This window comes from Lacinutrix mariniflava (genome assembly GCF_001418015.1).
Classification (GTDB): domain Bacteria; phylum Bacteroidota; class Bacteroidia; order Flavobacteriales; family Flavobacteriaceae; genus Lacinutrix; species Lacinutrix mariniflava.
Genome location: NZ_LIQG01000023.1, coordinates 1 through 115,343 on the forward strand (window position 1 = coordinate 1; position 115,343 = coordinate 115,343).

106 protein-coding genes (1 of these 106 running past the window's edge) are annotated in these 115,343 nt (G+C 32.4%); 44 read left to right on the top strand and 62 right to left on the bottom strand.

The genetic code is table 11. The features are described 5' to 3' along the window. Together ASC44_RS05770 and ASC44_RS05775 are read right to left on the bottom strand one after the other, a co-directional pair. On the bottom strand, positions 1–4,446 hold a 4,446-nt coding region (locus tag ASC44_RS05770), incomplete at its 3' end, for a PKD domain-containing protein (protein ID WP_055446678.1). A 10-nt stretch (positions 4,447–4,456) separates the two neighbouring features. Further along, positions 4,457–4,924, bottom strand: coding sequence for a hypothetical protein (locus ASC44_RS05775; protein WP_152973282.1), 468 nt, complete (start codon positions 4,922–4,924; stop codon positions 4,457–4,459). A gap of 282 nt (positions 4,925–5,206) precedes the next feature. On the opposite strand from ASC44_RS05775, the gene folE reads away from it, so the two are divergent. The 7 genes from folE to ASC44_RS05810 all read left to right on the top strand — a co-directional run bounded on the left by folE (position 5,207) and on the right by ASC44_RS05810 (position 12,305). Beyond that, positions 5,207–5,884: a GTP cyclohydrolase I FolE gene (gene folE / locus ASC44_RS05780; RefSeq protein WP_055446680.1), complete on the top strand. Its 678-nt coding sequence runs from the start codon at positions 5,207–5,209 to the stop codon at positions 5,882–5,884. Between the two features lie 138 nt (positions 5,885–6,022). Next, a complete protein-coding gene (gene cysS, locus ASC44_RS05785) occupies positions 6,023–7,504 on the top strand; it encodes a cysteine--tRNA ligase (protein ID WP_055446681.1) in 1,482 nt (493 codons plus the stop codon). Positions 7,505–7,548: 44 nt separating this feature from the next. Then, positions 7,549–7,770: a membrane protein insertion efficiency factor YidD gene (yidD, locus tag ASC44_RS05790; protein ID WP_055446682.1), complete on the top strand. Its 222-nt coding sequence runs from the start codon at positions 7,549–7,551 to the stop codon at positions 7,768–7,770. Positions 7,771–8,019: 249 nt separating this feature from the next. After that, the gene (gene lgt / locus ASC44_RS05795) at positions 8,020–8,955 is read left to right on the top strand and encodes a prolipoprotein diacylglyceryl transferase (protein ID WP_055446683.1); all 936 of its coding nucleotides are present in this window, start codon (positions 8,020–8,022) and stop codon (positions 8,953–8,955) included. Then, positions 8,955–9,452 (top strand): DUF192 domain-containing protein, encoded by a 498-nt coding sequence (locus ASC44_RS05800; protein WP_055446684.1) that lies wholly within the window; start codon positions 8,955–8,957, stop codon positions 9,450–9,452. Before lgt ends, ASC44_RS05800 begins: the two co-directional genes overlap by 1 nt. Beyond that, complete coding sequence (locus ASC44_RS05805; RefSeq protein ID WP_055446685.1) at positions 9,452–10,309, top strand: alpha/beta hydrolase family protein; 858 nt, start codon at positions 9,452–9,454, stop codon at positions 10,307–10,309. The genes ASC44_RS05800 and ASC44_RS05805 overlap by 1 nt, the downstream gene beginning before the upstream one ends. A gap of 241 nt (positions 10,310–10,550) precedes the next feature. Next, positions 10,551–12,305 (top strand): M57 family metalloprotease, encoded by a 1,755-nt coding sequence (locus tag ASC44_RS05810; RefSeq protein ID WP_055446686.1) that lies wholly within the window; start codon positions 10,551–10,553, stop codon positions 12,303–12,305. 513 nt (positions 12,306–12,818) lie between these two features. Here ASC44_RS05810 and secDF read toward each other — a convergent pair. The 9 genes from secDF to ASC44_RS05860 all read right to left on the bottom strand — a co-directional run bounded on the left by secDF (position 12,819) and on the right by ASC44_RS05860 (position 25,858). Then, positions 12,819–15,842, bottom strand: coding sequence for a protein translocase subunit SecDF (secDF, locus tag ASC44_RS05815; protein ID WP_055446687.1), 3,024 nt, complete (start codon positions 15,840–15,842; stop codon positions 12,819–12,821). A 185-nt stretch (positions 15,843–16,027) separates the two neighbouring features. Beyond that, complete coding sequence (locus ASC44_RS05820; protein WP_055446688.1) at positions 16,028–16,615, bottom strand: hypothetical protein; 588 nt, start codon at positions 16,613–16,615, stop codon at positions 16,028–16,030. A 91-nt stretch (positions 16,616–16,706) separates the two neighbouring features. Then, positions 16,707–17,639 (bottom strand): SecDF P1 head subdomain-containing protein, encoded by a 933-nt coding sequence (locus tag ASC44_RS05825; RefSeq protein ID WP_055446689.1) that lies wholly within the window; start codon positions 17,637–17,639, stop codon positions 16,707–16,709. A 66-nt stretch (positions 17,640–17,705) separates the two neighbouring features. Further along, positions 17,706–18,632, bottom strand: a complete 927-nt coding sequence (locus tag ASC44_RS05830) for a malate dehydrogenase (RefSeq protein ID WP_055446690.1) — start codon at positions 18,630–18,632, stop codon at positions 17,706–17,708. An 82-nt stretch (positions 18,633–18,714) separates the two neighbouring features. Beyond that, positions 18,715–19,728 (bottom strand): DUF6588 family protein, encoded by a 1,014-nt coding sequence (locus ASC44_RS05835; RefSeq protein ID WP_055446691.1) that lies wholly within the window; start codon positions 19,726–19,728, stop codon positions 18,715–18,717. 96 nt (positions 19,729–19,824) lie between these two features. Then, complete coding sequence (gene gyrB / locus ASC44_RS05840) at positions 19,825–21,774, bottom strand: DNA topoisomerase (ATP-hydrolyzing) subunit B (RefSeq protein ID WP_055446692.1); 1,950 nt, start codon at positions 21,772–21,774, stop codon at positions 19,825–19,827. A gap of 338 nt (positions 21,775–22,112) precedes the next feature. After that, positions 22,113–22,850: a T9SS type A sorting domain-containing protein gene (locus ASC44_RS05845; protein WP_055446693.1), complete on the bottom strand. Its 738-nt coding sequence runs from the start codon at positions 22,848–22,850 to the stop codon at positions 22,113–22,115. A 282-nt stretch (positions 22,851–23,132) separates the two neighbouring features. Then, a complete protein-coding gene (asnB, locus tag ASC44_RS05855) occupies positions 23,133–24,806 on the bottom strand; it encodes an asparagine synthase B (RefSeq protein WP_055446695.1) in 1,674 nt (557 codons plus the stop codon). 422 nt (positions 24,807–25,228) lie between these two features. Then, on the bottom strand, positions 25,229–25,858 hold the full coding sequence (locus ASC44_RS05860) for a 7-carboxy-7-deazaguanine synthase QueE (RefSeq protein ID WP_055446696.1): 630 nt from the start codon (positions 25,856–25,858) through the stop codon (positions 25,229–25,231). A gap of 109 nt (positions 25,859–25,967) precedes the next feature. Between ASC44_RS05860 and ASC44_RS05865 the strand changes: the two genes are divergently transcribed. The 8 genes from ASC44_RS05865 (at position 25,968) to ASC44_RS05900 (ending at position 32,501) form a co-directional block, all read left to right on the top strand. Then, positions 25,968–26,666 carry a hypothetical protein gene (locus tag ASC44_RS05865; protein ID WP_152973283.1) on the top strand — a complete coding sequence of 233 codons (699 nt, stop codon included), beginning with the start codon at positions 25,968–25,970 and terminating at the stop codon, positions 26,664–26,666. 100 nt (positions 26,667–26,766) lie between these two features. Then, complete coding sequence (locus ASC44_RS05870) at positions 26,767–28,302, top strand: helicase HerA-like domain-containing protein (protein ID WP_055446698.1); 1,536 nt, start codon at positions 26,767–26,769, stop codon at positions 28,300–28,302. A 116-nt stretch (positions 28,303–28,418) separates the two neighbouring features. After that, on the top strand, positions 28,419–28,970 hold the full coding sequence (locus ASC44_RS05875; protein WP_055446699.1) for a hypothetical protein: 552 nt from the start codon (positions 28,419–28,421) through the stop codon (positions 28,968–28,970). Between the two features lie 65 nt (positions 28,971–29,035). Beyond that, positions 29,036–30,010, top strand: coding sequence for a YitT family protein (locus ASC44_RS05880; protein WP_055446700.1), 975 nt, complete (start codon positions 29,036–29,038; stop codon positions 30,008–30,010). A gap of 24 nt (positions 30,011–30,034) precedes the next feature. Beyond that, entirely contained in the window at positions 30,035–30,403 is a 369-nt protein-coding gene (locus tag ASC44_RS05885; RefSeq protein ID WP_055446701.1) for a cupin domain-containing protein, read from the top strand. Position 30,404: 1 nt separating this feature from the next. After that, positions 30,405–31,232, top strand: coding sequence for an alpha/beta hydrolase (locus tag ASC44_RS05890; RefSeq protein WP_055446702.1), 828 nt, complete (start codon positions 30,405–30,407; stop codon positions 31,230–31,232). A 16-nt stretch (positions 31,233–31,248) separates the two neighbouring features. After that, on the top strand, positions 31,249–32,058 hold the full coding sequence (gene rluF / locus ASC44_RS05895; RefSeq protein ID WP_055446703.1) for a 23S rRNA pseudouridine(2604) synthase RluF: 810 nt from the start codon (positions 31,249–31,251) through the stop codon (positions 32,056–32,058). 20 nt (positions 32,059–32,078) lie between these two features. After that, on the top strand, positions 32,079–32,501 hold the full coding sequence (locus tag ASC44_RS05900) for a VOC family protein (RefSeq protein ID WP_055446704.1): 423 nt from the start codon (positions 32,079–32,081) through the stop codon (positions 32,499–32,501). Here ASC44_RS05900 and ASC44_RS05905 read toward each other — a convergent pair. From ASC44_RS05905 to ASC44_RS05925, 5 genes are all read right to left on the bottom strand, one after another. Then, a complete protein-coding gene (locus ASC44_RS05905) occupies positions 32,494–33,216 on the bottom strand; it encodes a YwaF family protein (protein WP_241491409.1) in 723 nt (240 codons plus the stop codon). The two genes, ASC44_RS05900 and ASC44_RS05905, sit on opposite strands and share 8 nt — an antisense overlap. A gap of 273 nt (positions 33,217–33,489) precedes the next feature. Beyond that, the gene (locus tag ASC44_RS05910) at positions 33,490–35,760 is read right to left on the bottom strand and encodes a hypothetical protein (protein WP_055446706.1); all 2,271 of its coding nucleotides are present in this window, start codon (positions 35,758–35,760) and stop codon (positions 33,490–33,492) included. A 291-nt stretch (positions 35,761–36,051) separates the two neighbouring features. Beyond that, a complete protein-coding gene (locus tag ASC44_RS05915; RefSeq protein ID WP_055446707.1) occupies positions 36,052–36,936 on the bottom strand; it encodes a bifunctional 5,10-methylenetetrahydrofolate dehydrogenase/5,10-methenyltetrahydrofolate cyclohydrolase in 885 nt (294 codons plus the stop codon). A 73-nt stretch (positions 36,937–37,009) separates the two neighbouring features. Next, complete coding sequence (gene ffh, locus ASC44_RS05920; RefSeq protein WP_055446708.1) at positions 37,010–38,338, bottom strand: signal recognition particle protein; 1,329 nt, start codon at positions 38,336–38,338, stop codon at positions 37,010–37,012. Positions 38,339–38,536: 198 nt separating this feature from the next. Beyond that, positions 38,537–40,573: a hypothetical protein gene (locus ASC44_RS05925; protein WP_152973284.1), complete on the bottom strand. Its 2,037-nt coding sequence runs from the start codon at positions 40,571–40,573 to the stop codon at positions 38,537–38,539. Positions 40,574–40,684: 111 nt separating this feature from the next. Between ASC44_RS05925 and ASC44_RS05930 the strand changes: the two genes are divergently transcribed. The 5 genes from ASC44_RS05930 to ASC44_RS05950 all read left to right on the top strand — a co-directional run bounded on the left by ASC44_RS05930 (position 40,685) and on the right by ASC44_RS05950 (position 47,443). Then, a complete protein-coding gene (locus ASC44_RS05930) occupies positions 40,685–41,200 on the top strand; it encodes an RNA polymerase sigma factor (protein WP_055446710.1) in 516 nt (171 codons plus the stop codon). 68 nt (positions 41,201–41,268) lie between these two features. Continuing rightward, the gene (locus ASC44_RS05935) at positions 41,269–42,165 is read left to right on the top strand and encodes a FecR family protein (RefSeq protein ID WP_055446711.1); all 897 of its coding nucleotides are present in this window, start codon (positions 41,269–41,271) and stop codon (positions 42,163–42,165) included. 52 nt (positions 42,166–42,217) lie between these two features. Further along, positions 42,218–44,470: a TonB-dependent receptor plug domain-containing protein gene (locus ASC44_RS05940; protein ID WP_241491410.1), complete on the top strand. Its 2,253-nt coding sequence runs from the start codon at positions 42,218–42,220 to the stop codon at positions 44,468–44,470. A gap of 29 nt (positions 44,471–44,499) precedes the next feature. Beyond that, positions 44,500–45,666, top strand: coding sequence for a M28 family peptidase (locus tag ASC44_RS05945; RefSeq protein ID WP_055446713.1), 1,167 nt, complete (start codon positions 44,500–44,502; stop codon positions 45,664–45,666). Positions 45,667–45,955: 289 nt separating this feature from the next. Then, entirely contained in the window at positions 45,956–47,443 is a 1,488-nt protein-coding gene (locus ASC44_RS05950) for a serine hydrolase domain-containing protein (RefSeq protein ID WP_241491411.1), read from the top strand. A 147-nt stretch (positions 47,444–47,590) separates the two neighbouring features. Here the strand turns inward: ASC44_RS05950 and ASC44_RS05955 are convergent, their stop codons facing one another. The 36 genes from ASC44_RS05955 to rpsL form a co-directional block, all read right to left on the bottom strand. Further along, positions 47,591–48,505 carry a dimethylarginine dimethylaminohydrolase family protein gene (locus ASC44_RS05955; RefSeq protein WP_055446714.1) on the bottom strand — a complete coding sequence of 305 codons (915 nt, stop codon included), beginning with the start codon at positions 48,503–48,505 and terminating at the stop codon, positions 47,591–47,593. 62 nt (positions 48,506–48,567) lie between these two features. Continuing rightward, on the bottom strand, positions 48,568–49,854 hold the full coding sequence (locus tag ASC44_RS05960) for a citrate synthase (protein WP_055446715.1): 1,287 nt from the start codon (positions 49,852–49,854) through the stop codon (positions 48,568–48,570). Between the two features lie 174 nt (positions 49,855–50,028). Next, a complete protein-coding gene (gene eno / locus ASC44_RS05965) occupies positions 50,029–51,321 on the bottom strand; it encodes a phosphopyruvate hydratase (RefSeq protein ID WP_055446716.1) in 1,293 nt (430 codons plus the stop codon). Between the two features lie 156 nt (positions 51,322–51,477). Beyond that, the gene (gene carA, locus ASC44_RS05970; RefSeq protein WP_055446717.1) at positions 51,478–52,578 is read right to left on the bottom strand and encodes a glutamine-hydrolyzing carbamoyl-phosphate synthase small subunit; all 1,101 of its coding nucleotides are present in this window, start codon (positions 52,576–52,578) and stop codon (positions 51,478–51,480) included. Between the two features lie 97 nt (positions 52,579–52,675). Beyond that, on the bottom strand, positions 52,676–53,146 hold the full coding sequence (gene rplQ, locus ASC44_RS05975; RefSeq protein WP_055446718.1) for a 50S ribosomal protein L17: 471 nt from the start codon (positions 53,144–53,146) through the stop codon (positions 52,676–52,678). 124 nt (positions 53,147–53,270) lie between these two features. Then, positions 53,271–54,263 (bottom strand): DNA-directed RNA polymerase subunit alpha, encoded by a 993-nt coding sequence (locus tag ASC44_RS05980; protein WP_055446719.1) that lies wholly within the window; start codon positions 54,261–54,263, stop codon positions 53,271–53,273. A gap of 92 nt (positions 54,264–54,355) precedes the next feature. Beyond that, positions 54,356–54,961 (bottom strand): 30S ribosomal protein S4, encoded by a 606-nt coding sequence (gene rpsD / locus ASC44_RS05985; RefSeq protein WP_055446720.1) that lies wholly within the window; start codon positions 54,959–54,961, stop codon positions 54,356–54,358. 186 nt (positions 54,962–55,147) lie between these two features. Beyond that, the gene (gene rpsK, locus ASC44_RS05990; protein WP_034061869.1) at positions 55,148–55,540 is read right to left on the bottom strand and encodes a 30S ribosomal protein S11; all 393 of its coding nucleotides are present in this window, start codon (positions 55,538–55,540) and stop codon (positions 55,148–55,150) included. 122 nt (positions 55,541–55,662) lie between these two features. Continuing rightward, on the bottom strand, positions 55,663–56,037 hold the full coding sequence (gene rpsM / locus ASC44_RS05995; RefSeq protein WP_034061873.1) for a 30S ribosomal protein S13: 375 nt from the start codon (positions 56,035–56,037) through the stop codon (positions 55,663–55,665). 2 nt (positions 56,038–56,039) lie between these two features. Then, positions 56,040–56,156: a type B 50S ribosomal protein L36 gene (gene ykgO / locus ASC44_RS17710; RefSeq protein ID WP_076732133.1), complete on the bottom strand. Its 117-nt coding sequence runs from the start codon at positions 56,154–56,156 to the stop codon at positions 56,040–56,042. A 5-nt stretch (positions 56,157–56,161) separates the two neighbouring features. Then, complete coding sequence (gene infA / locus ASC44_RS06000) at positions 56,162–56,377, bottom strand: translation initiation factor IF-1 (RefSeq protein WP_007094967.1); 216 nt, start codon at positions 56,375–56,377, stop codon at positions 56,162–56,164. A gap of 62 nt (positions 56,378–56,439) precedes the next feature. Further along, positions 56,440–57,792, bottom strand: coding sequence for a preprotein translocase subunit SecY (gene secY, locus ASC44_RS06005; RefSeq protein WP_055446721.1), 1,353 nt, complete (start codon positions 57,790–57,792; stop codon positions 56,440–56,442). Between the two features lie 15 nt (positions 57,793–57,807). After that, on the bottom strand, positions 57,808–58,260 hold the full coding sequence (gene rplO / locus ASC44_RS06010; protein WP_055446722.1) for a 50S ribosomal protein L15: 453 nt from the start codon (positions 58,258–58,260) through the stop codon (positions 57,808–57,810). A 13-nt stretch (positions 58,261–58,273) separates the two neighbouring features. Then, positions 58,274–58,456, bottom strand: coding sequence for a 50S ribosomal protein L30 (rpmD, locus tag ASC44_RS06015; protein ID WP_055446723.1), 183 nt, complete (start codon positions 58,454–58,456; stop codon positions 58,274–58,276). Positions 58,457–58,467: 11 nt separating this feature from the next. After that, entirely contained in the window at positions 58,468–58,992 is a 525-nt protein-coding gene (gene rpsE / locus ASC44_RS06020; RefSeq protein WP_055446724.1) for a 30S ribosomal protein S5, read from the bottom strand. A 6-nt stretch (positions 58,993–58,998) separates the two neighbouring features. Next, entirely contained in the window at positions 58,999–59,355 is a 357-nt protein-coding gene (gene rplR / locus ASC44_RS06025; RefSeq protein ID WP_055446725.1) for a 50S ribosomal protein L18, read from the bottom strand. Positions 59,356–59,365: 10 nt separating this feature from the next. Next, entirely contained in the window at positions 59,366–59,908 is a 543-nt protein-coding gene (rplF, locus tag ASC44_RS06030; protein ID WP_055446726.1) for a 50S ribosomal protein L6, read from the bottom strand. A gap of 19 nt (positions 59,909–59,927) precedes the next feature. Further along, a complete protein-coding gene (gene rpsH / locus ASC44_RS06035; protein ID WP_055446727.1) occupies positions 59,928–60,326 on the bottom strand; it encodes a 30S ribosomal protein S8 in 399 nt (132 codons plus the stop codon). 60 nt (positions 60,327–60,386) lie between these two features. After that, positions 60,387–60,656, bottom strand: a complete 270-nt coding sequence (gene rpsN, locus ASC44_RS06040) for a 30S ribosomal protein S14 (protein WP_055435713.1) — start codon at positions 60,654–60,656, stop codon at positions 60,387–60,389. A 3-nt stretch (positions 60,657–60,659) separates the two neighbouring features. Beyond that, a complete protein-coding gene (gene rplE, locus ASC44_RS06045) occupies positions 60,660–61,211 on the bottom strand; it encodes a 50S ribosomal protein L5 (RefSeq protein WP_055446728.1) in 552 nt (183 codons plus the stop codon). Positions 61,212–61,213: 2 nt separating this feature from the next. Continuing rightward, complete coding sequence (gene rplX, locus ASC44_RS06050) at positions 61,214–61,525, bottom strand: 50S ribosomal protein L24 (RefSeq protein ID WP_034061899.1); 312 nt, start codon at positions 61,523–61,525, stop codon at positions 61,214–61,216. 13 nt (positions 61,526–61,538) lie between these two features. Then, positions 61,539–61,907, bottom strand: a complete 369-nt coding sequence (rplN, locus tag ASC44_RS06055; protein WP_013869034.1) for a 50S ribosomal protein L14 — start codon at positions 61,905–61,907, stop codon at positions 61,539–61,541. 2 nt (positions 61,908–61,909) lie between these two features. Further along, complete coding sequence (gene rpsQ, locus ASC44_RS06060; protein WP_055446729.1) at positions 61,910–62,167, bottom strand: 30S ribosomal protein S17; 258 nt, start codon at positions 62,165–62,167, stop codon at positions 61,910–61,912. Between the two features lie 12 nt (positions 62,168–62,179). Beyond that, a complete protein-coding gene (gene rpmC / locus ASC44_RS06065) occupies positions 62,180–62,371 on the bottom strand; it encodes a 50S ribosomal protein L29 (RefSeq protein ID WP_013869036.1) in 192 nt (63 codons plus the stop codon). A 13-nt stretch (positions 62,372–62,384) separates the two neighbouring features. Further along, positions 62,385–62,804, bottom strand: coding sequence for a 50S ribosomal protein L16 (gene rplP / locus ASC44_RS06070; protein ID WP_055435711.1), 420 nt, complete (start codon positions 62,802–62,804; stop codon positions 62,385–62,387). A gap of 20 nt (positions 62,805–62,824) precedes the next feature. Next, the gene (rpsC, locus tag ASC44_RS06075) at positions 62,825–63,547 is read right to left on the bottom strand and encodes a 30S ribosomal protein S3 (protein ID WP_055435710.1); all 723 of its coding nucleotides are present in this window, start codon (positions 63,545–63,547) and stop codon (positions 62,825–62,827) included. A gap of 7 nt (positions 63,548–63,554) precedes the next feature. After that, positions 63,555–63,962, bottom strand: coding sequence for a 50S ribosomal protein L22 (gene rplV, locus ASC44_RS06080; RefSeq protein ID WP_055435709.1), 408 nt, complete (start codon positions 63,960–63,962; stop codon positions 63,555–63,557). A gap of 6 nt (positions 63,963–63,968) precedes the next feature. Next, a complete protein-coding gene (rpsS, locus tag ASC44_RS06085; RefSeq protein WP_055435708.1) occupies positions 63,969–64,247 on the bottom strand; it encodes a 30S ribosomal protein S19 in 279 nt (92 codons plus the stop codon). A gap of 3 nt (positions 64,248–64,250) precedes the next feature. Continuing rightward, positions 64,251–65,075 (bottom strand): 50S ribosomal protein L2, encoded by an 825-nt coding sequence (gene rplB, locus ASC44_RS06090; protein WP_055435707.1) that lies wholly within the window; start codon positions 65,073–65,075, stop codon positions 64,251–64,253. Between the two features lie 11 nt (positions 65,076–65,086). After that, positions 65,087–65,377 (bottom strand): 50S ribosomal protein L23, encoded by a 291-nt coding sequence (gene rplW / locus ASC44_RS06095; RefSeq protein ID WP_055446730.1) that lies wholly within the window; start codon positions 65,375–65,377, stop codon positions 65,087–65,089. A 7-nt stretch (positions 65,378–65,384) separates the two neighbouring features. Further along, entirely contained in the window at positions 65,385–66,014 is a 630-nt protein-coding gene (gene rplD, locus ASC44_RS06100) for a 50S ribosomal protein L4 (protein ID WP_055446731.1), read from the bottom strand. Then, the gene (gene rplC, locus ASC44_RS06105) at positions 66,014–66,631 is read right to left on the bottom strand and encodes a 50S ribosomal protein L3 (RefSeq protein WP_055446732.1); all 618 of its coding nucleotides are present in this window, start codon (positions 66,629–66,631) and stop codon (positions 66,014–66,016) included. Before rplC ends, rplD begins: the two co-directional genes overlap by 1 nt. Before the next feature lie 477 nt (positions 66,632–67,108). Then, positions 67,109–67,414, bottom strand: coding sequence for a 30S ribosomal protein S10 (rpsJ, locus tag ASC44_RS06110; protein ID WP_007650482.1), 306 nt, complete (start codon positions 67,412–67,414; stop codon positions 67,109–67,111). 12 nt (positions 67,415–67,426) lie between these two features. Beyond that, positions 67,427–69,553 (bottom strand): elongation factor G, encoded by a 2,127-nt coding sequence (fusA, locus tag ASC44_RS06115; protein WP_055446733.1) that lies wholly within the window; start codon positions 69,551–69,553, stop codon positions 67,427–67,429. Positions 69,554–69,556: 3 nt separating this feature from the next. Further along, on the bottom strand, positions 69,557–70,033 hold the full coding sequence (rpsG, locus tag ASC44_RS06120) for a 30S ribosomal protein S7 (protein ID WP_055446734.1): 477 nt from the start codon (positions 70,031–70,033) through the stop codon (positions 69,557–69,559). An 80-nt stretch (positions 70,034–70,113) separates the two neighbouring features. Next, on the bottom strand, positions 70,114–70,488 hold the full coding sequence (rpsL, locus tag ASC44_RS06125) for a 30S ribosomal protein S12 (protein ID WP_013869047.1): 375 nt from the start codon (positions 70,486–70,488) through the stop codon (positions 70,114–70,116). A 179-nt stretch (positions 70,489–70,667) separates the two neighbouring features. On the opposite strand from rpsL, the gene ASC44_RS06130 reads away from it, so the two are divergent. The 7 genes from ASC44_RS06130 to rlmB all read left to right on the top strand — a co-directional run bounded on the left by ASC44_RS06130 (position 70,668) and on the right by rlmB (position 81,296). After that, positions 70,668–72,362 (top strand): POTRA domain-containing protein, encoded by a 1,695-nt coding sequence (locus ASC44_RS06130; RefSeq protein ID WP_055446735.1) that lies wholly within the window; start codon positions 70,668–70,670, stop codon positions 72,360–72,362. Between the two features lie 119 nt (positions 72,363–72,481). After that, positions 72,482–75,598 (top strand): SusC/RagA family TonB-linked outer membrane protein, encoded by a 3,117-nt coding sequence (locus ASC44_RS06135; RefSeq protein ID WP_055446736.1) that lies wholly within the window; start codon positions 72,482–72,484, stop codon positions 75,596–75,598. Positions 75,599–75,608: 10 nt separating this feature from the next. Further along, complete coding sequence (locus ASC44_RS06140; RefSeq protein WP_055446737.1) at positions 75,609–77,099, top strand: SusD/RagB family nutrient-binding outer membrane lipoprotein; 1,491 nt, start codon at positions 75,609–75,611, stop codon at positions 77,097–77,099. 23 nt (positions 77,100–77,122) lie between these two features. Beyond that, positions 77,123–77,971 carry a hypothetical protein gene (locus ASC44_RS06145; RefSeq protein ID WP_055446738.1) on the top strand — a complete coding sequence of 283 codons (849 nt, stop codon included), beginning with the start codon at positions 77,123–77,125 and terminating at the stop codon, positions 77,969–77,971. 18 nt (positions 77,972–77,989) lie between these two features. Next, positions 77,990–78,796 (top strand): hypothetical protein, encoded by an 807-nt coding sequence (locus ASC44_RS06150; protein WP_055446739.1) that lies wholly within the window; start codon positions 77,990–77,992, stop codon positions 78,794–78,796. A 69-nt stretch (positions 78,797–78,865) separates the two neighbouring features. Further along, the gene (locus ASC44_RS06155) at positions 78,866–80,497 is read left to right on the top strand and encodes an aryl-sulfate sulfotransferase (protein ID WP_055446740.1); all 1,632 of its coding nucleotides are present in this window, start codon (positions 78,866–78,868) and stop codon (positions 80,495–80,497) included. 64 nt (positions 80,498–80,561) lie between these two features. Further along, a complete protein-coding gene (gene rlmB / locus ASC44_RS06160; RefSeq protein ID WP_055446741.1) occupies positions 80,562–81,296 on the top strand; it encodes a 23S rRNA (guanosine(2251)-2'-O)-methyltransferase RlmB in 735 nt (244 codons plus the stop codon). Position 81,297: 1 nt separating this feature from the next. Here rlmB and ASC44_RS06165 read toward each other — a convergent pair whose 3' ends face one another. Continuing rightward, on the bottom strand, positions 81,298–82,050 hold the full coding sequence (locus ASC44_RS06165) for a rhomboid family intramembrane serine protease (protein ID WP_055446742.1): 753 nt from the start codon (positions 82,048–82,050) through the stop codon (positions 81,298–81,300). A 221-nt stretch (positions 82,051–82,271) separates the two neighbouring features. Here ASC44_RS06165 and ASC44_RS06170 point away from each other — a divergent pair, with 221 nt between their 5' ends. Continuing rightward, complete coding sequence (locus ASC44_RS06170) at positions 82,272–83,549, top strand: replication-associated recombination protein A (RefSeq protein WP_055446743.1); 1,278 nt, start codon at positions 82,272–82,274, stop codon at positions 83,547–83,549. Positions 83,550–83,569: 20 nt separating this feature from the next. Here ASC44_RS06170 and ASC44_RS06175 read toward each other — a convergent pair whose 3' ends face one another. The 4 genes from ASC44_RS06175 to radC form a co-directional block, all read right to left on the bottom strand. Further along, positions 83,570–84,457, bottom strand: coding sequence for a DUF5320 domain-containing protein (locus ASC44_RS06175; protein WP_055446744.1), 888 nt, complete (start codon positions 84,455–84,457; stop codon positions 83,570–83,572). Positions 84,458–84,465: 8 nt separating this feature from the next. Continuing rightward, a complete protein-coding gene (locus ASC44_RS06180; protein WP_055446745.1) occupies positions 84,466–85,152 on the bottom strand; it encodes a YjjG family noncanonical pyrimidine nucleotidase in 687 nt (228 codons plus the stop codon). Next, positions 85,142–86,443: a polysaccharide deacetylase family protein gene (locus ASC44_RS06185; RefSeq protein ID WP_055446746.1), complete on the bottom strand. Its 1,302-nt coding sequence runs from the start codon at positions 86,441–86,443 to the stop codon at positions 85,142–85,144. Before ASC44_RS06185 ends, ASC44_RS06180 begins: the two co-directional genes overlap by 11 nt. Before the next feature lie 132 nt (positions 86,444–86,575). Next, the gene (radC, locus tag ASC44_RS06190; RefSeq protein ID WP_055446747.1) at positions 86,576–87,274 is read right to left on the bottom strand and encodes a RadC family protein; all 699 of its coding nucleotides are present in this window, start codon (positions 87,272–87,274) and stop codon (positions 86,576–86,578) included. Between the two features lie 121 nt (positions 87,275–87,395). On the opposite strand from radC, the gene ASC44_RS06195 reads away from it, so the two are divergent. After that, a complete protein-coding gene (locus ASC44_RS06195; RefSeq protein WP_055446748.1) occupies positions 87,396–87,989 on the top strand; it encodes an FMN-binding negative transcriptional regulator in 594 nt (197 codons plus the stop codon). A gap of 2 nt (positions 87,990–87,991) precedes the next feature. On the opposite strand, the gene ASC44_RS06200 is transcribed toward ASC44_RS06195, so the two are convergent. After that, complete coding sequence (locus ASC44_RS06200; RefSeq protein WP_055446749.1) at positions 87,992–89,419, bottom strand: hypothetical protein; 1,428 nt, start codon at positions 89,417–89,419, stop codon at positions 87,992–87,994. Positions 89,420–89,826: 407 nt separating this feature from the next. On the opposite strand from ASC44_RS06200, the gene ASC44_RS06205 reads away from it, so the two are divergent. Together ASC44_RS06205 and ASC44_RS06210 are read left to right on the top strand one after the other, a co-directional pair. Continuing rightward, the gene (locus ASC44_RS06205; protein WP_055446750.1) at positions 89,827–91,314 is read left to right on the top strand and encodes a glycosyltransferase family 39 protein; all 1,488 of its coding nucleotides are present in this window, start codon (positions 89,827–89,829) and stop codon (positions 91,312–91,314) included. 213 nt (positions 91,315–91,527) lie between these two features. Next, positions 91,528–92,220 carry an RNA-binding protein gene (locus tag ASC44_RS06210; RefSeq protein WP_055446751.1) on the top strand — a complete coding sequence of 231 codons (693 nt, stop codon included), beginning with the start codon at positions 91,528–91,530 and terminating at the stop codon, positions 92,218–92,220. Between the two features lie 58 nt (positions 92,221–92,278). On the opposite strand, the gene ASC44_RS06215 is transcribed toward ASC44_RS06210, so the two are convergent. Continuing rightward, entirely contained in the window at positions 92,279–93,634 is a 1,356-nt protein-coding gene (locus ASC44_RS06215) for a UDP-N-acetylmuramate--L-alanine ligase (protein WP_055446752.1), read from the bottom strand. Between the two features lie 148 nt (positions 93,635–93,782). After that, positions 93,783–94,739 (bottom strand): tetratricopeptide repeat protein, encoded by a 957-nt coding sequence (locus tag ASC44_RS06220; protein ID WP_055446753.1) that lies wholly within the window; start codon positions 94,737–94,739, stop codon positions 93,783–93,785. A 177-nt stretch (positions 94,740–94,916) separates the two neighbouring features. Between ASC44_RS06220 and ASC44_RS06225 the strand changes: the two genes are divergently transcribed. Further along, positions 94,917–101,432, top strand: coding sequence for an alpha-2-macroglobulin family protein (locus tag ASC44_RS06225; RefSeq protein ID WP_055446754.1), 6,516 nt, complete (start codon positions 94,917–94,919; stop codon positions 101,430–101,432). Between the two features lie 91 nt (positions 101,433–101,523). Here the strand turns inward: ASC44_RS06225 and ASC44_RS06230 are convergent, their stop codons facing one another. After that, a complete protein-coding gene (locus ASC44_RS06230; protein WP_055446755.1) occupies positions 101,524–102,219 on the bottom strand; it encodes a hypothetical protein in 696 nt (231 codons plus the stop codon). Positions 102,220–102,603: 384 nt separating this feature from the next. Here ASC44_RS06230 and ASC44_RS06235 point away from each other — a divergent pair, with 384 nt between their 5' ends. Then, a complete protein-coding gene (locus tag ASC44_RS06235; protein WP_055446756.1) occupies positions 102,604–102,978 on the top strand; it encodes a DoxX family membrane protein in 375 nt (124 codons plus the stop codon). A 73-nt stretch (positions 102,979–103,051) separates the two neighbouring features. On the opposite strand, the gene ASC44_RS06240 is transcribed toward ASC44_RS06235, so the two are convergent. Beyond that, complete coding sequence (locus tag ASC44_RS06240) at positions 103,052–105,688, bottom strand: valine--tRNA ligase (protein ID WP_055446757.1); 2,637 nt, start codon at positions 105,686–105,688, stop codon at positions 103,052–103,054. Between the two features lie 186 nt (positions 105,689–105,874). On the opposite strand from ASC44_RS06240, the gene ASC44_RS06245 reads away from it, so the two are divergent. From ASC44_RS06245 to ASC44_RS06295, 11 genes are all read left to right on the top strand, one after another. After that, the gene (locus tag ASC44_RS06245; RefSeq protein ID WP_055446758.1) at positions 105,875–106,303 is read left to right on the top strand and encodes a DUF1573 domain-containing protein; all 429 of its coding nucleotides are present in this window, start codon (positions 105,875–105,877) and stop codon (positions 106,301–106,303) included. Positions 106,304–106,712: 409 nt separating this feature from the next. Then, on the top strand, positions 106,713–107,903 hold the full coding sequence (locus ASC44_RS06250; protein WP_055446759.1) for a pyridoxal phosphate-dependent aminotransferase: 1,191 nt from the start codon (positions 106,713–106,715) through the stop codon (positions 107,901–107,903). Next, positions 107,903–108,916, top strand: coding sequence for a UDP-N-acetylmuramate dehydrogenase (gene murB, locus ASC44_RS06255; protein ID WP_055446760.1), 1,014 nt, complete (start codon positions 107,903–107,905; stop codon positions 108,914–108,916). The genes ASC44_RS06250 and murB overlap by 1 nt, the downstream gene beginning before the upstream one ends. Before the next feature lie 55 nt (positions 108,917–108,971). Next, positions 108,972–109,502, top strand: coding sequence for an RNA polymerase sigma factor (locus tag ASC44_RS06260; protein WP_055446761.1), 531 nt, complete (start codon positions 108,972–108,974; stop codon positions 109,500–109,502). A 15-nt stretch (positions 109,503–109,517) separates the two neighbouring features. Continuing rightward, positions 109,518–110,318 carry an anti-sigma factor domain-containing protein gene (locus ASC44_RS06265; protein ID WP_241491413.1) on the top strand — a complete coding sequence of 267 codons (801 nt, stop codon included), beginning with the start codon at positions 109,518–109,520 and terminating at the stop codon, positions 110,316–110,318. Positions 110,319–110,440: 122 nt separating this feature from the next. Then, positions 110,441–110,644 (top strand): hypothetical protein, encoded by a 204-nt coding sequence (locus ASC44_RS06270; RefSeq protein WP_055446763.1) that lies wholly within the window; start codon positions 110,441–110,443, stop codon positions 110,642–110,644. Positions 110,645–110,650: 6 nt separating this feature from the next. Beyond that, positions 110,651–111,763, top strand: a complete 1,113-nt coding sequence (locus ASC44_RS06275) for a glycosyltransferase (RefSeq protein WP_055446764.1) — start codon at positions 110,651–110,653, stop codon at positions 111,761–111,763. Continuing rightward, a complete protein-coding gene (locus tag ASC44_RS06280; protein WP_055446765.1) occupies positions 111,754–112,299 on the top strand; it encodes an RNA polymerase sigma factor in 546 nt (181 codons plus the stop codon). Before ASC44_RS06275 ends, ASC44_RS06280 begins: the two co-directional genes overlap by 10 nt. 65 nt (positions 112,300–112,364) lie before the next feature. Beyond that, on the top strand, positions 112,365–113,246 hold the full coding sequence (gene lipA / locus ASC44_RS06285) for a lipoyl synthase (protein ID WP_055446766.1): 882 nt from the start codon (positions 112,365–112,367) through the stop codon (positions 113,244–113,246). A gap of 1 nt (position 113,247) precedes the next feature. Continuing rightward, on the top strand, positions 113,248–114,261 hold the full coding sequence (gene gap / locus ASC44_RS06290; protein ID WP_055446767.1) for a type I glyceraldehyde-3-phosphate dehydrogenase: 1,014 nt from the start codon (positions 113,248–113,250) through the stop codon (positions 114,259–114,261). Positions 114,262–114,294: 33 nt separating this feature from the next. Continuing rightward, positions 114,295–115,343 carry the beginning of an ATP-binding protein gene (locus ASC44_RS06295; RefSeq protein ID WP_055446768.1) on the top strand. The gene runs 1,144 nt beyond the window's last position, so only the first 1,049 of its 2,193 coding nucleotides appear in the window; it begins with the start codon at positions 114,295–114,297; its stop codon lies off the right edge, out of view.

The following is a 115,343-nucleotide window of genomic DNA, read 5'->3' on the forward strand; positions in this document are numbered from 1 at the left end:
ATCGGCTAATGTTTCGTAATAAGTAACAATCCAACTTACGTTGGCTACGCCTGTGATTTCGATATCTTCAACCGTTAAATCGAAGAATGTAAAGCCATCATTAGCTTCCATGTAATTGGCATCTAAATCGTCACATTGTGTTAAGATGTTATCGTAGTTGGTATCGATTACTGGTGGAAACTCTACACGAATAACAAAACTTCCCGTTGTTACACAGCCATTGGCAACGCTTACTAAACGAATGTAAATAGTCTGCGGATTAGAAACATTAGTATAGTTACTGGTGTTTACTATTGGGTTGTTTCCTGAGTCTGCTAAGGCTTGTGTAGTGTGGTAGCTTAGTGTGAAATCTGCTGCTGTTTGTCCTGCTGTAAAAATTTGTGGTGTAATTACGGCATCAAAATCAAATTGATTAATACCATCGTTATCATCGTCACAAATAATATAATCGGCGATAGCTATTGGTACTACTGGTGAAGGTAATACTTCTAAGTCTAAAGTTACGATTGTACTACAAAGTGTTAAATCGTTAGTGACTACCACATAAACTGTTTGTAGGTCTTCTACAATATTCGCATAAGGACTTGCTAATGGGTTAGTTCCACTCATAGCATCAGCTTGTGTTTCGTAATATTGAGTGCTTACGTTTGGCTCTCCGTTTTCGATAATTGTAGATTGACTCTCTAAATCGAACATATCAAAGAAACCATCGTTATCATCATCACAGGCTACTAATGGCATTGGTGAAACTATTGGTGATGGTAATGGGTTTACTCTTAAATCTAAAGTGATTGTACTTACACAACCTGTAACATTATTAGTTGCTCTTACGTAAACTGTTTGTGCATTACTTGTATTTGAGTATGGACTAAAAATTTCTACAGCGCCGTCGTTTGAATCTGCTCCTGCTTGTGTGCTAAAATAAGTTAAAGTGATACCTGTTTGTCCGTCTAGTATTTCTGCATTAGCATCTTCTAAGTTAAAGGCTTCTACTTCGTCGCCTGGATTATTAACATCACATAAATTTAGTGCTGTTGGCTGTACTAATACTGGTAATGGATTTACTATTAAATCTAAAGCCACCGTTTTGTAACAACCTGTAGCATTATCTTCTACACGTACCCAAATGGTTTGTGCATCTACAGTTGTGTTTACATAAGCGTTTGGCGTTGCTATTGCATTGATTGGCGCTTCGGCATTAGCCTCTGACGTGTAATATGTAATAGTATATAATGTAGAATCTAAATCGTTAGTTGCATCTGCATCTAATAAGTTTAGGATCTCTGGTTCTTTTGTTGGTAGATTAAAACTTGCAAAACCGTCTGCATTGTCATCACAAACTTCTAACGGTGTTAATACTGCCGCTGTTGTTATTTGTGGTGTTGGGTTGACAGTAAGTATTAAGTCTACAAATGTTGCACAATCTGTTGCTATTGTAGAACTTTCTACACGTATATAAATAGTTTGTGTGTTTACTACAATGTTGTTGTACGGACTTGCTAAAGCGTTGACATTATTATCGGCATCCGCCATAGTTTCATGGTAAGTTACTGTAAGTCCTGGTGCACCTCCTGTGATTTCTGCTTCGGTATCCGATAGCATGAACTCTCCAAAGCCATCACTGTCTGGATCGCAATACTCTAAATCGGCCGGTGTGAAAGCCACTGGTGCTTGTTCTACTACTAAATCTAACGAAGTTGTATCGTAACAACCTGTGTTTGTGTCTTGCACACCTACATAAATAGTTTGCATGTTTGGTACAACGTTAGTATATGGACTCACTAATGGGTTTACTTGTCCATCAGCATCGGCTTGTGTGAAATAATACGTTACAGCGTATGCTGGATTACCACCTGAAATTTCGTTGTTTTTTAGGGTTAAATCTATTTCTGTTATTCCATCTGGTGTACCATCGTCACAAACTTCTAATGGTGTAGGATCGATTATGGTTGGTAGTGGGTTAATTACAACTGTATTTGAATCAGTTAAAACACTAGTACAAGTTGTTGTTGGATTATTTATAGACTCTAAGGTCATCGTTTGATCTGCAGTGGGAGCTACTATTGTAATAACAGATTCTCCTGCTGCATCAAGCGTTGTTTGTAAAGTTCCTCCTCCATTTATATTATAATCTACAATATCACCTGTTGTTCCTATGATAGTAAATATAGCATCTTCTCCTGGACAAACACTTGTATTACTTGTTAATACTAATGTTGGATTAGCATTAACCATAACTGTTGCCGTATCTGTTAAATCACTAGAACATGTACTTACAGGGTTTGCTACTGATACCAATGTTATTTCTTGATTAATAACTGCTCCTATTACTGTCACGACTCCCTCTCCTGCAGCATCAATAGTTACCTGCTCTGTTGCACCTCCGTTAATATTGTAATCTACAACATCTCCAGAAGTTCCACTGATAGTGAAAATAGCATCCGACCCTGAACAAATATCCGTATTAGTAGTTACTCCCGTTATCACAGGACTTGCAACTATTGTTACAGTTTCTGCATCAGTTAAAACACTTGAACATAGTGTAGTTGGATTACTTACTAAGCTTAATAATATTTCTTGATCCATTGTTACTCCTGAAATAGTAACAACTCCCTCTCCTGTAGCATCTATTACTATTTGTTGAACAGCACCTCCATTAATTGTATAATCTACAATATCTCCTGAATCTCCTGTTATTGTAAATACTGCATCATCCCCTAAACATGTAGTTGTATTACTTGTTAATACAACTGTAGGACTTGGATTTAAAGTTACTTGTGCAGTACCCGAAAGAACAGAACTACAAGTAGAAGAAGCATCAGACACAGATTCTAAAGTTAATGTTTGAGTTCCAGTAATTCCTGTTATTGTTATCACAGATTCTCCTGCGGCATCTAGAGTGGTTTGTAAACTTCCTCCTCCATTTATATTATAATCAACAATATGCGATGCCATACCTGTTATAGTAAAAACAGCATCATCGCCAGAACAAACTGAATCACTTACAGCTGAAACATCTGCTGTAACATCTGCTTGAAAACTAATAATTATATCATCTTGTGCGCTACATGGATCTCCAAAAACAGCATCCGTACCGTCTGCCAATAAAGTATATGTACCAGAATCACTAACTGTTATAGTAGAACTTGTTTCTCCTGCAATAGTAACACCATCTAATTGCCATTCGAAAGTATTAAATGTACCGTTATAGTTAGGTGAAATTGTAAAAGCATCACCAGAACAAATTGTTTGATCAGGTCCTAAGTCTGCCTGACAAATAATATCGCAATTAGTATCTATAGATCCTGGATTTGGAACCATATTAATATAACCCGCACCACCATTATAATTAGTTACTAAAAGCATGTAATATGAATTTGGAGTTGCGTTTGTAACTAAAATTTGTTCAGTTGCAGATCCAGAGAAACTACAATCCACCTGAGTTGAAGCGTTTAAATTAGTTGCTCCACATTGAGGCTCTGTAAATGGTCCCCAAATAATAAAGTCAACATCAATTCCTGATCCTGAACCATTTTCACCTGTATTTTGTGTAAGTTCAAAATCTAAATCACCTGCAACATCTCCTGTTTGCAAAAAGTACCAAATTGGGTTAGGTTGCGAGCCCAAACAACCATAATCCATTCCTGCTTCTGCTGAAGTGCCTCCTGCCGGAGAAGGAACATTAACAATATCCGAACACATAGGCTGTGCTGCAATACAAACATCTGGCGTTAAAATATTTAAAAGTATCGTATCGGTATCTGCACAATCTAGAGTATTATCATCATCTACAGTAAAAGTAACAGTATAATCTCCCGCAATACCATAAGCATGCGTGACACTCAATCCTGTTTCAGTAGGAGAACCATCTCCAAAATCCCAAGTATAAGTAGCACTAGAGTCATCACCAGAAAACGTACCACTACCATTAAAAGTAACTACATCACCAGGTAAAACAGCTATAACACCTCCTGTCGCCACTGGATCTGTACTATCTATAGAAGCGACAATATCTTGACAAGGCAAAACACATTCTATACTAGCCTCCCAACCAGTTGTGCTTATTCCTGCATCACTTACAAAAGCAATTGTTAAACACCCAGAAGTATTACTCGTTGAAGTTACAACGGTACCTGGCGTGTTAAGTGCACCACCTCCAGAATAAGTTCCTATAACCGGTGCTGTAATATCGTTTCCATCATAAATAGTCATGATATCTAATCCCATTTGGGTACTAAAGGCTGAAAAATTTAAAATAACAGCCTCTCCAGCTACTGGAGAGCAAATAGTAACAACAAAATCTTCATTATTACCATAATTACTGGCACCTCCTGAATCTAAAAAGGAACCTGAACATTGACTAAATGTTCCGTTTTGCATTAAAACATCTTGCGCAAAACAGTGCATTGAAATAAAAATAGTTAAAAGTGTAATAATATGTTTCATAATGCTATTGTTATTTTCTGAATTGAGATGTGATTTCTATTACATAGTCTGTATTATCAATGATATACATGTAAGTACCTTTAGAAAAAAATTCCATTTTATATTTTAAAGGATTAAAACCTTCAATGCTACTAAATTTACTTATCTCCTGAGTAGCAAAATCGCTTGCTAGAGGAATTTTAGATAACAGCATCCCTTTTTTTGCTTTAGAATTAGATTCAACTTTAACAATACTTATTCTATTTCTAATTAAGTGTTTTAAACTTTTCAAAAAATCCGGATTATTATAAACTAATTCAGTTACTTTATCACCAAAAACAGCATCTATAAACTGCTTCTCATCTTGTGTTAACTTAGCCTCTACGTTTTTAGCGTTAGCATATTCTACTTCTGCTTTTTCAGCCCAATCTGACTGAGCCATTGCACTATTTGTAATCATAAAAAACATACAACTAAAAAGGGTAATAATAGTTCTCATACTTTATATATAAATTTGGATTTTTAAATAAGTTGTGAAAATTAAGAAAATTTTAATAAAACAACTGTTAATAATGAGAGTTTTTTGCCCTCATAACATATAACAACCAAAATATAAAAACTCCTACCTTATTGCTCTCATTTTTTTATTACTTATCTTTGCTGACCTAATATTTATGGGAATATTTATCCCTTTTTTTTCAATATTAAAATGCTGAAAGTATAGCGTATTTTTTACGACTATTTTTCAATATATTTATGACTATAGTTAGAATTTGAACACATGAAAATTGAGAATACTACAAACACAGACGACGAATTAGGAGAAAACCACGTTGGAACTTCTTCTGATACACCAATGACTGCTGATGCTTTTAAGCTTTCAGACAAAGAAAAAATAGACATAATACAAGGCGATGTTCGTCATATTATGCAAACGCTAGGCTTAGACCTAACAGACGATAGTTTAAGCGGCACACCTAAGCGTGTTGCTAAAATGTTTGTTAATGAAATTTTTGGAGGTTTAGATCCAGAAAAAAAACCAACAGCTTCTGTTTTCGATAATAAATATAAGTATGGAGAAATGCTTGTAGAAAAAAACATTACTGTTTACTCTACGTGCGAGCACCACTTACTACCAATAGTAGGAAGAGCACATATTGCTTATATTTCTAACGGAACTGTTGTTGGCTTATCTAAAATGAATCGTATTGTAGATTATTTCTCAAAACGACCTCAAGTACAAGAACGCCTAACTATTCAGGTTGTTAAAGAGCTTCAAAAAGTATTAAACACAGACGATGTTGCGTGTGTTATTGATGCTAAACATTTATGCGTAAACTCTCGTGGTATTCGTGATATAGAAAGTAGCACAGTAACTTCAGAATTTGGTGGACAGTTTCAAAATAAAGAAACAAAACGCGAATTCTTAGATTACATTAAATTAGATACTAAATTCTAATAAGTAAAAAAATTAGAATTTATTTCTGAAGAAAACTATAAAACTATTAGATTAGATGTTAAATCTATAACTAATAAATTAACGCGTTAGAAAGGCTCTGTTTTAAACCAGAATATTTTCAGCTTTATATTATAAAACATGCAACTGTACAAAAATCAACACATAAAAGTCTATAATTCTTTAACCGGAAAAAAAGAATCTTTCAAGCCTATTACAGAAGGTTACGTTGGTATGTATGTTTGTGGCCCAACAGTTTATAGTAATGTCCATTTAGGAAACGTAAGAACATTTATGTCTTTCGATATGGTGTTTCGTTACCTTAAACATTTAGGCTATAAAGTACGCTATGTTCGAAACATTACAGATGCTGGACATTTAGAAAACGATGCAGACGTTGGTGAGGATAAAATTACTAAAAAAGCGCGTTTAGAAGAAATTGAACCTATGGAAATTGTACAGCGTTATACTGTAGACTTTCATAATGTGTTAAATCAATTTAATTTCTTACCACCAAGTATAGAGCCAACTGCAACTGGCCATATTATTGAACAGATAGAACTTATTAGCACTATTATAGATAATGGTTTTGGTTACGAAGTAAATGGCTCTGTCTATTTCGATGTTCATAAATATAACGAGACTAATAATTATGGTATTTTAAGCAAACGTAAGCTTGAAGATTTAATCCATAATACACGTGCACTCGATGGGCAAAGTGATAAAAAAAATCCTCAAGATTTTGCACTTTGGAAAAAAGCTGAAGAAACACATATTATGCGTTGGCCATCTCCTTGGAGTGATGGTTTCCCAGGTTGGCACTTAGAATGTACAGCAATGAGTACAAAGTACTTAGGCGAACAATTCGATATTCATGGTGGTGGAATGGACTTAAAGTTCCCGCATCACGAATGTGAAATTGCACAAAACCAAGCTGCAAAAGGAAAATCGCCAGTAAACTACTGGATGCATGCCAACATGCTAGAACTTAATGGTGCTCGTATGAGTAAATCTACAGGTAATTACATTAATCCTGCCGAATTACTTTCTGGTAAAAACGATATTTTATCTAAAGCATACAACCCAAATGTAGTAAGATTTTTCATGATGCAATCTGCTTACAGAAGTGTTTTAGATCTAACAGACAATGGTTTGCTGGCAAGCGAAAAAGGATTTAATCGCCTAATGAATGCTGTCGATGATTTAGATAATTTAAAAGCATCAAGCACATCTTCTTTTGATGTTAAAGCATGGGAGCAAGCGTGTTACAACGCAATGAACGACGATTTCAATACACCAATTTTAATCGCTAATTTATTTGAAGCCGTAAACCATATCAATGGCATAAAAGAAGGCAATACAACCATTACTGCCGATGACTTAGAAACCTTTAAAAACGCAATACACACTTTTGTATTCGAATTATTAGGTTTAAATAACGCAAAAGATTCTGCCGAAGGACCCAATAAACTTTCTGGAGCTGTCGAGTTATTAATAAAATTAAGACAAGAAGCAAGAGCTAATAAAGACTTTTCTTTGTCCGATAAAATTCGTGATGAACTAGCCGAAGTTGGCATAACATTAAACGACAGTAGAGAAGGCACCACGTTTTCAACAAACTAAGTCCATATAAGACCGCTAATTATAATTTGCATTGCGCAATAGTCATGAAAAAACTATTAATTGCACCTTTTTTATTTATAATAAAAGTATATCAAACTTTTATATCTCCATTTACACCAGCCACGTGTAGATACCAGCCAACCTGCTCAAGCTACACTAAAGAAGCACTAGAAAAACATGGCTTTTTAAAAGGCATGAAATTAAGTATAAAACGTATATTTAGTTGTCATCCCTGGGGAGGAAAAGGTTATGATCCAGTGCCATAATATTTTTTTGGGCGTTTCTTTTACTCCTTTCAAAAAGTTAAAAAACTTATTAAAAAGAGCAAAAGTCAGGCTCTCAAGGCTCGCTTTTTTTTCGGAAATAAAAAAAAGAGCTCAAACAAACCTTTCCATCCTTAACGCAGACACCTAAGACTACTTCTTAAAATAAACACAGCGGTTTTGTTAATGATTTGTGATATACTAAAATAAATACATCATAAATACTATATTTACAATCATAAAAAATAATCTATGTATTTATTAGAATTCAACTGGAATCCTATAACTGGAATTGACATTATCGGGAATTTCAAAATTCATTTTTACAGTCTAATGTGGGTCTCTGCATTTATTGTAGGCTGGCATATAATGAAACGCATTTTTAATAGAGAAAATGTAAAGATAGAATATCTTGACCCTCTATTTATCTATACCGTTTTAGCGACCATGTTAGGCGCACGTTTAGGTCATGTTATTTTCTATCAACCAGAATTATTTTCGCAAGACTTTTTTAGCGTTTTCCTACCATTTCACTTTAACCCAAGATTTGAGTTTTCAGGCTTTTCAGGATTAGCAAGTCATGGTGCGGCAATAGGAATTATTGTTGCTATGTATTTATACCGTAGAAAATACAAGTACAAATCACTAATGTGGATATTAGACCGCATTGTAATACCCGTAGCTTCAGGAGCCATATTTATTCGCTTTGGAAACTTTATTAATTCTGAAATAGTAGGTAAATTATCTGGAGACTTTCCGTTAGGTGTACGTTTTATTCAAGAAGAATATACTAAAGGCGAAATTGTAAGACTAACAGGTATAGCAGATTACAAAGAAGCCTACCAAGCGGTTTCTAACAACCCTAAATTTATAAGCTTATTAGAAGCAGTACCTTACAGACACCCAGCACAAATGTATGAGTCGTTTTGCTACATCTTTGTGTTTTTAATTCTATTATATTTTTATTTAAAAACAGAAAAAAACAACCAACCAGGTTTCTTGTTTGGGTTGTTTTTAGTGCTACTTTGGACGGTTCGTTTCTTTGTAGAATTTGTAAAAATTGCACAAGTAGATGGCAGAGACGATTACATTTGGTTCATGAATACAGGACAAGTGCTTAGTATTCCTTTTATATTAATTGGAATATACTTTATGTTCTTTTACAAACAAAAATCTACTTACAACTAATGAAACTATTTAAAACAGCATTCCTATTATTAAGCTTTAGTTTAACTATTGTGGCTTGTAAAAGCGAACCAAAATCTATTACTACACCAGAAGTTACTTTTACAAAAGAAGGAGAGCTTACATTATATAAAAGTACGGTAGACACTATTATTACAAAACTAAGCATTGAAATTGCACAAACACCTTTTGAAATTGAAACCGGTTTAATGTATCGCGAATCGATGAAAAAAAACCAAGGTATGTTGTTTGTTTTTAACGAAATTAGAGAACGTAACTTTTACATGAAAAACACACGTTTTCCTCTTGATCTTATCTTTTTAGACCACAATAAAAAAATAGTAAGCTTTCAAGAAAACGCACAACCTTTTAACGAAGCTTCTCTTCCATCTAATGCACTAGCACAATTTGTATTAGAGGTTAATGCTGGTTTAGCCGAAGAATGGCTGCTTGAAGTTGGTGACAAAATGGACTACTTTGTTTATAAGATTGAAGAGTAATGAAACATAAAGTTATAGAAATAGAACAATCTAATGCTCATTCTATTTTTACGACTAAATTTACATCTGAAATTTCCAATGCCAAAAGCATAGTTATCTCATCTGCAACTGGTGTTTTACAATCTTATTACTCCAAATTTGCAGAGCACTTTTGTGCTTTAGGTTTTACGGTTTACACTTTTGATTATTCTGGCATTGGCTTATCTCATGGTAAAACCGTAAAAAACAACACTTCTAATTTATACGATTGGGCTTCTAATCAAGCGTCGGTTTTAAGCTTTGCAAAAACAGAAAATCCCGAACATAAGATTACACTAATTACACATAGTATTGGTGGACAACTTATTGCTTTTAATAAAAATATTAAGATCGTAGACTCGATTATTACTGTAGCATCACAGTCTGGTTACTGGAATATATTTGATGGTCTTGAGAAAGTGAAAATGTTCTTATTTTGGAATGCTGTTATTCCTATTGCAACCTCTATCTATGGTTATTTTCCTGCTAGAAAATTAAAGCTCTTCGAAAACATTCCAAAAAAGGTTGCTTACCAATGGCGAAATTGGGGAAATAAAAAAGATTACTTTTTAAGTCAAGCTAAAAAGGGAGATTTATATCTAGAGTCGGTTACTTGTCCTGTTCTAGTTTTAAGCTTTCCTAATGATCGTTTTGCACCAAAGAAAACTGTAGACTGGTTAGCTAATATTTTTACTAATGCAAAAGTAGATAGACAACATATAGAACCAAAAGCTTTAAATATTCCTGACATTGGACATTTTGGATTTTTTAGAGAGCGTTTTGATACATCGCTTTGGAAGATGACAGAAAGCTGGATTGAAGAGAAACCAATAAGCTAAACACAATAAAAATTATAGTATTAAAATGTTGATAAAAAAACACCAATATTGTCACTCAATATTGAAGTTCTTTTAGCTTTACTTTCTTTCTCAACAACTTGACTTTGTCAAAAAAATAGCCGAGCTTAGCTTATCGTCTGATATAAAACATTGAAACGATTTTATATCAACGAAACATTAGCAAATATTGAAACACGTAACAATAAAAACTTAAAAACAAATAACCTTAAAAAATTTAACAATGAAAAAACTAATCCTATTTACTACTTTTTTAATTACATTATTCTTATTTCAAAATTGTACGAAAGAATCGACACTTGAAGATGATTCTATTGAAGAAAGTTCTCAAATCAGCCATCAAGATAGCTACATAATTGAAAAGCTTATAGAAATGGGATACAAACGTGAAAGTATAATTGAAACTACTGATTTTTATCTAGTACAAGGTGATTTAATGTTTTCAAAAAATATTGACGATTATTACAAAAATAATGATGTACATGCTAGGCATGCAAGTACTAATAATTTAGTCTCTCAAGAAAATGTGACTTCAATGAGTATATTTGTTAGTCCATCTATCCAATCATCTGGAATAGATGATTGGACAGATGCAGTAAATTTTGCAATTAATGATTTAAATGATGTTACTGGTTCAAAAATCAATTTTGTATTATCAAACAGTGATAATGCTGATATAATTATTAGAAGTGATAATGGGGTATTACCTAATAACACAATTGCTTCAGCAGGATTTCCTGTAAATAATCAACCACATAATTCTATTCTAGTTAATTTAGATTTTTTTAACAATCTTAATATCTCTGAAGAAAGGAAAAGATATAACATGGTTCATGAATTAGGCCATTGTATTGGACTTCGTCATACAAACTGGGACATTAGAGGTGAGGGTATAACAGGAGTTGGAGCAAATTTAATACCTGGAACTCCTGATCAAGATCCAAATTCTGTAATGAATGGAGGAACAGCTCTTTCTTCTTGGAATGGATTTTCAGCTTTTGATATCATAGCTTTAAGGTTTTTATATCCAAGTAATAGTCCATTCACAAATGGATGGAATAATACAAACCACGTTAGAACAGTAGCTGATGTTAATGGTGATGGAAATGCTGATATAATTGGTTTTGGAAATAATGGCATCCTTGTATCTCTTTCTAATGGAAGCAGTTTTGACACCCCAACTACATGGAGTGACGGATTCACAAATGGATGGAACAATACAAACCATGTTAGAACAATAGCTGATGCAAACGGAGATGGTAAAGCTGATGTAATTGGTTTCGCAAATAATGATATAATTGTTTCTCTTTCTAATGGAAGTAGTTTTGGAACCCCAACAATATGGAATGGCGGATTCACTAACGGATGGAACAATACAAACCATGTCAGAACTATAGCTGATGTAAACGGAGATGGTAAAGCTGATGTAATTGGCTTTGGAAACAATGGCATCCTTGTATCTCTTTCTAATGGAAGCAGTTTTGGCACCGCAACTACATGGAATGGCGGATTCACTAACGGATGGAACAACACAAACCACGTTAGAACAGTAGCTGATGTTAATGGTGATGGAAATGCTGATATAATTGGTTTTGGAAATAATGGCATCCTTGTATCTCTTTCTAATGGAATCAGTTTTGGCACCCCAACTACATGGAATGGCGGATTCACAAATGGGTGGAACAATACAAACCATGTTAGAACAATAGCTGATGTAAACGGAGATGGTAAAGCTGATGTAATTGGTTTTGGAGATAATGATATAATTGTTTCTCTTTCTAATGGAAGTAGTTTTGGAACTCCAACAATATGGAACGGTGGATTCACAAATGAATGGAATACTACAACTCATGTCAGAACAGTAGCTGATATTAATGGAGATGGTAATGCTGATGTAATTGGTTTTGGAAACACTACTGTTTTTGTTTCCTTTTCTGAAGGAAATGGTTTTGGTAATACCAATATTGCATTCGAATAATTAAAAAACGTTTGCTAACAAAGCATATAAAAAATAGCAGTTAAGAGCTAAATCAAAATGTTTGGTTCTTTTCTGTTATCTTTATTTATAAGCTAAAAAGTGTAGTGTTTTCAATCTGCTACTTTCCATATACAAATCCGATAAGCTAAATACTACAAAAGTATTTTCGTTAAAATATTAATATTTTCAAAAACATCCTTTTTATTAATATTAAAACAGAGAAGCAACATTTAATTTCTAATATTAAACATTTTACCTCTTAGGAGCTAGTTTTTAAAAATTCTCTTTGAAAAATGACCAAACACTGGTTTAAAGAGAGTACTTAGTCTCGCGTTAAGGATGGAGCAATTGTTGGAGCTCCTTGAAAAGAGCGACTTGCGAGAGCCTGACCTTGCTTTTCGCAAGGTAACGCCCAAAAGAAAACAAGTAAATTATAATAACTTGTTTGTTATAAATAAAAAAAGCCTTTCAGTTTAAAACTGAAAGGCTTTTTAATATCAAGGAATTTAAGAATTATGCTTTCGCTCCTTCTTCTAATTCTTCTTCTACTACTTTGTTTTTTAATGCATCTGCTGCATCTCCTTTTACAGAATCGAACATAATTGGTGTTGCGATAAATAAAGATGAGTATGTACCTACTATTACACCTACTATTAAGGCAAACATAAATCCTCTAATAGATTCTCCTCCAAAGATGAAAATTGCTAATAATACTACTAATGTAGTTAAAGAGGTATTTAATGTTCTACTTAATGTAGAGCTTAAAGACTTGTCGATTACTTTATCGAAATCCCAGTCTGTGTGCTCGTTAAAGTACTCACGAATTCTATCGAATACTACCACGGTATCATTTAATGAGTACCCAATTACTGTAAGTATTGCCGCAATAAAGGCTTGATCGATTTCTAAAGAGAATGGCATAAACTTGTATGTAATAGAGAATACTCCTAATACGATTAATACATCGTGGAATACTGCTGCTACTGCACCAAGTGAGAATTGCCATCTTTTAAAACGGAATAAGATATAAAGGAACACCACGATTAACGATCCTAAGACAGCCCAGAAAGACTCTTGCTTAATATCATCTGCAATGGTTGGACTTACTTTATACTTTTTCATTAAACCTGCTGTTTTACCTTCTTTATTAGAGATAAAATCTGCATAGTTCATACCATTTAAATGTGGCTGTAAAGCATTAAATAATGTTTGTCTAATTTCGTTGTCTGCCTCTTCCGATGCTTCGTCGATTCTAAACTTTGTTGTAATTTTTAATTGGTTATCGTCACCAAAAGTTTTAGCGTTTGCACTACCAAAAACTGCTGCATCTGATAATGTTTCGCTTATTTCTGATGCACTTACTGGCTGATCGAAACGCACTTGGTATGTTCTACCACCTGCAAAATCTACACCTTGATCTAATCCGTTTGTAAATAATGATGCTAAACTTCCAAGTATTAATACTCCTGAAATGATGTAAGCCATTTTACGCTTCTTTAAAAATTCGATATTGATGTTTCTAAATAAGTTTTTAGTTAAACCTGTTGAGAACTCTAATTTACCACCTTTGTTAGCATACCAGTCTACTAATAATCTAGTAATAAAGATTGCTGTAAATAAAGATGTACCAATACCTACTAATAAAGTAGTTGCGAAACCTTTAATTGGTCCTGTACCAAATAAGAATAAGATTAAAGCGGTTAAACCTGTTGTAATGTTAGCATCTAAAATAGAAGATAATGCATTACTAAATCCGTCTTTAATGGCAGATTTCTGGTCTTTTCCTTTACCTAACTCTTCCCTTATACGCTCGAAGATTAGTACGTTTGCATCTACAGACATACCTATTGTTAATACAATACCTGCAATTCCAGGTAATGTTAATACGGCTCCTAATCCAGATAAAATACCAAAGATTAATAATATGTTTAATGCCATTGCAACATCTGCAAAAGCACCTGCTTTACCATAATAAACAACCATCCATAATAACACTAATGCTAATGCTATTAAAAATGACATTGTACCACTATCAATAGCTTCTTGACCTAAAGTTGGTCCTACCTCATCACTTTGGATAATAGTTGCTCTTGCTGGTAATTTACCTGCACGTAAAACGTTAGATAAATCAATCGCTTCGTTAATTGTAAAGTTTCCTTTAATTTCTGAACGACCTCCAGCGATTTTACCGCTACTAATTCCTGGTGCAGAATATACAACATCGTCTAATACAATGGCAATGTTACTTCCTTCTTTATATGCACGGTCAGTCATTTCTTCCCAAACTTTAGAACCTGCAGCATCCATTTGCATGTTTACCACAACATTGTTTGATTGATCGTAACTTTCTCTTGCATCATCAATACTACCATGTAATGGTGGCACGTTATCTCTATTACCTTCTAAAACGTGTAACGTTGTTATTTCGCTATCTTTTTTAGGCTTTTCGAATACAAATCTTACATTCTTTGCAGCTGCAGGACGTAATGCAATCGCTTCTTTAGAATTTAATATTTCTAATACTTTATCTTGATCTGTAAGTTTAACTAAACCTGCTCCAGAATATTGACCTGCTGCGTTTACAGCAACAAGATCGTAAAATGGATTAACAGCTACTGCTGTTTCATCTTCTGCTCCTGTTAAATCTCCAATAATATCATCGGCAGTATCTTCACCAGCTTCTTGAGTAGCTTCAGTTTCTGTAGTTGCTCCTGCTGTTGCTTGTTTTGCTTTTAATGCATTGTTTAAGTCGTTAAAATACTGACCTAAATCTTGTGCCTTATAACCAAACCAAAATTCTAATTCTGCTGTTCCTGTAATTAATGCTTTTGCACGCTCTACATCTTTAACACCTGGTAATTCTACTAAAATACGTCCTGAAGACCCTAAACGTTGAATGTTTGGAGATGCAACACCAAATTGATCAATACGAGTACGTAATACTAATAATGCAGAGTTTATAGACTCATCAATTTTTTTAGTTAAGGCACTCTTTACATCAGCATCACTCATTCCTATAGTTACAGTTCCTGCTTCTACTAAAGAACGCGTTCCAAAAATATCTGGAGATGCTAATTTTTTATCTCCTTTAATTGCATCGAAAGCTTCATAAAAAGAATCAATATAATCGTCTTGAGAGTTTGTTTGTAAAACATCTGCATCGTCTAATGCTTTATTGAATACAGGATCTTTAGAGTTGTTTGCTAATCCTTTTAAGATATCTCTTACAGATACTTGTAAAATTGCTTCTAAACCACCTTTAAGGTCAAGACCCAATTTCATGGCATTATCTTTTACTTTAGCATAATCTTCTCCTAAGAATACACTTTCATTAGAAGTTGACAGAGAGTCTAGATAGTTTACTTCATAAGCCTTACGCTTATCTTTAAAATCTACAACATCTTCATTAAACTTTGAAGCTGCTATTTCTTGTGCGTTTTTCTCGATTGAGCTGTTTTTAAACGAGAAAGACAATTGGTAAATACTTACCAGTCCAAATAAAACTGCGAACAGCTTTATTAATCCTTTATTTTGCATTGTTTTGTTATTTGCGTCAGGTTTTTATTCCGAATTTTCGAAGCTGACAATTGTTAGTAATGGTTTTTAATATGAAATAATAGTTTTCAATGTGAATAATGAAAACTATAGATTTTGAAACAATAACTAAAACTGAAGCCTTAGTTTACTATTTCAAAAAAAACTATTTTTAGGAAGTTTTCCTTTTACGAAACTGGTCCAGCTCGACATTCAGGAATTTGATGAGGAATATTATTTATTGCAATTGCAATCGTTTTATTTTGCTTGTAAGCGACTAGAACCTCAACGTTATTTTCTACTTCATTAATATCTGAAGCAGAAACGAATACGTTTGGGTTCGAGAATCTATCGTAATCTTGTTTAAATTCGAATATTGATTTTCCCGTAGATCCAAAACCAGGGTCACTACTTTTAATAATTTCGAAAACATCGAGATTGTAAGTGTGTTCTTTTGGGAAATCTGATTGATTATCTTCATTAGATGCATAATCAACTGCCAATAAGGAATCTTTTACATTAGCAACTGTAACGTCACTAAAATATGAAATAACTAGGCGACCATTAGCCTCTTCACGAATATCGACTTTTGAAACACCTATAGTTTCTAATTGCTCTTTTACATTAGCAATAGTAAGCTGAGCTTCGTTTGAAGAAATAGAAACACTAGAAAACTGTAATACAATCTCTTGGTTTGGGACTGTCAAGTTTTCTTGACTAGCTCCAAACAAAGTGAGTATTATAATTAAAGCACCAAAGTACCATTTCCTATTCATGCGCCAAATATAAAAAAATAAAGGCTGTATTGCTACAGTCTTTGTATAAATCTCGATTATTAATAAAACAGCTAAAGTGCTTTAAATTAATTTATTGCGGTTGTTTTGTGTATTTAAACAACTTCAATTGCGGAATCTCTTCTTTACCAGAAAGAATAGCAGATAACTCTACTGCTTCTATAACGTTGAAATTTCCTGAAATTTCAGAACGACCTTCTTTTATAGGGCCATTTGCAACACCTGGAGCCGAAAAAACAATATCGTTAATAACCATAGCTATTTGGCTGTTTTCATTATATGCCTTTTCTGTTAACCGTTCCCATTGCAAGGCTCCTTCCTTATTCATAAACAAAGAAACAATTGGCTGGTTAACTTGATTGAAACTTTGTCTAACCTTAGCAACTACACTACCCGTAATTGCTGCTCTATTTTCTCTATTTGATTGAATAACATGTATTGGCAGCGTTTTATCTTCTCTTGGTAATCCATATAAGAATTTCACAAACCTTTCCTTTCCTGAAAGTTTCAATTTTAAAGAATCCAGCTTTTTAACAACATCTAAAGTATCGCTTGGTTTAAAATATAACAATATCGAACCATTCAAAAAGTCACCTGAAACTGCATTTTCTAAAATAGAAGTACTTGTATTATACTTTTCTTTATCAGAATCTTTTGAAAGCATATCTTTAATATCGAATAATTTAGTTCTAAAATTATTAGCATTACATGTTTCCCAGAATTCAAGTTTCCCTTTATTAACAACAACTCTATTAAAGCCTTCCACATTTAATCTATTAGAATAAGCATTTATTTTAATGGATTTATTTTGAAAAGGCTCAATAACAAATTTTAATCCATAGCTAGATAATCTATCTTCTAAAACCTTAATCGTTTTATTAATATTCTCGATTGTTACTTCTTCCTTATTTTCAAACGCATAGATAAATTGGTGCTCAGTTTGCTTTTGGCAACTTACTACACTAAAAAAAACTATAAGAGCTAATACAATTTTAATATTCTTCATTTTTAAAAATAAAAAAAACCTCACAAGTATAAACAAGTGAGGTTTAATTAATTATTTATGTTTGGATTATAATTCTAACAATCCGTTAGTTACTTTAACACCTTCAGCAGATTCTGCTAATTTTGCTTTTTCAGCATCTGTTAAGCTTATTTCAACAATTTTCTCAATTCCGTTAGCACCTAATACACAAGGTACTCCAATTGATAAATCGCTTAATCCAAATTCACCATCTAATAAAGCAGAACATGGGAATATTTTTTTAGTATCGCAAGCTATTGCTTGAACCATTGCAGATACTGCTGCACCTGGAGCATACCAAGCTGAAGTACCTAATAAACCTGTAAGCGTTGCGCCTCCAACTTTAGTATCTTGTACTACTTGATCCATTCTTTCTTCAGATAAAAACTCTGAAACTTTTACACTGTTTCTTGCAGCTTTACCAATTAATGGCACCATACCTTTATCGCTATGTCCACCAATTACCATTCCGTCTACATCGCTAATAGGTGCTCCTAAAGCCTCAGCTAAACGATACTTAAAACGTGCAGAATCTAAAGCGCCACCCATTCCAATAATTCTATTTTTTGGTAGTCCAGTTGTTTTATGTACTAAATATGTCATAGTATCCATAGGATTAGACACTACAATAATAATTGTATTTGGAGAATGCTTTATTAAACTAGCAGATACCATTTTTACTATTCCTGCATTAATACCAATAAGCTCTTCACGAGTCATACCTGGTTTTCTAGGAATTCCTGAAGTAATTACACAAACATCAGAACCTGCTGTTTTAGAATAATCATTTGTACTTCCTGTTATTTTTGTATCGAAACTGTTTAATGAAGCGGTTTGCATTAAATCCATTGCTTTACCTTCTGCAAAACCTTCTTTAATATCTAAGATTACAACTTCGCTTGCAAAATCTTTAATAGCAATATATTCAGCACAACTTGCACCTACTGCTCCTGCTCCAACTACTGTTACCTTCATTTTAATATGTTTTTAGTTTGTGTATAAATTTAAAGTACGAATTTACAAATTTTGCTTCAAAAATCGGCTAAAAACTAGACTTTTAAAAGCTGAAATTCATTCCAAGAGAAGCGCTATTAAAATCTGCTATTGTGTAAGCGGCATTTATCCCGAAGAAACCTAGACTTAAATTTGCTCCAACTGTTGTTAATACTCCTTTAGTATCCGATTCTATAGAAAAAGGATCCGTTATTTCTTCTGAAAACAAAAAACCATCTGAAACGCGATATGTTCCTAATAAATCTGTTTTATTTTTCCCACTTAAATACCCAACAGAACCATAAAAATTAATAACTTTTAGTCTTGTACTAACTATTAACTGATATAACATAGTGTTTGTTTCTGTTTCTATTCGTTGGTTTTCACCTTCAACAACACCTTCGTCTGTAAAATCGTAGCTCCCATCTAAATGGGTGTATGCAATTAATCCAGATATAGTAACTGGAAGTAGATTATCTTCAGATAGAAAAGCAGTAAAATCCTGTTGCAGCCCAAAACCATACAAGCCTAACTTGGTATCTTCTTGATCTATTTTCGGGAAATAACGTGCTTTTAATTGCGTGCCTTTAAACGGAGAAAAACTAGCTTGAAGAAATGCTGTTGGTATTAAATTAATATTTTGAGAACCTATTCCTGTTGGTAACTCAAATTCTCTTTCTTGATTTCCAAAAATAGGATCATCATATGTTATTATTACTGTTTGAGCAGGATCATTATGTCCTAAAGCAGTTGCAACTCCTTTATTTGGACTATTATCTGGAAAGCGAATGTTTTCATATTCTGAAACATCTAACACAAACTGCTTATCTTCGTCACTAATAAATGTTGCATTACCAATAATAGACAACTCAAAACCAAAACGTTTTGGTGTTTTAGCGTTATTAAACCAGCCTGTATTAATACCATAAGCTAAACCATCGTTTGCAGGTTTTATATAACTTGCTGAAAAACGTTCGGCATCTGCAACACCTGCTGCTAATAATTGATTTAAATTTTCTTGAGCGTTACTACTTACCGCTAGGGCTAAAGCAACTATAATTAATCCTGTTTTTTTCATTTTAATATATGTTTAGATTTGGGTTCTATATTTATTAACGCAAAAACACCTTCAATAGTTTTACTGAAGGTGTTTTTTTTAGTTATATATTAAGTGTTATGCATCAATATTTGCATAAACAGCATTCTTTTCTATAAACTCACGACGTGGTGGTACTTCGTCTCCCATTAACATTGAGAATACGCGATCTGCCTCTACTCCATTATCAATTTGAATTTGACGTAATGTTCTAAACTCAGGATTCATTGTTGTATCCCAAAGTTGAGAAGCATTCATCTCACCCAGACCTTTATAACGTTGTATTTTTGCGCCATCACCATATTCTGCCATAAGCGCTAAACGAGATTCGTCGTCCCAAGCGTATTGCTTTTTAGCTCCTTTTTTAACTAAGTATAAAGGTGGTGTTGCAATATAAATATGTCCGTTTTCTATCAATTCTTTCATGTAACGGAAAAAGAACGTCAAAATTAAAGTTTCAATATGCGAACCATCAATATCGGCATCACACATGATGACTATTTTGTGGTATCTTAATTTTGAAAGGTTTAATGCTTTACTATCTTCTTCTGTACCAATGGTAACACCTAGAGCGGTAAATATATTTCTAATTTCTTCGTTTTCAAAAACCTTATGTTTCATGGCTTTTTCAACATTAAGAATCTTACCACGTAAAGGTAGAATAGCTTGAAATGCTCTATCACGACCTTGCTTTGCAGTACCACCGGCCGAATCTCCCTCGACAAGGTATACTTCACATTTTGCAGGATCCTGCTCTGAACAATCAGACAGTTTACCAGGTAAACCACCAATACTCATTACTGTTTTACGCTGTACCATTTCACGAGCCTTTTGTGCTGCGTGACGTGCTTGAGCTGCTAAGATTACTTTTTGTACAATAATTTTAGCATCGTCAGGATTTTCTTCTAAGTAATCTGATAACATTTCTGAAACAGATTGACTTACTGCTGCAGAAACCTCTCTGTTTCCTAACTTCGTTTTTGTTTGTCCTTCGAACTGAGGCTCTTGAACTTTTACAGAAATAATAGCTGTTAATCCTTCACGGAAATCATCTCCAGCAATATCAAACTTTAATTTGTCTAACATTCCAGATTCATCAGCATACTTCTTTAATGTATGTGTTAAACCACGTCTAAAACCAGAAAGGTGTGTACCACCTTCGTGTGTATTAATGTTGTTTACATAAGAGTGTAAGTTTTCTGCGTATGATGTATTATAGATCATCGCTACCTCAACAGGCACTCCATTTTTTTCACCTTCAAAAGAAATAACATCTTTCATTAAAGGCTCTCTTGACGCATCTAAAAACTTGATAAATTCTTTTAATCCTTCTTCAGAATGAAAAGTTTCACCTTCAAAAGAACCATCTTCTTTAGTAAAACGCTTATCAATTAAATGAACCGTAATTCCTTTATTTAAATACGCTAACTCACGCATTCTACTCGCTAAAGTATCGTAGTTATATTCTAAAGTTTGGGTAAAGATTGTAGCATCTGGTCTAAAAGTAACAGTAGTTCCTCTTTTGTCTGTTTCACCAATTGCTTTTACTGGATATAAAGCTTTTCCTTTAGAATACTCTTGTTCCCAAATTTTACCATCTCTATAAACAGTAGCTGTTAAGTGCTCTGATAATGCATTAACACAACTTACACCCACACCGTGAAGTCCACCAGATACTTTATAAGAATCTTTATCGAACTTACCACCTGCACCAATTTTAGTCATTACAACTTCTAGTGCTGAAACGCCTTCTTTTTTGTGTAAATCTACAGGAATACCACGACCATCATCCTCTGTAGTAATAGAGTTATCTTCGTTAATGGTTACTGTAATATTATCACAATGTCCGGCTAAAGCTTCATCAATAGAGTTGTCTACAACCTCGTATACTAAATGGTGTAATCCACGCACACCAACATCTCCAATATACATTGAAGGACGCATACGTACATGCTCCATCCCTTCTAAGGCTTGGATGCTATCTGCAGAGTAATTATGCTTATTAAACTCTTCTTTCTTTTCGCTCATATATAATATTTTATATTGCTTTATTTAATTCTTTTCAAACTGAAAAACTGAGTTTTCAGAGACAACCAAATATACGAAAACATTAAGGCTTTATCACGCTGTTTAACGAATTAGGTTAATTTTTATTAACAATTGTTGATTTCATAAAAGTCGCTTAAATCGCTTTTAAAGCGCCTTACATTCAATTCAAGGTGATTATTTTTTATTCAGAAAGACTGAAAATACAAAAACTGATTAAAAGTGCTGTTTTTGAGTTGTCAAAATAACTAAATCGCATAAAAAAGCTCCCAAAGTGGAAGCTTTTATAGTTTTAAAAAAAATAATTACTCGTTGCTTAATTATTCTTTTACAAATTTAATGGTGTTACGGTTTTCGAATTTCAAGAAGTACAAACCATTAGTTAGGTCTTGAATATTTATTTCTTGATTATTAGACACAGAACCTTTTAACATTTGCGCGCCTAATACATTATAAATACCATAATTTTCTATTTCAGTTAATCCGTTTATCTTTATGAAATCACTTGAAGGATTTGGATAAACCGTCAATTTATTAGCTATTATTTCATTTTCTTCAGTTGATAAAACTTCAGGTAGTCCAAATGTAAAGACTATTTGACTAGCATCTCCTGAAATAACAGTCGAATTTAATGTTGTAACAGGATTTGTAAATTCTATAATGCCATCTGAAAATTCGACTGTACTAAGTTCGTTACCAGTCGAATTTAGAAAATTTGTAGTTCCAGAAACAATTGTAAATGCTTGGTCAAACTCAAAGGTTGTAGTTCTCCAATACACACAATAAAGTCTTAAATTTGATATTGGCGAGTCAAATGTTACAGACCAATTAGTGTCAGCACCTACTACAAATACTGGCTGACTACTGCTTAATGGTGCGCCAGAAAAACCTCCTCCAGACAAATTTAATACTGCTGTATCAGTAGAATTATTGGCATAAGATATAGTAAAAGGCACACCTGACAAGGTCCCTGTTGTTACTGATGTTATTTCAGCTCCAATTTGAGAATAAGAATTTAAAGTAAAAAGAATAATTAGGAAAAAATAAATTTGTTTCATGTTTTTTTTTGTGATTTAGGGTTTATAAATTTCCTGCAACATTACATCTTACAACTACAACAAAAAAATAAATATCACAAACGACATGATTATGTTACAAACGACATAGTTTTTGTGAAATTTGATGGTTTTGAACCAAAATTACAGCCAAAAAAAAGCCCTCCTTTTAACAATTAAGAATCCTAATTGCCAATAATTAGTGTTTAGTAGAAATAAAAAAACCTCGCCGAAGCGAGGTTTTAAAACTATTAATCTATATTAATTATTCACAAATTGATAAAATTACGATTGCGCATAAGATTTATCATGCACATTAGCAATCGCTCTTCCAGAAGGTTCGTTCATGTTTTTAAACGCTTCATCCCATTCTAAAGCAATAGCAGTACTACAAGCTACACTTGCTTCTTGTGGTACAGATAAAGCTGCTGTATCACTTGGAAAATGCTCTTCGAAAATAGAACGATAATAAAACTCTTCTTTGTTTGTAGGCGTTTGTATTGGGAATCTAAAGGCTGCATTCTCCATTTGTTCGTCTGTTATTGCGGCATCTACCATTTCTTTAAGTGTATCTATCCAACTGTAACCAACACCATCGCTAAATTGTTCCTTTTGTCTCCAAGCTACACTTTCTGGTAACATGTCTTCAAACGCTTTACGTATAACCCATTTTTCCATGCGTTCTCCGTTAATCATTTTATCTTGAGGATTGATGCGCATAGCAACATCCATAAACTCTTTATCTAAAAACGGTACACGACCTTCAATTCCCCAAGCAGCTAAACTCTTGTTAGCTCTTAAACAATCGTACATGTGTAACTTATCTAGTTTACGCACTGTTTCTTCGTGAAACTCCTGCGCATTTGGCGCTTTATGAAAATATAAATAACCTCCAAAAATCTCATCGGCTCCTTCACCAGATAATACCATTTTAATTCCCATAGATTTAATAACTCTTGCCATTAAATACATTGGTGTAGAAGAACGAATAGTTGTTATATCGTACGTTTCAATATTATAAATTACATCCTTAATTGCATCTAAACCTTCTTGGATTGTAAATTTAATTTCATGGTGTACTGTCCCAATATGATCTGCCACCTTTTGTGCCGCAGCTAAATCTGGAGAACCTTCTAAACCTACAGCAAATGAATGTGTTTGTGGATACCATGCATCAGACGTATCATCGCTTTCTATACGTTTTTGAGCATATTTTTTTGCTATTGCCGATACCACTGAAGAATCCAATCCTCCTGAAAGTAATACACCGTAAGGCACATCACTCATTAATTGTCTGTGCACAGCTGCTTCAAGTGCTTCTTTAACCTCAGCAATACTTGTTTCGTTATCTTTTACTGCATCATACTCACTCCAATCTCTTTTGTACCATTTTACGTATTCACCATCTTTACTAGACATATAATGTCCTGGAGGAAATAATTCAATTTTAGTACAAATACCTTCTAATGCTTTTAATTCTGAAGCCACATAAAATGTTCCGTTTTGATCCCATCCTATATATAAAGGAATAATTCCCATATGGTCACGAGCAATAAAATATTCGTCTTTTTCTGTATCGTAAATTGCAAATCCGAAGATTCCATTCATTTCATCTACAAAATCAACACCTTTCTCTTGGTATAATGCTAATATAACTTCGCAGTCACTTTCTGTTTTAAAATCATACTTCCCTTCAAATTGCTTACGTAATTCTCTATGGTTGTAAATTTCTCCATTTGCTGCTAATACTAATTTATTATCAGGACTAAATAATGGTTGTTTTCCAGAAGCTGGATCTACTATTGCTAAACGCTCGTGCGATAGAATAGCCTTGTCATCACTATAAATACCAGACCAATCTGGTCCACGATGACGAATGGTTTTAGACATTTCTAAAACTTGAGGTCTTAAATCTTCAGTTTTCTGTTTAAGGTCGAAAGCACATACAATTCCACACATAACTTATATATTTTAAATTCTTTTATTATTGATTGTGAAGCAAATATCAAGTTAATGTTTCATATTTAAAACACAAAACAAGTAATTGCTTTTAAATTGAAACAAAAATGATTCAATTTATAAATAAATGAAATTAAATTAAATAAATTTATAGGAAAATGATTGAATACCTCATTAGAAGAAGTAAAGCAGGAACAACGTGACACTTTTTATTTGAAGGAATAGACAAAATTCTTGCTCTTAACTTAAAATTTAATTGTTTTGTAGCGATTCACAGAGTTTACACTGAAATTCACAGAGCATCTTAAGAGTGCATCATGAGATTGCCACGCATTTTGTATAATGAAACATGTTTGCAATGCAAAATATCTTAATGCTTTATAACGTCTACCAAACTACCTAATGACCACTGCCTCTGTTTTCTACGGTATATTTAAATACTTGTGAGTTTGCAAAGACACTTTCCATTTTGGATTAGCCATAACATAATCTACAATTAAAGGTACCATGATGTCTCGTTTACTCCATTCTGGTTGTAGATATAAAATACAATCTCCATTTACTTTTTCGGCCTGCTCTTCCGCAAAGCGAAAATCATCCTTATTAAAGATAATACATTTGAGTTCGTTTGCTTTATCGTAAACACCTTGTGTTGGAAGCTTCATCTTTTTTGGAGACAAGCAAATCCAGTCCCATTCTCCAGATAATTCATAAGCACCAGAAGTTTCAATATGAATACTCATACCTTCAGCTTTTAATTGCTTCGTTAACTCTGTCATATCCCACATTAAGGGCTCACCACCTGTAACAACAATAATGTCACTGTACTTTTTGGCATTCGCAACAATTTTCTCGATTCCTGTTGGAGGATGTAGTTTTGCATTCCAACTTTCCTTTACATCACACCAATGGCAACCAACATCGCAACCACCTATTCTTATAAAATAAGCAGCTGTACCCTTATGGAATCCTTCACCTTGAATGGTGTAAAACTCCTCCATTAAAGGTAACATTTTTCCTTGATTTACTAAACCTTGAACTTCTTCCGTCATAGCTTGCAAAGATAGAAATTAAGTTAATCTTTTAAGTCTTTAACTATTCTAATTATTTTGTTCTAATTTTGTGACAATAGCAAACAACAATTCTTTCAAACAATTATTAATGAAAAACATTTTCTTCTCCCTATTATTTACAGCCTTACTTTACACAACCTCAATATACTCACAAGTTGCCATTGGCACATCAACTCCCGACAGTAGCTCTGCGCTTCAAGTAGATAGTACAACCGGAACTTTTGTTCCGCCAAGAATGACTACAGAACAAATGAACTTAATCACGACACCTTTAACAGGTTCTTTAGTTTTTAACACCACATTGAATTCTTTATGTATTTATAAAAACGATGAATGGTCTACCATATCAAATAGCAGTATAGTTCTAAATAAAAGTTATTCTGCTGGAAATAATGCATTAGCAACACCAAACAATAACTATATAAATTTCCCAATTGGATCTGAAAATGTTATTACTACAAACTCAAGCATTTATCACGTTATTAGTGATGGCAAAATAAGAATAAAAGAAGATGGCAATTACTTATTTAGTGCATCCATTTCAACTAGAAACTTGCCAAGTGGTAATAAAAAATACATTTTAGCTTTAGAAATTAATGGTAATTTAGTGGCCTACTTATCCAGAGGTTTTTCAAGCTTACCAAGTAGCGATTATTGGGGAACTAGTGGAAATGTAATGTATCCTGTTTCAGCTAACGACTATGTTACATTTCGTTATGTATTAAATAATGGAGGAGCTGCCCTAGATGCTAGATTCATAAATTTGGGTATTAGCAAACTAGATTAAGATTTGACGATACAAATACTTCAAAATCATTTTTTTTGAAAGCAAAAAAAAAGGTGTTTTTCTACTATATTTTTACTATATTTTATAAAATTAAACTAACATGAGCAGACAAGACGAATTCTTTAAACATATTACAGACGGAAACACAACAAAAGGCGAATTTATCACCTTAGGTTCTGCAATGTTAGATGGAGAAACCATTAAGGATGCTTTTGTAAAAATACCTTTAAAAACCATGAATCGTCATGGCTTAATTGCTGGAGCTACTGGAACTGGAAAAACTAAGACTTTACAGGTTCTTGCCGAAAATTTAAGCGACAAAGGTATTCCTGTATTACTTATGGATATTAAAGGAGATTTAAGTGGTCTAGCACAACCAAGTCCTGGACATGCTAAAATTGATGAACGTCATGCTGCAATAGGTTTAGATTTTGAAGCCAAAGGCTTTCCTGTGGAAGTGATGTCTCTTTCTGAACAAGATGGCGTCCGTTTACGTGCAACAGTTATAGAATTTGGACCTGTTTTACTCTCTCGAATATTAGACTTATCTGATACCCAGTCTGGTGTTGTAGCGGTTATTTTTAAATATTGTGACGATAATAAACTACCTCTTCTAGATTTAAAAGATTTCAAAAAAATATTACAATACGCTACCAAGGAAGGAAAAGAAGAGTTTTCTGATGAGTATGGTAGAATATCAAGTGCTTCTACTGGAGCTATTTTACGTAAAATAGTAGAAATAGAACAACAAGGAGGTGATTTATTTTTTGGTGAAAAAAGTTTTGAAGTTGAAGATTTATTAAGAACAACTCGAGATGGAAAAGGTTACATTAATATTATTAGACTAACAGATGTTCAAGATAAACCAAAATTATTTTCAACATTTATGTTAAGCTTATTAGCAGAAATTTATGAAACCTTACCTGAACAAGGCGATTCTGGAAAACCAGAATTAATAATGTTTATAGACGAAGCACATTTAATTTTTAACGAAGCCTCTAAAGCTCTATTAAACCAAATAGAAAGTATTGTTAAATTAATACGTAGTAAAGGTGTTGGCTTATACTTTGTAACCCAAAACCCAACCGATGTTCCTGAAGGTGTATTAAGTCAATTAGGTTTAAAAATCCAACATGCATTGCGTGCTTTTACCGCAAAAGATAGAAAAGCAATAAAATTAGCAGCACAAAATTACCCTGATACAGATTATTATGATACTGCCGAAATTCTAACCTCTCTTGGAACAGGAGAAGCCTTAGTTTCTGCATTAGACGAGAAAGGACGCCCTACTCCATTAGCGGCAACAATGCTGCGTGCACCAATGAGTAGAATGGATATTTTAACTCCAAATGAGTTACAAAACCTACTCGACGATTCTAAATTAGTATTAAAATATAATCAAGAAATAGACAGAGAAAGTGCTTACGAAATTCTTAATAAAAGAATAGACAAGGCTGAAGAAGCAAAAATTAAAGCTGACGAAAAAGAAGAAAAGGAAGAAGCTGCAGCTAAAGCTAAAAAAGCAAGTAGGACAACAACGCGAAGACAAAGTACTGCGCAAAATCCTATTATTAAAGTTTTAACTAGCGCTACTTTTATTCGTAGTGTCTTTGGAATTTTAAAGAAAATCATGTAAAAAGAGCGCTTTGCATTTACTTAAAAATAATTAATCCTCTTTATCTGTTCTAACGCAGAACTAACTAAACCAACAAAATATCACTTTCGCTTTCGCGGAAAAACAAAACAACATAAATGAAAAAAACAATTTTTGCTTTACTTACACTTTCAATACTAATGAGCTCTTGCAATAAAGAGGTTAATACGTTTTCAATTTCGAAACATAACATCGGTTTATTAACAGACTCTACCCAAGTAAAAGACCTTGAAACTATTTTCGCAAAAGATTCTATAGTAAAAAAAATAGCTGGAGATGAATTTATAGGAAACGTAAACGATATTCTAATATTCGAAAAAGGCGGAAAAAAACTTTTAGAACTCTCTCCAAAAGAAGCACTAGATTCTACCGCTACTATAAGCTCTATTAAAGTTATCGATTCTCGTTTTAAAACGGAAACAGGCATTTCAACTTTAAGTACATTTGGAGATATTAGAGCAAAGCATAAAATATCAAGCATAGAAAACACTCTAAAAAACGTCGTGATATTAGTAAACGAAAACAATACTTTTTTTACAATAAGTAAGGAAGAATTACCGGGAGATTTACGTTTCGATATGTCTAAAAAAATTGAAGCAGCAAATATTCCTGATACTGCCAAGATTAAGTATTTTATGGTTGGCTGGTAAACTTCACATGCACTTGCTTTAAATAAAAGCCCATGATTACACATAAATAAAACCCTCAAAAAGCAATGAATCCACTTTTTTCAAAATTACTAGTAGATGTTGCTCGTAAAAGAATAGAAAAACGACAATTAAAAAAAGGAACCATAACTTATCAAGACATTGTTCCTGTTGTTAACAATCTAAAAGTAGAAATAAGTCACGCAGTAAAAGAGTCTATATTTATTATAATAGGTGTTTTTTCTGCTGGATTTGGGTTAAAAGGTTTCTTATTACCTAATCATTTTATAGACGGTGGAGCCACAGGTATTTCTCTATTATTACAAAATATAACATCATTATCACTTGGTATTTTATTACTCATTGTTAATATTCCATTTTTATTATTAGCAACACGAACCATTAACACCAAATTTGCTATAAAAAGTTTTATTGCCATAACCTTTTTAGCTGTTGTTGTACATTTTGTAAATTACCCAACTATTACAGAAGACAAATTACTAATTGCAGTATTTGGCGGCTTCTTTCTAGGCTTAGGAATTGGGATGGCAATGCGTGGAGGCAGTGTTATTGATGGCACTGAGGTTTTAGCTATTTATTTAAGCCGAAAATTTTCTTTAACCATTGGTGATGTTTTACTCTTAATTAATATTGTTATTTTTTCAGTTGGAGCTTATACCCTTTCTATAGAAACTGCTTTATACGCTATTTTAACATACTTAGCTGCGGCAAAAACAGTAGACTTTGTTGTTGATGGTGTAGAAGAATATGTTGGTGTGACTATAATTTCGGCACACCATAATGCGTTACAAGATATGATTACCACTAAATTAGGTCGAGCTTGTACTATTTACGCTGGAAAAGGTGGTTATGAGTCTAAAGGAAAAGGTCACGACAAAGATATTATTTATACCATTGTAACACGACTAGAACTAGCCAAGTTACATACCGAAATAGATAAAATAGACAAGAGCGCTTTTATAGTTATGGGCATTGTAAAAGATTTAAGAGGCGGAATGATTAAGAAGAAACCTTTAAAATAAGATTTAAACTTGAAGTCAATTAATATGAAGAACAAAAAATACACAATACAAAACACACCATTTGTTGTACCAACAACTGACGGCAAAGTTATAGAAGAACATTTTGGGCAAGCCACAGACGCAAATAAAGATATTAGTATTGCACACATGATAGCTCCCGCAGGTTGGAGTGAACCGTTTCAAACTCCAGGTTTCGATGAGTACACCTATATTATAAAAGGCAAAAAGCAATTTATTATTGATGGCGAAGAAATAATATTAGAAGCCGGACAATCTATTAAAATTGAAAAAAATACGCGTGTACAATACTCTAACCCATTTACTATAGCATGCGAATATATAGCAATATGTACTCCTGCTTTTTCTATGGACTTAGTAAACAGAGAAGAATAGTATGGCCAACCCAATAATAAAAATAATAGGAAACTCGTTAAATGCGATAAGTTATATTTCACCCAAATATGCTTCATCTAAAGCGTTACATTTATTTTCAACACCACAAAAAGGTCGTGTTTCAGAAGAGCAGAAAACTTTTTTAGATTCGGCTGAGACGCATCAATTAAAATATGAGAATCTTACTATTTCAACTTATAATTGGAAAGGCACTGGTAAAACTATTTTATTGGCCCACGGCTGGGAAAGCAACACACACCGTTGGGAAGTTTTAATAAATCAACTTACAGCGTTAAATTACAATATTATTGCTCTTGATGCTCCAGCACATGGCGCTTCAAGCGGAAAGCAATTTAATGCAGTTATTTATTCTGAATGTATTCACCTTACGGCGGAATATTACAAAGCAGATATAATAATTGGACATTCGGTTGGAGGAATGGCAACTGGCTTTTACCAAAACAAGTATCAAAATAAAAATTTAGAAAAACTTATCTTACTCGGAGCACCTTCAGAATTTACTGGTGTTTTTAAACGTTATGTCGATATGATGGGTTATAATAAACGCATTGAAAACGGATTAAACAATTTAGTTTTAAAGCGTTTTAATAATCTACCTTCTTATTTTTCTTTAGCCGATTTTGCGCAAAATATAGAAACAAAAACACTAATTATTCATGATGTAGAAGATAGCATCATTCCATATAATGACGCTGAAATGATTGTCGAAAATCATAAAAACGCAACATTTATTACTACAACAGGATATGGCCATGGTTTACGAAATCAAGTTGTAAACAATCATATTCTAGAATATATCGCTAGTTAAATTGTAACTTTGCATTATGGAAGAAAAACTCACTAGACTTAATAAATACCTTAGCGAAGCAGGATATTGTTCACGTCGAGAAGCAGATAGGCTTATAGATGCTGGACGCGTAACTATTAATGGAACTGTTCCAGAATTAGGAACAAAAGTGACCCAAAGCGATATTGTTGAAGTCGATGGAAAATCGATTACAGAACGTAAAGCAGATTTTGTATATCTGGCTTTTAACAAACCAGTAGGTATTGTTTGTACGACGGATACTCGTGTTGAAAAAGACAATATTATTGACTATATAAAATACCCAAAACGTGTTTTCCCAATTGGTAGATTAGATAAACCTAGTGAAGGTTTAATTTTCCTTACAGACGATGGAGATATTGTAAACAAGATACTTCGTGCTAGTAATAACCATGATAAGGAATATCTTGTAACTGTAGACAAACCTATCTCGCAAACCTTTATTAAGCGTATGGCTGGCGGTATTTATCTTGAAGATTTAGATAAAACGACTAAAAAGTGTACGGTTAGAAAAATAGATTCTCAAACGTTTAGTATTATTCTAACGCAAGGTTTAAATAGGCAAATTCGTCGTATGTGCGAATATTTAACGTACGAAGTAACGTCGTTAAAACGTACTAGAATAATGAATATTAAACTTGACACTCCAGTAGGTGAATACCGTGAATTTACGGCAGATGAGTTAAAGACTTTAAATATGCTTTTAGAAGATTCAGACAAGCATTATAAAGAATCTAAACAAATTGCTGAAACACCAGAAGTTAAAGAAACCAATAAAATTCATTCTATAAATAGAAGAAAAGAGTAACGACCTAAATCTAATTAATTATGTCTCAATTATCACCATTTCACATTGCTATTCCAGTACATAATCTAGAAGAATGTCGTGCTTTTTATCGCGATGTTTTAAATTGTGAAGAAGGCAGAAGTAGTGATCATTGGGTCGATTTTAACTTTTTTGGACACCAATTGGTTATTCATTATAAAGAAAAATCTATTGAAGAAATAGCTTCCAATCCTGTAGATGGTAAACAGGTTCCCATTCCACATTATGGTGTTGTTTTACCTTGGGATATTTTTCACGCTTTCGCGGAAGAACTAAACCAAAATAACATTAAGTTTATTATAGAACCATACATTCGTTTTGAAGGCTTAGTTGGCGAACAAGCTACTATGTTCTTTAAGGATCCAGCTGGAAATGCTTTAGAATTTAAAGCCTTTAAAGATGAAAGTCAGCTATTTGCTAAATAGCTTTTTTATTTAATTTTCCTGCAATAAAAAATGGAAGATAAATAATAAGAAAGTAGGGAATTAAAAATACTTCTACTACCAATAAATATGTTGGCCAGTCTCCTAAATAATCTAGAGCAGAGGCCGAGTTTGGCTTTTTATTTAAATATGAATAGTTAGCATCTAAAAGAAAATTAATTCCAAAAATCACAAACATATACACTTGTAATGCTAAAAAGGATTTAAACATACTCTTCCAAGTTGGATACATTTTAAAAACAAAAATGGCATAAAAAATAATCACAATTAAACCCAAGTGCGCAATCCAATACCTAAAGTAATCAAAGCTTGGAAAACCTACTGAAATATCTGGTGTTATTACCGCTTGAGACGTTCCTGCAATAATCCAAAATAATAAAATTTCGAAGACCCAATATTTTCTACTATTTGTAAAAACAAAAATAAAAAGTGCCATAAAACTGCATAGAAATAACGGCAAATCTGTAGAAAGATTATAGTTTCCTTTTATAATTAGATTTATATGATATACCAAAACAGTTAAAGACACAAAGTAACCTAAGCCTTTAAACATCTGTTCTTGTTTTGCTTGGTCAAGCTTACGTTTAGCAAACAATATCAACGCCAAAGCAAGAACTGAAGTTATAACAATTGGAGCAATATGCTGAAAGCTTCCTATTTCTAGTGAGTCGATAGTATAGTATGTTAAAGAAATCAAGCTGCGAATATACAAATTGAAATTTTATATCCTTTAGGTATTATTGAGGTGGGTTTTTGATGAAGGTTCGATTAACGTTTAGTATAAGAAACGTAGGGCGATAAATAAGCACTATCGTTTCGGTTTTTTACTTAGCTAAATATAAATATTATGCTTTTATTTTTTCTCTTAAATGCCAAATTTTATATTTAGCGGACTTTGTTAATATTCACAGACCTTTCGGTTTAGCACAAACGCCCTATGTTTTTTTATACATTGTTACCTGTCTGGCTTTTATTCCAATGCCTTAACATCTGTCAATTCACTTACTATTCCTTGTTCACGGAATTGAGAATAAATATTCAGTTGAATAACGTTTCTTTGGTTTTGCCAAATGATAATGGTTTTAAAAGCAATAGTAATCTGTACTTGTTTTCTTAAATCACTTTCAGTTCCTCTATCTAACCATTTTTCTCTAATTTCTTTGTTCTCTTCCAAATTCAAATCAAGTACAGATGTGTAAACATTATTCTTTCTTGTTGTCAGAGAGTCTGCTTCAGTTTCAGAATCTTCAAACTCTAAATTCTTTATTGTTGGTAAATCACTTTTCTTTAGTACGAAGAAAGTATCTTGAATTGCATTATTTGTAGACCTTAAATTTATTACTAAATCCTTAAATTCTTTTATTAAATCTAATTTACCATATGATGGATTAATCGCAACAATCACATAATTAGAGTCAATTTTAAGCTTTTTGATTGCAGAGTTTAATTCACTTTCTTTAAATAAATATCTTTTTGTTCTTGCTGTTAGAAACGAATTAGGAATGTAATAATCCAATCTATTTCTAACAACTTGATTTGCAAAAAAGGTGTCATAATCAATATGTGAATCATCTTCTGTAAATGCTTGTTTTGGATATTCAGTTTGTAATCCATTTACACCAAATTTAGAAACATCGTCTTGATTTGATATATCATTTGGATTTTGGATTACTTTATATTTATTGAAAGCATTTTCTAAAATTTCATCAGTTTTTTCTGTGAATTGTTTCACTTTTGGTGGATGTAACGTAATGTTATTTTCATTGTACTCAATTTTTTCTTCAATTTTCGTTTTAAGTTCATCCAAAAATTTAGAAAAAGTATTATTTGTAGAATCTTCAACGATAATATCATTATAGCCTAAAGCATCCATCAGTTGTGTGTTAGACTTAACTTTTTTAATATCATTCTCAAAGATTAGAATGTTACGAAGCCAATAATTAAGTTCATAAGTTTTAGTCGGCAAATTTGGTAATCCTTTAAAATCGTGAAATGTCATAAATGGACGTAAAGAAAATTGACGAATAAATAATAATGCCAAATAAGAGTTAATCCAAAATCGTATTTTCTGTCCCCAATAATCATCAAGTCCAGAAAAGTGATATTTAAATTCTATATTATTCTCAGACAAGTTGTTGTCATCTGAAAAATTTTGTAACATCTCAAAAATCTCCGTCATATGTGTCGGAAGAAGAACGTAATTTGGCGGTAAGCTAGTTGAGTGATTAAAAACAAATTTTATTGCATTAAAATTTTGTTTAAACATTAAAAGACCACCAAAAGCGTAATTGAACTCAAGAAATTCTTTTCGTTCTTCAATTCTTTTATCAATGGACTGTTGATTACTATATTGATTTGTTTCAAGGTTATATTCTTCGCCTTGAATATGTCGTAATTTGTGGTCATAATGTTGATGAGCACGTTCCCAATACATTTTTAAAAAGTCCGTTTTTTCAACAATTAAGTTGATATTTCTCCAAAGCCAAGTGTATGATTCTTTCGATGTAGATATTGCACTAAAACCTTCTCCTAAAATCCATATTCCACTTACAGCTCTGTGTTCCAATACACGAAGCTTGTTTTTGTGGCTATCTACTAACTCTGAAGTAACGTTATAATTTAGCTGATAGAGGTCTATTGGATATATTAACGGTGTTTCATTATCGTGATTTTTTTGTAATTTAGAAAACTCGTCAAAATAAAAGCTAACTAGCGTTTTCTGTATATGTATATCTTGATTTCTTATAGCATAATATGTAAATTCATTAATAGTTTTTAAATGATAATTCTCTTCGTTTTCTTTAGAGTTATTGTATTTAGAAATCAGATAGTTTAATAGTTTGGTGGATTTGTGATTATATATTGAGACTTTATCTAGCCAAATAAAAAAGAATATAATCAAAGCTGTTGATGTTAGAAAGACTAATAAATCAGCAGAGTTATTTATTATCCAATATTTCCCCCAGTCATATAAAGGTTCAAACTTGAAAATTAAAGGTAAAAATGATAATACTGTTAAGTAAATAGCCAAAATGAAATAGGAAATATTTTTACCAAAAATTTTAATTCCAAATTTACTTTGTGGAAATTCTTTTTCAAATAGTTCAGAAAGATAATCAGATGAGTATTTACTCCCAATATTCGAAATCTTGTCTATAATTATTGGATACGCGATACCTATTATTGCTATGTCCAAAGCAACACAAATGGGAATTATATTATTTATTTCTGGAAATTTCATTTATGTTTATAATGTTTTTTCAGCTTGCAGGTAATATTTCATTGGTAAAAAATCGTTTCAATGTTTTTTATCAGATGTTAATCGAAGTTAGTGAAAAAAAACAACAAAGTCAAGCCTTAAAGCACTACTAGCGTAGCCATTAAAAAACACCTTTCCTTCTTTATTATAGTGTGAAATATCTAGAAAAAGAAAAAATCGAACCTTATACCAATTTAATAGTAGTTAAGATTCGATTCTTTATTAAAATATTAAAGTTAAACAACGCGTTTAAACTTTTATGTTAAATGCTAATTAAACATTTGCTCTGTGACGCTCTCTTGCTAGTAAAGTGTTTTTTAATAACATTGCAATTGTCATTGGTCCTACTCCACCAGGTACAGGTGTAATAAAACTTGCTTTTTTACTAACGTTCTCGAAATCTACATCTCCAGTAATTACATAACCTTTTGGGTGCGACTCGTCTGGAACTCTTGTAATACCAACATCTATAATAACAACATCGTCTTTTACCATTTCGGCTTTTAAGAAGTTAGGAACTCCTAATGCAGAAATAATAATATCTGCTTGAGATGTAATTTGTGTAATATTCTTAGTGTGACTATGTGTTAATGTTACTGTTGAGTTTCCTGGGAATCCTTTTCTTCCCATTAAAATACTCATTGGTCTTCCAACAATATGAGAACGTCCAATAACAACAGTATGTTTTCCTTTAGAATCTACATTATATCTATCTAATAATTCTAAAATACCAAATGGTGTTGCTGGAATAAAAGTAGACATATCTAATGCCATTTTTCCAAAATTCATTGGATGAAAACCATCAACATCTTTATCTGGATTAACAGCCATTAATACTTTTTGGGTATCTATCTGGTCTGGTAATGGTAACTGAATAATGAAACCATCGATATCGTCATTATTATTTAATGCTTCAATTTTATCTAATAATTCGACCTCACTTGTTGTGTTAGATAAACGCACCATTGTAGATTCGAAACCAACACGCTCGCAAGCACGAACTTTACTTCCAACGTAAGTTAAACTCGCTCCATCATTTCCAACGATAACAGCTGCTAAATGAGGTACTTTCTCACCATTAGCTTTCATTTTATCAACTTCAGCTTTGATTTCGTTTTTAATATCGTTGCTTACTTTTTTACCGTCAAGTATAGTCATTATTGTATTCCTTTAATTGGTTGTTTTTATCTCGTCGAACTTAGATTTAATATTATGAATTAAAAAACATGAATTACTTCATATTCTTCATTGCATTCATCATCGCTTTTCCTTTTCCGCCTTGCATCATCTTCATCATTTTACTCATTTGGTCAAACTGCTTAAGCAACTGATTTACTTGTGTAACTGATGTTCCTGATCCTTTTCCTATTCGTTTTTTACGACTTGCGTTTATTACTGAAGGATTTGTTCTTTCTTGTACTGTCATAGAATGAATAATAGCTTCGATGTGTTTAAAAGCATCATCGTCGATATCTACATCTTTCATCATTTTTCCTGCTCCAGGAATCATACCTACAAGATCCTTCATATTACCCATTTTCTTAATTTGCTGAATCTGTTTTAAGAAATCATCAAACCCGAATTGGTTTTTAGCAATTTTTTTCTGTATTTTTCTTGCTTCTTCTTCGTCAAATTGCTCTTGAGCTCTTTCAACTAAAGACACAACATCTCCCATTCCAAGAATACGATCTGCCATACGTGAAGGATAGAAAATGTCTATCGCCTCCATTTTTTCACCTGTACCAATAAACTTAATTGGCTTGTTTACTACAGATTTAATAGAGATTGCTGCTCCACCACGAGTATCACCATCTAACTTGGTAAGAATTACACCATCAAAATTTAAGACATCGTTAAAGGCTTTTGCTGTGTTTACAGCATCTTGACCTGTCATAGAATCCACTACAAATAGTGTTTCTTGTGGTTGGATAGCCTTATGAATGTTTGATATTTCGGTCATCATGGCTTCATCTACAGCTAAACGACCAGCTGTATCAATAATTACCACGTTATGTCCATTTTGCTTTGCATGTGCAATACCTGCTAATGCAATAGCAACTGGATCGGTATTTCCTTTATCGCTAAAAACGTCAACCTTAATTTGATCTCCTACTACGTGTAATTGATCTACTGCTGCTGGACGGTAAACATCACAGGCAACTAATAATGGTTTCTTTGTTTTTTTAGTTTTTAAGAAGTTGGCCAATTTACCAGAAAAGGTAGTTTTACCAGAACCTTGTAAACCAGACATTAATATTACAGTTGGAGTTCCAGATAAATTTATACCTGCAACATCTCCTCCCATTAACTCGGTTAACTCGTCTTTAACGATTTTAACCATTAATTGCCCTGGCTGTAACGACGTTAATACATTAGAACCTAATGCTTTTTCTTTTACGCGATTGGTAAAATCTTTAGCTATTTTAAAGTTAACATCGGCATCTAAAAGTGCACGACGAACCTCTTTTAAAGTCTCGGCAACATTAACTTCTGTAATGCTTCCGTGACCTTTTAGTACGTGTAACGCTTTATCTAACTTTTCACTTAAATTATTAAACATAGTCTTTTAGTATTCAGTCATCAGTTTGCAGTAGGCAGCCTGACTCGTTCTTAAGATTCGCAAATTTAATGATTTGAAGTGTATTAAAGAAGTGATGTTAAGAAATAATTCCACAAAAAAAGGCTACTAAAATTAGTAACCTTTCAAATAAATAACCAACTAAAAAAAGTAATTATAACATTACTTTAATCTTTATTATTAATCGCAATCTTTATCTAAAATTAATTCTATATTAGTATTACTGGGATCATGAAATATCATTTGGTCTGGAGTACATTCTACTAAAATATAATTACCATTTAAAACCTGAACGTTTCCGCCTGAAATATTAGAAAAATCTAAGTAGATACCTCCATCTAAAGACACTGTCCAGTTCGCTGAATAATCTTGAGTACTGTTTGGCGTATGGATAATCGCTTGTCCATTAGCTTGAAAATCGATATTAAAAATACTAAAATTACTTTCGTTATTATAGCTAGAAATGGTCCATTCGCAATCCATTAAATTGGTTTCAACATCGTTTACATTGCAATTACTATCCGTTGTGCAATCTTGTTCAATAACCATAGTATTGTTTCCTTGATTCATTTGTAAACGATCTGTTTCGCATTCAACAATAAGCCAATTCCCTGAAATTGCTTGAATATTACCAGCATTTACTCCATTAAATTCTACCCAAATACCATCGTCTGCTTGGCTTGTAGACCATGTAGAATTTGTAGTTTGCCCATTTCCTGTAATTATTACTGTTCCGTTTGCATCGAAATCTAAATCGAATAGCACTAAATCATCATTACCGTTTAGGTTTACAACGTTCCAAAGACACTCTACTAAATAAGCATCAACTTCAGATTCTGTACAGCCAGATGCATTGCAATTTTCAAGCGTTAAAGCGACTTCAAAAACTTGAAATTCACCAGTATTTAAAAGCTCTACTCTAGCATATAAATTTTGAGCAGGTGCAATTATATTACTGTATGGAGACGCTAGCATATTTACATTGGCTTGAGCATCTACTAACGTTTCGTGATACGTAACTTCAAACAGCCCAGAAGCTTGACAAGTTTCGAAAATTGGAGCTAAATAAAACTCTCCAAAACCATCATTATCATCATCACAACCAACAAAAACAGCTTCTAAATCTTCGAAACACTGGAAAGGATTCGCATCTTGCTCGCAATCTTTGTCTAAAACTAATTCTACACTTATATCACTTAGATCTTGAAACACCAATTGATTAGGCGTGCATTCTACCAAAATATAATCACCGTTTAAAACTTGAACATTTCCTCCAGAGACATTATATAATACCAAGTATATATTTTCATCTAATGACACATACCAATCCATTATATAAGATTCGTTTAATGATGCAATCGTTGCAGTATCATTATCCATGAAATCTATATTAAAAATATTAAAACCGGTGTCGTTGTTATAATTTGAAATAGTCCATTCGCATTCGATTAAATTAGCTTCAACATCACTTATACTACATGTATCGTTATCACTCCAGTCGTTATCATCGTCTTCATCACAATCGTCTTCTGCCTCACTTATTGTAGTTTCTAGCTCTTGATTACTATTCACTTCTACTGTGGAGCCATCACTTAAAATCATAGTAATAGGAAAGTTTAAACTCGTTAAAATGCCTCCTTCTAAATTTTCTATAAAACTATAAAGCGCCTCGTCATTATTAATTACGACTGTTTCAGCAATTTGAAAATTAGCATCATATGTTGAAAATGTTATTGGATAATGAAAATCAACACATTCAATATCGTCATCGGCTTCATTTTCTCCTGAACATTCATTTATAAAAGTTTCTAATTCATCATAATTAGCTATAACAATTTGTGTGTAATCGTTTAAAGTTATTGTTATAGGAAAGACGATTTCAAGATTACCTTCACTTGTAGTAAATTCATTTAAAACAGCTTCAACAACTTGGTAATCTCCTACATTATCGATTAAAAATGAAACACCATTTACTTCAACATTTACTGGTAAATTAATTAAAATACAGTTAGCATTATCAATTACATTATCTAAAGAACCATCTAAAGTTGCTGTGTTTTGTAACATTATTGCTAAACTAGAGTTTGGAGTAATTACCTCTTGATTACTTGTTGGTGTGATATCATTAGATTCCTCTTGACAAGCAAACACCGACGCGATGATGAGACATAAAACAATACTCTTTTTTCCTAAAAACCTAAGCGACATAAAATTCATAATTTTGGATATATTTAATTGTATTATTCAATACTAAAACAATTTACTTTCAAAAACCCCTAGCTCTGTATTTGTTTTTTTTTTACATTTAGACAGTTTTTATAAACATCTATGGCAAAAAATTTACATGATAATATTTGTGACGAAATTCGTTTTAATGCGTTGTTTAAAAAGCACGCAAAAGATTTGAGTAACTTCTTGTATTATAAGTTTGGTGATCATCTAAACCCGAAGGATAAGACACAGGATGCTTTTATAAAATTATGGGAGAATTGTAAAAAGGTAACACCTGAAAAAGCAAAAAGCTTTCTTTTTACTATTGCAAATAACTTAATGTTAAATGAAGTAAAACATCATAAAATTGTTTTAAAACACCATCAAACAAAACCCAAACATTATACTACTGAGTCTCCAGAATTTTTAATGGAGGAACAGCAATACAATCAAAAATTACAAACTGCACTCTCTAATTTAACAAATGCCCAACGTGTTGCTTTTATGATGAATCGTGTGGAAGGTAAAAGACATAAAGAAATTGCCGAGTTACTTGGCATAAGCACTAAAGCTGTAGAAAAACGTATTTACGGTGCTTTAAAAAAATTACGCCAAGACATAAAAGAACTGTAACAAGGAGTAGATTTTATAAAAAGGTAGGAGTTTTTAATATATAGTTGTTATATACTTGAATAAGAATTATGGAACGAGAAGATTTAATAAAAAAATGGTTAGACAATAACCTGAATTCTCAGGAGTTTGAAGCTTTTAAACAGCTTGAAGACTTCGAGGAATTAACGCGGTTAGATTTTGCTTTACAGCAATTTAAACCGGTTGATTTTGAATCTGACATTGAGTTAAAAAAACTTAATTTAGCATTAAAGAACAAACATAAAAAGCAAAATAACTGGCGAAAACCGTTTTTACGTATAGCTGCAATTTTGGCTATCTGCCTTGGTTCTTTTTATTACACAACTACCCTAGATACAAGTATAGCTACCAAATTTGCTGAAAAAGAAAATATAGTTTTACCTGATAATTCTCAAGTAAAATTGAATGCTAAATCTACTTTAGCCTTTAACAAAAACAGTTGGAAAGACAATAGAAACCTTGATTTAACTGGAGAAGCTTATTTTAAAGTTGCCAAAGGTTCTAAATTTACTGTACATACATCGGTAGGAGATATTTCTGTTTTAGGCACAGAGTTTAATATTAATACTAGAAATAATCTTTTTGAAGTTATTTGCTATGAAGGTTCTGTTAAAGTAGCACACGCCAACACAATCCGCATTTTAAAACCTGGAGAAAGCTTTTTAATTTTAGATAATAAATTAGTTGACAAACCTAAAATAAGAGATACCAGTCCCACTTGGATTACCAATGAATCTACTTTTTACAGTATGCCTTACACACAAGTAATTGCAGAACTTGAAAGACAATATAATGTTACTTTTAGCGTTAATGACATAGACACAAACCAGTTGTTTACTGGAAGTTTTACGCATGACAATTTAGATATTGCATTGCAAGTTATTACTACTCCGTTTAACTTAGCTTATACTATAAACAACAAAAAGATATCGCTAAAGCGTGAATAAAAATATTACATTCACTCTCTTAATTATCCTATTCTTCTTTAGTTTTATTAGTGTGAACTCACAAACTTTTAAAACTGAAAAGCTATCGCTTAACGAAGTTTTAAAAGCTTTAGAAAAACGTTTTGATATCCGATTTACTTTTGCCGATAAAACTACAGAAGGCGTTGAAATTAATGAACCTTCAACACTACTTTCTTATAACGATGCAATTACTTACCTAAGAACAAATACCAATCTAAACTTCAAAATTATTAACAGCCGTTTTGTTGCCATCGCTCCAAGTAGAAAAGTAACAAGGCCAATTGAAGCTCTTGAAGAAGTACAATTAAGCACCTATTTAACAACAGGTATTACTAAAACCAAAACGGGAGAAATTGTTTTAGACCCTGAAGAGTTTGGGATTCTTCCCGGCTTAATAGAACCTGATGTTTTACAAACAGTAAAAGCACTTCCGGGAGTACTAAGTGTTGACGAATCTGTCTCTAACCTTAATGTGCGAGGTGGCACACACGATCAAAATTTAATACTTTGGGATGGTATAAAGATGTATCAATCTGGTCATTTTTTCGGATTAATTTCGGCCTTTAACCCTAACCTCGTTTCTAACGTTGTAATTTCTAGAAATGGCACAAGTGCCTTGTATGGTGACGGTGTTTCCAGTACAATAGATATGCGTTTGGACACTAATTTAAACGAAGAGAGTTCATCTGGCTTAGGATTAAATTTAATTCAAGTAGATGCATTTACCAAATTAAAATTGCAAGATAATATGGAATTGCAACTTTCTGCAAGACGCTCTATTACAGATGTCGTAAACACTCCAACATATCAACAATATTTCGATCGTATTTTTCAAGATTCAGATATCAACAATCCTTCCGAGAATAACCAGAACTCAACAGCAAACGAAAATTTTTATTTTTACGACATAAGCGCAAAACTATTACATGACCTTTCAACAAAAGATAAGCTTAGAATTAGTTTTACTACTATTTTTAACGCGCTCGATTACGCAGAAAATAACACAAGTAATAATATTACAACCTCTTTAAACAGTGGTATTACGCAACGAAATCTTGCTACAGGATTAAATTACAATAGACAGTGGAGTAATTTTTTAAGTAGCGAAGTACAGCTTAATATATCGGACTACAAATTAAACGCCACCAACTTTGATATTGAAAATAACCAAAGATTAAAACAAAACAATCAAGTTTTAGATTACGGTATCACCTTACAACTTAAATTAGATTTTAATGACCGTTTGCGTTGGACCAATGGTTACCAATATTCCCAAGTTGGCGTTACCAACTTAGAAGAACTAAATAATCCAGAGTTTACAAATGAAACGAAGCATACAGTTAGTACTCATTCCACATTTAGTGAATTCACTTTTTCTTCTTTTAATAATAGAACACATTTAAAAATTGGTACTAGAAGTAACTATTTCAAACCATTTAATCTTTTACTATTAGAACCTCGTTTAAGTTTTAACCATAAATTTTTAAAACATTTTAAAATTGAAATTTTAGGTGAATTTAAAAGCCAAGTTACGTCGCAAGTTATTGATCGCCAAAACGATTTTTTAGGTATAGAAAAACGCCGATGGGTTTTAGCAAATAATACAACACTACCTATTATTGAAAGTAGGCAAACTTCTGTTGGTTTGCATTACAACAAAAACAAACTCTTATTAAGTGCTGAAGCATTTATTAAACATGTTGATGGCATAACTACAAGAAGCCAAGGCTTTCAAAACCAATATCAAAATATCAATGCTATTGGAAACTACGAAACCAAAGGCATCGATTTTTTAATAAATAAACAATTTAATGCGTTTAGTACTTGGCTTAGTTACTCTGTGAGTGATAACGATTACTCGTTCCCTACTTTAAACAATGCTCAGGCCTTTGCTAATAATACTGCTATTTCTCGCTCATTAACTTTTGCCGGAACTTACACGCTTAATAATTTAAAACTAGCACTTGGTTTTAACTGGCAATCGGGAAAGCCAACTACAACTCCAAATGAGCAACAACCAATATTTGATAATAATATTAATTATAACACTGCTAATAATACCAATTTAGATGACTATTTTAGAACTGATTTATCAGGAACATATAATCTTAATTTAGCTGAAAACACAAAAATTGAATTAGGTTTTTCTATTTGGAATCTATTAAATAGAAAGAACAGTTTAAATAGTTATTACATTATAAACGGAGACAATTCAATCTCCAAAATCGACAATAAGTCACTTGGTTTTACTCCTAATCTGAGTCTTAAGATTCGTTTTAAATAACATACATTTGTGTCCAAAATCAAATAATCATGAAGCAAACATTACATATTTTAGTAATCCTACTTACTCTAAGCATTTCTTCTTTAAATGCTCAAACTTTCAACTCATATTACAATACTGTTGTTTCTAATGTTTCTTCTCCAAATATCTTATCAGATTTAACCACGTTTGAAAACTTCGGTGTTAAAAATGTTGGGTCTACAGCTTTGGGTAATGCACAAAATTGGATAAAAACAAGATATCAAAACTTAGGTTATACAGACATTGTAGAGCAACCTTTTAGTTATGGAGGAAATACAACTAATAATATTATTATAACAAAAACGGGATCTGTTTACCCAAACACATATCTCATAATAGATGCACATTACGACACCATAAACGGAACTGGCACAAATGATAATGGAAGTGGTACTGTATTAATTATGGAATTAGCCCGTTTATTAAAAAACATAAATACAGAATACTCTATAAAATTCATTCATTTTAGTGGAGAGGAAGATGGCTTAATAGGCAGTAATTATTATGTAAATAATACAGTAATACCAGAAAACTTAAATATTTTACTAGTTTTAAACATCGATGAAGTTGGAGGTGTTAATGGCCTTATTAACGACACTATTATTTGCGAAAAAGATTTAGATAACTCTCCTACCTCTAACAATGCTGCTTCCGCCGCCTCAACAGCAATTTTAGCAAACTGTTTTGGCTTATATTCCAATTTAAACACAGAAATATCTTTTGCCTATGCTTCAGACTATATTCCTTTTGAAAATAACAATCAAATAATTACTGGCCTTTACGAAAAAAATGAAACACCATACGCACACACAAGTTCAGATACTCTAGCAAATATGGATGTAAACTATCTTTTCGAGGTTACTAAAGGAGCTTTAGGTGCTGCTTTAGAGTTTGCTGTAGGCAGCAATAGTTTAAATACCCTAACTTTTAATTCAAAAAGTAATATTAGCTTCTACCCGAACCCTTCTAACGGTATATTCAATATTAAATTAAACAATAATATAATTAAAGATTTAGAGTTAGTTGTTTTAGACGTGTTAGGAAAGGAAGTTTACACAGCTAAAATAAACAATCAAACAGAAAGTATAAATTTAAGCTTTTTAAATAAAGGCATTTATTTAACTATTTTAAAAAATGAGAATACGAGAGTTACAAAAAAGATAGTAATTCAATAAAAAAATACTTCTTTTAAATTATTTAAATTTTATTACAGCAACTCTTCATTAGAATACACTCTTAAAAATCGATAATTTAGATTAGCAACTTAATCTTAAATAGCTCTTTTTAAAGAATAGATTAGTTGTTTTTTGACTTCCCTTCACCTTTAAAACGAATAAAAAATTATTAAAATGACTTTAACAAGAATCTTTTTTTGATAATACTTTAAATAATTGAAAGAAAAAAAACAGCTTACTAAACTGTAACAAAAAAACTTTGCAGTTGTCTTTTTATAAAATCCATTCTATGAAAAAGCTAATACTCCTTATAACAGCTATCATTATATTAAGTTGTAAATCTGAAATTAAAACCGAGCCAAAACCTTTCGACCAACTTACTAGTCTAATGGACAACTACGCAAAAGAGTCTTTAAATAATGGTAATATAAACTCAATTGCCTTAGCAATTTATAGAGATGGAAAGTATTATCATAATTACTACGGAGCAATAGATAAAGGAGCTCAAAACCTACCAAATGACTCTACACATTACGAGATAGCTTCAATAACAAAAGTTTTTGCTGGCTCACTCGCTGCTAAAGCTGTTTTAGAAAAAAAAATTGATTTAGATGATGATATTAGAATCTATTTAGAAGGTAATTATTCAAATTTAGAATATGAAAACACTCCAATTACTATTAAAAACTTACTTACACATACAATTGGTTTAAAACAAAAAACACCTAAAGGTTTAAAGAATGTTATGTCTAAAATGAATAATGGAGACTATGAAAATAGTTTGATCGATTATGACATAAACAATCTATTATCCGAACTTAAAACTGTGGAGTTAAATAAAAAACCAGGAACTTTTTACAACTATAATTCTGTAGGCCCAGAATTAGTAGCCTATATATTACAACAAGCATACAATAAGCCTTACAAGAAATTATTAGAAGATTTTTTAAATGAGTTGGACATGAACAACACTTATTTACAAGAGAATAAAACAGACAATAAGCCTGTAATAAACAACTACACAAGTCAAGGCCAACTTGCTTATTTAGGCAAGAATCCTCTTTTAGGAGCAGCCTACGGCTTGGTAACTACTTTACCAGATTTATCTAAGTTTATGGTCTTTCAATTAGAAAGCACTAATCCTTTAATTAAAGAATCAACACGCGTTTTATTTGAAGACGATGATAGTACCTTAGGATACCTATGGCAAGACTTGGGAACCGCGAAAGAAGAAGGCTTCTTCTACTCTAAAACAGGAACCTCTAGTGGTGTCCAAAGCGGTTTGCTACTATGCCCTGACAGTAATTATGGGCAAATAATTATAATAAACAATAACTCGGAAGCATCTTCAAACGATTGGGGAAACTTATTTAATACTGTTGAAAAAGATTTAATTAAATTTCCGAAAATCAATTTAAAGTCAATTTTAAAATCAGAATTCCTAAAAGATATAGATCAGGCCTGTGTACAATTTAACTCTTTAAATAAAGATGAAAAATATTTTAACACAAGTCTTCCTAGTGCATTAAATAGTCTTGGATACGAATTATTATACTCAAATAGAGACGCAAGTAAAGCTATTGAAATCTTTGAATATGCAACCCAAAAATATCCTAAAAGCTTCAACTTATTTGATAGCCTTGGAGAAGCTTATTTTAGTATCGGAGATAATAATAAAGCCTTGGTAAATTATAAAACATCATTGAAATTAAATCCAGAAAATGTAAATGCCGAAAAATATATTTCTGAAATAAGCCGCATACAATCACAGAAATAGCCATTGTATAATTATAAGTCGTAATTTTATAAGAAGTGAATTTCTATGATACTTTGCATAGAAATTCACTTTTCTTAGTTATAAACTATAAATATTGAACCTCTTCTTTCTGTTACAGTCCGATTTTCAAACCTAAAAAGAAATTAATTAATCTCTAATTAACGGCATAGTACTGCATCTAAGCAAACCTTCTTGTTTTGCAATTTCCGCATATGGCACCTCTTCTACAGTAAAACCATTCTCACGTAACCAAGTGTTTAATCTTGTAAAGTTTTTTTCAGAAATAATCACATCTTCAGAAATTGAAAATATATTACTATTCATATTATACATTTCCTGTTTAGAAATTATAAAGCAATTTTCTTTTCCAAAGTAATTTAATAACCATTCATACTCTTCTTCTTCAAGAAAACCTTCCTTGTGTAGGATTGCTTTATTTGTTCCAATAGGTTGAAAACAGCAATCTAAATGTAACGCATTATCTTCAGGATTGATTTGAGATTTTCTTAAATTAAAAGATTTAACCTTCTTATTTGGAAATGTTTTCTCTAAAAACGCAACACCATGCGCGTTGGTTCTTGCTACAATATAATCTGCATAATCTTCTCCTCTATAAGTTCCAACAAAAATATAATCGTTCCAAAGCATAACATCTCCTCCTTCGATATGTACTTCTTCCGGAGGTCTAATTACTTTTTCTGGGTTTACTTGATCTACTATATATTGAATAGCGTCAAGTTCATTCTCGCGATCTGGTAAAATATTTGCTTTAACAAAGGTGTCGTCGATAACAAAAGCAATATCCCTTGCAAAAATTTGGTTACAATTTTCTATTAATTCTGGCCTATAAACTTTAACATCGTACTTTTTAAAAATTTTTTCTACTGCCTCCATCTCCTTAACCATATCATCTTCTATAGGATAGGTTCCTGCTTTAATATGTTGGGCAGATTTGGGGTCGTATGCCTCATCCAAACTTGGTGTTGGACCATTGCTTTTTGCTGTACCTAAAACAACAGCTCTAAGGCGTGATGTTTCGTTTTTAACATTGAGTTTTAACATGATAGTAATATAGAAACAAAGCTTCATAATTTCTTATGAAGCTTTGTATATAATTTAAAATTTTATCTTTTTTCAACAGGTTTGAAAGCTCTAAGATTTTCACCAATATAAATTTGTCTAGGACGACCTATTGGCTCTTTACGAGCTCGCATTTCTTTCCATTGTGCTATCCAACCTGGCAAACGACCTAAAGCAAACATTACTGTAAACATTTCTACAGGAATGCCCATTGATCTATAAATAATCCCAGAATAGAAATCTACGTTTGGATATAATTTACGCTTTACAAAATACTCATCACTTAAAGCTTCAGAAGCTAATCCTTTAGCAATATCAAGTACTGGATCTTCAACACCTAAATCTGCCAATACCTCGTCTGCAGCAACTTTAATAATTTTTGCACGAGGATCGAAATTTTTATAAACTCTATGCCCAAAGCCCATTAAACGGAAAGGATCTTCTTTATCCTTAGCCTTAGCCATGAATTTTTGAGTATCTCCTCCATCTTCTTTAATTGCTTCTAACATTTCTAATACTGCTTGATTTGCTCCACCATGTAATGGTCCCCATAGTGCAGAAATACCAGAAGATATAGATGCAAATAAACCTGTATGTGCAGAACCTACTATTCTTACAGTAGAAGTAGAACAGTTTTGCTCGTGATCTGCATGTAAGATTAATAACTTGTCTAAAGCATTTACTAGAATTTCATTTTGCTTATAATCTTCATTTGGTTTAGCGAACATCATTTTTAAGATATTCTCTACATAACCTAAAGAACTGTCTCCATAATTTAATGGTAAACCTTTTTTCTTACGCATAGTCCAAGCGACTAATACTGGAAACTTACCCATTATTTTACATACAGTCTTATACATCTCCTCTTCAGAATCTACATTCACTGAAGATGGATTAAAAGCCGTTAATGCGCTTGTTAAGGAAGACAAGACTCCCATTGGATGGGCAGACTTTGGAAATGCATCAATTATTTTTTTTATATCATCATCAACTACAGATTCCTCTTTAATGTCTGCATTAAATTTATCTAATTCCTCTTGAGTTGGTAACTCTCCAAAGATTAACAAGTAAGCTACTTCTAAAAAATCTGCTTTCTCTGCTAACTCTTCAATAGAATATCCTCTATATCTTAAGATTCCTTCTTCCCCATTTAGAAAAGTGATAGCACTTTCACATGCTCCTGTATTTTTATATCCAGGATCCAGAGTTGTTACACCACCTGTTACAGCTCTTAATGATTTAATATCTATTGCAACTTCATTTTCTGTTCCTACTATTAAAGGGAACTCATGCTTTTTTCCGTCGATTTCTAACGTAGCAGTTTTTGACATATTTTATTGAATTTTTACTTGTTTATGCGGAATGCTAATTTACAAAATAAGTCGCAATTTATAAAGCTTCTTTACAAGGTTTTAACAATTAAGATATTGATAAAAGTTATTACATAGAAAAAGCCTTTCAGTATTAAACTGAAAGGCCTCTAATTCTTCGTGTAATGAAATTGTTTATCCTATTTTGAAAGCATTCATTTTTGGATAATAAGCTACTGCTCCTAATTCTTCTTCAATACGTAGTAATTGATTGTATTTTGCCATACGATCGCTACGAGATGCAGATCCTGTTTTTATTTGCCCGCAATTTAATGCTACAGCTAAATCTGCAATAGTGTTGTCCTCTGTTTCACCAGATCTATGAGACATTACTGATGTATAACCAGCATTATGAGCCATATTTACTGCTGCAATAGTCTCTGTTAAAGTACCAATTTGGTTTACTTTAATTAAAATTGAATTAGCAATATCATTTTTAATTCCTTTAGATAAACGCTCTACGTTGGTCACATATAAATCGTCACCAACTAATTGTACTTTATCCCCTATTTGCTCCGTTAGATATTTCCAACCATCCCAATCATTTTCGTCCATACCATCTTCAATAGAGATTATAGGATAATTACGAGAGAGTTCTGCTAAATAATCAGCTTGTTCTTTACTCGATCTAATTTTTCCAGTTGCACCTTCAAATTTAGTATAATCGTATTTTCCATCAACATAAAATTCTGCTGCGGCACAATCTAATGCAATCATTACATCATCTCCTAAAGTATAACCTGCATTATCTACAGCCTTTTTAATTGTATCCAAAGCGTCTTCTGTTCCTCCTTCTAAATTAGGTGCAAAACCACCTTCATCTCCAACTGCTGTACTTAAACCTCTGTCGTGTAATACCTTTTTAAGATTATGAAAAATTTCTGTCCCCATTTGTAATGCATGAGAAAAACTCTCAGCCTTTACTGGCATAACCATAAACTCTTGGAATGCAATAGGTGCATCACTATGTGAACCTCCATTAATAATGTTCATCATTGGTACAGGCAAAGTATTAGCACTTACACCTCCAACATAACGATATAATGGCATACCTAATTCTGCCGCTGCTGCTTTAGCAACTGCCAAAGAAACACCAAGAATAGCATTTGCTCCTAACTTCGCTTTGTTTGGTGTACCGTCTAATTCGCACATTAAAGTATCTATATAATTCTGTTCGAAAACGTTTACTCCTAAAAGCTCTTGAGCTAAAATAGTATTTACATTTTCTACAGCCTTAGTAACACCTTTGCCCATAAATTTATCTCCACCATCACGTAACTCAACAGCTTCGTGTTCTCCTGTTGATGCTCCAGATGGTACTGCAGCTCTTCCTACAAATCCATTCTCAGTTTCTACATCAACTTCTACTGTAGGGTTTCCTCTTGAATCAAAAATTTGTCTTGCGTGAACATTAATAATTATACTCATAATTGGTCTTTTAAATTTTGTTTAACCTTTAAATTTACGTTTTAATTTTATATCATATATAGTATTTATATCAGAATTGAATAAAAACATATCTATAACGTTTTAGTAAAACCAAATAAGCAACAGAAAATACATTCTATTGCTTATTTGATATTGTTAATTTTTTATGTTTTTGATGAACTCATCAAATAAATAAGATGAATCATGTGGTCCAGGACTTGCTTCTGGATGATATTGTACAGAAAAAACGTTTTTAGATTTCATTTTTATTCCCGCAACAGTATTATCATTTAAATGCACATGTGTAATTTCGATATCACTATGTGCTTCTGTTTCTTCTCTGTTGATAGCAAAACCATGATTTTGAGAAGTAATTTCTCCCTTTCCTGTTACTAGGTTTTTGACTGGATGATTAATACCTCTATGTCCATTATGCATTTTGTAAGTTGAAATACCATTTGCTAATGCTATTACTTGATGTCCTAGACAAATTCCAAATAATGGTAAATCCCTTTTTATAATTTCTTTTGCTAAGCCTTGAGCCTCTGTTAATGGCTCTGGATCTCCAGGTCCATTTGACAAGAAATAACCATCTGGTTTAAAAGCCTCTAAATCTTCAAATTTAGAATTAAAAGGAAAGACTTTTACATAAGCATCTCTCTTTACTAAATTTCTTAAGATGTTCTTTTTAATACCAAGATCTAATGCTGCTATTTTTACTGAAGCATTTTCATTTCCAACATAATACGGTTCTTTAGTAGAAACTTTCGAAGCAAGCTCCAAACCATTCATATTTGGCGTATTTGCTAATTGCTCTTTAAGAGCCTCAATATTATCAACTTCTGTTGAGATAACTGCATTCATCGCACCATTATCACGAATATAGGCTACCAGTGCTCTGGTATCTACGTCTGATATCGCTAATAAGTTATTCTCGTTAAGAAAATCTTCCAACGAACCATCTGCTGCATCACGAGAAAAATTGTAACTAAAATTTTTACAAATTAAACCTGCAATTTTAACCGAGTCAGATTCGACTTCTTCATTGTTAACACCATAATTTCCAATATGAGCATTGGTTGTCACCATTAACTGTCCATAATAAGAAGGGTCTGTAAAGATTTCTTGATAACCGGTCATTCCTGTATTAAAACATACTTCTCCAAACGCACTTCCTTCTTTTCCTACGGCTTTACCATGAAAAATGGTCCCATCTGCTAATAAGATTAATGCCTTTTTTAATTTTTGATATTTCATATGTATAGTAATTGTGTCAAAAAGTTTAGCAAAATTGCATAAAAAAAAGGATAAACTAAAATAGTTTATCCTTTTTATATTAAATGCTTATTAACATTTATTCTTCTTCTTCGTTAGTTGCTTTAGTCTCAACTGGAGTAGCTGTTGCTTTTCCACCTCGACGGCTTCTACGTGTTGTCTTCTTAGCTTTATTATCTGCGTTATAGATTTCATTATAATCTACTAACTCAATCATTGCCATATCAGCGTTATCACCTAAACGATTTCCTAACTTGATAATTCTAGTATATCCACCTGGACGATCACCAATCTTTGCTGCTACATCTCTAAATAATTCTGTAACTGCCTCTTTTTGACGCAATTTAGAAAAAACTAAACGACGATTATGTGTCGTATCATTTTTAGACTTTGTAATCATTGGTTCAACAAAACCTTTTAAAGCTTTAGCTTTAGCAACTGTAGTGTTGATACGTTTGTGCTCGATTAAAGAACAAGCCATGTTTGCTAACATTGCTTTTCTGTGAGCCGTTTGACGACCTAAATGGTTTCCTTTTTTTCCGTGTCTCATGACATTTGTTTTATCATCTTGCTACTAAACTCAATTATCGAGGAGCAAAATATGATTAATTAATTATTTTATTATAAATATTTAGAGAGTAATATTAAGTAAAATATTACTCTCTCTAAAACATTTAATCTTTATCCAATTTGTACTTTGATAAATCCATTCCGAAATTTAAACCTTTTACATTTACAAGCTCTTCAAGCTCTGTTAAAGATTTCTTACCGAAGTTACGGAACTTCATTAAATCATTTTTATTAAAAGATACTAAGTCTCCTAATGTATCTACTTCAGCAGCTTTTAAACAATTAAGTGCACGTACAGATAAATCCATATCGACTAACTTTGTTTTAAGTAACTGTCTCATGTGAAGAGATTCTTCATCATAAGTTTCAGTTTGTGCTATTTCATCAGCTTCTAATGTAATACGCTCATCAGAGAATAACATGAAGTGGTGAATTAACGTTTTAGCTGCTTCAGTTAAAGCGTCTTGAGGCGTTATAGATCCATCCGATTGAATTTCGAAAACTAACTTTTCGTAATCCGTCTTCTGTTCTACACGGTAATTCTCAATGCTATACTTAACATTTTTTATTGGCGTGTATATTGAATCAGTAAAAATAGTTCCTATTGGCGCTGAAGCTTTCTTATTTTCTTCTGCTGGAACATATCCTCTTCCTTTTTCAATAGTAATTTCCATTGAAATACTTACTTTAGGATCTAAATTACAGATTACTAAATCTGAATTTAACACTTGGAATCCTGAAATAAATTTCTGAAAATCACCAGCTGTAATTGTATCTTGCCCTGAAATAGAAATAGATACAGATTCATTATCTACATCTTCTATTTGACGCTTAAAACGCATTTGTTTTAAGTTCAATATAATTTCAGTTACATCTTCTACTACTCCTGCAATTGCAGAAAATTCGTGATCGACACCTTCTATTCTAATAGACGTAATTGCAAAACCTTCTAAAGAAGATAATAAAACTCTTCTAAGAGCGTTTCCTACTGTTAATCCGTAACCAGGTTCTAGTGGTCTGAATTCGAATTTACCTTCGAAATCAGTAGAATCAATCATGATTACTTTATCAGGTTTTTGAAAATTAAATACTGCCATGTTTTCTTCGTTTTAATTGTTATTTAGTTGCGCGGTTAATAAGTTTGAAGAACACTAAAAACCCTTTGGCTAAATACCAATATGATTAATTATTATTTAGAGTATAATTCAACGATGAATTGCTCATTAATGTTTTCTGGAATTTGAATTCTAGCAGGAACAGAAACAAAAGTTCCTTCCTTTGTTGCAGTATTCCATGTAATCCATTCAAAAACATTACTTGAATTAGATAATGATCTTTCAATAGTTTCAAGAGATTTAGATTTTTCTCTAACAGCTACAACATCACCAGCTTTTAATTGGTAAGACGGTACATTTACCAACTCTCCATTTACAGTAATATGTCTGTGAGATACTAATTGTCTACCTGCACTTCTTGTAGGAGCCACTCCCATTCTAAAAACTACGTTATCTAATCTAGATTCACATAATTGTAACAAAACTTCACCTGTAATCCCTGGAGACGCAGTTGCTTTTTTGAACATGTTTCTGAATTGCTTCTCTAATACACCATAAGTGTATTTAGCTTTCTGCTTTTCCATTAATTGGATTGCATATTCAGATTTTTTACCACGACGACGTGCATTACCATGTTGTCCCGGTGGGTAATTTCTTTTTTCGAAAGCTTTATCATCTCCGAATATAGCCTCGCCAAATTTACGAGCTATTTTAGTTTTAGGACCAGTATATCTTGCCATTTTAAATTGTTTTATTGAGAGTGCTTGGTGAATTAAGGTCTTAATCTTATCCTTCGACTAGCGTTGATCTCTCGTTGATACTTGTTAATAATATTTTCAGTTTGCAAATTTACACAAAAAATTAATATCAACTATGTAAAATAGATGATATTAATTTTTGATGTATAACACTATTTAATAATGTTACTATACTCTTCTACGTTTTGGAGGACGACATCCATTATGAGGTAATGGTGTAACATCAATAATTTCTGTTACTTCAATTCCTGCATTATGAATAGAACGAATAGCAGATTCTCTACCATTTCCAGGTCCCTTTACATAAACTTTTACTTTTTTCAAGCCAGCTTCTTTAGCAACGCCTGATGCATCTTCCGCACAAAGTTGTGCTGCGTAAGGTGTGTTCTTTTTAGAACCTCTAAAACCCATTTTACCAGCAGATGACCATGAAATAACGTCACCTTTTTTGTTTGTCAATGATATAATAATGTTGTTAAAAGACGCAGTTATGTGAGCTTCTCCAACAGATTCAACTATAACTTTACGTTTTTTAGCTGATTTTGCATTTGTCTTTGCCATATTTCTATAGTTCTAAGTAGTTAGTTGATAGTCGCTAGAATCCTAAACCTAAATAATTTCAAACAGATTCTTTCCAACGTCTAAACACTAAAGACTATCCCGATAACCACCGGGATTAATTATTATTTAGTTGCTTTTTTCTTGTTAGCAACAGTTTTCCTTCTACCTTTTCTAGTTCTAGAGTTGTTCTTAGTACGTTGACCTCTTAAAGGTAAACCAGCTCTGTGACGTATACCTCTGTAACATCCAATATCCATTAATCTCTTAATGTTTAATTGTGTTTCAGAACGTAATTCGCCTTCAATAGTAAATGTTCCTACGGCATCACGAATGGCTGCTATTTGATCATCGTCCCAATCTTGAACTTTAATACTTTCGTCTACTTTAGCTGACGCTAAAATCTCTTGTGATCTACTTCTACCTACTCCGTAGATATAAGTTAATGAGATCACTCCTCTTTTGTTTTTTGGTATATCTACACCTGCAATTCTAGCCATAATTATCCTTGTCTTTGTTTGAATCTAGGATTCTTTTTGTTAATGACATAAAGTCTACCTTTTCTACGTACGATTTTACAATCTACGCTTCTCTTTTTAACTGATGCTCTTACTTTCATCGTAATTAGTATCTATAAGTTATGCGAGCCTTAGTTAAATCATAAGGGCTCATTTCTAATTTTACTTTATCACCTGGTAACAACTTAATATAATGCATACGCATTTTACCAGATATGTGTGCTGTCACAATGTGACCGTTTTCTAATTCTACACGAAACATCGCATTTGATAATGCTTCTATAATTGTTCCGTCTTGTTCTATTGCTGCTTGTTTTGCCATATATGTTCTTTTTAGTAATCTATAAGCAAATACCTTGCCTAGATTTCTAAACCTTATTTACATTAAGCTACTGCTTTTCTGTTTTTACCAGTTTTCATCAAGCCATCATAGTGTCTATTTAACAAGTAAGAATTTACTTGTTGCATAGTATCAATCGCAACTCCAACCATAATTAATAATGATGTTCCTCCAAAGAATAATGCCCATCCTGATTGTACTCCCATTAAATTAAATACAAATGCTGGAAAAACAGCAATAAGAGCTAAGAAAATAGAACCTGGTAATGTTATTTGAGACATTATTTTATCTAGATATTCAGATGTTTCTGATCCTGGACGTATACCTGGAATAAAACCACCACTACGTTTTAAATCATCAGCCATTTTATTTGTTGGTACTGTAATCGCAGTATAAAAATATGTAAAGATAATTATTAATAATCCAAACATAACATTATACCATAAACCAAACATGTCTGAAAAATTAGCCTGCATCCACAATCCTGTAGAAGTATCTTTCAATAAAGAAGAACTTCCTATTAATCCTGGAACAAACATAATTGCTTGTGCGAAGATAATTGGCATTACACCAGAAGCATTAAGTTTTAATGGAATAAATTGTCTTGCTCCACCAAAAACATTTTTTTCATATCCTCCTGTTGCAGATCTTCTAGCATATTGAACTGCAATTTTTCTTACTGCCATTACTAGCAATATAGATAATGCAATAATAACAAACCAAATTACAACTTCAAAAAGAATCATCATTGGTCCATTACCTGTAGTAAATCTAGCACTCATGTTCTGTAAGAAAGACTTAGGTAATGTTGCTATAATTCCAACCATAATTAATAATGAGATTCCATTACCAATACCTTTATCAGTAATTTTTTCTCCTAACCACATGGCAAAGATACAACCTGTTACTAATATTACTATAGATGAAAAGTAGAAAACGCCTCCTTGTCCTAATAGGAAAGCAGAATTTGGAATACCAAACATTGGCTGCAAACTAGCTAAATAACCTGGTGCCTGAACTAAACAGATACCAATTGTTAACCATCTTGTAATTTGCGTTATTTTCTTTTGTCCACTAGTACCTTCTTTTTGTAGTTTTTGTAAATAAGGAATAGCAATTCCCATTAACTGAACTACAATAGAAGCAGATATATAAGGCATAATACCTAAAGCAAAAACAGATGCATTAGCAAAAGCTCCTCCTGTAAAGGCATTTAAAACACCTAGTATACCATCTTGAGTACTATTCTGTAAATTTGTTAACTGAGTAGCATCAATTCCTGGTAATACAATTTGTGCTCCAAAACGATAAACTAATAATAAACCTAAAGTAAATATGATTCGGTTTCTTAGTTCCTCGATTTTCCAAACATTCTTTATCGTTTCTATAAATTTCATATTCTCTAGTAGGTCTTATAAAGTTGCTACTTCTCCTCCAGCAGCTTCAATAGCAGCTTTTGCAGTAGCAGTAAATCTATGTGCAGTTACAGTTAACTTAGATTTTAACTCACCTCTTCCTAAGATTTTTACAAGCTCGTTTTTACCAGCTAATCCTAAAGAAACGATAGTATCAAAATCTAATGTATCCTTAATTTTATTATCATCAACTAACTTTTGTAAAGTATCTAAGTTAATACCTTGATGTTCTTTACGGTTGATATTTGTAAAACCAAACTTAGGTACACGTCTTTGAAGAGGCATTTGACCACCTTCAAAACCAACCTTCTTTGAATAACCAGAACGAGATTTTGCTCCTTTGTGACCACGTGTAGCAGTACCACCTTTTCCAGAACCTTGTCCTCTACCTATTCTTTTTCCTTGGTTTTTTACTGAACCTTCTGCAGGTTTTAAATTACTTAAATTCATTTTTCAGTATATGTTATTTAGTTCCTTCAACAGAAACTAAGTGATTAACTTTTCGAATCATTCCTAAAATATTAGGAGTATCATCATGCTCAATAGTTTGTCCAACCTTTTTTAAACCTAAAGCCAACAATGTTAACTTTTGTCTTTTAGTACGGTTGATCGCGCTTTTAACTTTCGTTACTTTTATTTTTGCCATTTCTGTAAATATTAACCGTTAAAAACTTTCTCTAAAGATATCCCTCTTTCACGAGCAATAGTTTGAGCACTTCTTAATTGCAATAATGCATCAAATGTCGCTTTAACTACGTTATGAGGATTAGATGATCCTTGAGATTTTGATAATACATCATGCACACCAACTGCTTCTAAAACTGCTCTTACAGCTCCACCAGCAATTACTCCTGTACCAGGAGCTGCAGGAATAATATTCACTCTTCCTCCTCCGTACTTACCTTTTTGTTCATGAGGTAATGTTCCTTTTATAATAGGAATACGTACTAGATTCTTTTTAGCATCTTCAATAGCTTTTGCAATTGCACTCGCTACATCTTTTGATTTACCTAAACCATGTCCTACAACACCAGCTTCATCACCAACCACAACGATTGCCGAAAAACCGAATGCTCTACCACCTTTTGTTACCTTAGTAACTCTTTGCACACCAATTAAACGATCTTTAAGATCTAACCCACTTGGTTTTACTAACTCTGCGCTTCTGTATTTTTTATACATAATTTCTTAGAATTTAAGTCCTGCTTCTCTAGCTCCTTCAGCTAATGATTTTACTCTACCATGATATAAATATCCACCTCTATCAAAAGCGATAGTATCTACTCCTGCCTTAATTGCTTTTTCGGCAACTGCTTTACCAACTAACGTAGCGGCTTCACTTTTGTTACCTTTTGCAGAACTAATATCTTTATCTCTCGAAGATGCTGCTGCTAAAGTCTTACCAGTAACATCATCAACAACCTGAGCATAAATTTCTTTATTACTTCTAAAAACAGCTAACCTTGGTCTTGCTTCTGTACCAGAAACAACCTTACGGATTCTGCTTTTAATTCTTAGTCTTCTTTGGTTCTTTGTTAACTTCATAACTTAATTATTATGCTGATTTACCAGCTTTTCTTCTTAGTATTTCACCTACAAACTTCACACCTTTTCCTTTATAAGGCTCTGGTGGTCTAAATCCACGAATTTTCGCAGCTACTTGTCCAACAAGTTGTTTGTCGTGAGATGTTAACTTAATGATTGGATTTTTACCTTTATCTGAAACTGTCTCCACTTTCACCTCTGGTGCAACACTTAAAACAATGTTGTGAGAAAAACCTAAAGCTAACTCTAATTTGTTGCCTTGATTACTTGCTCTATATCCTACTCCTACTAGCTCAAGCTCTTTTGTCCATCCTTTAGATACACCATCAATCATGTTGTTGATAAGTGATCTATATAAACCGTGCTTAGCTTTACTTTCTTTATTATCAGACGGACGTGTAACTATAACACTTCCTTCTTCAATTTTCACTGATACAGTATCAAAAGATTGAGTTAGCTCTCCTAACTTACCTTTTACTGAAACAATGTTATCTTTTACTTCTATAGTAACTCCTTCTGGAATTGCCACTGGATTATTTCCTATTCTTGACATCTCTTTCTTGTTTTATAGATTAGTAAACGTAACATAAAACTTCACCACCAACATTCTCACGCTGAGCTTGCTTTCCTGTCATTACTCCGTGAGAAGTTGAAACGATTGCAATACCCAAACCATTAAGAATACGAGGTAATTCTGTTGAACTAGAATACTTACGTAAACCTGGTTTACTGATTCTTTGTAATTTTCTAATTACAGGTTCTTTTGTTTCTTTATTGTACTTAAGGGCAATTTTTATTGTTCCTTGTACTGAAGAATCATCGAACTTATAACTTAAAATATATCCTTGATCGAATAATATTTTCGTTATGTCCTTTTTTAAATTTGATGCAGGAATTTCCACTACTCTATGGTTAGCACGCACTGCGTTTCTAACTCTTGTAAGGAAATCTGCAATTGGATCTGTATACATATATATTAATTTGCGGACTTGGTTTTCACAATATCGTGAACCTAAGACCAATTTAAAATTTTACCAACTTGCTTTTCTAACTCCTGGTATTAAACCTTGGTTAGCCATTTCTCTAAATGTAACACGAGAAACACCAAAAGTACGCATATAACCTTTAGGTCTTCCTGTTAATTTACATCTATTGTGCATACGAACTGGAGAGGCGTTTTTAGGTAACTTTTGTAATGCTTCATAATCGCCAGCTGCTTTTAAAGCTTTGCGTTTCTCAGCATATTTTGCTACCGTTTTAGCTCTTTTTACCTCGCGGGCTTTCATTGATTCTTTAGCCATAACTTAGTTTTTTTGAAAAGGTAAACCTAATTCAGTTAATAATGATTTTGCTTCTTTATCAGTTTCAGCAGAAGTTACAAAAGTAATATCCATACCCGAAATTCTATTGATTTTATCAATATCTAATTCTGGGAATATTATTTGTTCAGTAATTCCTAAATTGTAATTACCTCTTCCATCAAAACCTTTAGCTTTAATACCTCCGAAATCTCTAACACGTGGTAAAGCAGATGTTACTAAACGGTCTAAAAATTCGTACATTCTTTCTCCTCTTAACGTAACCATAGCGCCAATTGGCATACCTTTACGTAATTTGAAAGCCGCAACATCCTTTTTAGACAAAGTAGCTATTGCTTTCTGTCCTGTTATAGTTGTTAACTCGTCTAAAGCGTAGTCAACTAATTTTTTATCTGCAACTGCTGCACCAACTCCTCTAGATAATACTATCTTTTTAAGTTTAGGTACTTGCATTACATTACTATAACCAAATTCTTCTGTAAGAGCTGCAATTACTTTGCTTTTATACTCTTCTTTAAGTCTAGGTGAATATGCCATAACTATATTACTTCGTTTGATTTTTTTGAAAATCTTACTTTCTTTCCATCTTCCATTCTATATCCTATTCTTGTTGCTTCTCCTTTAGAAGTTAACAATGATAAGTTTGAAATTTGAATAGGAGCTTCTTTTTCAACGATTCCTCCTTGTGGACTTTGTGCACTTGGTTTAGTATGTTTCTTTACCATGTTCACGCCCTCAACGATCGCCTTGTTCTTATCGGCTAATACTTTTTGTACTTTCCCTTCTGATCCTTTATGATCTCCAGCAATTACTTTTACAGTATCTCCAGATTTTATTTTAAGCTTTGTCATCTTTATAAATGTCTTAAAGCACTTCTGGTGCTAATGATACAATTTTCATGAATTGTTTATCACGAAGTTCTCTAGCAACAGGTCCAAATACACGTGTTCCTCTCATTTCACCCGTTGGGTTTAAAAGTACACAAGCATTGTCATCAAATCTAATATAAGATCCATCTGGACGTCTTACTTCTTTTTTAGTACGTACAACTACTGCTGTAGAGACTGCTTTTTTCTTAATGTTTCCATTAGGAGTTGCATCTTTAACAGAAACAACAACTTTATCACCTACAGAAGCATATCTTCTTTTAGTACCTCCTAAAACACGGATTACTAAAACTTCCTTTGCACCAGTATTATCTGCTACTTTTATTCTTGATTCTTGTTGTACCATAATTACTTCGCTCTTTCAATTATTTCAACTAATCTCCAACATTTAGATTTAGATAAAGGTCTTGTTTCCATGATCTTTACTGTATCACCAATGTTACAGTCGTTTGTTTCGTCGTGTGCTACGTATTTTTTCGTTTTTAAAACGAATTTTCCGTACATAGGATGTTTAATTTTTTTTACTTCGGCAACAACGATTGATTTCATCATTTTGTTACTAGTAACTACTCCTATACGTTCTTTTCTTAAGTTTCTTTTTTCCATCTTTCAGCAGAATTATTGTAATTCTCTTTTAGTTAATTCCGTTGCCAATCTTGCTACATCTCTTCTTACAGAACGTAATTGGATTGGGTTATCTAAAGGAGATATTGCATGTGCCATTTTTAGGTCTGAATAACTCTTTTTTGTCTCACTAAGTTTCTCTTGTAACTCAGCTACAGATAATTCTTTAATTTCTGATTGTTTCATAATATCAAATAAATTATGCTTCGTAATCTCTAGCGATTAAAAACTTTGTTTTTACAGGTAATTTTTGTGCTGCTAAACGTAATGCTTCTTTTGCAACGTCTAAAGGCACACCTCCTATTTCAAAAAGGACTCTACCTGGTTTTACTACTGCTGCCCAATATTCTACGGCACCTTTACCTTTACCCATACGTACTTCAAGAGGTTTCTTTGTAATAGGCTTGTCTGGAAATATTTTAATCCAAAGTTGACCTTCTCTTTTCATGTGACGAGTAGCTGCAATACGTGCTGCTTCTATTTGACGCGAAGTTAAAAAATTCGAGTCTAGTGATTTTATTCCAAAAGTTCCGTTTGATAGTTGGTGCCCTCTTCCGGCATTACCTTTCATACGTCCTTTTTGTTGTTTACGAAATTTTGTTCTTTTAGGCTGTAACATTTTTCTTGTTCTTTAAAAAATTACTTTCTACGACGAGATTGATTCTTATTATCTCTTCCGCCTCGTCCACCTTTTCCTTGCTTCTTAGATAATCCAACAAGAGGAGAAAGTTCTCTTTTACCATATACTTCACCTTTCATGATCCATACTTTAACACCCAATCTACCATAAGTAGTATGTGCCTCAACTAAAGCATAATCAATATCGGCTCTAAATGTAGATAAAGGTATACGTCCATCTTTGTAGTGTTCCGATCGTGCCATTTCAGCACCATTTAAACGACCACTAATTTGGATTTTAATCCCTTCAGCATTCATACGCATTGTAGCAGCAATAGCCATCTTAATTGCACGTCTGTATGAAATTCTATTTTCAATTTGACGAGCGATACTTGTTCCTACTAAAAACGCATCTAATTCAGGTCTTTTAATCTCAAAGATATTGATCTGAACTTCTTTACCTGTAATTTTCTTAAGTTCTTCTTTTAACTTGTCTACCTCTTGCCCACCTTTTCCGATAATAATACCAGGTCTAGCAGTTGTGATAGTAACGGTTACAAGTTTTAAAGTTCTTTCAATTATTACTCTACTTACACTTGCTTTAGATAAACGTGCGTGAACATACTCTCTGATTTTATAATCTTCAGCAAGTTTGTCTCCGTAATCGTTACCTCCGTACCAGTTAGATTCCCATCCTCTGATAATTCCTAAGCGATTTCCGATTGGATTTGTCTTTTGTCCCATATCTATCTTAGCTTTGTGTATTATTGTTAGCTCCAACTACGATTGTAACGTGGTTAGAACGCTTTCTTATTCTGTGTGCACGACCTTGAGGTGCTGGACGTAATCTTTTTAACATAGATCCTCCGTCAACTCTAATCTCCTTAACAAAAAGTTCTGCTTCTTCAATAGATGCATCTTCGTTTTTAGCTTGCCAGTTTGCAATTGCAGATACTAACAACGTCTCTAAACGTTTTGATGCTTCTTTAGAACTAAACTTTAAAATGTTAAGTGCTTTTTCCACGCGTTCACCTCTTACTAAATCGGCTACTAAACGCATTTTTCTCGGTGATGTAGGACAGTTATTAAGTTTAGCAAAAGCGATTTGCTTTTTACCTTCCTTAATCGCGTCTGCCATTTGTTTTTTACGACTTCCCATAGCTTACTACTTTTTACCTTTATTTTTAGCACCTGCATGACCTCTAAAAGATCTTGTTGGTGAAAATTCTCCTAATTTATGACCTACCATGTTCTCAGTAACATATACTGGAACAAACTGACGTCCATTGTGTACTGCTATTGTTTGACCAACAAAGTCCGGAGTAATCATACTTGCTCTTGACCAAGTTTTAATTACTGTTTTTTTGTTGTTTTCAACATTAGTAGCCACCTTTCTCTCTAATTTATAATGAACGTAAGGTCCTTTTTTTAATGATCTTGCCATGTCTTATTTTTTTCTACGTTCGATTATATATTTATTACTTGCCTTAGTCTTAGAACGAGTTCTAAATCCTTTAGCAGGAATACCATTTCTTGAACGTGGATGTCCACCAGAAGATTTACCTTCACCACCACCCATTGGGTGATCGACTGGATTCATTACAACTGGTCTAGTTCTTGGTCTTCTACCTAACCATCTCGATCTACCTGCTTTACCTGAAACTAACAATTGATGATCTGAATTAGATACTACTCCAATTGTAGCCATACAAGTAACCAAGATTAATCTTGTTTCACCTGAAGGTAATTTTACAGTTGCAAACCTACCATCTCTTGCCATTAATTGAGCAAAAGCTCCAGCACTACGAGCCATAACAGCTCCTTGACCTGGACGTAACTCGATACAAGAAATAATTGTACCTAAAGGTATATTAGCTAAAGGCATTGCATTTCCAATTTCTGGATCTACATTTTCACCTGAAACAATAGTTTGTCCAACTTGTAAACCATTTTGAGCAATGATATAAGTTTTCTCACCATCTTGGTAATTTAATAATGCGATAAACGCTGTACGGTTAGGATCATATTGAATTGAAGCAACTTCCGCAGGAATTCCCGCTTTAGTTCTCTTGAAATCGATAATACGATACCTTTTCTTATGACCACCACCTTTGTAGCGCATAGTCATACGACCTTGACTGTTTCTACCACCTGAACGTTTTTTCGGAGCTAATAAACTTTTCTCCGGCTTATCAGTTGTAATGGCGTCAAATCCATTTACAACTCTAAATCGCTGTCCTGGTGTGATTGGTTTTAATTTTCTTACTGACATTTGTCTTTTAATTACATGTTAGTGTATAAATCAATTATCTCACCTTCCGCCAGTTGTACTAATGCTTTTTTCATTGCATTAGTTTTACCATGTTGAATACCAGTTTTTGTAAACTTAGTACTTCTATCTGGACGGACATTTATAGTACGAACTTTTTCAACAGAAACTCCATAAGCAGCTTCAACTGCTTTTTTAATTTCCACCTTGTTCGCCTTTGTCTTCACGAAGAAGCTAAAACAGTTGTTTAATTCACTGTTTTTAGTCGCTTTCTCTGTGATAATAGGTTTAATTAAGATACTCATTTGTTTCTTATTTACTTAAATTCGTTACAATTCCTTCTAAAGCTCCTTCTAAAAGCACTACTTTATTTGCTTTTAAAATCTTGTAAGTGCTTAATTCTGAAGCCATTACTACATCAGAGCCTTTTAAATTGCGTGACGACAAATATACATTATTATTTGACGTACCCAACACGAAGAGTGATTTTTTGTTTTGTAAGTCTAAAGCTTTCAAAATATTAGTGAAATTTTTAGTCTTTGGAGAGTCAAAATTGAAGTCTTCTAAAACAACAATTGATTCCTCACTTGCCTTAATACTAAAAGCTGATTTACGAGCTAATCGTTTAAGGTTTTTATTAAGCTTGATTGAATAACTTCTAGGTCTTGGTCCGAACATACGTCCACCTCCTCTAAAAACACCAGACTTAATAGAACCTGCACGTGCCGTACCAGTTCCTTTTTGCTTTTTAATCTTACGTGTTGACCCAGTAATCTCAGCTCTTTCTTTAGCCTTGTGAGTACCCTGTCTTTGATTTGCTAAATATTGTTTAACATCCAAATACACTGCATGATTATTAGGCTCAATAGCAAAAACATCGCTAGAAAGGTCTGCCTTTCTACCTGTTTCTTTTCCGTTTATATCTAAAACTGCTACTTTCATTATTTTCTAATAATTACATAAGCGTTTTTATGACCAGGAACACATCCCTTAACCACAAGTAGATTCTTTTCAGCAACTACCTTTAAAACTCTTAAATTTTGAACTTTTATAGTGTCTCCACCCATTCTTCCTGCCATCTTCATTCCTTTGAAGACTCTTGCTGGATAAGATGCAGCTCCAATAGATCCTGGCGCTCTTAAACGGTTATGTTGACCGTGAGTAGCTTGACCTACACCGGCAAAACCATGACGTTTTACAACACCTTGAAATCCTTTACCTTTTGATGTTCCTGCAACATCAACAAACTCACCTTCTTTAAAGTGATCTACAGTGATTGCATCACCTAATTTGTACTCCTCATCAAAACCTTGAAATTCTACGATTTTGCGTTTTACAGAAGTTCCTGCTTTTTTCACGTGACCTAAGTCCGCTTTAGTAGCACTTTTTTCTGTCGCGTCATCGAAACCAAGTTGAATAGCTGTATAGCCGTCAACCTCTTCAGTTCTGACTTGGGTAACGATACATGGTCCAGCTTCGATTACTGTACATGGCATGTTTTTACCATTTTCATCGAAGATGCTGGTCATACCGATTTTTTTTCCAATTAACCCAGACATAATTATTATTTATTTGTTATTACTATTTATTAAAAACATTCAAGGCTGAAAATACGTTTCAGCCTTGAAGTGTATTTTTACCGTTTTTCCCTCGCACGCAGCTTAGGACATGTATACAAACTACTTATAAAACACAAGTAACCTATATTTAAGATTGCAAAAGTAGTTATAATTTTCTGATTAACAAAACCATAACCGCTATTTCTTTAAAAAACCATAACAACCGTTCTCATTTGTAAAATTACTAATTTCTAAAATCAATATTTTTCAAACAAATCTATTGTAAAAATACCTTAAATAAATAACACAATATAAACTCCACCCTTCCGATGTTACTAGTGTGATAACCATGTAACGTCGAATGATTTAGCTCATAAAATATTCACTTTAAACTATTAAAATCTAAAAAATGTTTTAAACAAAAAAATCCTAAGAAATAAATCTTAGGATTTTTTATATAATTAAGTGTTTTAAAAACTACACTTTAATTTCTACTTCGACACCACTTGGCAACTCTAACTTCATTAGAGCGTCAATTGTTTTAGAAGATGAAGAATAAATATCTAATAATCTCTTGTAAGAGCTTAACTGAAATTGTTCTCTAGACTTCTTATTAACGTGAGGTGAACGTAATACAGTGAAAATTTTCTTATGTGTTGGTAATGGAATTGGTCCAGTTACTACAGCACCCGTACTTTTTACTGTTTTTACAATCTTATCAGCAGACTTGTCTACTAAGTTATGATCGTAAGACTTTAATTTTATTCTGATTTTTTGACTCATTTTCTTAACTTTTTAAGATTGTTCTCCTTTAGCTGCTTTAATCACTTCTTCAGATACATTTGAAGGTGTTTGAGCATAATGTGAAAATTCCATTGTTGACGTTGCACGACCAGAAGATAATGTTCTTAATGTCGTTACATAACCAAACATTTCAGAAAGTGGCACTGTAGCTTTTATTGTCTTTGCGCCTGCACGGTCTCCCATACCTTCCATCATACCTCTTCTTCTATTTAAATCACCTACAATATCACCCATGTTTTCTTCAGGAGTAATAACTTCTAGTTTCATTATAGGCTCCATGATTACAGCTTTAGCAGCCTTAGCACAGTTTTTAAATCCTAATTTAGCAGCTAACTCGAAAGATAATTGATCTGAATCGACATCATGATAAGATCCATCTCTCAATGTCACTTTCATAGCATCTACTTCGAAACCTGCTAAAGGTCCATTTACCATTGCCATTTTAAATCCTTTTTCAATTGAAGGGATAAATTCTTTAGGAACATTACCACCTTTAATTACAGATTCAAACTGTAAACCTACAACACCTTCGTCAGCTGGCTCTACCGTAAATACAATATCTGCGAATTTACCACGACCACCAGATTGTTTCTTATAAACTTCTCTATGATCTGCAGCTTGTGTAATAGCTTCTTTATATTCAACCTGAGGTTGACCTTGATTTACTTCAACATTAAATTCACGTCTTAAACGATCTACAATTACATCAAGGTGAAGCTCACCCATTCCTGAAATAATAGTTTGTCCTGACGCTTCGTCTGAACGTACAGTAAATGTAGGATCTTCTTCAGCTAGTTTAGCTAATCCAATACCTAATTTATCAACATCTGCTTTAGTCTTAGGCTCAACTGCAATACCAATTACTGGATCTGGAAAGTCCATAGATTCTAAAACAATAGGATGATCTTGATCTGAAAGCGTATCTCCTGTTTTGATAGATTTAAATCCAACAGCAGCTCCAATATCTCCAGCTTCTATATAATCAATTGCATTTTGCTTATTAGCGTGCATTTGATAGATACGTGAGATACGTTCTTTTTTACCAGAACGATTATTTAAAACGTAAGAACCAGCATCTAAACGACCTGAATAAGCTCTGAAAAATGCTAAACGTCCTACGAAAGGATCTGTAGCAATTTTAAATGCTAAAGCAGCGAAAGGCTCCTTTACACTTGGCTTACGAATTTCTTCTTTATCAGTATCTGGATTTACACCAACAATACCTTCCTTATCCATTGGAGAAGGTAAGTAACGACATACAGCATCTAATAAGAACTGAACACCTTTGTTTTTAAAAGCAGAACCACAAATCATTGGAATAATTGCCATATCCATTACAGCAGCTCTAAGTGCTTTATGCACTTCTTCTTCTGTAATAGAATCTTCATCTTCCATGAATTTCTCTAAAAGATTCTCATCATAACTTGCTACTTCTTCAATTAAAAGTGCACGATATTTACGAGCTTCTTCTTTCATATCCTCAGGAATTTCGATAACATCGAAAGTTGCTCCCTGAGTCTCATCATGCCATACTATAGCACGATTCTTTACTAAATCAATAATACCTTTAAAATCTTCTTCGTCACCAATGTTTAAAACGATTGGCACCGCGTTAGATTTCAACATATCTTTAACTTGTTGGCAAACACCTAAAAAGTCTGATCCTTGACGGTCCATTTTATTAACGAAACCAATTCTTGGTACTTTATAGTTATCTGCTAGTCTCCAGTTAGTTTCAGACTGAGGCTCAACACCATCAACTGCACTAAATAAAAATACTAATCCATCTAATACACGTAAAGATCTATTTACTTCTACAGTAAAATCTACGTGACCAGGAGTATCAATAATATTGAAATGATAATCCATTGTATCTGGAGTAGGCTCAGCATTTTCTAGTGGAAACTTCCATGTACAAGTTGTAGCTGCAGACGTAATAGTAATACCACGTTCTTGCTCTTGCTCCATCCAGTCCATTGTCGCAGCACCATCATGTACTTCACCAATTTTATGTGAAACTCCTGTATAATAAAGAACGCGCTCTGTTGTTGTTGTTTTACCAGCATCAATATGAGCAGCAATCCCTATATTTCTTGTGTATCTTAAATCTCTTGCCATTTCTTAAAATCTAAAGTGAGAGAATGCTTTGTTTGCTTCAGCCATCTTATGAGTATCTACTCTTTTCTTAACCGCTGCTCCTTCTTCTTTAGCTGCTGCTAAAACTTCAGATGCTAAACGTTGCGCCATCGACTTCTCGTTTCTCTTTCTTGAATAGCTAATAAGCCATTTCATAGCCGTAGAAACTTTACGATCTGCTCTTATTGGATTAGGGATTTGAAAAGTTGCTCCACCAACTCTACGACTACGCACTTCTACGTGAGGCATAACATTAGATAATGCTTCTTTCCAGATTTCTAAACCTGTTTTCTCTTCGTCTGTTTTCTTAGACTCTACGATGTCAATTGCATCATAAAATACTTTGAAAGCTACTGACTTCTTACCATCCCACATCATCATGTTTACAAAACGAGTCACTAATTGATCGTTAAAACGAGGATCTGGCAAAAGCGGTCTTTTTTTCGCTGCTCTTTTTCTCATGTCTTCTTTTTGAGTTTTTTAGTTTTTAGTTATTCCCGTTAGTTTTAAAAACTTTCAACGGCTTAACTTTTAACTTGTTTTTACTTCTTAGGGCGTTTTGCACCATACTTAGATCTACGTTGCGTACGACCATCAACACCTGCGGTATCTAATGCTCCACGTACAATGTGGTATCTAACTCCTGGTAAATCTTTTACCCTTCCACCTCTAACCAATACTATCGAGTGCTCTTGTAGATTATGTCCTTCACCACCGATGTATGCATTAACCTCGTTACCGTTTGTTAAACGAACCCTTGCTACCTTACGCATTGCTGAGTTAGGTTTTTTAGGTGTCGTTGTATAAACACGAGTACACACACCACGTCTTTGTGGACAAGAATCTAAAGCAGCCGATTTACTCTTCTTGGTTATTTTGGCTCTTCCTTTTCTTACTAATTGTGAAATTGTTGGCATATATTTTAATATATAAATTTAATTGACCTCTTCTAAGAGGGCTGCAAAGGTAAAAATATTTTATTTAATTTCAAACCGTAAAAGATTAATTTTCAATACTTTTTTATTTTTTTGGTTAGGTCCATATTAAATGTTTAGTTTTTCCGTTAAATTTACATCACATAAAATATATAGAATACGTGCAAAATTACAACCCTTTTATTATTTTAATACTCCTATTTTTTTCATCAGAATTAATTGCTCAGAATTTAAAATTAACAATCATTGGTTCTACCGATGAAGAAACATCATTAATTTCGGATTTAAACTACAACTCTCAACATGTTGATTATAATTCCATACTAACTGAAGCTAACTTACTCCGTGATAAAATAATCAGATTTGGATATATAGATCTTAAACGTTCAACAATAAGCAAAACGAACGACACTTCTTTTCACGTTAAATTTCAACTAAATAACAAATATGAAACTATTGAGATAAATTACGACTCCACTAAAATCAATAAAAACATAATTAATTTAACTTCAAAACAAGTCTTCAACACCTATTTCGTAATACCTTTTGAAGACATAGAAAAAACATTAGAGCATATTAATATAAAGGTAGCTAATAATGGGTTTCCATTCGCAAAAATAAATCTATCCGAAATTAAGACAAAAGACAACAACACCTTAATTGCAACACTAATTATTCAAAACAAAGAAAACGAACGCCGTTTAGACAAAATAATTATTAAAGGTTATGATAAATTTCCAAAATCTTACTTAAAAAGGTATTTAAAAATTAAGCCTGAAAAAATATTTAATATTGAGACCATCAAAAAGAAAATGGTTGCATTAAATAATTTAGGCTTTGCAGAACAAACGAAAGATTCTGAAGTACTATTCACGAAAGATTCCACGACCTTATATATGTACCTAAAAAAAACGCAGAGTAACACTTTTGATGGCTTTTTAGGATTTAGCACCAATGAACAAACAAACAAAATAGATTTTAACGGTTATCTTAATTTAGAATTAAACAACAATCTTAATTATGGAGAAACTTTCAAACTCCTTTATAAGAGTGACGAAAGTGAACAACGAAATTTTGAAGCACGATTAAACTTACCATATTTATTTTCAACACCTATTGGCACAGAGTTTTCATTACGGATTCTAAAACGAGACAGCTCCTTCACATCCGTTAACCAAAAAGCTAATGTTTTTTATCAGTTGAATTCAAAAAACAGACTATTTATAGGAATTGAAAGCACTGAATCCAGCAACTTATTAGAAGATGACATAAACACAGATATAACAGACTATAAAAGCAATCTCTACAACTTAAAATATATTTTTGAGAACAGATATAGTTTCAATTCTTTGTTTCGAATAAAAAGCAAAATACAAATAGAGCTGGGTTTTGGTAAAAGAGAAATAACAAATAGCACTGAAAATCAAGAGAAAATAACCTTAGACGCATTCAATAGCTTCTATTTGAATAACAAAAATAGCCTCTACACGAAAGTAAGTGCAGCTTTAATAAACTCGAATACATATTTTGAAAATGAGCTCTATACTTTTGGAGGCATAAATTCCATAAGAGGTTTCGCAGAAAACAGCATATTAGCTAACCGATACATTGTATTAAATACAGAATACAGATATCAACTAAGTTCTAATATATACGCTCATACCATATTAGATTTTTCCAATTTCGAAAACAGAATCTCTAATATTAGAGAAAATCTTTATGGTTTTGGTCTAGGTTTTGGGATACGCACAAACTCAGGTTTATTAAAATTCAATTTTGCTAATGGAAAAACAGAAGAACAAAACTTTAAGTTCTCGAATAGTAAAATTCACATCAGTTTAATAACCGTTTTTTAGTTTTAATTGATGGATAAAACCTTTTTTTTGAAAAAAATTTAAAATTTTAACCATTAATTATTGTTTTATTAACTTTTTATTATGATTTTTGACACAGACTAATTCAAATAAAATATAAAATGAAAACAAAGTTTAGTGGAATTTTAACGCTATTACTAGCGTTTGTTGTGCAACTCACGTTCGCACAAGGAAAAACTATTTCAGGTACCATCTCCGATGGAGACAATCTACCGTTACCTGGAGTAAATGTTCTTGTTAAAGGTACTAGCAATGGTACTACGACAGATTTTGACGGTAAGTATTCAATTTCAGCAAATACAGGAGATGTTCTTGTATTCTCTTATGTTGGTAACACAGTTGAAGAAACTGTTGGAACCGAAAGTAACATCAGTTTTGTAATGAGTGAAAATGCTCTTGATGAAGTTGTAATTACCGCTTTCGGTATCAAGAAAAAGAAAGACGAGGTTACCAATTCTTACGAAGTGGTAGAAACCGAGTTAATAACACAAGCAAATAACCCTAGTGCTATTCAAAGTTTAACTGGTAAAGTTAGTGGATTACAAATTAACCAGACTTCGAATGGAGTTGCTGGTAACTCTTCAATAGTATTAAGAGGTAATCGTTCTATCTCAGGAAACAATGAAGCGTTAATTGTAGTTGATGGAGCTATTTCTTCAACAAATTACTTAGATGCTTTAGATCCTAACACTATTGAATCTGTAAACGTTATTAAAGGAGCAAGTGGTTCTATACTCTACGGATCTCAAGGTTCGAATGGTGTAATTATTGTTACTACTAAAAAAGGAGCAACAAATGAGAAAATCACTGTTGGTTTTAAAAGTACAGTAGAACTAGAATCTGTAGCATTCGTACCTGTAAGACAAACAAGATATGGTCAAGGATGGGATGTTGGAAATGGTTTTGAAAATGTTTTATATGAAAATGGAGGCTGGGGAGCTGAATTTGACGGACAACCAGTACCGGTAGGTTTACCACAAGCTGATGGTTCATTCATAACAGCACCATATTCGTCTTTAGGTGAGGATAACATTAAAGATTTTTTTAAGACAGGTACTACAAGACAAAACAGCGTAACACTTTCTGCTGGAGATTCTGAATCTTACATTAACTTATCTGCTCAAAATCTAAGACAAGAATTTGTTGTTGATAAAGATGTTTTGAAAAGAAACAATTTTGCTTTACAAGCAGGTAAAACTTTAGGTAAATTTAGAATATCTGGTGGTGCTACTTACGTTAATAGTGGTTTTGAAAGAACCTCTTCTAGATTAACTTCAGAAGGATTATATACACAATTATTACAAACACCTACAAACGTACCGGTATCTGCATTTGCAAACTCAGGAAACGAAGGTCACTGGAATGGATATTTTACTAATCCATATTGGAGTATCAATAACCAAAGACAAGAAAGAGATTCAGATAGATTTAATATCAACGGAGAAATTCAGTATTTTATTAACGATAACTTAAATATTTTATTAAGATCTAACGGTAACTTTAATTCTCAAACAACTTTATTAACTCAAAATGCATATGTAGAACCTCAATCTGTTATTGATATTACAGGTAACATTTCTAATGGTATACCGGGAAGAAATCGTTCTGAAGAATTTAGCTATGCGACTTCTGATTTTAAATTATATAACACTGATTTATTATTTAATACAGATTACGATTTAACAGAGGATATTTCTTTAAGTTCTACTATTGGTGGAAACTTACAGTACACAAAGACTACAAGTGTACAAGTTGGTGGAACAGATTTAACTATTCCAGGTGTATTTACATCGGGTAACTTAAATACTGGATTTGATAATGCACGTACTGGCGATGCTAGATCAACTGATTCTAGAGTTGGTGTATTTGGATTAGCTTCTTTTGGCTATAAAGATTTTTTATTCGTTGATTTAAAAGCACGTAACGATTGGACTTCTACTTTAGCAAAAGATAACAATTCGTTCTTTTACTCTGGAGTTGGTGCTTCTTTTATACCTACTGCAGCCTTTACTAATTTAAAAGGAGATATTTTAAGTTATGCTAAAGTAACAGCTAACTACGCAAAAGTAGGTAATGATGGTAGTGTAGATGCTTATGACATTACACCTGTATTTGCTCAAGCAACTCAATTCCCTATCTCTGGACAAAACTCATTCGTTTCAAATTTAAATATTACAGATCCTAACATTGAACCAGAATTTACAACGAATTTAGAATTTGGTTTAAACTTAGCATTTTTGAAGAATAGAATTACTTTAGATGCTGCTTACTATACATTTGATACAGAGAACCAGATTACACAAATTAGTACTTCATCTGCTTCAGGATTAAATACGAGTTTAGTAAACATTGGTGAAACTAAAGGTTCTGGGTATGAACTTGATTTAGGTGTAAAAATTATCCAAACGGATAATGTTAAGTGGAATGTAAACCTAGGATACCAACACAGTGAAAACGAAGTTGTAAAAATTAGTGACCAAGCTGACCAAGTTCAGTTATCTAGTGGTGGTGATGTACAAGTTTATGCTGTTGAAGGTGAAGCGTTCCCTGTACTTCAAGGTTCTGCTTTTTTAAGAGATGATCAAGGAAGAATTGTTGTTAACGCATCAGGTGTTCCTCAACAAGTAGCATTAAAAAACTTAGGCCAAACTACTCCAGATCATATTTTTAACTTAAACTCTTCAGTTAGTTACAAAAACTTTTCACTATCTGCAACTATGGATTATAGAACAGGACATGTGTTTTACTCAAGTACTAAAAGAGAATTAACATGGAGTGGACATTTATCTGAAAGTGCTGATGGTGGTAGAGGAGCTTTTATCTATCCTAATTCAGCTATTGAAACAGGTACAAATACAGGTGTATATGTTGCTAACACATCGACTCCATCAGGAACAAGTGATGCTGCATTTATAAGTTTATATACTACGCTTTCTAACATTGGAGAATACTCTGTTATTGATGCTTCTGCTTTTAAAGTTAGAGAAATTGCATTAAACTATGATTTTGACCAAGATGTTGCTAACCAATTAGGTTTAGACTCTTTCTCTATTGGAGCTTATGCAAGAAATCCATTTATCGTTCTTCCTGAAGAAAATAAAGGATATGCAGATCCAGAATCTTCATTCTCAACTGATAGTAACCTTGCAGGAATACAAACTACTTCATCGTATCCTACAACTAGTAGTTTTGGAGTGAATTTAAACTTAACTTTTTAATAAAAAAATCATGAAAAAAAAGAATATATATATAGTAGCGTTTTTAATGCTACTCAGTCTAACGTCATGTGACGACTTTCTAGACGTAAATGAGACTCCTACCGGTTTTACGGCAGAGAATGTATCACCTGAATTAATATTAGCAGGTGCTATACTTAACACTTACGATGCGCACATGAGAGGTGCTAACCAACTTGGTAATGTTTTCATGCAAAATTGGGCTTCTGATGTTAACAATTTTACAGGCGGTAATTTAACGATATACCAATTAGAGATAACTCCTAGTTTTTGGGATATTATTTGGGATGGTATGTATCAAGATCTATCTTCTCTACAAGCTATAATAGACTTTGAAGGAGGGAATTATGCACACCATAAGGCAATTTCAAGAATATTGAAAACGTTTTATATGCAACAAATAGTTGACATCTATGGAGATGTACCTTATTCTCAAGCCTTATTACAAGGAGAAAATTTAAATCCTGGATATGACGATGCTCAATCTATATATCGTGATTTTATTGTTCAATTAGATTTAGCAATACAAGAAGCTAATACTACTGAAGAAGTAACTGTTGTTGGTGGTGAAGATGTAATCTTTGCAGGTAACATGGATTCATGGATAAGATTAGCTAATACATTAAAATTAAGAATATTAATAAGAGAATCTGGAGTTTCTGGTTCTGCAGCTTATATCGCTGATGAATTTGCTAATTTAGATTTAAATTTTATAACTAGTGATGTAGTTGTTAATCCTCCTTACGAGAATATTGCAAATAAGCAAAGTCCTTTTTATGCTCTTTATGGAGCTGATGCTGCAGGAAATGGTTCTGAAAGATCTGGAAACGTTGCTGCTGGTTATGTTGCTGAGTTTTTAAAAGGAAATGCAACTCCTGGTGCATCTTCTGTATCAACAGGAGTATATGACACTAGAGTTGAAAGACTTTTCGCTTTAGAAAGCGGTGTAGTTAATGGAGCTGAACAAGGTGTATTAAGTACAGCTACTGTTCTTTCAGGATTTGGACCAGGAACTTTAATCGGTTCTGAACAAGTTGGATGGTTATTTACTAGCGCTGAGAGCTTATTTTTACAATCTGAAGCAGTACAAAATGGATGGATAACTAGTGGAAATGCTAAAGCTCTTTTTGAGCAAGGTATTACAGCTTCTTTTAACCTTTTAGGTGCAGCTAGTGATGCTAGTGGATACATTACTTCTTCTCAAAGTGTAAATTTAATTGGATGGGATGGTTCTGCTAACAAAATTGAAGCAATCATGACTCAAAAGTGGATTGCATTAAATAGTATTAATGGTGGTGAATCTTGGATTGAATATACAAGAACAGGATTCCCTGATGTGCCTTTAGCTTTGACTGCTCAAAGACCAGCTAGACCAGTGAGATTAATGTACCCTGACAGCGAATATGCTGCTAACTCGGCAAATGTTCCTGCTCAAACTCAAGATGATGCTTTTTCAGACAGAATCTTCTGGGATATTAACTAATAACAAAATTTAAACTTAAAAAAATGAAAAACTATAAATTAATACTTTTAGTAACTGTAATCTCTTTTCTAAACTTTTCTTGTTTAGTAGATGATACAGAAGACACAAGCTTTGGAGAGAGCCCTTATGTTGTTGGTTTCACTACTAACCTTGATGCTGTAAGTTATTTCGAAGACGAAGGTATCGTTGGTAGAGATTTTAGGATTGAGTTGTTAGGTGGTATGCAAAGTGTACCTGCAGGTCAAGATATAACTATAAACTATGAAATTGACCCAGCTTCTACAGCTACAGAAGGGCAAGAATTTGATTTCACTGACAATAGTGGTGCTGTAACAATTAATGCAGGAGATTTAACTACAAATTTTTCTCTTAATATTAATACAGGTTCATTTGATACTTCTGTACGTACAGAACTAATATTAAATCTTATATCAACAACAGATGGTAATTCTACTGTTGGTTCAAACGTCAACAAATTATCTATATCTTTCGTTGGTTGCGTTTCTAATGCATCAGATTTTCAATATTCGGTAGTGACAACAAGAGAAGATACAGGAGACGTATTTGTTTTAGGTATCGAAACGGTATACTTTGAAAGTGTAAATAACTTTAGAACTACATCTTCAGGAAGTCTTGCAGTTGGTGGTAATGGAGCACCTGTTGATGAAAGTGGAATCGATTTTAGTGTTCTTTGTGGTGATATAAACATACCTACTCAAGGATTATTGCAAGGTTTATTTGCTGGTAACTTAGTAGAACAAGTTGAAGCGACAAGTATAGATGCAAATGGTGATTTTGAACTAAAATATAGCGCTGATTATGGTGGAGCAACAGGTGTTATTAACTTCACTGGTGTATACACAAAACTATAAATATAAAAAAACAAAAAAATGAAAAATAACAATTATATAAAGTTATTGGTATTACCATGCATTATCGCACTATTAGCATCTTGTGTTAATGATGATGACGTTTTTGGAGATAACACGAATAAGGCAACTGCCGTAACAACTGTTACTGAATTAATGATATTTGAAGGAGGAACAGGTTTAATTCCTTTTACTATTAGTAATCCGATAAACAAAACAGCAAAATTTAGAATTGATGTTGTATCTGGTAGTGCTGAAGAGGACACAGATTACACAGCTGGTACAGGTGATATTGTAGGAGAAAATGGTATATCAGGAGAAGGTTTTGAAATGATTGTTCCAGCTTACGCTGAATCATTTGAGATCCCTGTAAGTACAATCCTTGATTTAGATCAAACTGAAGGTACTGAGACTATTACATTAAAAATCTCTGCTACAGGAAACAGAACTATTTTAACACCTGTTCCTTACTTAGTTAATGTTACAATAGTTGATTTTACATATTGCATGTGGGATCTTCAAGTATTAGATGCTTATGGTGATTCATGGCAAGGTGCTACAATTACAATTGAAGACGACCACCATACCGCTACATATCCTACAGAAGACTGGAATGACTTTGAAGAGTTATACCAAATTCCAGTAGGAACTAACTATGCGTTTACTTATACTTCTGGAACTACAGGAGATCAACCTAACGTAGCTGATGCTCCAGGTTATGAAGAAGAAAACTCTTACACGTTAACTGCTACAAATGGTACAGTTTATAGTGATGGACCTGTTCCAACTGTTGGAATAATTGCTAGTGGTGCAGATTCTTGTAACTAAACTAAAATATTTTAAATATTTATTAAAGCCACCTTGTAAAACAAGGTGGCTTTTTAATTTTAAGACTAAATGAAAAATATATTAGTTACTTTTTTATACATAACAAGCATAGTAGCCGTATATAGTCAGAATACAATCGGCACATTGTTAAACACAGATGCGGCAAACAATGCCTATACCCTATTTGCGCCAATAACATCAAACCAGACTTATTTAATAAATAATTGTGGTGAAATAATTAACCAATGGAATAGCAACTTTTTACCTGGTGCATCAGTCTATTTACTTGAGAATGGAAACCTACTAAGAACCGGAAGAATTACAAATAGTGAAATAAATTTTGGTGGATTAGGTGGTAAAATAGAACTATTTGATTGGGATGGTAATTTACTTTGGGAATACACACACTCGTCATCTACATTTACACAACACCACGATATATACCCATTATCGAATGGTAATATATTATTATTGTCTGCAGAAATAATGCCTTTAGAAGAAGCGATACAAGCAGGACGAAGTCCTATCCTTTTAGAAGACGGAAGAGTATTTAATGAACAAGTTCTTGAAATTGAACCTATAGGAACAAATCAAGCAAATATTGTATGGGAATGGAATGTTAAAGATCATCTTATTCAAGATCTTGATGCTACAAAAGATAATTTTGGAATTATTGAAAACAATCCACAACTGTTAAATTTCAACTATACCAACACAACTGGTAGTGATGAAAATTGGCTCCATATGAATTCTCTACAATACAATGAGGATTTAGATCAAATTATGTTAAGCAGTAGAATTCTTAGTGAAATATACGTTATCGACCATTCTACAACCTCTTTAGAAGCAGCAACCGCACTCGGTGGCGATTATGGTAAAGGTGGTGATATTCTTTATAGATGGGGAAACAAAGAGGCTTATGCTAAGGGAAATACAGCGGATCGTACTTTGTACGGACAACACTATCCACATTGGATAGCAAATGGTTTAAACGATGAGGGTAAAATACTAATCTATAATAACGGCAACAGTACAAGACCTTATTCCTCTGTAGATATAATACAACCATTAACTACAACTCCTGGTAACTATACCTATAATTCTACTACTGGTTATGGACCATTAATAGCAGAAAGTAGTTACACAGCAGAAATTAATACCGATTTTTACTCTGTAATTCTATCAAGTGCTCAACGCTTACCAAATGGAAATACTTTAATTTGTGAAGGAGATTCTGGTCATTTTTTTGAAATTAATACAGCTAACGAAATTGTATGGGACTATGTAAGCCCTGACACCACTCTTGGAATAGCTACACAAGGTGATGTACCATTTTCTAATCTGGTTTTTAGAGCGTTAAAATTCCCTTTAGATTATCCTGCATTTGATAATAGAACACTAACACCTATGGATCCCATAGAACTGAACCCAAACCTTGATAATTGTAACCTTTTAAGTACTCCCGAATTTTTATTGCAAAACATCGCTATTAATATTTACCCAAATCCTGTTATAGATATATTAAATATAAATTACAAAGAACAAATTAAACGCTTACAAATATTTACTATCTCAGGTCAAATTCTAGTTACAGCCAATAATACTAAAACTATCAATTTACAAAACTTAACTTCTGGCCTGTATATAATTAAAATAGAAACTGAAAAAGGAATAATAACAAAGAAATTAATAAAAAATTAAAACGTTTAAATTTATACTAAAGAGCCTGATTTATATCAGGCTCTTTTTTTATACCTTTACACCAATGGAAAATAGCACACAAATATTTGGTTTAAGAGCAGTAATTGAAGCAATTAATGCAGGAGAGACAGTAGATAAAGTTTTTTTACAAAAAGGCCTTAAAGGCGAGTTGTTTAATGAACTTGAAGCTCTCTTGAGAAAAAAAGGCACAAATTCTTCTTATGTACCAGTAGAAAAATTAAACAGACTAACTAAAAACAACCATCAAGGTGTTGTAGCTCAAATATCACCAATCGCATTTCACGATTTAGATGCACTCGTTGAAAAAACGATTGAAAGTGGTGCCACTCCTCTATTTCTTCTATTAGATCAGATAAGTGATGTAAGAAATTTTGGAGCAATTATTAGAACTGCAGAGTGCACAGGCGTGCATGGAATAATAATACAAAAAAAAGGTGGTGCTCCAATAAATGGAGACACTATTAAAACCAGTGCTGGAGCTGTTTTTAAAGTACCAATTTGTAAGGTTGACCACATTAAAGATGCGATGTTTCACATGCAAGCTTGCGGCATAAAAGTTATTGCTGCTACAGAAAAAACGGATGATACTATTTTTGATGTTTCTTTTAACGAACCTTGCGCTATTATAATGGGAAGCGAAGGCCGTGGTATTAATCCTTCGGTATTAAAACTTGTAGATGCTAAAGCTAAATTACCTTTATTGGGAGAAATAGAATCGCTAAATGTTTCTGTTGCTTGTGGTGCTTTTCTATATGAAGCGGTAAGACAACGACTATAACCTACTCCTTATTTTCTTTAAAAATATAATTGATTTCTGAAATTTCTTTTGAAATTTCAGAAGTTTCTGTGAACCATTCATTTTCTGGTGGTAACTCTATAAAGTTACCACTTTCATCAAAATGCTTTAAAAATTCATCTTCTTCCTCATTATAATTTGCTTGTTCCCAAGCGTAACGTTTCGGCTTGGCTATTGCTTTCCTAAAAATTAAAGCAAATATAAAACCTGTTATTAAGCCTGCCGTATGTCCTTCCCAAGAAATTTGTTCATCTATAGGAAATGCGTACATAAACATACTTCCGTAAAGAAATACAACTACCAACGATAGCGCAATAAGTTTATAATGTCTAGCAAAAATGCCTTTAAAGAAGTTGAAGCTAAATAATACATAAATTAATCCGCTTGCTCCTATATGGTACGAAGGTCTTCCTATTAACCAGGTAATTAACCCTGACAATAAAATTCCATAAATTACGACCTTAAATGCGATAGGTTTATAAAAATAAAATAAAGCTGAAGACAAAACAAATAATGGAATGGTATTAGAATATAAGTGCTTTATTCCTGAATGAATAAATGGACTAAATATAATACCGCGTAAGCCTTTTAATGTTTGTGGATAAACTCCATATTTATTAAAACGCAAGCCAAATCGAATTTCTATCGCAAAAATTAACCAAATTAAAAGCACAAATAATAATGGATACATAAGCGTATCTCTACTAAATGTGAAAGGCTGTTCTTGTTTCTTCATATTAAAATAAGTATAGCAATTTATAATCCAATACTTAATATAGTGTTACAATGTCAGTTTAAGCAACCATTATCAACCTTATAATTATGGAATAAACCAATACGAATGCATAGAATTTGATTCTTAATAGTAAAAATCTTCATGCGGCCTTCAAAACTAATATTGCAAACTATGACCAAGAAACGCTCGACATAACACAAAAAAAAGTTTAATTTTACATTATGAATATTCCTTTAGCTGAAAGATTAAGACCTAAAACATTAACAGATTACGTTAGCCAAGCACATCTAGTGGGAGAAAACGGAACGTTAACCAAACAGATTAATCTAGGAATGATCGCTTCTATGATTTTTTGGGGACCACCTGGAATAGGAAAAACAACACTCGCTAATATTATTGCAGAAACTTCTGGCAGACCTTTTTACACATTAAGCGCTATTAGCTCTGGTGTTAAAGATGTGCGTGAAGTAATAGAGAAAGCTAAACAAAGTGGTGGGTTGTTTACGACCAAAAACCCAATTCTCTTTATAGATGAAATTCATAGATTTAGTAAGTCTCAACAAGATTCTCTATTACAAGCGGTAGAGAAAGGTTGGGTAACTTTAATTGGTGCTACAACTGAAAACCCAAGTTTTGAGGTTATTCCTGCATTATTGTCACGCTGTCAGGTTTATATATTGAAACCTTTTGAGAAAAAGGATTTAGAGGTGCTTTTAAAACGTGCAATAGAAACAGATATAGAAATATCTAAAAAGAATATAAAACTTAAAGAAACGGACGCACTGCTTCGTCTTTCGGGAGGTGATGCACGAAAATTGTTGAATATATTTGAGCTTATAGTAAGTTCTGAAGCTTCAGATAATTTAACAATTACCAATGAATTAGTTTTAGAGAAAGTACAAAACAACACTGTTCGCTATGATAAAACTGGAGAGCAACATTACGATATTGTTTCGGCTTTTATTAAATCGATTCGAGGCAGTGACCCAAATGCCGCTGTATATTATTTAGCACGTATGGTTGAAGGTGGTGAAGATGTTAAATTTATAGCAAGACGATTGTTAATTTTAGCTAGTGAAGATATTGGTAATGCCAATCCAACAGCATTAGTAATGGCTAATACCACATTTCAAGCCGTTTCAACCATTGGCTATCCAGAGTCTAAAATTATATTAAGTCAATGCGCAACATATTTAGCCTGTTCACCAAAAAGTAATGCTGCTTATATGGCTATTGGTAACGCTCAACAGTTAGTAAAGCAAACTGGCGATTTACCTGTGCCTTTAGCAATGCGAAATGCTCCTACAAAACTTATGCAAGAGATCGGTTATGGAGAAAACTATAAGTATTCTCATAACTACGAGAATAACTTCGCTTCCCAAGAGTTTTTACCTAAGGAAATAATAGACACTAAACTTTACGACCCAGGAAATAATGCTAGGGAAAATGCACAACGCGATTTTTTAAAAGCCCGTTGGAAAGAAAAATATGGTTATTAATTTTCTCTATCGACTTGATACTAAAACTTAATGTGTATTATTTTAGTTTGCAATTTTTGGTTTTGATAATATTCTAAAATCCAGTTTGCATCTAATTTATATAGTATTGCGTTTTCTCCTTCTACTAAATAAACATTAGACATTCCTGTTTCTTTAATTTTATAAAGTACCTCTGGTGTTTTATTAACCAATTGATATCCATTCTGGATTTTTTGAGCGTATAAAACATCTAAATTCTGTTTAATTTCTGAGATAGTAGACACGGCAACTGTTTCTTTAGCAACTTCGCTTACCTCACCAACTTCTTCCTGCTCTGTAACTTCTTCATTATCAACAACTTCCTTAAATTCAACAGGTTGCTTTATAACTGCTTCTTTTTCTTCTTTTAAAATTTTAATTTCCTCTTTTAAAATCTCAATTTCAGCTGCTTCATTGTTAACTTCCTTTACCTCATCGTTTACTACTACCGCATTTTTAAAATTATAACTATAATTAGCAGCTTCTATACTTGCAAAAGCGCTTCTTAAAGCTTGATTGTATGCCACTTTATAGTTTTTTTCTCTAGATTCACCAAGAGAGCTGGTGTGAATTATCTCGTTTTTACAATTTTTTAATTGTATCAATAATTTAGTTTTAAACATTGTAGACTCATCTAAAACATCTGCTTTTAAGGCAAGGCAATTATTTTTACCATAATCACTTGGTAAAGTTTCGTCTTCCATTAGAGCTTCAAAATTATATTTTTCGAATAAGTACTGTGTTAACGCATTTAATCGGTACTCATCTGCTTCTTTTAAAAACTCAAACTTATTTGGGACGATTACGTATTTATAATCGTTTAAACTTTGTTGTGCAGAAACTGAAGTTAACGCCACTATAGCAAGTAAAATTAAGACTGTTTTTTTCATAGTAATATTTATAAGTATTTCTTTAAATCAAGTAAATGCTTGACTTCTTTTATTTCGTTTTCTAAATCTACATTGTGGTAATTATAGCAAATTGCATCCATACCAATGTTTAAGGCTCCTAGAATATCTGCTTCATAATTATCACCAATCATTATGCCATATTCTTTGGTAATATTGGCCATCTTTAAAGCATGGTTAAAGACTTTTGGGTTTGGTTTTTTTACACCTACTGCCTCAGAACTAGTAACGGTATCAAAATAATGCGCAATATTAGATTTTTCTAATTTGCTTTGCTGCACTTCTTTAAATCCGTTAGTTATTATATGCAATTTGTATTTTGATTTCAAATAGTCAAGTATTTCTATTGTACCCTCAAAAACATGATTATAAGCCGTTAAATAGTCTATGTAATCTATTGACAATTGATTTATAACATTGTCCTCTACTATTATTTCTAAAGCATCGAAAGACTCTTTTAGCCTTCCGTAACGCAGATTACTTTTAGACACTTTCTCTTCTCTATATAATTTCCAGTATTTTAAATTTATTGGTCGATAGATTTCAGAAAAACGATCTAAATCAATAACAACATTATTCTTTTTAAAAATAATATCGAAAGTAAGCGCCGAGTTTTTATCAAAATCCCAAAGCGTGTGGTCTAAATCGAAAAAGACATCTGTTATTTTAGTTTTCATCTTTTGAATCTAATATAATATTAAAAAGTTCTTTATAATCTTTCCAAATTGTTGCAGTTCCAAAGGTATAATTATGAAACACAGAAACAAACTCACCATTCACCTTTTTGACCGCTCTAATTATTTGATTTAGATGCATTTTTTTATCTAGAGAAGATTGGTACTTTAGCAATGCATTGTCGAGTACGTGATACGTATTGATGCGTAAAGGTGTTTGTATTTCGTAATCCAAATCATAAAAGAAAAATGGTGTACATGTACCAGCTCTAAAACCAATTTGGTTAATATAACCCATTGTAAAATCTTCTGGAACTTCTAATTCTACAAGATTTCTATAAGATTCCGGTAAATTTAATTTAGAAAAAGATTGCCTAGATGCATATAAATCTTGATTAATAATCGCCTCCATTCTCAATTTTTCAGTTTTAAGAATTGCTAAATTATCTAACGCAAAGTAAGACGCTTTCAATCCAATTTTAGAGTAATCTCCTACTTCTTTTATAAGTGAAATAAATTTGCTTTTTTGAGCATTTATATTTTTATCGTATGTAGAAAAATCACCTATTAAAAAGAAAAATATAAATTTATCTTTAACTTGTTTTTGCTTATTTATAATGTATTTAAAAGTGTCGAACGGGTCATGCTGAAAACCAAAAATTACAGAATAGCGTTTGTAGATATTTGTTAATCTAATGCGAAATAAGTCACTAAACGTGCCTCCAATTGTGCGCATAATCCCTTTTAATTTGTAACTATAAGCGGACGGCACATCTATTACCGGCGTTATTTTGTAGTGACGTTCTGGAAATAGAAATTCTGGAAATTGTGCTTCTAGAGCTTTTCTAAATTTAAAGGCCCATATATCAACAACAGGTTCTCTTAAAAAACCGTTGTTATAAGCTAAACTTTCTTCGGCAGTAAACCGACCAAACTCATCTTTTACATGAGGTAAATACTCTTCGTAACGACTTAATAAATAAAAAGATGCTGCAAAAATATCGAATGGTAAGGCGCTTTGTTCTCCATTTGGAAAAAAGCATTTTGTTTCCTCCCAATCACTTACTTTAGTTTCTACATCGCTTAAACCTTGCTCGAATAATAGCTCTTGAGAACGGACAAAAAATTCCTTTCCTAAAGGCTGTCTTGAATACGACATTTTTAAGCTATCATGAGCAATAAAATCTTCGACTGTAGTAGTAAAACTCACTGGTATACCTAAAATTCGCGTACAAATTTGCTTAAATGTGTAGCGTAATCTAGGAGTGATTTTGTGAGTGTAAACTAATAACATAGGCAGTGGAAAATTCCGAAAGGCTAAAAATACCAAATTCAAAGTACAAATTACTGTTACAAATTGTAATTCTGATTTTATTAAAAGGACTTTCGTATTTTATTTGACCTTACTATAACTTGATACTTTAAGCTAAAGTATATTTTCATCTGCAAAACTAAAATACCCATTCTCTGTTATAATTAAATGATCAAGCACTTTAATATCTAAACTTTGTCCTGCTGTTTTTAATTTTAACGTCAGGTCTTTATCCGCTTGACTTGGCTTTAACGTTCCAGACGGATGGTTATGCGACAAAACAAGACCAACAGCTCCTACTTCTAAAGCTATTTTAAGCGCTAAACGTACATCGACCAAAGTGCCTGTTATGCCACCTTTACTCAATTGTTTTTTTTGAATAACCTTATTGGAGTTATTTAAATATAGAATCCAGAATTCTTCATGTGGCAACTCGCCTATTAAGGGTTGCATAAGCTCGAATACAGATTTGCTTGATGTTATTTTTTTACGCTCTAAAGCCTCTCCTCCTCTTCTTCTTCGTCCTAATTCTAGAGCCGCAACTATAGAAATAGCTTTTGCTTCTCCAATACCTTTAAACGTCATGAGTTGCTTAATGGATAATTTACCAAGTTCACTTAAATTATTCTCGGCACTAGCTAAAATACGTTTACATAAAGCAACAGCACTTTCTTCTCTGTTTCCAGATCCTATTAGTATGGCTACCAACTCAGCATCACTTAAAGTTGCTTTGCCTTTGTCTCGCAACTTTTCTCGAGGTTGATCGTCTTGAGACCAATTTTTTATGGAAAATGATGCGGATTTTTCTGTCATTTAGTAAATCTACATTTTTTTACCGACTTTATAATCAAGACTATACATTTTGAATCTTATAAATTTTAAAACTAATATTAAAGTCGTAAATTTCAATCTGAAACAATAGACTATATATTTTTTGAATTATCCACCAAAACATCATCAAGACAACGATAGAGATCATATAATAGAAGTGATTAAAACCTATCCTTTGGCTACTATCGTTTCAGTAAAAGATAACCAACCTCTAATTACACATTTACCGCTCATTCTAAATGAAGGCAAACTGGTTGGCCATATAGATATCTACAATCCACAAACCGAGTTATTAAAAGATAACAACGACGTAACCATTCTGTTTTACGGTCCGCAATGTTATATTTCACCAAGCATTTATAATACTGCGCAATTGCCAACCTGGAACTATATTCGTGTACACTTAAAAGGAAAAGTAAAAGCTTTAGAAAACACTCAAGCTTTAAAAGAATCGCTTATTGCAATGACTGAGTTTCTAGAAGCGCCTGACCATAAATATGTTTTGGATGCTAATAATCCAAGATTAGATGCCAACCTTAAGTACATTAAACTCTTTGAAATTGAAATTGATTCTTGGGAAGGTAAGTTTAAACTTTCTCAAGACAAACATCCAAAAGATATTAAAAACGCTAGAGCGGAATTGCTTCGTGCTAACCAAGAAAGTATTACGATGTTTTTAGATAGTGTGTTTGCGTAATACTATTGATTAGACTCATACATAGCTGTTGGAAACCTATCTTTTAACCTAGATAATTCTTTAGAAAATTCTTCATATTCTTTTTGACTATACATATGTCTAGGTTTAGAAATATCGAAACCAGACGTAGCATGTTTCTGTCTTACATTATGTACCGCTTTTAAATGAGCCGAGATTACAGTTATATAGTTTTGAAACGAGGTTTCACTGTTAACCTCTAATAAAAACAAAGTATTTGGATTAATTTCCTTTTCGAAAAATCTTACTAAATCATCTTCCTTTTCATTAAAACCAATACTATTAATAGTATCTTTTATTACTACGGGTATCGTTTTTTTATATTTTAAAATATCAACATCCACTTGTGGTCGAGATGGTATTGGTGGCGCTACCTGATAACCAAAATCAACTTTGTAATCCAATACAGACTTACTTAAAACGCTATTAAATCCTATTGATTGAAATCTATTCTGCTCAACATCTCTATCTATAACATTATATCTAACGGTTCTTAAACCTGTATAATAAACCTCTGCTTCAAACGCCTTAAGATGTTTTAATTTTAAATTTTTATTAGCACTTATTGAAATTAAAATTTGATACACTAATTCTTCAGGATAACTTGTACTTTCTATTGCTATAAATGAGCGAACTTCCTCCAGTTTTATTTTTCTTTCACCTTCAAAAATAATATTCAAATTATCGTTATCATCAGTAATCAACTTAAAATGAAGCATTGGATGGTTTCGGTAATAATGCCTATCAGAATCATGAAAAAACGATTTTGGCAAATCCATTATTGGATTATCAACTAAATAACTTTTATCTATCTCTTTATAATCAACAAGCTCTATTGTAGACAAACCAAATGCTAAACAAGATAAGATTAGAAAATGATAAAAAAGATAGAGCTGTTTCTTTCGTTTTATAACTCTCAATAAGGTTTTCCATGTTTCTAAATACATGACTAAAACTAATAGTATAAACGAAATATAGTATTCTGGAAAGAACTCAAAATCTAACATACTAACTGTCATTATTCCAAAAGACATCGCTATCTTCCCAAACCAAAACATAAAATTTAGATTTAAAAATACTTGCTCATTTAATATTCTTACTCTTTTAGTATTTCGTCTTGCACATATGCTTTGAGGTCTTCTAAACAGAAAACTTATGGCTACAGAATTGCCGAAAATTAAAGATAAATAAGCATAAAATAAATTAGAAAGCCATCTGCCATTCTCGGTGAATATTAGTGGTATAAACCCATAACTAAAAGATATAACTCTAAAGGTTTCTCTTATTATATAAAAAGCAGAGTAGATTGCAAATGAAGACAACAAGCCAATTACAATGCATAAAACTAACTTCCGCTTTGAAATGTCTTCAAACTTTATATAATTATCGAAAAAGAGTCTTTTAAATTGCATACTAGGTTAACTATACTTTATGAGTATAAAAACCAAGTGTAATGTTACACTTAATATATTGTTTGGTTACTAAATAAAATTAAATCATTATTAATTAAAGTCAATGTTATACTATCCATCTTACATAAATGAGTTAGAAAAAAATGTATTTTTACATATTATATAGCTGATACAAAAAATTAAAATCAGCTATAAGTTATGAATTAGAATAAACCTTGAGTATTAAAAAATTACCGCTATTAATTTCTAATTATTACAAAGAACAGACTACTCTATCTCTTTTAGAATGCGCCTTCCAAATAGGAGTTTTTAATTTGATGAGAATAAATGAAGAAAATAAATAAATTGGAATGACAGTGCTCGAACTATTTACTATATCGGTGAATATGGTGTTTTAAAATAAAAAAATGAAAGCTAAATTTTTTGTCCTACTAGTATCAATCTTATCTTTAGGGAGTTACTTATGCTTTACTCATTCTTTTAAACTTGGTCTTACTTCAGACTCTGTACAGTATATGTTTGTTGCAGAAAGTCTTTTAAATGGTGATGGATTTGTAGATGAAGATGGTATTTTTGTAAGTCATTGGCCACCGCTATATTCTATAATGCTTGCTTTATTTTCTAAAATAACTAGTACAACCGTTCAATTGGCGGGATGGTATTTAAATGCTTTTTTAATATTTAGTCTACCACTTATAACTTATAAAATAGTAAAGATTCTTGAATTAAAGTTCTTTTACAAAATCACATTACCCATTATTATTGTTACTTCTGCAGCAGTATTAAGGCATACTTACCTACTTAGTGAAGGTCTCTTTTTAAGTCTATTACTAATTATCCTTCTACTTTTCTTAAAGTTTATAAAACATGATAATATAAAATACTTAATAGGATCTGGTATTGTCTCTGGCTTGCTAATTTTAACAAGGTATGCTGGTATAGGTTTTATTACAGGTTGCTGTATTTACCTTCTCTTTATTCAGCCTAAGACTATTGGTTTTAAATTAAGGACTCTAATTATATACTCCCTTTGTACTGCTTCTTTATTTCTATTATGGCTACTTTACTCCTATGGAATGGATGCACCTAGAAACATTAGAGAATTTTATTTTCATCCTGTAAGTCTGCATCAGCTATTTCGTATTCTAAAAACTATAGCGCACTGGTTTGTTTCGCTTACATTCGTTAATGCCATTTTTTTAGTATTAATTATTGTAGGATTACTAAAGACACAAATTACCTTAATCCCGAGGTTAATAAAGAATAACATAGTTACTTATAAGCCTTATGTTCGCCTATTAACAACTTTAATAGTAAGTTACGTTCTATTTATAATTGTAGCATTATCATTTTTTGATTCTGAAATTCCAATTGGTAACCGTATTTTCTCTTGTGTTTTTCCATTAATTATATTATTAATTGCTCTAATTTTAAACTTTAAAATAGAATACAAGCAATTGAACTTGGTAGTATCTCTCAGCTTTATTTTTCTATTTTACCACTCGATAGACAACAACAAATCAATATGGAAAAATCATTATAATAACGGTTCTGGATATACTTCTTTAGCATGGAAAAACTCGGAGGTCTTACAGCACGCATTTCAAAATAATTTATTGGATGTTTATAGTAATGCTTATGGCGTTATGAGGTTACATAAAAATATAACGACCACTCTTGTTCCTGTTGCTAAAAGCGAACAGTTTACTCAGGATATTAGTTTTATGGCCAAAGAAGTAGCCTTGGGTAAAAGGGACATCCTACTTTTTAATAAAATGAATAGAGGCTATTTTGTCTCAAAGGAATTTTTATTAGATTACTTTAAAAACTACAACATATCTTATTTTAAAGATGGCATTATTATTAGCAAACCTTTAACAACAAATAATTTATAGAAAAAGCACGGTATTCGCTTAATTAACAACCTATTTAACAACCTCAATTAAAGTCTAAACCTCCATAATTAAAAGATTTTATTAATAGCAAATGCCATCTATTATCGAGAAAACTTTTAGCTGTTTCTAGTAATTGAATTTGTCAAAAAAATAGTCGAACTTCGTTTAACTTATGATATAAAACATCGTGCAATATTATAAAAAACCGATTGAATGACAATATTTCTTTGGATTTTAGGAATTATAATTCTAATAATTTTATCAATTTACTTATTGTATTTTGTTCCATTAAGGAAAACGGAAGATGAATTTGAATATGTACACGTAGAAGAAAATGGAACTATAAGAGAATTATCTAGAGAAGAAAAAGGTTACTTAAAAGAAACTTTTGAACCCGCAGATGGAGCTAGACCTTACATTAAATCTAGATATGAAAGTAAGACACCAGATGGAAAAATTCACGGTTTTATTCCGAGAAATAGAGTTCCCAAAAAAATAGAAATTATTGAACCGAAAATGGATGCCGAAACTTGGAAAAGAACTTGGATTTTAATGATTAAGGATTTGACAAATTTGGAATACCAAAAACGAACTTGGCTCGACCAAAATAATACAAATCCATATTATTCTTTCGTAGAATTTATGTGTTCATATTTTGACGATTTGGATTTATCAGATAATTACGAAAAGTCTATTAAAAAAGGATTAGTAACTCAAAAAGAATACGAATCAATTTCTGAATGGAATAGGCTACTTTCCGAATATGATTCACCGAACAATAATGACTATGACCATAAAGCAATTCTGAATGATAAAAAATGGATTAACATTGTCGAATTAGGAAAAGAATCCCTTGAGAATTTTAAACCTAATTTAAATAAATTTGAAAGAGGTTTACTAATATAAAAATAACCACGCATCTAACCTTATACACAAACCCGTTAAACGAACTGCACCCAAAACCCTACCCAATCAAAGCTTTCAAAGCCTCAAAATCCAAACCTCCATAATTACCACTACTCATTAAAAGCAACGCTTTATCATCAAAATTCTGAGAAAACAAAAAATCTTTAAATTCTTCTGGATTGGTATAAATAATTAAATCGTCTCGTTGGAAAGCGTTTGCTATTTGCTCATGCGTTACCTCCTCTAATTTTTTAATTTCTACAGCATGTGGAGAATAAAACACCACTGCAACATCTGCTGCATCTAAAGCGCCTTTATATTCTTTTAAAAACTCAGCATTTAAACTACTATAAGTATGTAATTCTAAACACGCTACTAAAGTTCGGTTTTCGTATTGTTCTTTAACCGCATTTGTAGTGGCTTCTACTTTACTTGGCGAATGTGCAAAATCTTTATAAGCAACACTGTTTTTGCTTTCAGCAATTTTCTCTAAACGTTTACTTGCGCCTTTAAATGTAGAAATAGCTTCGTAGAAATCGTCTTCATCGATTCCCATGTGTTGGCAAACCCATTTTGCGCCTGCAAGATTGTTAAGATTATGTTTTCCAAAGACTTCTATTGGCAAAGGACCTTCGGGAGTTTCTAACAATGTTTCACCATTTTCTACTGTGTATTCTGGTGTTTTATATGCGAGTTTTCTAATTTGATTTTCGCTAGCTTCCACTACTCTTTTTACCTCAGCATCTTCTTCGTTATAATTAATACTTCCGCCTTGCACTATCGAGTCTAAAAATATACTAAACTGCTCTACATAGTTCTCGTAGGTTGGAAACACATTAATATGATCCCAAGCAATACCACTTAATAACGCAATATTTGGTTTATAGAGATGAAATTTTGGTCGTCTGTCTATTGGTGAGCTTAAATACTCATCGCCTTCAAGAACAATAAAATCGTTGTCTTCGGTTAGTTTAACCATAACATCGAAACCTTCAAGTTGTGCACCAACCATATAATCGACATCGCGATCGTGATAATGCATAACATGCAGAATCATAGATGTTATAGTTGTTTTTCCATGGCTTCCACCAATAACAACTCTGGTTTTGTGTTTAGACTGTTCGTATAAAAACTCTGGATAACTGTAAATTTTTAAGCCTAATTCTTGTGCTTTTAACAGCTCAGGATTATCTTTTTTAGCATGCATACCTAAAACAATAGCGTCTAAATTAGACGTTACTTTCTCTGGAAACCAACCAAAAACTTCAGGCAATAAACCTTTAGCTTCTAATCTTGATTTTGAAGGTTCGAAAATAGTATCGTCACTTCCTGTTACTTGGTATCCTTTATTATGTAATGCTAATGCGAGATTGTGCATGGCACTACCTCCAATGGCTATAAAATGTACGTTCATAGAGTTGTTTAATGAAGTGTAAATATATGAATTGTAATACTAAATTTTAATGAAGTGTCAGGATTTCTGCGTTAGGGATGGAACAATTGTTGGAGCTCATCTCTGATAGCGACTTGTGACAGCGCGACCTTTAGGTAACGCCCAAAAATTAAAGATTATTTATGGTTTGCTTCTCGATTTTAAAAACGTCTATTTTAGGTAAATCTGCAATGGCTTTATCAATCCAGATTGTCGCTTCTTCCTTATTCTTTTTATGTGTATAAATTTGTGCTAATCTGTAATAAGCCCAAGCTTTTGGCACACCATCTTTTGCACTATAATTCTCTATATACACTTTTAGGCAAAACTCACCTTTTTCTAGTTGCACGTTATAATCTGCACACACTTTACCTATTTGATAATGCATAGCATTGCGCTTGTGTTTTACATGCGCTGCTTCGAGATTGGTTATAGCTTCTGTAGATTTTCCTTCTTTTTCGTAGAGCTTTGTCAGCTTATCGTAACAAGTAATAGAACCTCCTTCTTCTATGGCTTTTTTGTAGAATTTTTCGGCTAATTCTGGTTCGTCGTCATACTCGTAAATGTAACCTTTGGCTAAATAACCGTCTACTACAGATAGTTTCTCTAACTCGTTCGCATACTTAAAACTTTTACTTTTACTACCTCCAATAATACCTGGTAATTGCATGTATAATTCTACTAATGCCCAACGTGCATCTAAATGATTTGGATCGAGCTCTGCTGCTTTTAAAAAAGCAGTTTTAACATCTCCAATAATGCCTAAAGCTTTTAATTTACTAATGGTTAGCGCTTTCATACCCAAAGCACCTCCATATTTATAATGAAAATTGGCTTCGGTTGGTTTTGCTTCTACTAACTGCTTATAATATGTTATGGCTTCGTCCCATTTTTTCTGATGTCCATAGGCATCTCCTAATAATTCGGAAGCTTGCAAATTATTTGGATTTTCTTCTATGTATGCAATTAGGATTGTTTCTGCCTTAGCGAATTTTTTATTTTTAATTAAGGTTTCAGCATCAACAAGGCTTGATTGCCCTACTAATAATAAAGGTAGAAATAGGATAACGAGAAGTGCTTTATTCATAATAACTTTAAGTTAATGCTAAAATAATAATCTATTGGTATTGTTTTTGATTTTCACAAGGAAAATAAAAGCTTTACTTTTAATATTGCTTAGTTCACTCATTCAAACGCTAGTGTTACGCATTTAGTGTTTTCTAGATGATACTTTGCAAGTATATTGCTTAAAAAACCGATTAAAATGAACAAATTAGTTACTCTATTAATGATTATTCTCTTTGCCAATACTGCTTTCTCTCAAACCAACAACTATTCCAAATTATGGAGTGAGGTTGAAAATTTTGAGGTTGACGGTTTGCCAAAATCTGCGTTAAAAGCTTTAGAGAAAATTGAAGTTAAGGCTAAAGCCGAAAATAATTCTCCGCAACTTATTAAAATAATGTTGTTTAAAAGCAAGTTCATGCTTACGCTTGAAGAAGATGCACAACTTAATATTATTGATGCTTTTAAAGCCGAAATAAAAATAAGCAAAGCACCAACTAAAAATGTTTTAGAGAATGTTTTGGCAACTTTATATTGGCAATATTTTCAGCAAAATAGATATAAATTTTATAACAGAACGAAAACAAACGATAAAGTAGATGTTACCGATTTTAGAACTTGGGATTTAGAAACGCTGTTTGAGGAAGTGCATTTACAGTACAAAAATTCGCTTGATAATGGATTAATTTTACAACAAACCCATTTAAAGGATTTTGATGTTATTATTAACAAACAAAAAGATTCGAAAATTTACAGACCAAGTTTATTCGATTTTCTAGCACACAACGCACTAATTTTCTATAAGCATCAAGAAAGCCGAATTACAAGACCTGCTTATAAATTTATTATTGATGATGCTCGTTATTTATCAGCTTCAGATGCCTTTGCTAATTTAAACATAGTTTCTAAAGACACGTCTTCTTTAGAACTAAACGCTTTAAACTTATACAAGGAGCTTATAAAATTTCATTTAAATGACAAAGAACCTTATGCTTTAGCAGATGTTAATATTGAGCGTTTAAAATTTGTAGAGCAATATGGTACTTTTAGTGATAGCGACAATCTTTATATTTCTGCTCTTAATGCCGAAATTGAAAAACACAAAACACACGAGGTTTCTGCATTATATAGTTTTCAAATGGCTTCTAATTATAATAAGCAAGGCTCGTCTTACAACCCTGAAACTAATACAGATGTGAGATGGAAAATTAAAGAAGCGATTGCCATTTGCGATTTTGCTATTTCTAAATTCCCTAAAAGCAAAGGAGCAGAACAATGTGGCGTGTTGAAGCAGCACATGGAAAACCCAAGTTTGCAAATAACCACAGAAAGTATACTTCCTATTCAAACCGAAGCGCGTCTTTTAGTAACTTATAAAGCATTAGATGCTATTAATCTTGCAGCATATAAATTAACAGAAAGACAATATAAAGACTTTATAAAAATATCTAGAAACAACGAACAAGAAACGTTTATAAAAGAACTAGATGCTGTAAAGAACTGGGATGCTTCACTTAAAAACGAAAAAGACTACCAGAGACATGCTGCAGAGATCTTGCTACCCAAGCTAGATAATGGCCGTTATATTATTACTGCTAATACTTCAGCTTTAAATGAAAACTTCAAGGCGCTTACATTGGTACAAATTACCAATATTGCAATGTTAGAATATGACGATTCAGAAAATAAACATTTGCAATTTATTGATAGAAATAATGGCGAGCCTATTGCTAATGCAAAAGTTAAACTTGAATATACTTATAGAAATGAAAAGGTAGAAACGGTAAATACGACCACAGACTCGAATGGAAAATTATCCATTACTAAATCTAGTAAGAGACGTAATAGTGCTAATGTGACAATTGAAACTACAAATGATGTAGCCCACTACTCGAATCTATATATAAATAATTATTATAGAGATTACAATCAAGACGATAAACCAAGATATAGCACTTTTGTTTTTACAGACCGAAGTATTTACAGACCAGGACAAACCGTCTTTTTTAAAGGTATTTCTATGAAAACTGAAGATAATAAATCTGAAGTTTTAGAAAACCAAAACATAAAAGCTGTATTATATAATGTTAACGGAGAAACGGTAAAAGAACTCGATTTAAAAACAAACGACTATGGATCTGTTGCTGGAGAATTTATACTCCCAGAAGGCGGATTGACAGGTGATTTTTCAATTCGTTTAACTGGTAAAAACTCGCATAGTGGCTATACAAATATTCAAGTTGAAGAATATAAACGTCCTAAATTCGAAACCAACTTTAAGCCAATAACTGAAACCATAAAAGTTAACGATAGTGTAAAAGTAACTGGTGAAGCTTTAGCTTTTGCAGGCTCAACTATTAGTGATGCAAAAGTAGTATACCGTGTAAAGCGTAATGTGCAATATCCACGTTGGTACTATTGGAGAAGACCTAATAATACTAGAGATCAAGGTCAAGAAATTACACAAGGTGAAACCACTACAGATGCATCTGGAAATTACGAGATTACCTTTAAAGCTATTCCAGATGAAAGTGTAGACAAAACAAGTTTACCTATTTTTAATTACGAAATTACTGCCGACGTTACAGATATTAATGGCGAAACACGCAGCGCAACAACTATTGTAAATGTTGGTTATCATGCTTTAACTGCAACTATTGGTATTGATAATAATTTAGACAAAACCAATAAAGACCATAAAATAACTATAGACACAAAAAACTTAAATGGGGAATTTGTGGCTGCTAAAGGCACACTTAAAATTTACAAGTTAAAAGCGCCAAATAATGTATTACGTCCAAGACCTTGGAATGCTCCAGATTATCAAAACTTTACAGAAGCCGACTTTAAAAACCGTTTCCCAAATGAAGCGTACACAAACGAACACCAAACGGAAAACTGGAAAAAAGGCAAATTGGTTTTCGATAAAAAATTCGACACCGAAAAGTCTAAACACCTAGACTTAGGTAACATTAAAAAATGGCAATCTGGAGAATATATTGTAATTCTTGAAACCAAAGATAAGTTTGATCAAGATGTAAAAGATGAAGCTAAAACCAGATTATTTAGTGACAAAGACGAACTATTAGCGGACAATCAATTATTTAGTATTACAACAGACAAAGAGCAATACACAACTAACGACACAGTAGAAATAAGCTTAGCAACTGCAGCAGATAATATTTGGGTTACTGTAGATATTGAAAAGGATCAAAAAATTATTAAAACTGAAATTACAAAATTAAACGGAAACAGAAAAACCATTCGTATTCCAATAAGCACAAAAGATCTCGGTGGTTTTGTGGTACATTATAGCTTTGCGGCTTTTAATAGTTTTCATACCAATACAGTTAAAATAAACGTGCCTTATCCTAAAACAGATTTAGAGATTGAAACACTAACCTTTAGAGATAAGCTACAACCAGGAACAGACGAAACTTGGAAATTTAAAATTAAAGGTCCAAAAGGAGATAAAATCGCTGCTGAACTTTTAGCAAGCATGTACGATGCTTCTTTAGACGAATTTAAAACTCACAACTGGAGTTTTAATCCTATTAATCGTGCTACCTACTACTCTAGGTTTAGACGTAATGCTAATAAGAGTTTTGGTAATACAGGATTTAATGTGAATAGACATGTTTCTTTTAAGAACTATTCACCAACTCAGCAATATGATCAATTAAATTGGTTTGGTTTTAGTTTGAATAACCAATGGAAATACCAGCAGTATTTGCAAAAACTAAGACAAAAACAAACTATTGGTACTTATGATAAAGACTTAAAAGCTGGGATAATTGTAGGTTATGTTTATGACAGTGATAATCTACCAGTTACAGGAGCAAAAGTACTTGTTAATAATGAGAGTGTAATTACAGATTTTGATGGTTATTTTTCAATAAAAGCTAAAATTGGGGATAAAATTATTATAAAGTATATAGATACTAATACCTATATTACTTTAGACATGAACAATTCATTAAAAATTTATATAAATCAAGATGAAAGCAAATTAGAAGAAGTTGTTATTTCTGCAATGGGCATTGAAAGAAGTGCAAAAAGTTTAGCTTATAGTACAGAAACTTTGAAAAAGTCTGCTCCTTCCCTAGAGGCTGATGTTGAAGGAGATGCTAAAATTATTTTACGTGGATATAATTCAATTACTGAAAGCAACAAAGCACTTATAGTTATTGATGGTATAATTTCTACGAGTGAAATGTTAAACGAGTTAAACATAAAAAGTATAATTTCATCAAATTTCTTAAAAGAACCTGAAGCAACAGCGCTATATGGAGCTAAAGGAACAAATGGTGCTATAATTATTATTACTAACAAAAACAATGCTAGCGCAAATTTTGACGACGTCAAAATCCGTAAAAACCTTCAAGAAACTGCGTTTTTCTTTCCACAATTGCAAACAGATGAATCTGGTAGTGTGTCTTTTAGTTTTACAACTCCAGAAGCTTTAACCAAATGGAAATTACAATTACTTGCGCATACTAAAACTTTAGAAAATGCAACAACATCGCTTACAACAGTAACACAAAAAGAATTAATGGTGTTGCCAAACGTGCCACGTTTTTTACGTCAAGGCGATCAAATAAAAATTTCAACTAAAATTTCTAATCTTACTAAAAAGGAATTAAAAGGTGTTGCAGTGCTTCAGTTGTTCGATGCTTTAACAGGAGAATCCATAGATAATGAATTATCAAATTCATATAACGAATTAGGCTTCACAGTTGACGCTAAAGGCAACACAAGTGTAACATGGAATTTAGATGTTACAGATAATGTTCAAGCCGTTCAATATAAGATAATAGCAAAATCTGGAAGTTATAGCGATGGTGAACAAAATGCATTACCTGTTTTAACCAACAGAATGTTAGTAACAGAGAGTTTACCAATGTGGATTAGAAGTAATCAAACTAAAACATTCACTTTAGATAAATTAAAAGACAACACCTCAACAACACTTAAAAACCATAAACTAACCTTAGAAATAACGAGTAATCCAGCTTGGTATGCAGTACAAGCATTACCATATTTAATGGAATATCCTTATGAGTGTAACGAGCAAACCTTCTCGCGTTTCTATGCTAATGCATTGGCTAGCCATATTGCAAACTCAAATCCTAGAATTCAAGAGGTTTTTAACCAATGGAAAAACACAGATGCTTTATTAAGTAACCTTGAAAAAAACCAAGAATTAAAATCTATTTTAATTCAAGAAACACCTTGGTTACGAGATGCACAAAGTGAAACGGAACAGAAAAAACGTATTGCGTTGTTATTCGATTTAAACAAAATGAATAACGAATTATCTAAAGCTAAAAAGAAACTAAAGCAAAATCAAATGTCTAGTGGTGCATGGTCTTGGTTTGGAGATTACAGACCAAATAGATACATCACACAACATATTATTACAGGTTTTGGACATCTTGACAAGCTAAATGTCGTCCAAAGCGATAGCGAAGCTTCTATGATTAATAAAGCTTTAAAATATCTTGATGCTGAATTCATAAAAGAATACAAAGACATTAGAAAATACGACAAAGATGCAGACTTAAATACTGATAGACTAAGCTATACACAATTACACTATTTATACATGCGTAGCTTCTTTCCTGAAAAAAAGCCAAACAAAGATGTTAGCGAGATTATGGATTATTACCATTCTCAAATTAAAACCTATTGGCTAAAAAGACCATTATACGCAAAAGGTATGATGGCTTTGGTTGCACATAGAAATAAAGATGAAGTAACCACCGCTAAAATTTTAAACTCGTTAAAAGAAACAAGTATTACTAGCGAAGAATTAGGCATGTATTGGAAAGCAAATACCAATTCTTGGTATTGGTATCAAGCACCTATTGAAACGCAAGCATTAATGATTGAAGCGTTTTCTGAAGCTGGAACTACTATTCAAAGCGAAGCACAAAACACTAGTACAATAGATGAACTTAAAATTTGGTTACTTAAAAACAAGCAAACCAACCGTTGGAAAACTACTAAAGCTACAACAGATGCAGTCTATGCTTTACTGCTACAAGGAAGCGATTGGTTAAGTGTTACAGATATGGTAGAAGTTATTGTTGGCAACAAACCTATTGAGCCTTCCAAATTGGAGGCTGTAAAAGTAGAAGCTGGAACTGGATATTATAAAACCAGTTGGTCTGGTTCTGAAATTACTCCTGAAATGGCAGATGTAAAAATTACTAAAAAAGGAAATGGTATTGCTTGGGGAAGTTTATACTGGCAATATTTCGAGGATTTGGATAAAATTACCTCGGCAGAAACACCTTTAAAATTGAAGAAAAAACTCTTCAAAAAAACAAATACAGATAAAGGTGAAGTAATAACAGATATTACAAAAGACACCAAACTTGAAGTTGGAGATTTAGTAAGAGTGCGTATAGAATTAAGAAGTGATCGTGCTATGGAATTTGTACACATGAAAGATATGCGAGCTGCAGGTTTAGAACCTGTAAATGTTATCTCGAAATACAAATATCAAGATGGTTTAGGATATTATGAAGCAACAAAAGATGCTTCAACAAATTTCTTTTTCGATTATTTACCAAAAGGTATTTATGTTTTTGAATACGATTTACGTGTTAGCAATGCAGGAAATATGAGTAATGGTATTACAACAATACAAAGTATGTATGCTCCAGAGTTTAGTAGCCATAGTGAAGGTACTAGGATTATCGTTGAATAAAACTAACAGCTTTTTTTAACTTGTACTTTTAAGTTTATAAAACAAAAAACCTCGCATCTGCGAGGTTTTTTAAATTTAGACTAGATAATAATTATTTTTTATCGTCTGCTACTTTATTTAATTTTTTAATTTCTTCATTGTATTCTTCACGAGCATCATCAATATCTCCATCATCTTCCATCTCTTCTCTATACTCTTCCCTAGCCTTACGGTTAATTTTTACGTATTTATCAAAAGTCTCATTTATTTCTTCAACTAAATCATCATAAGCTTCATTCAGTTCTTCAATATTTTCCTTTACATTCTTCTCATTACTATTTTGCTCTTTAATGTACTCATTATATTCTTTTTGTACATCTTCAATATCTTCAGTAATCTCCTCTGTCATCATCCATTCTGGTCTTGTTGACTGTAAAGACGCTATAGTGTTTTTAAAATTTGGTAACGCTGCTTTCATTGTATTTAAATCGGCGCCTTCAAGCTTTTTCATTTCTACAGATAGCGTATTAAATCCACTCCATCCACTAATTTGCATTGCATTTACATCTACATTCATAGAGCGTTCAACAACTTTACCATCCTTAGATCTCATTTTGTTGCCCTTTTTATGACCCATCATTTTTTCTGCGTCAGAATGACTTCCTTCCATGTTAGACTTATTCTCTTTTTGAGCATTCATCTCAACTTTATCCATATCAGCATCCTTAGATTTCTTTTCATCCATACAAGACGTAAGCGCTAATCCTGACATGGCTAAAGCTGATAATGTTATTTTTAAATTTTTCATAATTATAGTTTAAAGTTTTGGTTCGATGCAAATTTAAAACCAAGTCAGGCCTCTTAAAAAAAACTGACAATAAAATAATCTTAAAATTTTACACATAATTAACATAACACCTGTTTAAATTAACAATAATTGCAAAAATTATTAATTTTTAGCCAAAAAAAATCACATATTAACAAAAAAAAAAATCCATCTATTATTCTCTAAATGTATTAATACTTATTATAATTAAAGTACCATATAACATTTCTATTCTCTATTAAAGTCAGTTTTAAACTAATTATAAAAAAAAACTCAAGCAAGAATCTAATTATTTCACGACCAACTGAATTAATTACATGGAATATATTTCCTAACTTAAATCACTAACCAAAACAAACAACTATTATGAATCCAAAAGTATTTATGGTTCTAAGAATTTTACTTGGAATTTTCGTTTTAATCTTCGGATTAAATAAATTTTTAAACTTTTTACCTGCACCAGAAGGCATGAGTGCAGATGCCGGCGCTTACTTTGGCGCCTTAGTAAACGGTAAAACCATGGACCTAGTTGCTCTAGTAGAAATAGTTGCTGGTCTAGCATTAATATTCAATAAATTTGGTGCATTAATGGCTGTAATTTTAATGAGTGTTTCTGTAAATGCAGTATTATTTCATGCCGTTTTAGATCCTGGAAATATTGTACCAGCTTTGGCGCTATTAGCTTTGAATATAGTTGCTCTAATAGGTTACAAACACAAATACAAAGCACTATTAAGTTAATTTAATAATTAAGTATAATAAAAAAAAGGCTTCCAAATTGGAAGCCTTTTTATTCTATTTATCCTCTGCAATATTATTTTAAACTCGCTAAACTTGTTTTTAAAGTTTCAATTTTAGCTAAAGCGTCTGCTTCTTTCTTCTTCTCAGAAGCAATAACTTGCTCTGGAGCTCCAGCAACAAAACGCTCATTAGATAACTTCTTTTGTGCTATTTTTAAAGAACCTTCAGTATACTCTAACTCTTTAGTAAGTTTTATAATTTCAGCTTCTACATCTATATTTCCATCCATTGGTATAAAATACTCGTTAGACTTCACTCTAAAGGTTAATGCACCTTCTACAGCTTCAGTAACATATTCTATACTTTCAAGATTTCCTAATTTAGAAATCACCTCATCAAAAGTAGTGTTAGATTTTTCATTGTTTATTACAGAAAAACCTATTGCATCTTTAAACGCTATATTCTTTTCTTTTCTAACGGTTCTTATTCCAGATATAACTTCCGAAGCAAATTCAAATTGAGAAATTAAATCTTTATTTATTTGTTTAGCTTCTGGCCATTTTGCTACAATTAATGCTTCTTCGGGAGAACGTTCGGCAATATATTGCCAAATATCTTCAGTTAAGAATGGCATAAAAGGATGTAATATTATCAAGTTTTCCTCGAATATCGACATCACTCTATTGTACGTCTTAGCATCAATTGGTTGTTGATAAGCTGGTTTTACTATTTCTAGTAACCAACCACAAAAATCATCGTAAATTAATTTATAAATAGACATTAAAGCATCGCTTAAACGGTATTTACTAAAGTGATCTTCAATTTCTATTAAAGCCGTTTGAAACTTTGCTTCGTACCAATCTAAAGCAATTTTGCTTGAGTTTGGTTGTGGTATCGTATCGTTAACTTCCCATAAGTTTGTTAAGTTAAAAGCATTCCAAACCTTATTTCCAAAACCTTTTCCTTGTTGACAAAGTGCTTCGTCAAACATTAAATCGTTTCCGGCAGCACTACTAAATAACATACCAACACGTACACCATCTGCGCTATATTCTTCGATAAGTTTTAAAGCATCAGGAGAGTTTCCTAAAGATTTAGACATTTTACGTCTTTGCTTATCACGAACTAACCCTGTTAGGTATACGTTATTAAAAGGTTTTTCGTCTTTATATTCGTAACCTGCAATAATCATACGTGCTACCCAAAAGAATAAAATATCTGGCCCAGTAACTAAATCGTTAGTAGGATAATAATATTTAATTTCTTCGTTTTCTGGATTTCTAATACCATCGAAAACACTCATTGGCCATAACCAAGAAGAAAACCATGTATCTAAAGCATCTGTATCTTGTTTTAAATCTGAAGCTTTTAAATCTGATTTACCTGTAACTTTCTGAGCTTTTTCTAATGCAGCTTCAATAGTTTCTGCAACTACAAAATCTTCTTTTCCATCGCCATAGAAATACGCAGGAATTTGTTGCCCCCAAAGTAATTGTCTAGAAATATTCCAATCGCGAATATTCTCTAACCAGTGACGGTATGTATTTTCAAATTTCTTAGGAAATAATTTAATCTCTGCATCCTCACCTAAAACAGCTTCAATTGCTGGCTTTACCAACTCTTCCATTTTTAAGAACCATTGGTCGCTTAATCTTGGTTCGATAACTGCTTTTGTTCTTTCGCTAGTTCCTACTTTATTAATATGCGTTTCAGTTTTAACTAAAACACCTGTTTCTTCTAATAATTTAGCCACATTCTTTCTTGCAACAAAACGATCTTGTCCCTCAAATTGCAATCCAAAACTATTAAGTGAAGCATCATCATTAAAAATATCTATTACTTCTAATTTATGTTTATCACCTAAAACTTTATCATTTTCATCGTGAGCAGGTGTTACTTTTAAACAACCTGTTCCAAATTCTAAATCAACGTATTCGTCCTCTATAATAGGAATAACTCTTCCGCAAATAGGCACAATTGCTTTCTTTCCTTTTAAATGCGTGAAACGTTCATCTTCTGGATTTATACATATTGCAGCATCTCCAAAAATAGTTTCAGGTCTTGTAGTTGCAATAGTTAAAGTATCGTCGCTACCTTCAATTTTATAATTTATATAGTATAAGTTTCCTTGGCGCTCTACATGTATTACTTCTTCGTCAGACAATGTTGTCTTAGCTTCAGGATCCCAGTTTACCATACGGTAACCTCTATATATTAATCCTTTTTCATGTAAATCGACAAACACTTTAATTACAGCTTCAGACATATCGTCGTCCATTGTAAATTTCGTGCGTTCCCAATCGCAAGAACAACCTAATTTTTTAAGTTGATCTAGAATTACACCTCCATATTCTTCAGTCCAATCCCAAGCGTGTGCTAAAAACTCATCTCTTGTCAGGTCATTTTTGTCAATACCTTGCTCTTTTAAACGTGCAACAACTTTTGCTTCTGTAGCAATAGAAGCATGATCTGTTCCAGGTACCCAACATGCATTTTTACCCAACAAACGTGCGCGACGAATTAAGACATCTTGAATAGTATTATTCAACATATGTCCCATATGCAGTACACCTGTGACGTTTGGAGGTGGAATTACTATGGTGTAAGGTTCTCTTTCGTCTGGTGTAGAATGAAAATAATTATGCTCTGTCCAGTAGCTGTACCATTTGTTTTCTACCGTTTTTGCATCATATTTAGATGGAATGCTCATACTTTGGAATAGTTTTTGAATATTGATTAGCAAAAATACTTATATTTCTGTTTCTGCGAAATATTAACTAGTATTAATGTATAGTTAAATATACTGAATGTACTTGCGAGATTGTATTACATCTAATATTTTTGCAGAAGGAATAAAAAGTAGTTAAATTTACGAACCATTAAAAATCAAAATAAAATGAAAAATTTAATAACATTATTATTTGTAGGATTAATTACATTCTCAATTAATGCTCAAGAAAAGGTAGCAAAAATTGAATTTAAAGAAACAACAATAGATTACGGTACCATTGAAAAAGGTGCAGATGGCATTAGAGTTTTTGAATTTACAAATACCGGAGATGCTCCATTAATTGTATCTAAAGTAAGTTCTAGCTGTGGATGTACAGTCCCTAAAAAGCCTAAAGCTCCAATTATGCCAGGAATGACTGGAGAAATTGAAGTGAAATATGATACTAATCGTGTTAACCCAATTAGAAAAACAATTACTGTTTTATCTAATGCTACAACACCTACTGTTTCATTATCTATTAAAGGAAAAGTTATTGATCCGTCTAAAACAAGCGTATTAGAAAAATCAAGAACTAAAAGTGTTATGGAAAAATAATCCATCCTCCAAAATATTTTAAAAGCCGAAAACAATTGTTTTCGGCTTTTTTATTTTATAAAGGATTCTAATTTAAAAACTACCTTAATTTACTTCTCCTAACTACCGTTTCAATCTTTTTTAAAAAAAATATTGGTTATTATTTATGGCGTCACGTATCTTAAACGAATTTCATAACGGTTATAATACTTCCACTTAACCACGACTTATTGAGCCTTTAAGTTAAATGGTTGATGCATTATAAATTTCGAGAACATCCAGTTCTTGCAAAAAGATAATTGGCATATTCCCAACATGAGATTCTAAAAAAAGGAAAAGTGATTTTAATTTTAATAGCAACTGAAGTTAAAGAATATATTAACACAGATTAAACTTTTTTTTGCAACTTTGTTTTTTAAAATACAATCATATGCCATCTATTTCTAAAAAAGGGCTATCAATGCCTGAATCTCCAATAAGAAAGCTTGTTCCATTTGCAGAAAAAGCAACTAAACAAGGTAAAAGTATTTATCATTTAAATATTGGACAACCAGATATAAAAACACCTCAAATAGCTTTAGACGCTGTAAAAAATAACTCTTTAGAGATTTTAGCTTACACTAGATCTGAAGGTTCTGAAACATACAGACAAAAAATAGCAGACTATTATGCTAAAAATGATATTCATGTAAAGCATGATGACATTATTGTTACTACAGGCGGAAGTGAAGCACTTTTATTTGCCTTTGGAAGCATTATGGATGTAGACGATGAAGTTATTATTCCAGAACCATTTTATGCAAACTACAATGGTTTCTCAACAGCATCTGGAGTAAAAGTTGTTCCTGTTATTTCTAAAATAGAAGATAATTTTGCTTTACCTGCAATAGAAGAGTTCGAAAAATTAATAACGCCTAAAACAAAAGCGATTTTAATTTGTAACCCAGGAAACCCAACAGGTTATTTATATTCTAAAGAAGAAATTAAAAAATTAGCAGACATTGTAAAAAAACATGATTTGTTTTTAATTGCAGACGAAGTCTACAGAGAGTTCGCCTACGACGGTGCTAAACATTATTCTATTTTACAAGAAGAAGAACTAGACGATTACGCAATAGTAATTGACTCTGTTTCGAAACGTTACAGCATGTGTGGTGCTAGAATTGGTTGTTTAGTTTCTAAAAATAAACAAGTAATAAAAACGGCTTTAAAATTTGCTCAAGCAAGATTAAGTCCTCCAACACTAGCACAAATTGCTAGTGAAGCAGCTTTAGAAACACCACAAAGTTATTTTGATGATGTTATTGAAGAGTATGTAGAAAGAAGAAACACTTTAATTACTGAATTAAATAAAATTGAAGGTGTTAAAGTTGGAAACCCAAAAGGCGCTTTTTATTGTATTGCAGAGCTTCCTATAAAAGACAGTGATAAATTTGCACAATGGCTTTTAGAAGACTTTGAAGTGAATGGAGAAACAATAATGGTTGCTCCTGCAGCAGGCTTCTACTCTACTCCTGGAGTTGGTTTAAACCAAATAAGGATTGCTTACGTACTTAACAAAGAAAGCTTAGTAAAGTCAGTAAATATTCTTAAAGAAGCACTTAAAGTGTATAAAGATTAGTGCGAATTCAACATAACATATCCTTAAAAAACTACAACACCTTTGGTATTGATGTAAAGGCACGTCATTTTATTTCGGTAATTACTTTACTTGAATTAATTTCTATTTTACAACTCGAAGACTATCCACAAAAAATAATGCTTGGTGGTGGCAGTAATATGCTTTTAACAAAAGATGTCGATGCACTTGTAATTCATCTTAATTTAAAAGGCACTAAGGTTATTGAAGATAAAGAAAACCATGTGCTCATTAAAGCCAATGCAGGAGAGAACTGGCACGAATTTGTACTTTGGTGTTTAGATAATAATTTCGGAGGATTAGAGAATATGTCTCTAATCCCTGGAAATGTTGGCACCTCTCCAATTCAAAATATTGGAGCATACGGTATCGAACTAAAAGACAATTTTATATCATGTGAAGCTTTAAATTTAGAAACTTTAAAAATTGAAGTTTTTAAAAATAAAGACTGTCATTTTGGATATAGAAATTCGATTTTTAAAAATGAAGCTAAAGGCAAATACGTAATTACAAGTGTTGTATTTAAGCTTTCTAAAAATAATCATCAATTACATACTAATTATGGTGCTATTATTTCGCAGTTAGAAGACATGCAAATAAAAAGCCCTACAATACAAGATGTTTCTAATGCCGTTATAGCAATAAGACAGAGTAAACTTCCAGATCCAAAAAAAATTGGCAACAGTGGTAGTTTCTTCAAGAACCCAATCATTTCAAGTGAAAATTATGAGAATTTAAAACAAAATTTTCCTAATGCACCTAGTTATCCTGTTTCAAGCAACGAAGTTAAAATTCCAGCTGGGTGGCTTATCGAAACAGCAGGCTTTAAAGGCAAGACCTTTAATAACTATGGTGTTCATAAAAAGCAAGCACTTGTTTTAGTTAATTATGGAGGAGCAAAAGGCGAGGATATTCTTGAGCTATCAAAACTAATTCAAAAAACAATTTATCGTATCTTTAATATCTCGATTGAAGCAGAAGTTAATATTCTTTAAACAATAAGTTTCCAATCGTAAAGTTAAACTAACTAATAAAAGACACCAACATAGTTTGAGTACTTCAATTGAACAAGACATTATAGCTTTATTAAAAAATGGCAACAAAAAAGCCATTTCACTTCTATACGAACACTACTCTGGAGCACTTTTAGGTGTTGTTAGAAAAGTGATTTCAGATGAGGATATTGCGCAAGATGTACTGCAAGAAAGTTTTATAAAAGTTTGGAAAAAAGGAAAGACTTACGACCCTTCTAAAGCAAAATTATTTACGTGGTTATATCGTATATTTTATAATTCTGCAATAGATAAAGTGCGTTCTTTAAAGAACAAAACGAATAAAGAAGTCCAAATAGAAGATTCCAACGTATATAAACTGACGACCAATAGTTTAAATCAAGACACTTTAGATATACAAAAGCACTTGAGTAGTTTAGAGTTAAAATATCAGGTAGTTTTAAATGCGCTATTTTTTGAAGGCATGACCCAACAAGAAGCAAGCGAAGAACTGAATATTCCATTAGGAACAATTAAATCTAGATTAAAAATAGGTTTACGAGAATTAAAAAAAATTTACAACCCTTAATTGTAAAACCGCGAAATGATGACTGTTGATAAAGACACATTTTTAAAATCTGATTTGTTAGAAAGATATCTAATAGGTCTAACCAATACCCAAGAGAGCCTTGAGGTAGAAACCTATATAAACACTTTTCCAGAAGTTAAGGAAGCTTATAATGCTCTCGAGAGCAAATTAGAATTAGTTGCCTTTGCAAATGCAGAAGAAGCTCCTACGCATCTTCTTGGTGATATATTAGAAACCCTAGATGACAAACCAGTTATTTCTTTAACTAAAAAAACAAAGAAATCATGGTTTAATTTTGGAATTGCAGCTAGCGTTGCAGCATTAGTATTTGCTGGTAGTTCAGTATATTTCTTTTTTCAGAATCAAGATTTATTAAATGAAAATCAAGTAATTGTAGATGAACTATACGATTTAAGAAGTGACATAGATCACAACAGTTTAAAGTTCGATGCCTTGGCAGAACAATTTTCTCAATTAAATAATACGGAAACTGAAAAATATATTTTAAAAGGTAACCGTCGTGCTAAAAATTTAAAAACTATAGTTTATATAAATCCTAAAGAAAGAACATCAATGATAGATGTTGTCTCGCTCCCTATTTTATCTAAAGATCAAGAATTTCAAATGTGGGCAGATTTACAGGATAAAAAAGTTAATCTAGGAATTCTAAGTGTTAAAGATAGACGCTTACAGCAAATACCTTACACTAAAGATGCTTTAGGTATAAGCATTACTATTGAACAGAAAGGAATTAATCCCAATAACAACTCTACAGATACTCCTGTCGCAGAGATAGAGTTAAAACTTGAAGATTAAAAAACACTTTACATTACCAATATAAAGCTTCACAAATTTGTGAAGCTTTTTTTATTAGTACTAAATTTAAATAAAAAAGAATAAAATAGTATCTTTGTAGAAGAAATTTAAAATAAATTCTATTGAAACTTTTACTACTTACTTTAGCATTATTAGGTATTGCCGTTGCAGGAATCGCCATTAAAATTTGGGCAAAAAAGGATGGTAAATTTGCAGGTACTTGCGCTAGCCAGAATCCTATGCTTAATAAAGATGGAGATGCTTGTGGATTTTGCGGTAAAACTCCAGACCAATTCGAAAACTGCGAGGATATTCAACACTCGTAATATTTTATGATGTTACTTGACGTTATATTCTACAGCTTTGTTGTTGTGGCATCTATTCAAGTGGTATACTATGGTGTACTTTTTGGCAGCTTTTCTTTTAAAAAGGAAGAAAGGAGTAAGCAAACAAGCCTTCCTATTTCCATATTAATATGCGCTAAAAACGAAGCTAAGAACCTTAAAAAATTCTTACCTTCTATTCTCGAGCAACGCTATTCTAATTTTGAAGTTGTCTTAATTAACGATGCTTCTATTGATGACACATTAGATGTCATGGAAGCCTTCGCCGCAAAACATGACAATATAAAAATTGTTAATGTAAAAAATATTGAAGCTTTTTGGGCAAATAAAAAGTACGCACTAACATTAGGAATTAAAGCGGCAACACATACTAACTTATTATTTACAGATGCAGATTGCAAACCTGTTTCAAACTATTGGATTAGTGAAATGGCTGGGTGTTTTAACAAAGAGAATACTATTATACTAGGCTATGGTGCTTATAATAAAATAAAAAAATCATTTCTTAATAAATTAATAAGATACGAAACACTATTAACGGCTATTCAATATTTCTCGTTTGCAAAACTAGGCACTCCGTTTATGGGTGTTGGTCGAAACCTGGCTTACAATAGAGAAGAATTTTACAAAACTAACGGCTTTATCAAGCATATAGATGTTAGATCTGGAGACGATGATTTATTTATTAACGAAGCGGCAAATTCTAAAAACACAACCATTTGTTGTACAAAAGAAAGCTTCACGACCTCCAACCCAAAAACAACTTTTAACCAATGGTTCCGCCAAAAGCGTCGTCATGTTTCTACAGCAAATAGATATCAATTTAAACACAAAGCCTTACTAGCCTTGTTTTACATCTCTCAAATTTTATTTTGGGTACTCTCTATTATTTTAATTAGTAGTCTTTATTATTGGCCGTTTATTGTAGGCTTGGTCGTTTTTAGGTTTATAGTGCAGTATCTATCCGTTGGTTTCTCAGCCAAAAAATTAAATGAAACTGATGTCTTGTATTTGCTTCCTTTTCTCGAACTATTTTTAATTGGGTTCCAATTAACTATATTTATCGCAAATCTTATCTCAAAACCTAAGTATTGGAAATAGAAGAAGCTATTACTCAAGCAAAACAGAATAACCAAAAAGCATTCAATTTTTTACTGGATGAATATTGGGATTACGTTTATGGATTTCAGTTAAAACGTGTTACAAACGAATATGATGCCGAAGATATAACGATACAAACCTTCTCAAAAGCTTTTGATAAAATTGCTAATTTTGATGAAAAATATGCATTCAAAACATGGCTTATTACCATTTCTAAAAACATTCATATTGATTTAGTTCGCAAAGAAAAAAGCTCTATCCACTCGAAAATAACAGATAATGAAGATGATAAAATTTATCGAGTTTTAGACGATTCTCCTTCTCCAGAAGACAAATTAATTACAGAGCAAAATCTAGCAAAATTACTTAAAGATATAAAAAAGTTAAAACCACATTATCAAGATGTAATTAATCTGCGCTATTTTCAAGAATTAACCTATACTGAAATTAGTCAAGAACTTAATGAACCAATGAATAACATTAAAGTTAAACTCCTTAGAGCTAAAAAATTATTGGCAGAAATCATTAAAAGATAATTGATAAAATTACCACTTACTATTGTATAGAATACTTCGTATCTTTGTAGCCAGATAATAAAACTATGAATACAGAAACGGCTTCAATTATATTACCTAAAGAAAGACAACCAAAACCAAAATGGTTACGTGTAAAATTACCCACTGGAAAAAAATACACAGAACTTCGCGGTTTAGTAGATAAGTACAAATTAAATACTATTTGTGCCTCAGGAAGTTGCCCTAATATGGGCGAGTGTTGGGGAGAAGGAACTGCTACCTTTATGATCTTAGGAAATGTTTGTACACGTTCTTGTGGGTTTTGCGGTGTAAAAACTGGGAGACCAGAAACTGTAGATTGGGACGAACCAGAAAAAGTGTCTCGCTCAATTAAGATCATGAAAATTAAACACGCAGTTTTAACTAGCGTTGATAGAGATGATTTAAAAGACATGGGAAGCATAATGTGGGCAGAAACAGTTAAGGCTGTTCGCAGAATGAATCCTGAAACCACTTTAGAAACACTTATTCCAGATTTTCAAGGCATAGAAAAGCATATAGATAGAATTATAGCCGTAGCACCGGAAGTGGTATCACACAATATCGAAACGGTAAAACGTTTAACAAGAGAAGTTAGAATTCAAGCAAAATACGAACGCAGCTTAGGTGTTTTAAAATATTTAAAACAACAAGGGCAACGTAGAACAAAATCTGGAATTATGCTAGGTTTAGGTGAAACTCGTGAAGAAGTTATAGAAACTTTACACGATTTACGAGCTAATGATGTAGACGTTGTTACTATTGGACAATATCTTCAGCCAAGTAAAAAACATTTACCTGTAAAAGAATTTATTACTCCAGATCAATTTAAGGAATATGAAGAAATTGGTTTAAGTTTAGGTTTTCGTCATGTAGAAAGTAGTGCTTTGGTGCGCTCTTCTTACAAAGCTCAAAAACACATTAACTAAAATGATTACAATTGCAATAAACGGTTTCGGTCGTATTGGTCGTCGCGTTTTTAGACTATTACAAGAACATAAAAACATAAAGGTTGTGGCTATTAATGATTTAGCAGATGCCAGAACGCTAAGCCATTTATTTAAATACGATAGTATTCACGGTGTTTTTAAAGGTAAAGTATCCCATACCGAAAACAGTATTCTCGTTGATAGCGATGAGGTTGCCCTTCTAAACGAAAAACATCCCAAAAACATAAACTGGAAACCTTTTAAGCCTGACTTTGTAATAGAAGCAACAGGTAAATTTAAAGAAAAACGAGACTTAGATTTTCATTTAAAAAATGGAGCTAAACGTGTAATATTAAGTGTACCTGCCATAGATGATGACATTAAAACTATTGTTATTGGAACTAACGAAGACACTTTAGATGGAACAGAAACAATAATTTCTAACGCATCTTGTACAACTAATAATGCAGCACCAATGATTGCTATTATTAACGAACTCTGTGGTATCAATCAAGCTTATATTACAACGATACATTCTTACACTACAGATCAAAGTTTGCACGATCAACCTCATAGAGATTTACGTCGCGCTCGAGCAGCAGGACAATCTATAGTTCCCACAACAACAGGCGCAGCAAAAGCTTTAACAAAAATATTCCCAGAATTAGCAAGCGTTATTGGTGGTTGTGGTATTCGTGTACCAGTCGCAAACGGATCGCTTACAGACATTACTTTTAATGTAAAAGAAACAGCTTCTATTGAAGCTATAAACGCGGCTTTTAAAGTGGCATCAGAGAACAAATACAAAGGTATTTTGGAATATACTGAAGACCCAATTGTATCTATTGATATTGTTGGCAATCCTCACTCTTGTATTTTCGATTCTCAAATGACTTCTGTGATTGGAAACATGGTGAAAATTATTGGTTGGTACGATAATGAAACAGGATACTCTAGCCGCCTTATTGACCTGATTATCAATTTATCGGAAAAAAACACACTTTTATCGGTTTAATAATTATATTTGTGACTCAAAAATTATGCTATAATGTCCCAATTTCGCAAAACACTTTATATTATATTTTTGTTTTTTGGAGTACTTGTAAATGCACAAGAACTTACTCTAGACAAACTTAATTCCCTTCAAGAAAAAGTAAATAACGACCTATCCTTAGCTCAAAAAAAAATTGAGAACTTTCAGTATTTTCAAGCTAAAGATGATATCGAAAATGCTAAAAAAAATGCAAAAGCTCTTAACGACAAAAAGAGTTTAGGATTAGCGTATTCTAAATTAGGGAAAATTCAATATTTACTAGAAGAGCATAACCAAGCCACCACCACTCTTATTAAAGCAATTGAGATACAACGTTCTATTAAAGACAATATTAACATTGCAGAAACGCATAAAACACTGGGCGATGTATATTTGGCAACAAATAAGCTCGAAAAAGCTTTAGACTATTATAAATATGCAGAAGCGCTATTTAACCAAGAGAATTTACAGCAACAAGAAACAGAAGTTATTCTAAAAAAAGGACAAGCGTATTTAGGTCTAGAAGATTTTAAAAACGCAGAAAACACATTTAACGTAGCCATTTCATTATCTCGTCGTTTTAAATTTGATAAGTTACTAAGTAGTAGTTTAATTTATTTAGGCGAAACACAATCCAAGAATGGAGGCTTAGGCCTAGCTCTAAAAAATGCCAACGAAGGCTTCTCTATTGCCAAAGAAAATAAAGTTTTTGATGTCTTAAGCGTAGGGTATTTAACTTTAAGTAACTTGCATGAAGCTGATGGAAGTTATCAACTTGCAAATAAATATTTGAAATCATATTTAAAATTATCAGATTCTTTAATGAATGTTAAAAGAGTTTTAGCAGCTAAAGAGATTGACTACCAGCAAAATAGCAAAGCAAATTTAAAAGAAGAAGAAGAAAGCTCAAGCACTTTCACTCAATTAATTACAATTTTAAGTATTGCACTTATTACAATTTTATCTCTATTAACTTTATCATTATATAAAAACAATAATATTAGATTAAAATCTAATAATGTTTTACATAAAAAAAACAGCGAATTAATAGTTAGTAAAGAGAA

What these genes read in the sequence shown, in the direction of transcription:
- rpsS (WP_055435708.1), bottom strand. Translation starts at nt 64,247, where the DNA reads ATGGCAAGATCATTAAAAAAAGGACCTTACGTTCATTATAAATTAGAG.
- ASC44_RS06135 (WP_055446736.1), top strand. Translation starts at nt 72,482, where the DNA reads ATGAAAACAAAGTTTAGTGGAATTTTAACGCTATTACTAGCGTTTGTT.
- rplN (WP_013869034.1), bottom strand. Translation starts at nt 61,907, where the DNA reads ATGGTACAACAAGAATCAAGAATAAAAGTAGCAGATAATACTGGTGCA.
- rpsH (WP_055446727.1), bottom strand. Translation starts at nt 60,326, where the DNA reads ATGTATACAGATCCAATTGCAGATTTCCTTACAAGAGTTAGAAACGCA.
- ASC44_RS06235 (WP_055446756.1), top strand. Translation starts at nt 102,604, where the DNA reads ATGAATCCAAAAGTATTTATGGTTCTAAGAATTTTACTTGGAATTTTC.
- ASC44_RS06240 (WP_055446757.1), bottom strand. Translation starts at nt 105,688, where the DNA reads ATGAGCATTCCATCTAAATATGATGCAAAAACGGTAGAAAACAAATGG.
- ASC44_RS06225 (WP_055446754.1), top strand. Translation starts at nt 94,917, where the DNA reads ATGAACAAATTAGTTACTCTATTAATGATTATTCTCTTTGCCAATACT.
- ASC44_RS05955 (WP_055446714.1), bottom strand. Translation starts at nt 48,505, where the DNA reads ATGTTAAAACTCAATGTTAAAAACGAAACATCACGCCTTAGAGCTGTT.
- ASC44_RS05935 (WP_055446711.1), top strand. Translation starts at nt 41,269, where the DNA reads ATGGAACGAGAAGATTTAATAAAAAAATGGTTAGACAATAACCTGAAT.
- ASC44_RS05860 (WP_055446696.1), bottom strand. Translation starts at nt 25,858, where the DNA reads ATGACGGAAGAAGTTCAAGGTTTAGTAAATCAAGGAAAAATGTTACCT.
- ASC44_RS05800 (WP_055446684.1), top strand. Translation starts at nt 8,955, where the DNA reads ATGAAACTATTTAAAACAGCATTCCTATTATTAAGCTTTAGTTTAACT.
- ASC44_RS05870 (WP_055446698.1), top strand. Translation starts at nt 26,767, where the DNA reads ATGAGCAGACAAGACGAATTCTTTAAACATATTACAGACGGAAACACA.
- ffh (WP_055446708.1), bottom strand. Translation starts at nt 38,338, where the DNA reads ATGTTTAATAATTTAAGTGAAAAGTTAGATAAAGCGTTACACGTACTA.
- yidD (WP_055446682.1), top strand. Translation starts at nt 7,549, where the DNA reads ATGAAAAAACTATTAATTGCACCTTTTTTATTTATAATAAAAGTATAT.
- rplC (WP_055446732.1), bottom strand. Translation starts at nt 66,631, where the DNA reads ATGTCTGGGTTAATTGGAAAAAAAATCGGTATGACCAGCATCTTCGAT.
- ASC44_RS05775 (WP_152973282.1), bottom strand. Translation starts at nt 4,924, where the DNA reads ATGAGAACTATTATTACCCTTTTTAGTTGTATGTTTTTTATGATTACA.
- ASC44_RS06170 (WP_055446743.1), top strand. Translation starts at nt 82,272, where the DNA reads ATGAATATTCCTTTAGCTGAAAGATTAAGACCTAAAACATTAACAGAT.
- rplW (WP_055446730.1), bottom strand. Translation starts at nt 65,377, where the DNA reads ATGAGTATCTTAATTAAACCTATTATCACAGAGAAAGCGACTAAAAAC.
- ASC44_RS06230 (WP_055446755.1), bottom strand. Translation starts at nt 102,219, where the DNA reads ATGAAAAATTTAAAAATAACATTATCAGCTTTAGCCATGTCAGGATTA.
- ASC44_RS06150 (WP_055446739.1), top strand. Translation starts at nt 77,990, where the DNA reads ATGAAAAATAACAATTATATAAAGTTATTGGTATTACCATGCATTATC.
- carA (WP_055446717.1), bottom strand. Translation starts at nt 52,578, where the DNA reads ATGAAATATCAAAAATTAAAAAAGGCATTAATCTTATTAGCAGATGGG.
- radC (WP_055446747.1), bottom strand. Translation starts at nt 87,274, where the DNA reads ATGACAGAAAAATCCGCATCATTTTCCATAAAAAATTGGTCTCAAGAC.
- rlmB (WP_055446741.1), top strand. Translation starts at nt 80,562, where the DNA reads ATGGAAAATAGCACACAAATATTTGGTTTAAGAGCAGTAATTGAAGCA.
- ASC44_RS05845 (WP_055446693.1), bottom strand. Translation starts at nt 22,850, where the DNA reads ATGAAACAAATTTATTTTTTCCTAATTATTCTTTTTACTTTAAATTCT.
- ASC44_RS05875 (WP_055446699.1), top strand. Translation starts at nt 28,419, where the DNA reads ATGAAAAAAACAATTTTTGCTTTACTTACACTTTCAATACTAATGAGC.
- lgt (WP_055446683.1), top strand. Translation starts at nt 8,020, where the DNA reads ATGTATTTATTAGAATTCAACTGGAATCCTATAACTGGAATTGACATT.
- rpsJ (WP_007650482.1), bottom strand. Translation starts at nt 67,414, where the DNA reads ATGAGTCAAAAAATCAGAATAAAATTAAAGTCTTACGATCATAACTTA.
- eno (WP_055446716.1), bottom strand. Translation starts at nt 51,321, where the DNA reads ATGAGTATAATTATTAATGTTCACGCAAGACAAATTTTTGATTCAAGA.
- ASC44_RS06210 (WP_055446751.1), top strand. Translation starts at nt 91,528, where the DNA reads ATGACAATATTTCTTTGGATTTTAGGAATTATAATTCTAATAATTTTA.
- ASC44_RS05865 (WP_152973283.1), top strand. Translation starts at nt 25,968, where the DNA reads ATGAAAAACATTTTCTTCTCCCTATTATTTACAGCCTTACTTTACACA.
- rplX (WP_034061899.1), bottom strand. Translation starts at nt 61,525, where the DNA reads ATGACAAAGCTTAAAATAAAATCTGGAGATACTGTAAAAGTAATTGCT.
- ASC44_RS06180 (WP_055446745.1), bottom strand. Translation starts at nt 85,152, where the DNA reads ATGAAAACTAAAATAACAGATGTCTTTTTCGATTTAGACCACACGCTT.
- ASC44_RS05910 (WP_055446706.1), bottom strand. Translation starts at nt 35,760, where the DNA reads ATGAAATTTCCAGAAATAAATAATATAATTCCCATTTGTGTTGCTTTG.
- ASC44_RS06215 (WP_055446752.1), bottom strand. Translation starts at nt 93,634, where the DNA reads ATGAACGTACATTTTATAGCCATTGGAGGTAGTGCCATGCACAATCTC.
- rplV (WP_055435709.1), bottom strand. Translation starts at nt 63,962, where the DNA reads ATGGGAAGTCGTAAAAAACAAATGGCAGACGCGATTAAGGAAGGTAAA.
- infA (WP_007094967.1), bottom strand. Translation starts at nt 56,377, where the DNA reads ATGGCAAAACAAGCAGCAATAGAACAAGACGGAACAATTATAGAAGCA.
- ASC44_RS05830 (WP_055446690.1), bottom strand. Translation starts at nt 18,632, where the DNA reads ATGAAGGTAACAGTAGTTGGAGCAGGAGCAGTAGGTGCAAGTTGTGCT.
- rplB (WP_055435707.1), bottom strand. Translation starts at nt 65,075, where the DNA reads ATGTCAGTAAGAAAATTAAAACCAATCACACCAGGACAGCGATTTAGA.
- ASC44_RS05885 (WP_055446701.1), top strand. Translation starts at nt 30,035, where the DNA reads ATGAAGAACAAAAAATACACAATACAAAACACACCATTTGTTGTACCA.
- ASC44_RS05900 (WP_055446704.1), top strand. Translation starts at nt 32,079, where the DNA reads ATGTCTCAATTATCACCATTTCACATTGCTATTCCAGTACATAATCTA.
- ASC44_RS05950 (WP_241491411.1), top strand. Translation starts at nt 45,956, where the DNA reads ATGAAAAAGCTAATACTCCTTATAACAGCTATCATTATATTAAGTTGT.
- rpsE (WP_055446724.1), bottom strand. Translation starts at nt 58,992, where the DNA reads ATGTATAAAAAATACAGAAGCGCAGAGTTAGTAAAACCAAGTGGGTTA.
- rpsM (WP_034061873.1), bottom strand. Translation starts at nt 56,037, where the DNA reads ATGGCTAGAATTGCAGGTGTAGATATACCAAAAAACAAAAGAGGAGTG.
- asnB (WP_055446695.1), bottom strand. Translation starts at nt 24,806, where the DNA reads ATGTGTGGAATTGTATGTGCTTTCGACCTTAAACAGAAAACTGAAGAT.
- ASC44_RS05945 (WP_055446713.1), top strand. Translation starts at nt 44,500, where the DNA reads ATGAAGCAAACATTACATATTTTAGTAATCCTACTTACTCTAAGCATT.
- ASC44_RS05835 (WP_055446691.1), bottom strand. Translation starts at nt 19,728, where the DNA reads ATGAAAAAAACAGGATTAATTATAGTTGCTTTAGCCCTAGCGGTAAGT.
- ASC44_RS05980 (WP_055446719.1), bottom strand. Translation starts at nt 54,263, where the DNA reads ATGGCAGTATTTAATTTTCAAAAACCTGATAAAGTAATCATGATTGAT.
- ASC44_RS05820 (WP_055446688.1), bottom strand. Translation starts at nt 16,615, where the DNA reads ATGAATAGGAAATGGTACTTTGGTGCTTTAATTATAATACTCACTTTG.
- rpsK (WP_034061869.1), bottom strand. Translation starts at nt 55,540, where the DNA reads ATGGCAAAGACAAATGCAAAATCAGCTAAAAAACGTAAAGTTATAGTT.
- rpsC (WP_055435710.1), bottom strand. Translation starts at nt 63,547, where the DNA reads ATGGGACAAAAGACAAATCCAATCGGAAATCGCTTAGGAATTATCAGA.
- rpsG (WP_055446734.1), bottom strand. Translation starts at nt 70,033, where the DNA reads ATGAGAAAAAGAGCAGCGAAAAAAAGACCGCTTTTGCCAGATCCTCGT.
- rplE (WP_055446728.1), bottom strand. Translation starts at nt 61,211, where the DNA reads ATGGCATATTCACCTAGACTTAAAGAAGAGTATAAAAGCAAAGTAATT.
- ASC44_RS05805 (WP_055446685.1), top strand. Translation starts at nt 9,452, where the DNA reads ATGAAACATAAAGTTATAGAAATAGAACAATCTAATGCTCATTCTATT.
- ASC44_RS06175 (WP_055446744.1), bottom strand. Translation starts at nt 84,457, where the DNA reads ATGAAAAAAACAGTCTTAATTTTACTTGCTATAGTGGCGTTAACTTCA.
- ASC44_RS05890 (WP_055446702.1), top strand. Translation starts at nt 30,405, where the DNA reads ATGGCCAACCCAATAATAAAAATAATAGGAAACTCGTTAAATGCGATA.
- cysS (WP_055446681.1), top strand. Translation starts at nt 6,023, where the DNA reads ATGCAACTGTACAAAAATCAACACATAAAAGTCTATAATTCTTTAACC.
- rpmD (WP_055446723.1), bottom strand. Translation starts at nt 58,456, where the DNA reads ATGGCAAAAATAAAAGTAACGAAAGTTAAAAGCGCGATCAACCGTACT.
- rplO (WP_055446722.1), bottom strand. Translation starts at nt 58,260, where the DNA reads ATGAATTTAAGTAATTTAAAACCTGCAGAAGGTTCAGTAAAAAACCAA.
- fusA (WP_055446733.1), bottom strand. Translation starts at nt 69,553, where the DNA reads ATGGCAAGAGATTTAAGATACACAAGAAATATAGGGATTGCTGCTCAT.
- rpmC (WP_013869036.1), bottom strand. Translation starts at nt 62,371, where the DNA reads ATGAAACAATCAGAAATTAAAGAATTATCTGTAGCTGAGTTACAAGAG.
- ASC44_RS05925 (WP_152973284.1), bottom strand. Translation starts at nt 40,573, where the DNA reads ATGAATTTTATGTCGCTTAGGTTTTTAGGAAAAAAGAGTATTGTTTTA.
- ASC44_RS06145 (WP_055446738.1), top strand. Translation starts at nt 77,123, where the DNA reads ATGAAAAACTATAAATTAATACTTTTAGTAACTGTAATCTCTTTTCTA.
- secY (WP_055446721.1), bottom strand. Translation starts at nt 57,792, where the DNA reads ATGAAATTTATAGAAACGATAAAGAATGTTTGGAAAATCGAGGAACTA.
- ASC44_RS05930 (WP_055446710.1), top strand. Translation starts at nt 40,685, where the DNA reads ATGGCAAAAAATTTACATGATAATATTTGTGACGAAATTCGTTTTAAT.
- ASC44_RS06275 (WP_055446764.1), top strand. Translation starts at nt 110,651, where the DNA reads ATGATGTTACTTGACGTTATATTCTACAGCTTTGTTGTTGTGGCATCT.
- rplF (WP_055446726.1), bottom strand. Translation starts at nt 59,908, where the DNA reads ATGTCAAGAATAGGAAATAATCCAGTGGCAATTCCAGAAGGAGTTACT.
- ASC44_RS06250 (WP_055446759.1), top strand. Translation starts at nt 106,713, where the DNA reads ATGCCATCTATTTCTAAAAAAGGGCTATCAATGCCTGAATCTCCAATA.
- lipA (WP_055446766.1), top strand. Translation starts at nt 112,365, where the DNA reads ATGAATACAGAAACGGCTTCAATTATATTACCTAAAGAAAGACAACCA.
- ASC44_RS06265 (WP_241491413.1), top strand. Translation starts at nt 109,518, where the DNA reads ATGATGACTGTTGATAAAGACACATTTTTAAAATCTGATTTGTTAGAA.
- ASC44_RS05880 (WP_055446700.1), top strand. Translation starts at nt 29,036, where the DNA reads ATGAATCCACTTTTTTCAAAATTACTAGTAGATGTTGCTCGTAAAAGA.
- gap (WP_055446767.1), top strand. Translation starts at nt 113,248, where the DNA reads ATGATTACAATTGCAATAAACGGTTTCGGTCGTATTGGTCGTCGCGTT.
- rplP (WP_055435711.1), bottom strand. Translation starts at nt 62,804, where the DNA reads ATGTTACAGCCTAAAAGAACAAAATTTCGTAAACAACAAAAAGGACGT.
- ASC44_RS05825 (WP_055446689.1), bottom strand. Translation starts at nt 17,639, where the DNA reads ATGAAGAATATTAAAATTGTATTAGCTCTTATAGTTTTTTTTAGTGTA.
- ASC44_RS06205 (WP_055446750.1), top strand. Translation starts at nt 89,827, where the DNA reads ATGAAAGCTAAATTTTTTGTCCTACTAGTATCAATCTTATCTTTAGGG.
- ykgO (WP_076732133.1), bottom strand. Translation starts at nt 56,156, where the DNA reads ATGAAAGTAAGAGCATCAGTTAAAAAGAGAAGCGTAGATTGTAAAATC.
- rpsD (WP_055446720.1), bottom strand. Translation starts at nt 54,961, where the DNA reads ATGGCAAGATATACTGGTCCTAAAACTAAAATAGCTCGTAAATTTGGC.
- ASC44_RS06155 (WP_055446740.1), top strand. Translation starts at nt 78,866, where the DNA reads ATGAAAAATATATTAGTTACTTTTTTATACATAACAAGCATAGTAGCC.
- gyrB (WP_055446692.1), bottom strand. Translation starts at nt 21,774, where the DNA reads ATGAGCGAAAAGAAAGAAGAGTTTAATAAGCATAATTACTCTGCAGAT.
- ASC44_RS06185 (WP_055446746.1), bottom strand. Translation starts at nt 86,443, where the DNA reads ATGTTATTAGTTTACACTCACAAAATCACTCCTAGATTACGCTACACA.
- rpsQ (WP_055446729.1), bottom strand. Translation starts at nt 62,167, where the DNA reads ATGGAAAAAAGAAACTTAAGAAAAGAACGTATAGGAGTAGTTACTAGT.
- secDF (WP_055446687.1), bottom strand. Translation starts at nt 15,842, where the DNA reads ATGCAAAATAAAGGATTAATAAAGCTGTTCGCAGTTTTATTTGGACTG.
- rluF (WP_055446703.1), top strand. Translation starts at nt 31,249, where the DNA reads ATGGAAGAAAAACTCACTAGACTTAATAAATACCTTAGCGAAGCAGGA.
- rplQ (WP_055446718.1), bottom strand. Translation starts at nt 53,146, where the DNA reads ATGAGACACGGAAAAAAAGGAAACCATTTAGGTCGTCAAACGGCTCAC.
- rplR (WP_055446725.1), bottom strand. Translation starts at nt 59,355, where the DNA reads ATGAAGTTAACAAAGAACCAAAGAAGACTAAGAATTAAAAGCAGAATC.
- ASC44_RS06220 (WP_055446753.1), bottom strand. Translation starts at nt 94,739, where the DNA reads ATGAATAAAGCACTTCTCGTTATCCTATTTCTACCTTTATTATTAGTA.
- rpsL (WP_013869047.1), bottom strand. Translation starts at nt 70,488, where the DNA reads ATGCCAACAATTTCACAATTAGTAAGAAAAGGAAGAGCCAAAATAACC.
- ASC44_RS05915 (WP_055446707.1), bottom strand. Translation starts at nt 36,936, where the DNA reads ATGACTATACTTGACGGTAAAAAAGTAAGCAACGATATTAAAAACGAA.
- ASC44_RS06200 (WP_055446749.1), bottom strand. Translation starts at nt 89,419, where the DNA reads ATGCAATTTAAAAGACTCTTTTTCGATAATTATATAAAGTTTGAAGAC.
- ASC44_RS05810 (WP_055446686.1), top strand. Translation starts at nt 10,551, where the DNA reads ATGAAAAAACTAATCCTATTTACTACTTTTTTAATTACATTATTCTTA.
- ASC44_RS05960 (WP_055446715.1), bottom strand. Translation starts at nt 49,854, where the DNA reads ATGTCAAAAACTGCTACGTTAGAAATCGACGGAAAAAAGCATGAGTTC.
- rplD (WP_055446731.1), bottom strand. Translation starts at nt 66,014, where the DNA reads ATGAAAGTAGCAGTTTTAGATATAAACGGAAAAGAAACAGGTAGAAAG.
- ASC44_RS06140 (WP_055446737.1), top strand. Translation starts at nt 75,609, where the DNA reads ATGAAAAAAAAGAATATATATATAGTAGCGTTTTTAATGCTACTCAGT.
- folE (WP_055446680.1), top strand. Translation starts at nt 5,207, where the DNA reads ATGAAAATTGAGAATACTACAAACACAGACGACGAATTAGGAGAAAAC.
- ASC44_RS06245 (WP_055446758.1), top strand. Translation starts at nt 105,875, where the DNA reads ATGAAAAATTTAATAACATTATTATTTGTAGGATTAATTACATTCTCA.
- ASC44_RS06165 (WP_055446742.1), bottom strand. Translation starts at nt 82,050, where the DNA reads ATGAAGAAACAAGAACAGCCTTTCACATTTAGTAGAGATACGCTTATG.
- rpsN (WP_055435713.1), bottom strand. Translation starts at nt 60,656, where the DNA reads ATGGCTAAAGAATCAATGAAAGCCCGCGAGGTAAAAAGAGCTAAAACG.